The organism is Labedella phragmitis (assembly GCF_004078635.1).
GTDB classification, from domain to species: domain Bacteria; phylum Actinomycetota; class Actinomycetes; order Actinomycetales; family Microbacteriaceae; genus Labedella; species Labedella phragmitis.
The window spans coordinates 112,024-225,780 of sequence record NZ_RZNB01000002.1 but is presented as its reverse complement, the minus strand read 5'-3'; the positions used below and the strand labels follow the sequence as shown (position 1 = coordinate 225,780).

108 protein-coding genes and 1 pseudogene (2 of these 109 cut by a window edge) are annotated in these 113,757 nt (G+C 70.2%); 48 read left to right on the top strand and 61 right to left on the bottom strand.

All coding sequences use genetic code 11. The features are described 5' to 3' along the window. From murC to ELQ90_RS05725, 11 genes are all read right to left on the bottom strand, one after another. Positions 1-679 carry the start of a UDP-N-acetylmuramate--L-alanine ligase gene (gene murC / locus ELQ90_RS05775; RefSeq protein ID WP_128494329.1) on the bottom strand. Its footprint begins 731 nt before the window's first position, so only the first 679 of its 1,410 coding nucleotides appear in the window; it begins with the start codon at positions 677-679; its stop codon lies off the left edge, out of view. A 35-nt stretch (positions 680-714) separates the two neighbouring features. Then, positions 715-1,806 (bottom strand): UDP-N-acetylglucosamine--N-acetylmuramyl-(pentapeptide) pyrophosphoryl-undecaprenol N-acetylglucosamine transferase, encoded by a 1,092-nt coding sequence (locus ELQ90_RS05770; protein ID WP_128494328.1) that lies wholly within the window; start codon positions 1,804-1,806, stop codon positions 715-717. Then, on the bottom strand, positions 1,803-3,065 hold the full coding sequence (gene ftsW / locus ELQ90_RS05765) for a putative lipid II flippase FtsW (RefSeq protein ID WP_128494327.1): 1,263 nt from the start codon (positions 3,063-3,065) through the stop codon (positions 1,803-1,805). The genes ELQ90_RS05770 and ftsW overlap by 4 nt, the downstream gene beginning before the upstream one ends. Beyond that, entirely contained in the window at positions 3,031-4,569 is a 1,539-nt protein-coding gene (gene murD / locus ELQ90_RS05760; RefSeq protein ID WP_128494326.1) for a UDP-N-acetylmuramoyl-L-alanine--D-glutamate ligase, read from the bottom strand. The genes ftsW and murD overlap by 35 nt, the downstream gene beginning before the upstream one ends. Beyond that, positions 4,566-5,657, bottom strand: coding sequence for a phospho-N-acetylmuramoyl-pentapeptide-transferase (mraY, locus tag ELQ90_RS05755; protein ID WP_128494325.1), 1,092 nt, complete (start codon positions 5,655-5,657; stop codon positions 4,566-4,568). The genes murD and mraY overlap by 4 nt, the downstream gene beginning before the upstream one ends. Further along, positions 5,651-7,063 (bottom strand): UDP-N-acetylmuramoyl-tripeptide--D-alanyl-D-alanine ligase, encoded by a 1,413-nt coding sequence (locus ELQ90_RS05750; RefSeq protein ID WP_128494324.1) that lies wholly within the window; start codon positions 7,061-7,063, stop codon positions 5,651-5,653. Before ELQ90_RS05750 ends, mraY begins: the two co-directional genes overlap by 7 nt. Positions 7,064-7,109: 46 nt before the next feature. After that, the gene (locus ELQ90_RS05745) at positions 7,110-8,888 is read right to left on the bottom strand and encodes a peptidoglycan D,D-transpeptidase FtsI family protein (RefSeq protein WP_243696034.1); all 1,779 of its coding nucleotides are present in this window, start codon (positions 8,886-8,888) and stop codon (positions 7,110-7,112) included. 29 nt (positions 8,889-8,917) lie between these two features. Further along, positions 8,918-9,487, bottom strand: coding sequence for a cell division protein FtsL (gene ftsL, locus ELQ90_RS05740; protein ID WP_128494323.1), 570 nt, complete (start codon positions 9,485-9,487; stop codon positions 8,918-8,920). After that, a complete protein-coding gene (rsmH, locus tag ELQ90_RS05735; protein ID WP_128494322.1) occupies positions 9,484-10,437 on the bottom strand; it encodes a 16S rRNA (cytosine(1402)-N(4))-methyltransferase RsmH in 954 nt (317 codons plus the stop codon). Before rsmH ends, ftsL begins: the two co-directional genes overlap by 4 nt. Before the next feature lie 98 nt (positions 10,438-10,535). After that, positions 10,536-10,967: a division/cell wall cluster transcriptional repressor MraZ gene (mraZ, locus tag ELQ90_RS05730; protein WP_128494321.1), complete on the bottom strand. Its 432-nt coding sequence runs from the start codon at positions 10,965-10,967 to the stop codon at positions 10,536-10,538. Between the two features lie 275 nt (positions 10,968-11,242). Beyond that, positions 11,243-11,641 (bottom strand): DUF3040 domain-containing protein, encoded by a 399-nt coding sequence (locus ELQ90_RS05725; RefSeq protein ID WP_128494320.1) that lies wholly within the window; start codon positions 11,639-11,641, stop codon positions 11,243-11,245. A gap of 78 nt (positions 11,642-11,719) precedes the next feature. Between ELQ90_RS05725 and ELQ90_RS05720 the strand changes: the two genes are divergently transcribed. Continuing rightward, positions 11,720-12,817 (top strand): polyprenyl synthetase family protein, encoded by a 1,098-nt coding sequence (locus ELQ90_RS05720; RefSeq protein WP_128494319.1) that lies wholly within the window; start codon positions 11,720-11,722, stop codon positions 12,815-12,817. Positions 12,818-12,864: 47 nt separating this feature from the next. On the opposite strand, the gene ELQ90_RS05715 is transcribed toward ELQ90_RS05720, so the two are convergent. Further along, on the bottom strand, positions 12,865-13,206 hold the full coding sequence (locus ELQ90_RS05715; RefSeq protein ID WP_128494318.1) for an Rv2175c family DNA-binding protein: 342 nt from the start codon (positions 13,204-13,206) through the stop codon (positions 12,865-12,867). Between the two features lie 199 nt (positions 13,207-13,405). Between ELQ90_RS05715 and ELQ90_RS05710 the strand changes: the two genes are divergently transcribed. After that, positions 13,406-14,386, top strand: a complete 981-nt coding sequence (locus ELQ90_RS05710; protein WP_243696033.1) for a LysM peptidoglycan-binding domain-containing protein — start codon at positions 13,406-13,408, stop codon at positions 14,384-14,386. 130 nt (positions 14,387-14,516) lie between these two features. Next, positions 14,517-16,436: a Stk1 family PASTA domain-containing Ser/Thr kinase gene (pknB, locus tag ELQ90_RS05705; protein ID WP_243696032.1), complete on the top strand. Its 1,920-nt coding sequence runs from the start codon at positions 14,517-14,519 to the stop codon at positions 16,434-16,436. An 85-nt stretch (positions 16,437-16,521) separates the two neighbouring features. Here pknB and ELQ90_RS05700 read toward each other — a convergent pair whose 3' ends face one another. From ELQ90_RS05700 to ELQ90_RS05690, 3 genes are all read right to left on the bottom strand, one after another. Beyond that, positions 16,522-17,850 carry a class II 3-deoxy-7-phosphoheptulonate synthase gene (locus ELQ90_RS05700; protein ID WP_128494755.1) on the bottom strand — a complete coding sequence of 443 codons (1,329 nt, stop codon included), beginning with the start codon at positions 17,848-17,850 and terminating at the stop codon, positions 16,522-16,524. A 111-nt stretch (positions 17,851-17,961) separates the two neighbouring features. Next, complete coding sequence (locus ELQ90_RS05695) at positions 17,962-18,651, bottom strand: lysophospholipid acyltransferase family protein (RefSeq protein ID WP_128494316.1); 690 nt, start codon at positions 18,649-18,651, stop codon at positions 17,962-17,964. Between the two features lie 24 nt (positions 18,652-18,675). Continuing rightward, entirely contained in the window at positions 18,676-19,638 is a 963-nt protein-coding gene (locus ELQ90_RS05690) for an ROK family glucokinase (RefSeq protein ID WP_128494315.1), read from the bottom strand. Positions 19,639-19,812: 174 nt separating this feature from the next. Between ELQ90_RS05690 and ELQ90_RS05685 the strand changes: the two genes are divergently transcribed. Beyond that, a complete protein-coding gene (locus ELQ90_RS05685) occupies positions 19,813-21,639 on the top strand; it encodes an AMP-dependent synthetase/ligase (protein ID WP_128494314.1) in 1,827 nt (608 codons plus the stop codon). Positions 21,640-21,684: 45 nt separating this feature from the next. On the opposite strand, the gene def is transcribed toward ELQ90_RS05685, so the two are convergent. From def to ELQ90_RS05670, 3 genes are all read right to left on the bottom strand, one after another. Further along, positions 21,685-22,176, bottom strand: a complete 492-nt coding sequence (gene def, locus ELQ90_RS05680; RefSeq protein ID WP_128494313.1) for a peptide deformylase — start codon at positions 22,174-22,176, stop codon at positions 21,685-21,687. Beyond that, positions 22,169-24,346, bottom strand: coding sequence for a MinD/ParA family ATP-binding protein (locus tag ELQ90_RS05675; protein ID WP_243696031.1), 2,178 nt, complete (start codon positions 24,344-24,346; stop codon positions 22,169-22,171). The genes def and ELQ90_RS05675 overlap by 8 nt, the downstream gene beginning before the upstream one ends. 148 nt (positions 24,347-24,494) lie before the next feature. Continuing rightward, a complete protein-coding gene (locus tag ELQ90_RS05670; protein ID WP_128494312.1) occupies positions 24,495-27,902 on the bottom strand; it encodes a pyruvate carboxylase in 3,408 nt (1,135 codons plus the stop codon). 78 nt (positions 27,903-27,980) lie between these two features. Here ELQ90_RS05670 and ELQ90_RS05665 point away from each other — a divergent pair, with 78 nt between their 5' ends. Next, entirely contained in the window at positions 27,981-28,802 is an 822-nt protein-coding gene (locus ELQ90_RS05665) for a ParA family protein (protein ID WP_128494311.1), read from the top strand. 185 nt (positions 28,803-28,987) lie between these two features. Here the strand turns inward: ELQ90_RS05665 and ELQ90_RS05660 are convergent, their stop codons facing one another. From ELQ90_RS05660 to ELQ90_RS05645, 4 genes are all read right to left on the bottom strand, one after another. Then, positions 28,988-29,581: a MerR family transcriptional regulator gene (locus ELQ90_RS05660; protein ID WP_424980803.1), complete on the bottom strand. Its 594-nt coding sequence runs from the start codon at positions 29,579-29,581 to the stop codon at positions 28,988-28,990. A gap of 223 nt (positions 29,582-29,804) precedes the next feature. After that, positions 29,805-30,512: a transcriptional regulator FtsR gene (ftsR, locus tag ELQ90_RS05655; RefSeq protein WP_128494310.1), complete on the bottom strand. Its 708-nt coding sequence runs from the start codon at positions 30,510-30,512 to the stop codon at positions 29,805-29,807. A 3-nt stretch (positions 30,513-30,515) separates the two neighbouring features. Next, positions 30,516-31,010 carry an FHA domain-containing protein gene (locus ELQ90_RS05650; RefSeq protein WP_128494753.1) on the bottom strand — a complete coding sequence of 165 codons (495 nt, stop codon included), beginning with the start codon at positions 31,008-31,010 and terminating at the stop codon, positions 30,516-30,518. Between the two features lie 16 nt (positions 31,011-31,026). After that, the gene (locus ELQ90_RS05645; protein WP_128494309.1) at positions 31,027-31,644 is read right to left on the bottom strand and encodes a CDP-alcohol phosphatidyltransferase family protein; all 618 of its coding nucleotides are present in this window, start codon (positions 31,642-31,644) and stop codon (positions 31,027-31,029) included. A 139-nt stretch (positions 31,645-31,783) separates the two neighbouring features. Between ELQ90_RS05645 and ELQ90_RS05640 the strand changes: the two genes are divergently transcribed. Beyond that, positions 31,784-32,767 carry an SGNH/GDSL hydrolase family protein gene (locus ELQ90_RS05640; protein WP_128494308.1) on the top strand — a complete coding sequence of 328 codons (984 nt, stop codon included), beginning with the start codon at positions 31,784-31,786 and terminating at the stop codon, positions 32,765-32,767. A 46-nt stretch (positions 32,768-32,813) separates the two neighbouring features. Here ELQ90_RS05640 and ELQ90_RS05635 read toward each other — a convergent pair whose 3' ends face one another. Next, on the bottom strand, positions 32,814-33,386 hold the full coding sequence (locus ELQ90_RS05635) for a TetR/AcrR family transcriptional regulator (RefSeq protein WP_166408864.1): 573 nt from the start codon (positions 33,384-33,386) through the stop codon (positions 32,814-32,816). A gap of 125 nt (positions 33,387-33,511) precedes the next feature. Here ELQ90_RS05635 and ELQ90_RS05630 point away from each other — a divergent pair, with 125 nt between their 5' ends. From ELQ90_RS05630 to ELQ90_RS05615, 4 genes are all read left to right on the top strand, one after another. After that, a complete protein-coding gene (locus ELQ90_RS05630; protein ID WP_128494306.1) occupies positions 33,512-33,937 on the top strand; it encodes an organic hydroperoxide resistance protein in 426 nt (141 codons plus the stop codon). Positions 33,938-33,939: 2 nt separating this feature from the next. Next, a complete protein-coding gene (locus ELQ90_RS05625) occupies positions 33,940-34,410 on the top strand; it encodes a redoxin domain-containing protein (protein WP_128494305.1) in 471 nt (156 codons plus the stop codon). Between the two features lie 49 nt (positions 34,411-34,459). Further along, positions 34,460-35,512, top strand: a complete 1,053-nt coding sequence (locus ELQ90_RS05620) for a hydroxymethylglutaryl-CoA reductase (RefSeq protein ID WP_128494304.1) — start codon at positions 34,460-34,462, stop codon at positions 35,510-35,512. 212 nt (positions 35,513-35,724) lie between these two features. Beyond that, entirely contained in the window at positions 35,725-36,969 is a 1,245-nt protein-coding gene (locus ELQ90_RS05615; RefSeq protein ID WP_128494303.1) for a hydroxymethylglutaryl-CoA synthase, read from the top strand. A 120-nt stretch (positions 36,970-37,089) separates the two neighbouring features. Here the strand turns inward: ELQ90_RS05615 and ELQ90_RS05610 are convergent, their stop codons facing one another. Together ELQ90_RS05610 and ELQ90_RS05605 are read right to left on the bottom strand one after the other, a co-directional pair. Continuing rightward, entirely contained in the window at positions 37,090-38,190 is a 1,101-nt protein-coding gene (locus ELQ90_RS05610) for a DNA alkylation repair protein (RefSeq protein ID WP_128494302.1), read from the bottom strand. Between the two features lie 37 nt (positions 38,191-38,227). Next, complete coding sequence (locus ELQ90_RS05605; protein ID WP_128494301.1) at positions 38,228-39,112, bottom strand: putative RNA methyltransferase; 885 nt, start codon at positions 39,110-39,112, stop codon at positions 38,228-38,230. A 94-nt stretch (positions 39,113-39,206) separates the two neighbouring features. Between ELQ90_RS05605 and ELQ90_RS05600 the strand changes: the two genes are divergently transcribed. After that, positions 39,207-39,458 (top strand): hypothetical protein, encoded by a 252-nt coding sequence (locus ELQ90_RS05600; protein ID WP_128494300.1) that lies wholly within the window; start codon positions 39,207-39,209, stop codon positions 39,456-39,458. An 8-nt stretch (positions 39,459-39,466) separates the two neighbouring features. On the opposite strand, the gene ELQ90_RS05595 is transcribed toward ELQ90_RS05600, so the two are convergent. From ELQ90_RS05595 to ELQ90_RS05585, 3 genes are read right to left on the bottom strand one after another with little or no spacing between them, the layout of a single operon-like run. Continuing rightward, a complete protein-coding gene (locus ELQ90_RS05595) occupies positions 39,467-40,150 on the bottom strand; it encodes a GntR family transcriptional regulator (protein ID WP_128494299.1) in 684 nt (227 codons plus the stop codon). Continuing rightward, positions 40,150-41,085, bottom strand: a complete 936-nt coding sequence (locus ELQ90_RS05590) for a DMT family transporter (protein WP_128494298.1) — start codon at positions 41,083-41,085, stop codon at positions 40,150-40,152. The genes ELQ90_RS05595 and ELQ90_RS05590 overlap by 1 nt, the downstream gene beginning before the upstream one ends. A 17-nt stretch (positions 41,086-41,102) precedes the next feature. Further along, positions 41,103-41,723, bottom strand: coding sequence for a LysE/ArgO family amino acid transporter (locus ELQ90_RS05585; protein ID WP_128494297.1), 621 nt, complete (start codon positions 41,721-41,723; stop codon positions 41,103-41,105). Positions 41,724-41,793: 70 nt separating this feature from the next. On the opposite strand from ELQ90_RS05585, the gene ELQ90_RS05580 reads away from it, so the two are divergent. Further along, complete coding sequence (locus ELQ90_RS05580) at positions 41,794-42,675, top strand: LysR family transcriptional regulator ArgP (protein ID WP_128494296.1); 882 nt, start codon at positions 41,794-41,796, stop codon at positions 42,673-42,675. A gap of 9 nt (positions 42,676-42,684) precedes the next feature. Here ELQ90_RS05580 and ELQ90_RS05575 read toward each other — a convergent pair whose 3' ends face one another. Beyond that, the gene (locus tag ELQ90_RS05575) at positions 42,685-44,373 is read right to left on the bottom strand and encodes a long-chain-fatty-acid--CoA ligase (RefSeq protein WP_128494295.1); all 1,689 of its coding nucleotides are present in this window, start codon (positions 44,371-44,373) and stop codon (positions 42,685-42,687) included. A 51-nt stretch (positions 44,374-44,424) separates the two neighbouring features. Here ELQ90_RS05575 and ELQ90_RS05570 point away from each other — a divergent pair, with 51 nt between their 5' ends. Continuing rightward, complete coding sequence (locus tag ELQ90_RS05570; protein ID WP_341810230.1) at positions 44,425-45,213, top strand: alpha/beta fold hydrolase; 789 nt, start codon at positions 44,425-44,427, stop codon at positions 45,211-45,213. Positions 45,214-45,247: 34 nt separating this feature from the next. Here ELQ90_RS05570 and ELQ90_RS05565 read toward each other — a convergent pair whose 3' ends face one another. Next, complete coding sequence (locus tag ELQ90_RS05565; protein WP_128494294.1) at positions 45,248-46,435, bottom strand: mechanosensitive ion channel family protein; 1,188 nt, start codon at positions 46,433-46,435, stop codon at positions 45,248-45,250. A gap of 251 nt (positions 46,436-46,686) precedes the next feature. Here ELQ90_RS05565 and ELQ90_RS05560 point away from each other — a divergent pair, with 251 nt between their 5' ends. The 4 genes from ELQ90_RS05560 (at position 46,687) to ELQ90_RS05545 (ending at position 51,735) form a co-directional block, all read left to right on the top strand. Next, the gene (locus ELQ90_RS05560; RefSeq protein WP_128494293.1) at positions 46,687-49,032 is read left to right on the top strand and encodes an Ig-like domain-containing protein; all 2,346 of its coding nucleotides are present in this window, start codon (positions 46,687-46,689) and stop codon (positions 49,030-49,032) included. 171 nt (positions 49,033-49,203) lie between these two features. Further along, positions 49,204-49,893, top strand: coding sequence for a DedA family protein (locus ELQ90_RS05555; protein WP_128494292.1), 690 nt, complete (start codon positions 49,204-49,206; stop codon positions 49,891-49,893). An 8-nt stretch (positions 49,894-49,901) separates the two neighbouring features. Then, positions 49,902-50,987 carry a carboxylate-amine ligase gene (locus ELQ90_RS05550; protein ID WP_128494291.1) on the top strand — a complete coding sequence of 362 codons (1,086 nt, stop codon included), beginning with the start codon at positions 49,902-49,904 and terminating at the stop codon, positions 50,985-50,987. Between the two features lie 76 nt (positions 50,988-51,063). After that, complete coding sequence (locus ELQ90_RS05545) at positions 51,064-51,735, top strand: AIM24 family protein (protein WP_128494290.1); 672 nt, start codon at positions 51,064-51,066, stop codon at positions 51,733-51,735. 74 nt (positions 51,736-51,809) lie between these two features. Here ELQ90_RS05545 and ELQ90_RS05540 read toward each other — a convergent pair whose 3' ends face one another. The 3 genes from ELQ90_RS05540 to ELQ90_RS05530 form a co-directional block, all read right to left on the bottom strand. After that, positions 51,810-54,041, bottom strand: a complete 2,232-nt coding sequence (locus ELQ90_RS05540) for a HelD family protein (RefSeq protein ID WP_128494289.1) — start codon at positions 54,039-54,041, stop codon at positions 51,810-51,812. 104 nt (positions 54,042-54,145) lie between these two features. Next, on the bottom strand, positions 54,146-54,838 hold the full coding sequence (locus tag ELQ90_RS05535; RefSeq protein ID WP_128494288.1) for an HAD family hydrolase: 693 nt from the start codon (positions 54,836-54,838) through the stop codon (positions 54,146-54,148). A 73-nt stretch (positions 54,839-54,911) separates the two neighbouring features. Next, on the bottom strand, positions 54,912-56,093 hold the full coding sequence (locus tag ELQ90_RS05530) for a MarP family serine protease (protein ID WP_243696029.1): 1,182 nt from the start codon (positions 56,091-56,093) through the stop codon (positions 54,912-54,914). A 174-nt stretch (positions 56,094-56,267) separates the two neighbouring features. Here ELQ90_RS05530 and ELQ90_RS05525 point away from each other — a divergent pair, with 174 nt between their 5' ends. Further along, a complete protein-coding gene (locus tag ELQ90_RS05525) occupies positions 56,268-56,942 on the top strand; it encodes an endonuclease/exonuclease/phosphatase family protein (protein ID WP_128494286.1) in 675 nt (224 codons plus the stop codon). A 102-nt stretch (positions 56,943-57,044) separates the two neighbouring features. Here the strand turns inward: ELQ90_RS05525 and ELQ90_RS05520 are convergent, their stop codons facing one another. Both ELQ90_RS05520 and ELQ90_RS05515 read right to left on the bottom strand, forming a co-directional pair. After that, positions 57,045-57,554, bottom strand: a complete 510-nt coding sequence (locus tag ELQ90_RS05520) for a mycothiol transferase (RefSeq protein WP_128494285.1) — start codon at positions 57,552-57,554, stop codon at positions 57,045-57,047. Between the two features lie 83 nt (positions 57,555-57,637). After that, positions 57,638-58,834 carry an MFS transporter gene (locus tag ELQ90_RS05515; RefSeq protein WP_128494284.1) on the bottom strand — a complete coding sequence of 399 codons (1,197 nt, stop codon included), beginning with the start codon at positions 58,832-58,834 and terminating at the stop codon, positions 57,638-57,640. Between the two features lie 99 nt (positions 58,835-58,933). Here ELQ90_RS05515 and ELQ90_RS05510 point away from each other — a divergent pair, with 99 nt between their 5' ends. Further along, complete coding sequence (locus ELQ90_RS05510) at positions 58,934-59,725, top strand: alpha/beta hydrolase (RefSeq protein WP_128494283.1); 792 nt, start codon at positions 58,934-58,936, stop codon at positions 59,723-59,725. Positions 59,726-59,772: 47 nt separating this feature from the next. Here ELQ90_RS05510 and ELQ90_RS05505 read toward each other — a convergent pair whose 3' ends face one another. Continuing rightward, positions 59,773-60,483, bottom strand: a complete 711-nt coding sequence (locus ELQ90_RS05505) for an endonuclease/exonuclease/phosphatase family protein (protein ID WP_128494282.1) — start codon at positions 60,481-60,483, stop codon at positions 59,773-59,775. A 195-nt stretch (positions 60,484-60,678) separates the two neighbouring features. Here ELQ90_RS05505 and ELQ90_RS05500 point away from each other — a divergent pair, with 195 nt between their 5' ends. Beyond that, on the top strand, positions 60,679-61,722 hold the full coding sequence (locus ELQ90_RS05500; RefSeq protein WP_128494281.1) for a glutathione S-transferase family protein: 1,044 nt from the start codon (positions 60,679-60,681) through the stop codon (positions 61,720-61,722). Between the two features lie 24 nt (positions 61,723-61,746). On the opposite strand, the gene ELQ90_RS05495 is transcribed toward ELQ90_RS05500, so the two are convergent. From ELQ90_RS05495 to ELQ90_RS05485, 3 genes are all read right to left on the bottom strand, one after another. Beyond that, positions 61,747-62,682: an NADP-dependent oxidoreductase gene (locus tag ELQ90_RS05495; RefSeq protein ID WP_128494280.1), complete on the bottom strand. Its 936-nt coding sequence runs from the start codon at positions 62,680-62,682 to the stop codon at positions 61,747-61,749. A gap of 23 nt (positions 62,683-62,705) precedes the next feature. Beyond that, on the bottom strand, positions 62,706-63,929 hold the full coding sequence (locus ELQ90_RS05490; protein ID WP_128494279.1) for an alcohol dehydrogenase catalytic domain-containing protein: 1,224 nt from the start codon (positions 63,927-63,929) through the stop codon (positions 62,706-62,708). A gap of 130 nt (positions 63,930-64,059) precedes the next feature. Beyond that, positions 64,060-65,316, bottom strand: a complete 1,257-nt coding sequence (locus ELQ90_RS05485; protein WP_243696027.1) for an alpha/beta hydrolase fold domain-containing protein — start codon at positions 65,314-65,316, stop codon at positions 64,060-64,062. A 176-nt stretch (positions 65,317-65,492) separates the two neighbouring features. Between ELQ90_RS05485 and ELQ90_RS05480 the strand changes: the two genes are divergently transcribed. Continuing rightward, positions 65,493-66,548 (top strand): ATP-dependent DNA ligase, encoded by a 1,056-nt coding sequence (locus ELQ90_RS05480; RefSeq protein ID WP_208020576.1) that lies wholly within the window; start codon positions 65,493-65,495, stop codon positions 66,546-66,548. 67 nt (positions 66,549-66,615) lie between these two features. Here ELQ90_RS05480 and ELQ90_RS05475 read toward each other — a convergent pair. The 3 genes and pseudogenes from ELQ90_RS05475 to ELQ90_RS05465 form a co-directional block, all read right to left on the bottom strand. After that, positions 66,616-66,885: pseudogene (locus ELQ90_RS05475) on the bottom strand (DUF2277 domain-containing protein); the annotation flags it as partial. Between the two features lie 102 nt (positions 66,886-66,987). Then, a complete protein-coding gene (gene ligD, locus ELQ90_RS05470) occupies positions 66,988-68,022 on the bottom strand; it encodes a non-homologous end-joining DNA ligase (protein WP_128494278.1) in 1,035 nt (344 codons plus the stop codon). 100 nt (positions 68,023-68,122) lie between these two features. Next, positions 68,123-68,539 (bottom strand): CBS domain-containing protein, encoded by a 417-nt coding sequence (locus ELQ90_RS05465; RefSeq protein ID WP_128494277.1) that lies wholly within the window; start codon positions 68,537-68,539, stop codon positions 68,123-68,125. Positions 68,540-68,785: 246 nt separating this feature from the next. Between ELQ90_RS05465 and ELQ90_RS05460 the strand changes: the two genes are divergently transcribed. Beyond that, positions 68,786-70,459 carry a RecQ family ATP-dependent DNA helicase gene (locus ELQ90_RS05460; RefSeq protein WP_128494276.1) on the top strand — a complete coding sequence of 558 codons (1,674 nt, stop codon included), beginning with the start codon at positions 68,786-68,788 and terminating at the stop codon, positions 70,457-70,459. Between the two features lie 96 nt (positions 70,460-70,555). Here ELQ90_RS05460 and ELQ90_RS05455 read toward each other — a convergent pair whose 3' ends face one another. From ELQ90_RS05455 to ELQ90_RS05415, 9 genes are all read right to left on the bottom strand, one after another. Next, positions 70,556-70,948, bottom strand: a complete 393-nt coding sequence (locus tag ELQ90_RS05455) for a ChaB family protein (protein WP_128494275.1) — start codon at positions 70,946-70,948, stop codon at positions 70,556-70,558. After that, positions 70,938-71,153, bottom strand: a complete 216-nt coding sequence (locus tag ELQ90_RS05450; RefSeq protein WP_128494274.1) for a DUF2188 domain-containing protein — start codon at positions 71,151-71,153, stop codon at positions 70,938-70,940. The genes ELQ90_RS05455 and ELQ90_RS05450 overlap by 11 nt, the downstream gene beginning before the upstream one ends. Before the next feature lie 117 nt (positions 71,154-71,270). Further along, a complete protein-coding gene (locus tag ELQ90_RS05445; protein WP_128494273.1) occupies positions 71,271-72,905 on the bottom strand; it encodes an ABC transporter ATP-binding protein in 1,635 nt (544 codons plus the stop codon). After that, the gene (locus ELQ90_RS05440) at positions 72,902-73,429 is read right to left on the bottom strand and encodes a GbsR/MarR family transcriptional regulator (protein ID WP_128494272.1); all 528 of its coding nucleotides are present in this window, start codon (positions 73,427-73,429) and stop codon (positions 72,902-72,904) included. Before ELQ90_RS05440 ends, ELQ90_RS05445 begins: the two co-directional genes overlap by 4 nt. Then, the gene (locus tag ELQ90_RS05435; protein ID WP_128494271.1) at positions 73,426-74,859 is read right to left on the bottom strand and encodes a serine hydrolase domain-containing protein; all 1,434 of its coding nucleotides are present in this window, start codon (positions 74,857-74,859) and stop codon (positions 73,426-73,428) included. The genes ELQ90_RS05440 and ELQ90_RS05435 overlap by 4 nt, the downstream gene beginning before the upstream one ends. Next, positions 74,856-75,749 carry an ABC transporter permease gene (locus tag ELQ90_RS05430; RefSeq protein WP_128494270.1) on the bottom strand — a complete coding sequence of 298 codons (894 nt, stop codon included), beginning with the start codon at positions 75,747-75,749 and terminating at the stop codon, positions 74,856-74,858. The genes ELQ90_RS05435 and ELQ90_RS05430 overlap by 4 nt, the downstream gene beginning before the upstream one ends. Beyond that, the gene (locus ELQ90_RS05425) at positions 75,742-76,668 is read right to left on the bottom strand and encodes an ABC transporter permease (protein ID WP_128494269.1); all 927 of its coding nucleotides are present in this window, start codon (positions 76,666-76,668) and stop codon (positions 75,742-75,744) included. The genes ELQ90_RS05430 and ELQ90_RS05425 overlap by 8 nt, the downstream gene beginning before the upstream one ends. Beyond that, positions 76,665-78,092 carry a M14 family zinc carboxypeptidase gene (locus tag ELQ90_RS05420; protein WP_128494268.1) on the bottom strand — a complete coding sequence of 476 codons (1,428 nt, stop codon included), beginning with the start codon at positions 78,090-78,092 and terminating at the stop codon, positions 76,665-76,667. The genes ELQ90_RS05425 and ELQ90_RS05420 overlap by 4 nt, the downstream gene beginning before the upstream one ends. 152 nt (positions 78,093-78,244) lie before the next feature. Continuing rightward, on the bottom strand, positions 78,245-79,834 hold the full coding sequence (locus ELQ90_RS05415; protein WP_128494267.1) for a peptide ABC transporter substrate-binding protein: 1,590 nt from the start codon (positions 79,832-79,834) through the stop codon (positions 78,245-78,247). 500 nt (positions 79,835-80,334) lie between these two features. On the opposite strand from ELQ90_RS05415, the gene ELQ90_RS05410 reads away from it, so the two are divergent. Next, complete coding sequence (locus ELQ90_RS05410) at positions 80,335-80,724, top strand: PLD nuclease N-terminal domain-containing protein (RefSeq protein WP_128494266.1); 390 nt, start codon at positions 80,335-80,337, stop codon at positions 80,722-80,724. Positions 80,725-80,926: 202 nt separating this feature from the next. On the opposite strand, the gene ELQ90_RS05405 is transcribed toward ELQ90_RS05410, so the two are convergent. Further along, a complete protein-coding gene (locus ELQ90_RS05405) occupies positions 80,927-81,835 on the bottom strand; it encodes a TolB family protein (RefSeq protein WP_128494265.1) in 909 nt (302 codons plus the stop codon). A 78-nt stretch (positions 81,836-81,913) separates the two neighbouring features. On the opposite strand from ELQ90_RS05405, the gene ELQ90_RS05400 reads away from it, so the two are divergent. Next, positions 81,914-82,213 carry a putative quinol monooxygenase gene (locus tag ELQ90_RS05400; protein WP_128494264.1) on the top strand — a complete coding sequence of 100 codons (300 nt, stop codon included), beginning with the start codon at positions 81,914-81,916 and terminating at the stop codon, positions 82,211-82,213. 35 nt (positions 82,214-82,248) lie between these two features. On the opposite strand, the gene ELQ90_RS05395 is transcribed toward ELQ90_RS05400, so the two are convergent. The 3 genes from ELQ90_RS05395 to ELQ90_RS05385 all read right to left on the bottom strand — a co-directional run bounded on the left by ELQ90_RS05395 (position 82,249) and on the right by ELQ90_RS05385 (position 84,756). Next, positions 82,249-83,040 (bottom strand): nitroreductase family protein, encoded by a 792-nt coding sequence (locus ELQ90_RS05395; protein WP_128494263.1) that lies wholly within the window; start codon positions 83,038-83,040, stop codon positions 82,249-82,251. A 2-nt stretch (positions 83,041-83,042) separates the two neighbouring features. Beyond that, the gene (locus ELQ90_RS05390) at positions 83,043-83,381 is read right to left on the bottom strand and encodes a hypothetical protein (RefSeq protein WP_128494262.1); all 339 of its coding nucleotides are present in this window, start codon (positions 83,379-83,381) and stop codon (positions 83,043-83,045) included. Positions 83,382-83,454: 73 nt separating this feature from the next. Then, a complete protein-coding gene (locus ELQ90_RS05385) occupies positions 83,455-84,756 on the bottom strand; it encodes a cation:proton antiporter (RefSeq protein WP_128494261.1) in 1,302 nt (433 codons plus the stop codon). Positions 84,757-84,974: 218 nt separating this feature from the next. On the opposite strand from ELQ90_RS05385, the gene ELQ90_RS05380 reads away from it, so the two are divergent. Beyond that, entirely contained in the window at positions 84,975-86,009 is a 1,035-nt protein-coding gene (locus tag ELQ90_RS05380) for an NYN domain-containing protein (protein WP_128494260.1), read from the top strand. A 34-nt stretch (positions 86,010-86,043) separates the two neighbouring features. Here ELQ90_RS05380 and ELQ90_RS05375 read toward each other — a convergent pair whose 3' ends face one another. Beyond that, on the bottom strand, positions 86,044-86,352 hold the full coding sequence (locus ELQ90_RS05375) for a helix-turn-helix domain-containing protein (protein WP_128494259.1): 309 nt from the start codon (positions 86,350-86,352) through the stop codon (positions 86,044-86,046). Between the two features lie 79 nt (positions 86,353-86,431). On the opposite strand from ELQ90_RS05375, the gene map reads away from it, so the two are divergent. Continuing rightward, complete coding sequence (gene map, locus ELQ90_RS05370; RefSeq protein WP_128494258.1) at positions 86,432-87,199, top strand: type I methionyl aminopeptidase; 768 nt, start codon at positions 86,432-86,434, stop codon at positions 87,197-87,199. 9 nt (positions 87,200-87,208) lie between these two features. Here map and ELQ90_RS05365 read toward each other — a convergent pair whose 3' ends face one another. Continuing rightward, a complete protein-coding gene (locus ELQ90_RS05365) occupies positions 87,209-87,811 on the bottom strand; it encodes a DUF1349 domain-containing protein (RefSeq protein ID WP_128494257.1) in 603 nt (200 codons plus the stop codon). A gap of 182 nt (positions 87,812-87,993) precedes the next feature. On the opposite strand from ELQ90_RS05365, the gene ELQ90_RS05360 reads away from it, so the two are divergent. Both ELQ90_RS05360 and ELQ90_RS05355 read left to right on the top strand, forming a co-directional pair. Further along, complete coding sequence (locus tag ELQ90_RS05360; protein WP_128494256.1) at positions 87,994-88,647, top strand: hypothetical protein; 654 nt, start codon at positions 87,994-87,996, stop codon at positions 88,645-88,647. A 25-nt stretch (positions 88,648-88,672) separates the two neighbouring features. Next, on the top strand, positions 88,673-89,356 hold the full coding sequence (locus tag ELQ90_RS05355; protein ID WP_128494255.1) for a PRC and DUF2382 domain-containing protein: 684 nt from the start codon (positions 88,673-88,675) through the stop codon (positions 89,354-89,356). Between the two features lie 64 nt (positions 89,357-89,420). Here the strand turns inward: ELQ90_RS05355 and ELQ90_RS05350 are convergent, their stop codons facing one another. Further along, positions 89,421-89,996, bottom strand: a complete 576-nt coding sequence (locus tag ELQ90_RS05350; protein ID WP_128494254.1) for a hypothetical protein — start codon at positions 89,994-89,996, stop codon at positions 89,421-89,423. A gap of 12 nt (positions 89,997-90,008) precedes the next feature. Then, positions 90,009-91,157: a zinc-dependent alcohol dehydrogenase gene (locus ELQ90_RS05345; RefSeq protein ID WP_128494253.1), complete on the bottom strand. Its 1,149-nt coding sequence runs from the start codon at positions 91,155-91,157 to the stop codon at positions 90,009-90,011. Positions 91,158-91,341: 184 nt separating this feature from the next. Between ELQ90_RS05345 and ELQ90_RS05340 the strand changes: the two genes are divergently transcribed. From ELQ90_RS05340 to ELQ90_RS05330, 3 genes are all read left to right on the top strand, one after another. Next, a complete protein-coding gene (locus ELQ90_RS05340) occupies positions 91,342-92,526 on the top strand; it encodes a thiolase family protein (protein WP_128494252.1) in 1,185 nt (394 codons plus the stop codon). Positions 92,527-92,634: 108 nt separating this feature from the next. Continuing rightward, entirely contained in the window at positions 92,635-94,047 is a 1,413-nt protein-coding gene (locus ELQ90_RS05335) for a glucose-6-phosphate dehydrogenase (protein WP_128494251.1), read from the top strand. A gap of 132 nt (positions 94,048-94,179) precedes the next feature. Continuing rightward, positions 94,180-95,007, top strand: coding sequence for a sigma-70 family RNA polymerase sigma factor (locus ELQ90_RS05330; RefSeq protein WP_166408862.1), 828 nt, complete (start codon positions 94,180-94,182; stop codon positions 95,005-95,007). Between the two features lie 21 nt (positions 95,008-95,028). Here ELQ90_RS05330 and ELQ90_RS05325 read toward each other — a convergent pair whose 3' ends face one another. After that, the gene (locus ELQ90_RS05325) at positions 95,029-95,979 is read right to left on the bottom strand and encodes a glycosyltransferase family 9 protein (RefSeq protein WP_128494249.1); all 951 of its coding nucleotides are present in this window, start codon (positions 95,977-95,979) and stop codon (positions 95,029-95,031) included. A gap of 74 nt (positions 95,980-96,053) precedes the next feature. Between ELQ90_RS05325 and ELQ90_RS05320 the strand changes: the two genes are divergently transcribed. From ELQ90_RS05320 to ELQ90_RS05290, 7 genes are all read left to right on the top strand, one after another. Beyond that, entirely contained in the window at positions 96,054-96,614 is a 561-nt protein-coding gene (locus tag ELQ90_RS05320; protein WP_128494248.1) for a D-glycero-alpha-D-manno-heptose-1,7-bisphosphate 7-phosphatase, read from the top strand. Further along, positions 96,611-97,696 carry a glycosyltransferase family 9 protein gene (locus ELQ90_RS05315; protein ID WP_128494247.1) on the top strand — a complete coding sequence of 362 codons (1,086 nt, stop codon included), beginning with the start codon at positions 96,611-96,613 and terminating at the stop codon, positions 97,694-97,696. Before ELQ90_RS05320 ends, ELQ90_RS05315 begins: the two co-directional genes overlap by 4 nt. Next, positions 97,693-98,700 (top strand): glycosyltransferase, encoded by a 1,008-nt coding sequence (locus ELQ90_RS05310; RefSeq protein WP_128494246.1) that lies wholly within the window; start codon positions 97,693-97,695, stop codon positions 98,698-98,700. Before ELQ90_RS05315 ends, ELQ90_RS05310 begins: the two co-directional genes overlap by 4 nt. Further along, positions 98,697-99,989: a glycosyltransferase gene (locus ELQ90_RS05305; protein WP_128494245.1), complete on the top strand. Its 1,293-nt coding sequence runs from the start codon at positions 98,697-98,699 to the stop codon at positions 99,987-99,989. Before ELQ90_RS05310 ends, ELQ90_RS05305 begins: the two co-directional genes overlap by 4 nt. Next, positions 99,986-100,702 (top strand): D-sedoheptulose-7-phosphate isomerase, encoded by a 717-nt coding sequence (locus ELQ90_RS05300; RefSeq protein WP_243696026.1) that lies wholly within the window; start codon positions 99,986-99,988, stop codon positions 100,700-100,702. Before ELQ90_RS05305 ends, ELQ90_RS05300 begins: the two co-directional genes overlap by 4 nt. Next, a complete protein-coding gene (locus tag ELQ90_RS05295) occupies positions 100,699-102,060 on the top strand; it encodes a PfkB family carbohydrate kinase (RefSeq protein WP_128494244.1) in 1,362 nt (453 codons plus the stop codon). The genes ELQ90_RS05300 and ELQ90_RS05295 overlap by 4 nt, the downstream gene beginning before the upstream one ends. Before the next feature lie 69 nt (positions 102,061-102,129). After that, the gene (locus ELQ90_RS05290) at positions 102,130-102,831 is read left to right on the top strand and encodes an SDR family oxidoreductase (RefSeq protein WP_128494243.1); all 702 of its coding nucleotides are present in this window, start codon (positions 102,130-102,132) and stop codon (positions 102,829-102,831) included. On the opposite strand, the gene ELQ90_RS05285 is transcribed toward ELQ90_RS05290, so the two are convergent. Next, positions 102,797-103,930 (bottom strand): glycosyltransferase family 9 protein, encoded by a 1,134-nt coding sequence (locus ELQ90_RS05285; RefSeq protein ID WP_128494242.1) that lies wholly within the window; start codon positions 103,928-103,930, stop codon positions 102,797-102,799. The two genes, ELQ90_RS05290 and ELQ90_RS05285, sit on opposite strands and share 35 nt — an antisense overlap. Before the next feature lie 149 nt (positions 103,931-104,079). Here ELQ90_RS05285 and ELQ90_RS05280 point away from each other — a divergent pair, with 149 nt between their 5' ends. From ELQ90_RS05280 to ELQ90_RS05235, 10 genes are all read left to right on the top strand, one after another. After that, complete coding sequence (locus ELQ90_RS05280) at positions 104,080-105,525, top strand: aldehyde dehydrogenase family protein (protein ID WP_128494241.1); 1,446 nt, start codon at positions 104,080-104,082, stop codon at positions 105,523-105,525. Continuing rightward, a complete protein-coding gene (gene rfaE2, locus ELQ90_RS05275) occupies positions 105,522-107,066 on the top strand; it encodes a D-glycero-beta-D-manno-heptose 1-phosphate adenylyltransferase (protein WP_128494240.1) in 1,545 nt (514 codons plus the stop codon). Before ELQ90_RS05280 ends, rfaE2 begins: the two co-directional genes overlap by 4 nt. Next, positions 107,063-108,007 carry a glycosyltransferase family 2 protein gene (locus ELQ90_RS05270; protein ID WP_128494239.1) on the top strand — a complete coding sequence of 315 codons (945 nt, stop codon included), beginning with the start codon at positions 107,063-107,065 and terminating at the stop codon, positions 108,005-108,007. Before rfaE2 ends, ELQ90_RS05270 begins: the two co-directional genes overlap by 4 nt. 65 nt (positions 108,008-108,072) lie before the next feature. After that, a complete protein-coding gene (locus ELQ90_RS05265) occupies positions 108,073-108,348 on the top strand; it encodes a hypothetical protein (protein WP_128494238.1) in 276 nt (91 codons plus the stop codon). Positions 108,349-108,437: 89 nt separating this feature from the next. Continuing rightward, entirely contained in the window at positions 108,438-110,201 is a 1,764-nt protein-coding gene (locus ELQ90_RS05260) for a thiamine pyrophosphate-requiring protein (RefSeq protein WP_243696064.1), read from the top strand. A gap of 72 nt (positions 110,202-110,273) precedes the next feature. Next, the gene (locus tag ELQ90_RS05255) at positions 110,274-110,468 is read left to right on the top strand and encodes a DUF2795 domain-containing protein (protein ID WP_128494236.1); all 195 of its coding nucleotides are present in this window, start codon (positions 110,274-110,276) and stop codon (positions 110,466-110,468) included. A gap of 106 nt (positions 110,469-110,574) precedes the next feature. Then, positions 110,575-111,492 carry an oxygenase MpaB family protein gene (locus ELQ90_RS05250; RefSeq protein ID WP_128494235.1) on the top strand — a complete coding sequence of 306 codons (918 nt, stop codon included), beginning with the start codon at positions 110,575-110,577 and terminating at the stop codon, positions 111,490-111,492. A 113-nt stretch (positions 111,493-111,605) separates the two neighbouring features. Continuing rightward, positions 111,606-112,283 (top strand): response regulator transcription factor, encoded by a 678-nt coding sequence (locus ELQ90_RS05245; RefSeq protein ID WP_128494234.1) that lies wholly within the window; start codon positions 111,606-111,608, stop codon positions 112,281-112,283. Continuing rightward, complete coding sequence (locus ELQ90_RS05240; protein ID WP_243696025.1) at positions 112,280-113,710, top strand: sensor histidine kinase; 1,431 nt, start codon at positions 112,280-112,282, stop codon at positions 113,708-113,710. Before ELQ90_RS05245 ends, ELQ90_RS05240 begins: the two co-directional genes overlap by 4 nt. 9 nt (positions 113,711-113,719) lie before the next feature. Continuing rightward, positions 113,720-113,757, top strand: partial view of a GNAT family N-acetyltransferase gene (locus ELQ90_RS05235; RefSeq protein ID WP_243696024.1) — the 5' end (the start) only. The gene runs 442 nt beyond the window's last position; 38 of the gene's 480 nt are visible here — the first part of the coding sequence; it begins with the start codon at positions 113,720-113,722; the stop codon falls past the right edge of the window.

The window sequence follows — 113,757 nt, the reverse complement described above, 5'->3', positions numbered from 1 at the left end:
CGGCGTCGTCCGAGGAGATCACGACGAGTTCGTTCGCGGCGTCGGCGAAGTCGACGAAGGCCTGCTGGAAGGCCTCGAGCGACCCGTAGTGGTCCAGATGGTCCGGGTCGACGTTCGTGATGAGGGCGACCGCCGTGTCGTAGAGCAGGAACGACCCGTCGGATTCGTCGGCCTCGACGACGAAGAGCTCGTCGGCCCCCCACGCGGAGCTCGTGCCGAGCTTCTCGATGACGCCGCCGTTGACGAAGCTCGGGTCGGCGCCGAGAGCCAGGAGAGCCGTGACGATCATGCCCGTCGAGGTCGTCTTGCCGTGCGCGCCCGCGACCGAGACGAGCCGACGGGATCGGATGAGCCACGCGAGTGCCTGGGAGCGGTGGAGCACGGGGATGCCTCGCTCCTTCGCGAGGAGGTACTCGGGGTTGTCGGGCCAGAGGGCTCCCGTGACGACGAGGGTGTCGGCGTCGCCGACGTTGGCGGCGTCATGACCGATCGACACGGTGGCTCCGATGTCGCGGATCGCCTCGGTCGCCGCGGACTCGCGCGAATCCGAACCCGTGACGGTCGCGCCGGACTCGATGAAGAGCTTGGCGATGCCGCTCATGCCCGATCCGCCGATGCCCACGAAATGGACGGCGCCGAGGTCGTCGGGGATCTCGATCGAGAAGTCAGGCTTGATCACGACGTTCTTCTTTCTGATGACGGATGCGAGGGGACCTAGCGGCGCCGAGCACGGACGGCGCGGGAGGCCTCGTCGATGAGGTCGAGCATGCGAGCGTTCCCGTCGAGGGTGCCGGCGTGACGCGACTGAACGGCCATGTCATGGACGCGGACGTCGTCATCGAGGAGGGGAAGCAGGACAGAGCTTACCCACGTCGGCTGGAAGTCGGCGTCGGCTACGAGCACCGATCCGCCGGCGTGCACCGAGTCGCTCGCGTTGTAGCGCTGTTCGCCGTTCCCGACCGGGTACGGGACGTAGACGGCGGGGATTCCGAGTGCGCTCAGCTCACTCACGGTCGCGGCACCGGCGCGCGAGACGGCGAAGTCCGCGACGGCGAGGGCGAGCTCCATCCGATCGCAGTACTCGACGACGTGGTAGTGCTCGAGGCCGGGATCCGTGAATTCGCTCGACCGTCCGACGATGTGGACGATCTGCCACCCCCTCGCGATGAAGTCGGTCGCCGACTCCGAGATCGTCGTGTTGAGACGACGGGCCCCGAGGGAGCCTCCCGTCACGAGCAGCGTCTTCCGCGCGGGGTCGAGTCCGAAGAACTCGATGCCCTCCGCGCGGGCCGCGTCGCGCTCGATCGACTCGATCTCCCGACGCAGCGGCATGCCGACGAACCGGGAGTGCCGCAGCTTGGTGCCGTGGAAGGCGACGCCGACGTAGCGCGTGTACAGCACACCGAGGCGGTTCGCGAGCCCCGGCTTGGCGTTCGCCTCGTGAATGATGAGTGGGAGCTTCGCCCGGCGCGCGGCCACGTAGGCGGGGGCGGCCGCATAGCCGCCGAACCCGACGACGACGTCGACGCCGCGGCGAGCGATGATCTCGCTCGTCGTGGCGACGGCACGGCGGAAGCGTCGGCCGAAGGAGAGGCTCGCGCCGTTGATGCGGCGAGGGAAAGGCAGCTTCGGGATGGTCTCGAGCTCGTAGCCGCGGGCCGGCACGAGGCGGGCCTCGAGACCCTCGGCGGTTCCGAGGACGATGACCGTCGCGTCGGGGTCGCGGGCCGTGAGGGCGTCCGCCACCGCGAGAAGGGGGTTCACGTGGCCGGCGGTACCGCCGCCGGCGAAGAGATAGGTGGTCATCGGAGAATTCCTCTTCCCTGCTGGACGAGCGATGCCCGCCGCGCCTCATGACGGGCGAACGACAAGACGACGCCGACGGCCATGAGAGATGTGATGAGTGCCGTGCCACCGGCGGAGATGAAGGGCAACGGCACACCGAGCACGGGAAACACCCGCAGCACGACGCCGATGTTGACGAAGGCCTGCCCGATGAGCCACATGAGCACAGCACCCGTCGCCGTGCGGACGAAGGGGTCCGTCGACGAGCGGATGACGCGGAGCAGCGCGACCGCGAGCAGGACGAACATGAGCAGGAGGACGACGGCTCCCACGAGACCGAGCTCCTCGCCCACGATCGCGAAGATGTAGTCGTTCGAGGCGGCGGGGAGCCAGTCCCACTTCTCGACGGAGTTCCCGAGTCCCACGCCGAAGAGGCCGCCGTTCGCGAGGGCCCACGTCCCGTGCAGCGGCTGCCAGCACACGCCTTCGTAGTCGGCGCACGTGGGGTCCAGGAAGCTCATGAGGCGCCGCATCCGGTTGGAGCTCGTCGCGACGGCCGCTGCCGCGGCGACGCCGGACACGATCATGACGGGAAGCAGGATCCGCCATCGTACGCCGGCGAAGTAGAGCGCGGCGAAGACGATCGACGCGAGGATGAGGACCGTACCGAGGTCGCGCCCGAGGAAGACCAACCCGATCGCGACGCCGCCGACCGGGATGACCGGGATGAGAGCGTGCTTCCAGTCCGTCAGCAATTCGCGCTTCCGCGAGAGGACGAACGCCAGCCACACGACGAGCGCGAGTTTGACGAATTCCGACGGCTGACCGGAGATCGAACCGATCTTGATCCAGTTCCGGTTGCCGTAGTCCTCGATGCCGAGGGGAGAGAACACGAGGGCCTGGAGCGCCATCGCCAGGAGGATGGCGGGCCACGCGATCCTCTTCCAGAAGCTCAACGGCATCCTCGACATGACGAGCATGAGCGGCACGCCGATGATCGCGTACGTCGCCTGCTTCCAGAAGCCGCCGAAGAACCCCTTGTCGTCGGTCCACGATTCGATGGAGGAGGACGACAGGACCATGACGAGGCCGAAGATGACGAGGAAGAGCGTCGTCCCGAGGAGCAGCAGGTAATTCGACGAGTCGGCGAGGGCGAGCCGGCCGAGCGAGATCCGGGCGGACGCCGGACGGCTGGAGTCCGCCGTCGGCCCGGGGCCGGTTCGGTCGGATGCCGGTCGCTCCGCCTCAGTCCGTCGTCGGTGGTGTGGTGGGGCGCTCATCGGCCTCTCCTCCCACGAGATCGTCGACGGCGGCGGCGAACAGTCGTCCGCGCTCCGCATAGTCGGTGAACTGGTCCATCGAAGCCGCTGCCGGAGCGAGGAGAACGGTGTCTCCAGCGGCCGCGACGCCGCTCGCCGCCTCGACGGCCCGCGGCATCACCTCTCCAGTGTCGGCGGCGGACACCTCGATGACGGGGACGTGTGGCGCGTGTCGCTCGAACGCGGCGAGCACCGCCGACCGGTCCTCGCCGATGACGATCGCCGTCCGCACGTGGTCGGCGTGCTTCTCGACGAGCCCGGCGATGTCGATGCCCTTGAGGAGCCCTCCCACGATCCACACGACGGAGCGGTAGGCCGAGAGGGAAGCGTCGGCGGCGTGCGCGTTCGTCGCCTTGGAATCGTCGACCCAGGTCACATCGTCCGCGACGGCGACCGTCTCGATGCGGTGGTGATCGAGTGAGAAGCCGTCGAGGGTGTCGCGGATCTGTTCGGGAGTCACCCCCACGGCGCGTGCGAGAGCGCTCGCTGCGAGGATGTTCGCCACGACATGGGGGGCTGCGAGCCCACGGGCCGCGAGGGCATCGATCGTGGTGAGCTCGAGGGCGCTGCTGAAGCGGTCCTCGAGGAAGGCACGGTCGCAGAGGATGCCGTCGACGATGCCGAGGTCGCTCGGGCCCGGGACGTCGAGACCGAAGCCGATGGCGCGTGCACCCTCCACGACGTCGGCCTCCTCCACCATTCGACGCGTCGCGAGGTCCGCTCGGTTGTAGACGCAAGCGACACGTGTGTTCGCGTAGACCCCGGCCTTCGCGTCGCGGTAGGCCTCGGCCGAGCCGTGCCACTCGAGGTGGTCGTCCGAGAGGTTGAGGCAGACGCTCGCGAGCGGCATCACGGGTTCGGGCGTGGACTGACGGGCGAGGTAATGCAGCTGATGACTCGAGAGCTCGACGACGAACACGTCGAACCCGCCCGGGTCCCGGACGGCGTCGAGCACCGGCACGCCGATGTTGCCGCACGGCGCCGCGCGGAGCCCGGCCGTCACGATCATGGACGCGGTGAGCTGGACCGTCGTGGTCTTCCCGTTCGTGCCCGTGACGAGCACCCACTCGGCGGGTCTACCGGTCTTGTCGCGAACCCGCCACGCGAGCTCGATGTCTCCCCACAGGGGAACAGCCGACTCCTCGGCCCACCGCACGAGAGGGTGGTGGGGCGGGTACCCGGGCGACGCGACGACGAGGTCGGGGGCGAACGATTCGAGTCCCTCCGGCGCGCCGTCACCTCCGCCGAGGAGGAGTCTCGCGCCGATGACCTCGAGGAGACGGCTCCGGTCGGGATCCGCGTGCTCGGTGACGACGAGGACCTCGGCCCCCAGCTCCACGAGGGTGTCGGCGACCGAGAAGCCGGTCGACCCGAGACCGAGGACCGCGACGCGGAGCCCCGACCAGTCGGCGTGCCAGCTCGTGAGCGTCGCGAGCCGCTCGTCTCGCTGCGCCGGATCGGTCATCGGAGGATCCACTCGAGGTAGAAGGTGCCGACGCCCGCGGCGACGAGAAGGCCTCCGATGATCCAGAACCGCGCGACGACCGTGACCTCCGCCCAGCCCTTCAACTCGAAGTGGTGGTGGATCGGCGACATGAGGAAGATGCGCTTGCCGTGCGTCACCTTGAAGTAAGCGCGCTGCACGATGACGGAACCCGTCTCGATGACGAAGAGGCCGCCGATGAAGACGAGGAGGAGCTGGGTGTGGGTGAGGATCGCGAGGGCGGCGATCGCACCGCCGAGGGCGAGCGATCCGGTGTCGCCGAGGAAGATCTGGGCCGGGGTCGTGTTCCACCAGAGGAAGCCGATGAGGGCTCCGACGATCGAGGCCGCGACGATGGCGAGGCCCAGCGGATCGACGACGTCGTAGCACTTGTACGCGACGTCGTCGTTGACGACGCCGAAGCACGACTGGTTGTACTGCCAGAAGCCGATGACGACGTAGGAGCCGATCGCGAAGATCGATGCGCCCGTCGCGAGCCCGTCGAGACCGTCGGTGACGTTCACGCCGTTCGACGCGGCCGTCACGATGAGCGCCGTCCAGAGGAGGTAGAGGGCGACGCCGATGACGGGACCGAGCAGCAGGAAGTCGAGCGGAAGATCGCGCACGAACGAGACGGCCGTCGACGCCGGCGTGATTCCCTCGGGGTTCGGGAAGCTGATCGCGAGGACCCCGAACGCCGCGGCGACGATGAGTTGCCCCACCACCTTCGCCCAGCCGCGCAGGCCGAGGGATCGCTGCTTGCGTGTCTTGAGGAAGTCGTCCACGAAGCCGACAGCTCCGAGCCCGACCATCATGACGAGCACGAGGAGCGCGGCCGTGCTGATGCGGTCCCCCGTGATGAGCATCGCCGTGAAGTACCCGAAGAGCACCCCGAGGATGATGATGATCCCGCCCATCGTGGCGGTGCCCTTCTTCGCGTGATGCGATTGCGGGCCGTCGTCGCGGATGAACTGGCCCCAACCGAGCCGCTTGAACAGCCGGATGAAGAGCGGAGTGAGGAAGAGCGAGAATGCGAGCGCGAGGGCGCCGGCGGTGAGGAGTGCTACCACGAGAACAATTCTCCCAGTCGATCGCCGAGATGACGGAGACCCGCCGAGTTGGAGGACTTCACGAGCACGGTGTCGCCCGCGCGCAATTCGTCCGCGAGGTACGCGTACGCCTCGTCGGCCGTTTCGACGAAGACCGACTCACCGTCCCACGACCCCTCGTTGATGGCCGAGATGTGCAGCCGGCGCGCGTCGGCACCGACGACGACGAGGCGGTCGACGCGCAAGCGCACGGCGAGGAGACCGATCCGGTCGTGCTCCTCGCCCGCGAACTCGCCGAGCTCGGCCATCGTGCCGAGCACGGCGACGCGGCGACCGTCCGGCGGCGTCACGAGGGCGAGTGTCTTGAGCGCGGCCGCCATGGAGTCGGGGCTCGCGTTGTAGGCGTCGTTGATGATCGTGACGTCGTCGCGTCCGCCGAGCACCTCCATCCGCCAGCGCTCCGCCCGCGTGACCGACTCGAGCCCCGCGACGATGCAATCGAGCGGGACGCCCAGTTCCGTCGCGACCGCGGCAGCGGCCAGCGCATTCGACACGTGGTGCTCGCCGAGGACCTTGAAACGCACGGTCCTGCTCTCCCCGGAGGGGACGGTGACGGTGAAACGCGTTCCCGAGCGGTCGGCCTCGACGTCCGTCGCGCGAACGTGTGCGTTCTCGCCGAGCCCGAACCAGACGACGCGCGCCGCCGTCAGATCGGCCATGGCGGCGACCCGCTCGTCGTCCCTGTTGAGTACGGCGACGGCGGACGCGGGAAGCGTCGTCACCATCGCGGACTTCTCCGTGAACGTGTGATCGAGTCCGCCGAAGCCGCCCGCGTGCGCGAGACCGACTTTCAGCACGACGCCGATGTCGGGCGTCGCCATCGCGACGAGGCGCGCGATCTGGCCACGGCTCGACGCGCCCATCTCGGAGACGAGGTACTCGGTGTCCTCCGTGACGCGCAGCATCGTCGTCGGGGCGCCGACGGCGTTGTTGAAGGAGTTCTTGGGCGCGACGGTCTCGCCGCGAGCCGACAGGATGGCGGCGAGGAGGTTCTTCGTCGTCGTCTTGCCGTTCGACCCCGTGATGCCCACGACGCGCAGGACGCCGCGAGCGCGCACCGAGGCGACGACGTGGGCGGCGAGAGCGCCGAGTGCGGCGACGGCGTCGGCGACGACGACCTGGCTGATCTCCTCGTCGACCTCGTGTTCGACGATGGCGAGCCGTGCGCCGCGGCTCAGGGCGGTCCCGACGAAGTTGTGCCCGTCGGTCGTCTCCCCGGGCTTCGCCACGAAGATGCCGCCATCGACGATCTCCCGTGAGTCCGTCTCGACGTAGCCGTCGATCACGTCCGTCACCGCTCCGTCGCCTCGCACCACGAGTCGTCCGGAGAGGACGGTCGCGATCTCCTCGAGGGTCATGCTGATCACCGGTCGGTCCTCCTCGATCGGCTCCGAGCGGACCTCGCGCGGAGCATCAGTAGGTCGTCGGCAGGTCGGGCGACGGTTCGGTCGACGGTTCGATCCGGTACGTCTTGAGCACCTGAGTCATGATCTGTTGGAACGTCGGAGCCGCGGCTGCCGAAGATCTGATCTTAGTCGGGTTCGAGATGTGGACCGAGACGACGTACTCGGGGTCCTCCGCAGGGGCCATCCCCGTCATCGATACGACGTAGGTGTCCTTGAGCCCACCGGAGCCGTCTCCCTGCTCCGCCGTTCCCGACTTCGCCGCGACCCGGTAGCCCGGGATCTCGAGGGTGTCACCGAAGTGGCCGTCGGTCACGACGCTCTCGAGCATCTGGACCACCTGGTCGGCCGCCTGCTCGGACACGACGCGGTTCTCGCTGCTGCTCGGGACATCGGTCACGGTGCCGTCGTCGTGCTCGCAGCCCTCGATGAGGGAGGGAGCCACCTGCACGCCGCCGTTCGCGAGGGCCTGATAGGCGCTCGCGATCTGGATCGGCGTCGCCGAGAGACCCTGCCCGAACATGGTCGCGTAGTAGGTCTGGTTGTCCCACACATCTGGCTGGGAGAGGATCCCGCCGGACTCGGCGTCGAAGCCGATGGCGGTCACGTCACCGATTCCGAACTTCTTCAGGTAGTCGTAGCGCTGCTGCGGCGTGAGCGCCTCGCCCATCTGCGAGATCCCCGTGTTCGAGGACTCTGCGAGGACGCCCGTGAGGGTGAGCTTCATGGGGCCGTGCGGGAACGAGTCCTTGATGCGCGCGCCGTTGTCGGGGTAGTACCACCCGTCGGCGACGACCTTGGACTCCGGCGTCGCGAGCCCCGCATCGAGGAGCATCGCGGCGGTGAGTGCCTTGAAGGTCGAACCCGGCTCGAACGGGGCGGTGAACGACAACGCCTGTCGGAAGTACTCGTCGACGCCGCCGACGTTGCCGGGGTCGACGGAGGGGTACTGCGCGACGGCCCGGATCTTCCCGGTCTTCGCGTCCATGATCGTCACGGTTCCGGAGTCGCCCCCCGTCTTGATGACCTGTTCGGCGATGCGCTGCTGGGCGAACCACTGCAGGTCCCGGTCGATCGTGAGCTTGAGCGTGCCCCCGTTCTTGGCGTCGACGATCGTCTGGGTGGTACCGGGCAGGACGACGCCGTCCTTGCCCTTCTTGTACGACTGCGTGCCGTTGATCGAGGCGAGGCAATCGTTCTGCGCCTGCTCGAGCCCCTGCAGCGGGGTGCCGTCAGATCCGACGAAGCCGATGACGTTGCCGGCGACGGCCCCGTTCGGATAGATGCGTCCCGGGTGCTTCTGCGAGCCGACCCACGGGATCTTCAGTGCCCTCACGGCCTGGAAGTCGTCGACGTCGAGGGTCTTCGCCGCGACGGCGTAGCGCGACTCCGGGTTGACGGCGAGAGCGTCCGCGATGATCTTCAGGATGTCCGCCCCCGTGACCCCCGTGATGGCGCCGATCTCGGCGGCAGCCTGCTCGACGCTCACGGTCGCCGTCGCTCCCCCGTCGTCCGTCCGCTTGAAGGGTTTCGCGTTGAGGGGGTCGAGGACGATGTCGTAGCGGGTGACGCTCCCCGCGAGGACGTTGCCGTTCGTGTCGACGATCTCGCCGCGGGCACCGTAGACCGTCGACCGGTCGGCGGTCTTCGACGCGGCGACGGCGCGCAGTTGGTCGGCCTGCACGACCTGGATGTCGACGAGTCGGACGATGAACGCTCCGACGACGGCGAGCACGCACACGATCGCGAGGGCCATCCGACGGCGGCTCGATCGGGAGTGGTTGAGCACTGGTGTTCCTTCCGATTCCGTCGCGCGACTCAGTGGGTCTTCGGCGAGGGGAGTCCGTTCTCGAAGGTTACGGGCGTCGGCGCGGCATCCTCGGCAGGCGCGCCATCCTCCTCCGCGACGGGGGCGTTGTCGGCGGCGAGAGCGTCGGCTGACGAATTGCCGACCACGTCGGCCGGCCCGAGCGGGATCGACGACGCGTCTCCGGCTTGCCCCGGCTGACCGAGCACCGCACCGTCGGAGAGCCGCAGATATGCGGGCGAGGAGTTGATGACCATGCCGAGTTCATGAGCCGCCGCGGCGACGTTCTGCGGCGACGAGAGCGTCTCGAGCTGCTCCCCGATGGACTCCTTCTGCCAGCCGAGCTCCGTGATCTGCGTCTTGAGACTCGACACCTCATAGGCACCGTGACTCAAGGCCACGCTCATGAGCAACTGGGCGATGAGGATCGCTCCCACTCCCCCGACGGTCCAGAGCGCGTAGGCCAGCTTGGGGCGCGCCTTACGGGCCTCGCGGGCCGGCACCACGGTGAGAGGCGGTCGTACCGCCGGGCGACGCCGGTCGGGAGCGATCGTCGGTCGTGCAATCGCCGGTGAGCTCATGATCTCCCCCTCGTTCGTTCGGCGGCCCGCAACCGGACCGGTGTCGCGCGCGGATTCGCAGCGCGTTCTTCGTCGCTCGCGACTTCCGCGCCGCGAGTGAGCAGGCGGAACTCCGGCCGGTGCTCCGGCAGTTCCACGGGAAGCCCGGGAGGGGCCGTCGAGGTCGTGACGGCCTGGAGCGACCGCTTCACGATGCGGTCCTCGAGCGACTGGTACGACATGACGACGATGCGTCCGCCGATGGCGACGGCGTCGAGAGCCGCCGGGATCGCGTTCTCGAGGACGCTGAGCTCACGGTTGACCTCGATGCGCAGCGCCTGGAAGACGCGCTTCGCGGGATGACCGGCACGAGACAGCGCTGCGGGTGTGGCTTCCTGCAGAATCGCGACGAGCCGCTCGGACGTCTCGATCGGGGCGACCTCGCGCTCCCGTACGATGCGCTGCGCATACCGGGCCGCGAGCCGTTCCTCGCCGTAGACGTGGAAGATTCGGCGCAATTGCGCTTCGTCGTACGTGGCGATCACGTCGGCCGCCGTACGCCCCGACGTCTGGTCCATGCGCATGTCGAGCGGAGCGTTCCGCGAGTACGCGAATCCGCGCTCGGAGCGATCGAGCTGCACCGACGAGACCCCGAGGTCGAACAGGATGCCGTCGACGGAGTCGAGACCGAGGGACTCGATCGCGTCTCCGATGCCGTCGTAGACGGTGTGGACGAGGTCGAGCCGGTCGGAGAACCGGGCGAGCCGATCCCCCGCGATCGCGAGGGCGTCCGTGTCCCGGTCGAGGCCGACGAGGTGGAGCTCGGGGAATCGCTCGAGCATCGCCTCGGCGTGGCCCCCCATGCCGAGGGTCGCGTCGACGACGATGCGACGGCCTGAACCGATGGCGGGAGCGAGGAGCTCGATGCAGCGCTCGAGGAGGACGGGGGTGTGGAGGTCGCGGGCTTCCATGATGACGGGCCGTGCTCCTGGGATCTGATCCCCATCCGTTTGACCTGGCTCCGGGGAAGTGGAGTCAGGGCCGACGGCTGGGAGTCGGACCACAGGTGCTAGAAGAGGCCCGGGATCACCTCCTCCGCCGTTTCGGAGAACGCCGCTTCCTGCTCGGCGAGGTAGGTCTCCCACGCCGCAGCGTCCCAGATCTCGGCGCGGGTTCCCGCGCCGATCACCACGAGGTCGCGCTCGAGGGATGCGTAGGAACGCAGAGAACCCGGGATGGTCACGCGGTGCTGCTTGTCGGGCGTCTCGGCAGAGGCACCCGAGAGGAAGACACGCAGGTAGTCGCGCGCTTGCTTGCTCGTGACGGGGGCCTGGCGGATCTTCTCGTGAAGAGCTTCGAACTCGCGCGTGCTGAACACGTAGATGCAGTTCTCCTGCCCTCGAGTCATGACCACACCCCCTGCGAGTTCGTCCCGGAACTTGGCCGGCAGGATGATGCGCCCTTTGTCGTCGAGCTTGGGGGCGTAGGTGCCGAGGAACATGGCGCACCCCCTGTCAGATCCGGCCGATCTCTGAATGCCTCCACTTTACTCCACAACCATCCACAAACCTACGAAAAAGACGCCAGATGCCCCGATATGGGGGTCTTGTTCCGCGTCACACCGGGGATGTCGGTGGTGGAGGGGTGTGGAGGGATCGGGATGACCCAGGCACATCCCGGGCGCGCCCAAGTGTGCTTCACGGCACAAAAAAAGGGGTCGATCCGAAGATCGACCCCGAGAGGGAGAGAAGTGGAGGCAGGCGGTGCCCGCCGGGATCAGCCGTTGCTGTCGTCCTGGCGGCGCTCCCACCGCGAGTTGAGCTTGTCCATGAACCCGGTCGACGAGGTCTTCCCGGTCGAGCGGCTGGGCGAGGAGTAGATGTCGCGCGCGTCGCTCGGGACGTTCTTCGAGCCGCCCTTCGACGGCGAGATCGCGACCATGACACCCGCGAGCATGACGGCGAAGCCGATGATGCCGACGACGGGGACGCGGAGGATCACACCGAGGACGAGGCCCACGACGCCGAGAAGAGCGACGAGGACGCCGATCGCGATGCCCCGGTAGCTCGGCTTACCCGATCTGCCACCCACCGTCGACACGAAGTCCGCGTCGTTCCGGTAGAGGTTTCGCTCCATCTCGTCGAGGAGGCGTTGCTCCTGTTCAGACAGCGGCATGATGTTCCCCTTTTGAGCTACGGCGTCGCCGAGGTGTTCCTCAGATTCTATCCGTCGAGCGGTGGCTAGGCTAGGCACGTGATCGAGAGTGGACGGCTGCCCGGACTTGTGCAAGAGCGGATCGACCGTTTCCTCGATTCCCGTACATCGATTCTCGCTCCGCTCGGCCCGGACGCCCTCGGCTTCGCCGCGGTTTCCCGGGAGTTTCTCAGGGGTGGCAAGCGTTTCCGGGCACTCTTCTGCTGGTGGGGATGGCGGGCCTTCCGCGGCGACGTCGCGATGAGCCCTGCCGATGTCGACGCCGTGGTTTCCGCCGCCGCAGCGCTCGAGATCTTCCACGCTGCGGCCCTGGTCCACGACGACATCATCGACAACTCCGACACGCGCAGGGGGGCGCCCGCCGCACACGTCCTGTTCCGATCCCGACACACGCGATCATCCTGGTGCGGGGACGCCGACGCGTTCGGTCGGTCGGCCGCCGTCCTTCTCGGCGACCTCCTGCTCGGTTGGAGCGACGAGTTGCTCGACGAGGCCGTCCTCGCCCTCGCCGACCCGCTGGCCGGCCGAGTCGCGCGCCTCGAGTTCAACCGCATGCGCAGCGAGGTGACGGCGGGCCAGTACCTCGACATCCTCGAGGAGCAGGCATGGGTGACGCGCACGGACGACGAACAGCTCGAGGCGGCCTGGCGCGTCATCCGATTCAAGTCCGCCGGCTACAGCATCGAGTCCCCGCTCGCACTCGGGGCCTCCCTCGCAGGCGCCGGCGGCCATGAGCTCCGCGCCATGCGCGATTTCGGCCTGCCTCTCGGGATCGCCTTCCAGCTCCGGGACGACGTGCTCGGCGTGTTCGGCGACTCGAGCGTGACGGGGAAGCCATCCGGTGACGACTTGCGTGAGGGCAAGCGGACCGTGCTCGTGGCACTCACGCGCGCGGCGCTCCCCGCGACCCAGGTGCGTCTCGTCGACGAGCTGCTCGGGGACCCGGATCTGGATGCGGCGTCCGTCGCATCGCTCCAGGCCACCATGCGCGAGTGCGGCGCGCTCGATCGCGTAGAAGATCTCATCCGCTCCTACACCGACGAGGCGCTCGCGGCCCTCGAGCGGCTCCCGATCGACGACGAGGCGCGCTCGTCGCTCCGGACCCTCGCGACCGCCGTCACGGTGAGGAAGTCCTGACCGCCCGGACGTCCTGACCCTCGGCCCGCCGGCGCGGGCGCGGCACGTCAGGCGAGCGATTGGGCGACGCGGCGGACCTCGGCCTTGCGTCCGGCGAGGAGGGCGTCGATGGGAGCGGCGCCGAGCGCATCCTCCGTCTCGAGGAGCCACTGCACGGCCTCGTCGTCGGAGAACCCGTTGTCGCTCAACACGGTGAGCGTTCCGCGAAGTTCCCCGAGAGGCTCGTCGCCGACGAGGAAGACGCTCGGTACCTGGAGGACGCCGTCACGACGGATGGCCGCGAGGTGACGGTCCTCGATCAGTCGGCGCACGCGGCTCGGCGTGAGGCCGAGGCGCTCGGCGACGTCGGGAACGGTCAGCCATTCACGAGCGGAGTAGACATCGTTCACGGCACGAGTCTGCCACGGCGCCGAGCGCGGGCCAACTCCATCAGACGAGGAGAGCCCGCCGATCGTGGGCCTCTTTCCTCGCCTCATCACATCAGTCACAGCAGTCACACCTGTTGACTCCCCTCTCCATGTGTGGCACCGTGGCCACGTTCTTGACCTACTTTTGGGGGACACGATGCCCGTCATCCGCCGGACCACCATGGGGATTCCCCTCGCCGTGGTCGCCGCGCTCACCGCAGCGCTGCAACCGACGTCGGCCGCGACCGCCGACGTTCGGACATCTCCAGAGCCTCTCGGCGGGCACCGCTCCCGTCCGGCACCGCCGACCGTCGCTCCGACGACGACGATCGTCCCGACGGCGGTCAGCGCGCCGGCCACGTACACCGTCGTCTCCGGGGATACCGTCTCGGCCATCGCTGGCCGCTTCGGGCTCGAGGTCGCCGCGGTGCTGACGGCGAACGGCCTCCAATGGTCGTCGGTGATCTATCCGGGGCAGTCCCTCGTCCTGGGCGGAGCGGCCGAGTCGAGCCCCGCGCCGGCACCGGCACCCGCGCCGACCGAGAAGCCCGCCGAGCGCGCCTACGAGGTGGTCGCGGGCGACACGCTCATCGGGATCGCGAAGAAGCACGGCACGACCGTCAGCTCGATTCTCGAGACGAACGGCTTGACCCGGTCGAGCATCATCTACCCCGGACAGACGATCGCCATCCCGGGCGAAGCGGCGGCCCCCGTTCCCGCTCCAGCCCCTGAACCGGTCCCCTCGCCGGCGCCGACCGCCGAGACGACTCCCCTGACCTCCGAGATGCGATCGAACGCGGCTGTCATCGTCGCCGTCGGTCGGTCGCTCGGCGTGGACGAACAGGGTCTCGTCGTGGCTCTCGCCGCCGCCATGCAGGAGTCGGGACTGCGCAACCTCGACCACGGTCACGCCGACTCCCTCGGCATTTTCCAGCAGCGCCCGAGCCAGGGCTGGGGTTCTCCCGAGCAGATCCAGGACGCCACCTACTCGTCCACGGCGTTCTTCGTCGGTGTGCGCGGCAAGACGCTCGGCCTCCTCGACGTCTCGGGATGGCGGGACATGTCGGTGACGGAAGCCGCACAAGCGGTCCAGATCTCCGCGTATCCCGATGCCTACGCGAAGTGGGAGCAGTCCGCGCGGTCCTGGCTCGCCGAGCTCTGAACGCGGCAACCCGCGTCGACTCCCGCACCGGGGCGGCATCAAGCTCACGATCGAGTGACGATCGCGTCGGATGCGCCGTTTGCCCGTGTTCCTTCCGCGACCCGGCGACGCCCTTCCCTAGAATCTGACTGTGACGACTGGCCAGCAGACCGACCCGATGATCGGCCGTCTCATCGACGGTCGATACCTCGTGCGCTCTCGCATCGCCAGGGGCGGGATGGCGACGGTCTATCTCGCCACGGATCAGCGCCTCGAGCGCCGCGTCGCGATCAAGATCATGCACGGCCACCTGTCCGACGACTCGACCTTCAAGAACCGATTCGTCCAGGAGGCGCGCTCCGCCGCCCGACTCGCGAACCCGCACGTCGTGAGCGTCTTCGATCAGGGCCAGGACAGCGACATGGCCTACCTCGTCATGGAGTACCTTCCCGGCATCACGCTCCGTGAGCTGCTCTCCGAGCGTGGGACGCTCTCCGCACAACAGGTCGTCGACATCATGGACGCGGTCCTCACGGGCCTCGCCGCGGCGCACCGGGCCGGGATCGTCCACCGCGACGTCAAACCCGAGAACGTGCTGCTCGCCGACGACGGCCGCATCAAGATCAGCGACTTCGGGCTCGCGCGCGCCGCGAGCGCCAACACCGCGACGGGGCAGGCTCTCCTCGGAACGATCGCATACCTCTCCCCCGAGCTCGTGACGCGCGGCATCGCCGACACGCGCAGCGACATCTACGCGCTCGGCATCATGATGTACGAGATGCTCACGGGCGAGCAGCCGTACAAGGGCGAGCAGCCCATGCAGATCGCCTACCAGCACGCGAACGATTCGGTTCCTCGTCCGAGCGCTCGCAACCCCGAGGTCCCCGACGAGCTCGACGACCTCGTGCTGTGGGCCACCGAGCGCGACCCGGAGCAGCGCCCGTCGAACGCCGGCGAACTGCTCGAGCGTCTCCACGAGATCGAGGGCAGGCTCGGCTTCAGCGTCTCGACGAGCACGCAATCGACGATGTTCCTCCCTCCGCTGCCGCTGCCGGGCGGTTCCGAGCTCACGAACGTGCTCGCAAGCCCCACGACGGCATCGACCGACGCCTCCGATGACGAGGCGACCCGCCTCACCGTGCGCACGGCACGACGTCGGCGGAAGGGCTTCGCACTGTTCCTCGTGGTGCTCCTCCTCGCCGGGCTGGCGGGCGGCACCGGCTGGTACTTCGGGTCCGGCCCCGGGTCTCAGGTCCAGGTGCCCGACCTCGCCGGTGCGGAGCCGGAAGCCGCGACCGAGCGCCTCACGGAGCTCGGGTTCGAGGTCGCCGGAGTGCAGGAGTACAGCTTCGACGTGACCGAGGGTCTCGTGACCCGGACGGATCCGGAGCCCGGCACCTTCATCGACAAGAACGGCACCGTCACCCTCTACGTCTCGCAGGGGCGGCAGCCCGTCTCGATCGGGATGCTGCAGGGCAAGACCATCGCAGAGGTCAGGGAGTTCGCCGAAGCCAATCGACTGACGGTGAACGAGCCGACGGAACAGTACTCCGGAGACGTCCCGAAGGACGTCGTCCTGAGTGTGACCGATGCGAACGGCGCCGATTTCGTGAAGGAGGCCGGGTCCGTCCTCCAAGGGGCTGCTCTCGATGTCGTCGTCTCCGTCGGCGGCGTCCCCGACGTCGTCGGTCAGGGCCAGAGCACGGCGCGGAACGATCTCGAGTCCGTCGGACTCGACGTCGCCGACGACAACCAGCAGGAGTTCAGCGACGACTTCGAGAAGGGTCAGGTCATTCGCGTCATCGTTCCGGAAGGCCCCCTGCGCCCCGGCGACACGGTCACGCTCGTGGTCTCCAAGGGTCCAGACGTCGTCGAGGTCCCGGACGTCGTCGGACTGACGATCGCCGACGCCAAGGCCGCTCTCGAGGAGCGCGGATTCATCGTCGAACTCGAGACGGTCGTCCCGGAGAACCTCTGGGCCGAGGACGTCTTCTCGATCGTGTCGCAGGACGCCGAGGCCCGCACCTTCATCAAACGCGGCTCGACCGTCACGATCGCCGCGAACCTGTAGGAGCGGTTCCGGGCCGCGACGCGGAGCACGAATGATGACGCCCCCGCGATCCACTCGCGGGGGCGTCATCATCGTGCCTGTCGGATCAGACCTGTGCGAGTTCCTCCGCCACCAGGAACGCGAGTTCGAGCGACTGCATGTGGTTCAGGCGCGGATCGCACAGCGACTCGTAGCGCGTCGCGAGGGTCGCCTCGTCGATGTGCTCGGAGCCGCCGAGGCACTCGGTGACATCGTCTCCCGTGAGCTCCACGTGGATACCGCCCGGGTGCGTGCCCGCCGCGCGGTGGGCCTCGAAGAAGCCCTTGACCTCGTCCACGACGTCGTCGAAACGACGCGTCTTGTAGCCCGTCGGCGTCGTGAGCCCGTTGCCGTGCATCGGGTCGGTGACCCACAGCGGCCTCGCGTCCGAGGCCTTGATGGCCTCGAGCAGCGGAGGCAGCGCCTCGCGGATCTTGCCGGCACCCATGCGGGTGATGAAGGTCAAGCGGCCCGGCTCGCGGTCGGGGTCGAGCTTGTCCACGAGAGCGAGCATGTCGTCGGGCGTCGTGGACGGACCGAGCTTGACACCGATCGGGTTGCGGACGCGGGACAGGAAATCGACGTGAGCGCCGTCGAGCTCGCGCGTGCGCTCCCCGATCCACACGAAGTGCGCCGACGTGTTGTACGGCGTCCCGGTTCGCGAGTCGATGCGCGTCATCGGCCGCTCGTAGTCCATGAGCAGGCCTTCGTGCGCCGTGTAGAACTCGACGCGCTTCAGTTCGTCGAAGTCGGCACCGGCCGCCTCCATGAAGCGGATCGCCTTGTCGATGTCTTTCGCGAGCTGCTCGTAGCGCTGGTTCGCCGGGTTCGCCGCGAAGCCCTTGTTCCACGAGTGCACCTCGCGGAGGTCGGCGAAACCGCCCTGCGTGAACGCACGGATGAGATTGAGCGTCGAGGCGGCCGTGTGGTAGCCCTTCACGAGACGCGACGGGTCGGCTCGTCGCGATTCCGGGGTGAAGTCGTAGCCGTTGACGATGTCGCCGCGGTACGCCGGGAGCGTCACGCCGCCCCGCGTCTCCGTGTCGCTCGAGCGCGGCTTCGCGAACTGACCGGCCATGCGACCCATCTTCACGACGGGCATGGACGCACCGTAGGTGAGGACAACCGCCATCTGCAGGATCGTCTTGACCCTGTTGCGGATCTGCTCGGCCGTCGCACCCGCGAACGTCTCGGCGCAATCGCCGCCCTGGAGGAGGAAGGCGTCGCCGCGAGCGGCTCGGGCGAGGCGTTCCCGCAGGATGTCGACCTCGCCGGCGAAGACGAGGGGCGGAAGCGACGCGATCTCGGCGGATGCCGCCGAGGCCTCGGTCGACGAGTCCCACTGCGGTTGCTGCTTGATCGGAAGCTGACGCCAATAGTCGAGACCGGCGATCACAGAATCGTCAGGCGTCACGACTGGTTCCGTCAGCTGGGTCACGAGAGTTGTTTCCTGATCGTCGAGCGGGCACACCGGTGCCCACGAGTGAATGGGTGTAGGCCCACCACACTATCTCGAAACCGAGGGGGCCTTTCCCTTCATGGTCGTCGCGTAGACGTCGACGTACTCCTGCCCGCTGAGACGGTTGAGCTCGTACATGAGTTCGTCCGTCACGGAGCGCAACACGAAGCGATCGCCCTCGAGTCCGTCGAAGCGGGAGAAGTCGAGGGGCTCGCCGATGATGATCCCCGGGCGGCGGATCTTCGGGAGCCGTGTGCCGATCGGCATGACCTTCTCGGTGTCGATCATGGCCACCGGGACGATCGGGACTCCCGCTTCGAGCACCATGCGCGCGACGCCGGTGCGGCCGCGATACATGCGGGCGTCGGGGCTACGCGTGCCCTCCGGATAGATGCCGAGCAACTCACCGCGGCCGAGCACCCCGAGCCCCGTATTGAGCGACGCCTCGGAGGCCTTCCCTCCGGAGCGGTCGATGGGAAGCTGCCCCGTCGCGCGCATGAACATCCGCGTGGCCCAGCCCTTGAGCCCCGTTCCGGTGAAGTATTCGCTCTTCGCGAGGAAGGAGATCGGCCTGTCGAGGTAGAGGGGAAGGAAGATCGAGTCGATGACCGAGAGGTGATTGCTCGCGAGGATCACTCCGCCGGTCTTCGGGACGTTCTCGGCGCCGACCACCCACGGTCGGAACAGCGCTTTGAGCAGCGGGCCCGCGACGATGTGCTTCATGAACCAGTAGAACACTGTCGTCCTCTTCTCGGTCTCGCCTCAGAGCCGGGCGCCGCGGACACGGCGCTCGGCGCTGATGCGGGCGAGGTCGGCCGCACCTACGACGCCGGCATCGTTGACGAGCTCGGCGATGGCGAACTCGGGCACCGGGTGATACCCGCGGGCCGGAATGTGCTCGATGTATGCCTGTCGGATGGGATCGAGCAGGAGGTCCCCGGACTGCGCGACACCTCCCCCGATCACGAAGATCTGCGGGTCGAGGATCGCTCCGAGGCTCGCACTCGCCTGCCCGATCCAGCTCCCGAGCTGCCGGAGCGCCGCGAGAGCGCCGCCGTCCTGCGCGAGGATGAGTTCGGAGAGCACCGCTCCGTCGAGAGGTGCGTGAGCGCGACGCGCAGCGAGCGTCTGCCCGATGCCGCCGGCGTCGGCGAGCTCGTTGGCGTAACGCAAGAGGGCTCGACCGGACGCGTACTGCTCGATGCAGCCGCGCTGCCCGCATCCGCATGGGAGTCCGCCGGGCACGACGCGCATGTGCCCGATCTCGGCTCCGACGCCGAAGCCGCCGCGGAACAGGGCGTCGCCCGTGACGATGGCCCCGCCGACTCCCGTTCCGATGGTGAGGACCACCATGTCGCTCACGAGCCGGCCAGCTCCGAAGCGGAATTCCGCCCAGCCCGCCGCGTTCGCGTCGTTCTCGATGACGACGGGGAGGCCGAGCCGGGCCGTGAGCTTGGCCTCGAAGGGTTCGTTCCGCCAGCTGAGGTTCGGGGCGTAATAGACGGTCGACTGGGCGGCGTCGATGAAGCCGGCGGCGGCGACTCCCACACCCGCGACGTCATGACCGACCGCGAGTTCCTGCACCATGGCGACGACGGCGTCCTCGATGAGGGTCGCGGACGAAGCGGGCGAGGGGACGCGCTTCTCGGCGAGGATCTGGCCGTCCTCGTCGACGAGGGCTCCGGCGATCTTGGTGCCACCGATGTCGATTCCGATCGCGAGCACGCGCGTGTACCTCCTGAGTGCCGAGGTCGGGACGCCTCTCTCGGGCGAACGACCTCAACGAGTGTATGCCGCCGACGGCACGGGCGCGAGAAGGGCGGCCCGGCGCGACGTGCTTCCCCGCCCGAACGCTTAGAGTAGGGGGACAATCTTTCTCGCGCCATCAAAGGAGTTGACGTGGAACAGTTCGTGGTACCGGCCGTCGTGCCGGCCGATCCCGACGCGAACGCGACGGACCTGCTCATCGATCGTGTGCGGGCCACTCCGGACGCCGCGCTCTTCGCCCTTCCGCACGATGGTGGATGGGTCGACGTGTCCGCGCGTGAGTTCCACCGTCAGGTGATCGCCCTCGCGAAGGGCCTCGTCGCCGCCGGCATCGAGCCGGGCGACAAGATCGGCTTCATGTGCAAGACGCGTTACGAGTGGACGCTCGTCGACTTCGCGACGTGGTTCGCCGGAGCCGTGCTCGTGCCCGTCTACGAGACGAGCGCGCCGAGTCAGGTCCACTGGAACCTCGCAGACTCGGGGGCGATCGCGATGATCGTCGAGACGGCGGAGCACTTCGCCCGATTCGACGAGGTCCACGGGGACCTGCCCGACGTCCGCTCCGTGTGGCAGGTCGACCTCGGCGACCTCGACAAGCTCGCGGCTTCCGGCACCGCCGTCTCCGACGAGGAGATCGAGCGACGGCGCTCGATCGCGGTCGGCACCGACATCGCGACCCTCATCTACACGTCGGGGTCGACGGGGAAGCCGAAGGGTTGCGTGCTGACGCACTCGAACTTCGTCGAGCTCTCCCGAAACGCCGCGGTCGCCATGAGCGAGGTCGTGCACACCGGCGCATCCACGCTCCTGTTCATCACGACAGCCCACGTCTTCGCCCGGTTCATCTCGATCCTCGCGGTGCACGGCGGCGTCAAGACGGGTCACCAGCCGGACACGAAGCAGCTCCTCCCCTCGCTCGGGACCTTCCAGCCGACGTTCCTCCTCGCCGTGCCGCGCGTGTTCGAGAAGGTCTACAACTCTGCCGAGCAGAAAGCCGAGGCCGGCGGGCGCGGAAAGATATTCCGTGCGGCGGCCGAGGTCGCCGTCGAGCACAGCAAGGCGGCGGAGACCGGCAGCGTGCCTCTCGCGCTGCGGGTCAAGTTCGCCCTGTTCAACCGCCTCGTCTACAGCAAGCTCCGTTCGGCGATGGGCGGGCGGGTCGAGTACGCCGTCTCGGGTTCCGCGCCCCTCGGGCCACGGCTGGGGCACTTCTTCCACAGCCTCGGGATCGTCATCCTCGAGGGTTACGGCCTCACCGAGACGACGGCGCCGGCGAGCGTCAACCTCGCGAACCGGTCGAAGATCGGCTCGGTGGGTCCCGCTCTCCCGGGCGTCGGCATCCGCGTCATGGACGACGGCGAGGTCGAGGTGTCCGGCATCAACGTCTTCCGCGAGTACTGGAGGAACCCCGAGGCGACGAGCGCGGCGTTCGACGGAGAGTGGTTCAAGACGGGTGACATCGGCTCCTTCGACTCGGAGGGCTTCCTCACGATCACGGGCCGCAAGAAGGAGATCATCGTCACCGCCGGCGGCAAGAACGTCGCTCCTGCGGCACTCGAGGATCCGATCCGCTCCAACCCCGTCGTCGGCCAGGTCGTCGTCGTGGGCGACCAGAAGCCCTTCATCTCGGCCCTCGTGACGCTCGACTCGGAGATGCTCCCGACGTGGCTCGAGAACAACGGCCAGGATCGCGACTTATCGCTCGCCGACGCGGCGACGAACCCCGCCGTCCTCGCCGAGATCCAGCGCGCGATCGACGCCGCGAACGCGAAGGTGTCGCGAGCCGAGTCCGTTCGGAAGTTCGTGGTCCTGCCCATCGAGTTCACCGAGGCGTCCGGGCACCTCACGCCGAAGATGAGCATCAAGCGGAACGTCATCTTGTCGGACTTCGCCGACGACATCGAGGGCATCTACGCCCTCAACCCGCCGCCGACGCAAGGCCTCACGACCGTCGGCTGACCGACGTTCGGTGCGCGGCCTCGGCCGGCGCACCGGTCCGCCGTATCAGAACCAGGACGACTCTCGAACCTCTTTCATGGCGGCTCGACGATTCTCCTTGTCGAGGCGGTCGAGGTAGAGGGTGCCGTCGAGGTGGTCCGTCTCGTGCTGGAGCGCCTGCGCGAGTACCCCGGTGCCGGAGACCTCGATCGCGTTCCCCTCGAGATCGACACCCGTGACGCGCGCGAAGGGATAGCGCACCGTGGGGTACCAGAGGCCCGGGACGGAGAGGCAGCCCTCGTCGACCGGCTCGGGCTCCCCACGCGTCTCGACGAGCACCGGGTTGATGACGTAGCCGATCTGGCCGTCGACGTTGTAGCTGAAGGCACGCAGGCCGACGCCGATCTGGTTGGCGGCGACGCCGGCCCGCCCGGGGAGAGCGACGGAGTCGAGCAGGTCCTCGACGAGGCCCCTCACCTTGTCGGTGATCTCGCCGATGGGCTCGCACGCCGTCTTGAGGATCGGGTCGCCGAAGATCCGGATCTCGCGCTCAGCCATCGGCCGGCTCCCGGGTCGATCGCCGCGCCGGCAGACCCTCGACGACGAGGGCGGACAGCTCTCGCGCCGCCTTCCGGGTGTCGGGACGCAGGTCGGCGAAGGAGATCGCCGCACCGGTCGCCAATTGGGGATCGAACGGGACGCGCACGATGCTCCTCACTCGTGATTCGAAGTGCTTCTCGATCTCGTCGAGACGCACGGCCGGTGTGCCCGGCGCCGTGGAATTGATGACGACGACCGCGCTCGCGGCGAGCTCGGGGTAGCCGTTGGCCTCGAGCCACGAGACCGTCTCCGCTGCGGAGCGCGCTTCGTCGACGCTCGTGCCCGAGACGATCACGAGCGAGTCGGCATGGCGGAGAGTCGCTCCCATCACGGAGTGCACGATCCCCGTGCCGCAGTCGGTCAACACGATCGAGTAGTACTGCGACGCCAGGCGGGCGACGATGTCGTAGTCGTCCTCGTCGAACGCCTGCGACAGGTGGGGGTCGGTGTCCGAGGCGAGCACGTCGAGGCGCGTCGCATCGCGTGAGACGAGGTTCGAGAATTCCGTGTACCCGGTGACCGCTGAAGCCGTGCGCACCAGGTCGCGGACGGTGTGGTCGTTGCGCCGCGCGATCCGTTCCGCGAGCGTCCCTCGATCCGGATTGGCGTCGATCGCGATGACGCGGTCGTCCCGGGCGTCGGCGAGAGCCATCCCGAGGAGCGTCGTCACGGTCGTCTTGCCGACGCCGCCCTTGCGGGTGAGGACGGGGACGAATCGTGCGCTGCCGCTCAGCGGTTTCGCGATGCGTGCGGTGAGCGCGTTCCGTTCGCGGGCCGCGCGGGAGTCCTTCGCGCGGATACGATGCCCGGAGACGTCGTAGAGCAGCTTCTGCCAGAACCCTTCAGGGACGCGCCGTGTGTCGCGTCGGTCGTCGAGCAGGCGCTCGGCCGTCAGCATCGACGACGATTCGGGAGCACCGGCGAGGGCCCGCGCGACGCTCATCCCGGTGAAGGCGGGGGCACCCTGAGGCTCCTCGATCGACTCGTCCCGTTCGGCAGCCGGCACCGGCTCGGCGATGACGGGGACGGAACTCGTGCGGGGCTCGAGGCGCTCAGGAGTCACGGGCGCCTCCTCGATCGCGACGGCGAGTTCCTCCTCCGGGACCTCCTGCTGTTCTGCGGGCGGGAGATCGACGACGACCGCAGGATCGGCGAGCGTCAAGCGCGGCTCGGCGGCCGCACCCTCGGGGACGTCGGGACGCGGTGCGCCCCCGGTGAGTGTGTCCTCGCCGGATGCTCCGCCGATCGCTACGGGCGGCTCGGCGTCGATGGTCGGCACGGCACCGGTTTCGCTCTTCGGCTTCGCCGCAGTCCCCGGTCGTGTAACCGGCGGCGTGCGCTTGGCTGCCGGCTTCTTCCGCGGCGTCGTCGTCCGGGCGGAGTTCTTCTCACGGGCGGTCGAACCCGTCGGGGCCTGCTCGGCTCCGCTCGACGCGACGGCAGTCGTGTTCGTGCTCGCCGCCGTGCGCGAGCCGCTCGTGGCCGACGCGCGCTCCTTCCCTGTGGAAGGTGTCGGCTTCTGTGACGGTGCGGCGGATGCCGACCCCTGCGGAGCGGGCCTCTGCGACTCCGGGGTCTTCGTGGCCGGCTTCTGCGATGCCGGCTTCCGCGATGACGTCGACGAGGAGGCGCGAGTCTTCCTCGCGGCGGGCGTCGAGGCGGTCGGCGTGCGCGGACCACCCTTCTGCGCCACCGGCTTCGCAATGGTCGGTTCGTCGACATCCGAACCGGCACCTGCCGGCGTCTCGTCGACCGGCTCGGTGCTCACGGGTCCGGCGACGAGCGAGGTCCGATCCGCGCTCGGCGCACTCGGGCGGACCGCGGGCCCCGTCGGCGTCGGGTCGACGGTAGCGACGACGACCGGCATCTCGCGACCCGCCTCGGTGACGGGGGTGCGCACCTCGTCGAGGGTCGCCGTCGCGGCTTCGTCAGGAGCGACTTCGGAGGCCACGACGTCACCGTCGTCGACGAGGTCCTCGTCGACGCCGATCGGCGCCGTCTGGGGCACGATCGAGAACGTCGACAGGGGGATGGACGCGGCGTCCACCGTCGACTCCTCGAGCAGTCCGGGCAACTCGCGCGTGTCGTGGTCGGCGATGTGGTCGATCGCGCTGCGTCTCGCCCTCACGGACGAGGGTCGGCCGCCGGGACGGGACGGAGGTGTGTCGGACACGGGAGTGCCCCCTTTCGATGTGCTCTTTCGGGCGCGATCCAGTGTAGTGACCGCCCGAACGGGCGGCAGCGGTCAGCTGTGCGCCGACGGGCTTCCTCCGCGGTCAGCTCTCGGCGCGAACGACGACGATGAGGTCGCCGGCCTCCACCTGCTGCGTCGCTCCGATCGCGATGCGCTCCACGACGCCGTCGACGGGCGACGTGATCGCCGCCTCCATCTTCATCGCCTCGATCGAGGCCACGGCCTGGCCGGCGGACACAGACTGGCCGTCCTCGATCTTGACCGTCACGACACCGGAGAACGGCGCCGCGACGTGCCCGGGGTGGGAGCTGTCGGCCTTCTCCGCGGCCTTGCTCTCGACCTTGATCGAGCGGTCCCGAACGGACAACGGCCGCAATTGACCGTTGAGCGTCGTCATGACGGTGCGCATCCCCTTGTCGTCGGCTTCGCCGATCGCTTCGAGACCGAGGTACAGCCGGACGCCCTTGCTGATCTCGACGACATGCTCGCGACCGCTCTCGAGTCCGTAGAGGTAGTCGGCCGTGTCGAGCACCGACAGATCTCCGTACTGATCCCGCGTCTCGAGGAACTGCTTGGTCGGGGCGGGGAAGAGGAGTCGGTTGAGGGTCGATCGACGCTCGGAGCCCTGTTCGCGTAGCGACTGCAGGTCTTCCTCGCCGACGGGGGTGACGGAGATGTCGACGTGCCGACCCTCGAGGACCTTCGACCGGAAGGGCTCCGGCCAGCCGCCCGGGAGGTCACCGAGCTCGCCGGCCATGAACCCGACGACCGAGTCCGGGATGTCGTACTTCTGCGGGTTCTCGGCGAAGTCGGCGGGGTCCGCCTTGACGGCGGCCAGGTGCAGGGCGAGGTCTCCGACGACCTTGGACGACGGCGTCACCTTCGGCACACGGCCGAGGATGTTGTTCGCGGCCGCGTACATGTCCTCAATGAGCTCGAAGTCGTTGGCGAGGCCGAGCGCGATGGCCTGCTGCCGCAGGTTCGACAACTGGCCGCCGGGGATCTCGTGCTTGTAGACGCGACCGGTCGGGCCGGGCAGGCCGGACTCGAACGGACGATAGAGCGCACGGACGGCTTCCCAGTAGGGTTCGAGGTCGCTCACCGCTTCGAGCGAGAGTCCCGTGTCGCGCTCGGTGTGCGCGAGAGCGGCGACGAGAGCCGACTCCGACGGTTGGCTCGTCGTCCCCGACATCGCGGCCGACGCCACGTCGACGGCGTCGGCGCCGGCCTGGCTCGCGGCGAGGAGGGTCGCGAGCTGGCCGCCTGCCGTGTCGTGCGTGTGCACGTGGACCGGCAGGTCGAACCGGCTGCGGAGAGCCGACACGAGGGTGGCGGCCGCCGCCGGGCGCAGCAGTCCGGCCATGTCCTTGATCGCGAGGATGTGGGCGCCGGCTCCGACGATCTGCTCGGCGAGTCGCAGGTAGTAGTCGAGCGTATAGAGGTCTTCGGTCGGGTCGAGGAGGTCGCCCGTGTAGCAGACGGCGACCTCGGCGACGGCTGTGCCCGTCTCGAGTACGGCCTCGATCGCCGGCCTCATCTGTTCGACGTCGTTGAGCGCGTCGAAGATCCGGAAGATGTCGATGCCGGAGCGCGCCGCCTCGTCGATGAAGGCGGACGTCACCTCCGTGGGATACGGCGTGTAACCGACCGTGTTGCGTCCACGGAGGAGCATCTGGATCGCGACGTTCGGCAGCGCCGATCGCAGCGAGTCGAGTCGCTCCCACGGGTCCTCGCCGAGGAAGCGGAGAGCGACGTCGTACGTGGCGCCGCCCCACGCCTCGACCGAGAGCAGCTGCGGCGTCATGCGGGCGAGGTACGGTGCCGCTGCGAGGAGCTCCTTCGTGCGGACGCGTGTCGCGAGAAGGGACTGGTGTGCGTCGCGGAAGGTGGTGTCGGTGACGGCGAGAGCCGTCTGCGCACGCAGCGCCGCGGCGAAGCCCTCGGGGCCGAGCTCCTGGACACGCTGGCGGGATCCGGCTGGCGCCTCGACCGAGAGGTCGAGCTGCGGCAACTTGGTGCGGGGATCGGCCGCGGCCGGGCGGTCCCCATTGGGCTTGTTGACGGTCACGTCGGCGAGCCAGGACATGATCTTCGTCCCGCGGTCCTTCGAGACCCGCCCCTTGAGCAGTTCGGGACGCTCCTCGATGAACGACGTCGACAGGTCGCCTACGACGAACGACGGGTCATCGAGCACCGCCTGGAGGAACGGGATGTTGGTGGAGACGCCGCGGATGCGGAACTCGGCGAGGGCGCGGCGTGCGCGGTTGACCGCCGACGGGAAGTCCCGACCACGGCACGTGAGCTTCGCGAGCATGGAGTCGAAGTGGGGGCTGATCTGCGCCCCCGACGCGACGGTACCGCCGTCGAGCCGGATGCCGCCGCCGCCCGGAGACCGGTACGTCGAGATCTTCCCCGTGTCGGGGCGGAAGCCCTGGGTCGGGTCCTCCGTGGTGATGCGGCACTGCAGCGCGGCGCCGCGCAAGTGGATGTTCTCCTGGTGCAGCTCGAGGTCGGCGAGCGACTCCCCCGCGGCGATGCGCATCTGCGACTGCACGAGGTCGACGTCCGTCACTTCCTCCGTGACGGTGTGCTCGACCTGGATGCGCGGGTTCATCTCGATGAATACGTGTTCGCCTGCCCGCTCACCGACGGTGTCGACGAGGAACTCGACGGTTCCGGCGTTCACGTAGCCGATGGACCGGGCAAAGGCGACGGCGTCGCGGTGGAGCGCGTTCCGGAGCTCGTCGGAGATGTTCGGGGCCGGCGCGATCTCGACGACCTTCTGGTTCCGTCGCTGCACCGAGCAGTCGCGCTCGAAGAGGTGGACCGTCTCGCCCGTCGCGTCGGCGAGGATCTGCACCTCGATGTGGCGCGGACGCAGGACGGCCTGCTCCAGGAACATGCGCGGGTCGCCGAACGCGCTATCGGCCTCGCGCATGGCTGCGGCCAGGGCGTCGGCGAGATCCTCGATCCGCTCGACACGGCGCATGCCGCGACCGCCACCGCCCGCGACGGCCTTGGCGAAGAGGGGGAAGCCGACCGACTCTGCACCGGCGATGAGCTCGTCGACGTCGGCGGAAGCCGGCGTGGACCGGAGGACGGGGACTCCCGCAGCGATCGCGTGCTCCTTCGCGGTCACCTTGTTGCCCGCCATCTCGAGGACGTGGGACGGCGGTCCGATGAAGGTGATCCCCGCAGCGGCGGCCTGCTCGGCCAGGTCCGGGTTCTCCGAGAGGAAGCCGTAGCCGGGGTAGATCGCGTCGGCGCCGCTCTCCTTCGCGACGCGGATGATCTCCTCAACGGACAGGTAGGCGCGGACCGGGTGTCCCTCTTCGCCGATCTGGTAGGCCTCGTCGGCCTTGAGCCGATGGAACGAGTTGCGGTCCTCATACGGGAACACGGCCACAGTCTGGGCACCGAGCTCGTATGCGGCGCGGAACGCCCTGATGGCGATCTCCCCGCGGTTGGCTACCAGGATCTTCGTGAACATGCAGGGCCTTTCGGGAGGAGAGGAGCGCACAGGCAACGGTTAGGTTCCTCAACCGTTGTAAAGGTAACGTATCTGATTGTGCATGTACTCAGCGTGAGCAGCCTCAAGGGAGGCGTCGGCAAGACGACGGTCAGCCTCGGCCTGGCCTCCGCCGCATTCGCGAAGGGCATCCGCACGCTCGTCGTCGACCTCGACCCCCAGTCGGACGTCTCCACGGGGATGGACATCTCGCTGTCCGGTCGCTTGAGCGTCGCCGATGTCCTCGCCTCCCCCAAGGAGAAGACGGTCCGACAGGCCATCACCCCCTCCGGGTGGACCAAGACCCACGCGGGCACCGTCGACGTCATGATCGGAAGCCCGTCGGCCATCAACTTCGACGGCCCGCACCCGTCGATCCGCGACATCTGGAAGCTCGAGGAGGCACTCGCGCACGTCGAGTCCGAGTACGACCTCGTGCTCATCGACTGCGCTCCGTCGCTCAACGCCCTCACCCGCACGGCCTGGGCCGCGAGCGACCGTGTGAGCGTCGTGACCGAGCCGGGCCTCTTCTCCGTCGCGGCGGCCGACCGTGCGCTCCGTGCCATCGAGGAGATCCGTCGCGGATTGTCCCCGCGACTGCAGCCGCTCGGCATCATCGTCAACCGCGTTCGCGCCCAGTCGCTCGAGCACCAGTTCCGCATCAAGGAACTGCGGGACATGTTCGGTCCTCTCGTCCTGTCCCCGCAGCTTCCCGAGCGCACCGCGCTGCAGCAGGCGCAGGGGGCGGCGAAGCCCGTTCACATCTGGCCGGGCGAGAGCGCCCAGGAGATGGCGAAGAACTTCGACCTCCTGCTCGACCGGGTCCTCCGCACGGGGCGCGTCGGCGAGTACGCCGAACTCACGGCTCCGAAGAACGCCTGACGCGTCGTCGGTACATCCGACCCATGCGCGCCTGCGTCGCAGGATGGAGCGACGCATTCCGCTGAGATGGCGGGCTCGTCGCCGCACCGTGTGCGAGGACGACCTCACATCCGCGACGCAGAGACATGTCGGCAGCAGCATGCGCGCCGGCCCAGCCTCCGAGACGGACCGCGATCAGCCGAGGGTCAGGCGGAGCGGGCGGCGCGGCGAGCGGCGAGCTCGTCGACGGCCTCGAGAGCCTGCGGCTCGAATTCGACGAGCGTCGTCTCGACCTCGCGGAGGACCTTGCCGACGGCGATACCGAACACTCCCTGGCCGCGGCTCACGAGGTCGATCACCTCGTCGTTCGACGTGCAGAGGTAGACGCTCGCGCCATCGGACATCAGGGTCGTCTGGGCGAGATCGTTGACCCCGGACTCGCGCAGCTGGTTGACGGCCGTGCGGATCTGCTGGAGCGAGATCCCGGTGTCGAGCAGGCGCTTGACGAGCTTGAGGACGAGGATGTCGCGGAAGCCGTAGAGCCGCTGCGACCCGGAGCCCGCAGCACCGCGGACCGTGGGCTCAACGAGTCCCGTCCGCGCCCAGTAGTCGAGCTGGCGGTAGCTGATGCCCGCCGCCCGCGCGGCGATCGCGCCCCGGTAACCCGCCTCGTCATCGAGATCGGCGAGGCCGTCGGTGAAGAGGAGCTCGTATCGAGGGTCCTGCGATCGGCCCGAGGAGGGCGTCGCAGCCGTCGGGCCCGACTGTCCCGTGAGACCGGTATCACCGGGTCCGCTCATCTCATTGCCCTTCTCCGTCAGGTCGCGCATCGCGCCGGTTCCGATCTCCGATCGGGTCCGAACGCGACGTGTTCCTCGCGTGTCCCTCTACGCTATCGAGCACGGAGAGCTTCCCGTCCGACATTCGCTCGACGGCGTCGGCGTGTCGGCGTCGATCTCGAGGAGACTCGGTCGGCCCAGTCTACGACCGCGTCGCTCCCGGCGCACGCCTCGTCGGCGCGGGTCAGAGCGAGAAACGCCCGAGAGCCTGACGGATGAGACTCCCGCGCACCGTCTCGAAGTGGCGTGCGATCTCGCCCGATAGCTCTTGCGCCTTGGCACGGCTGGCAGCGTCACCGCGCCTCGAGATCGGCATGAGCGCGCTCTCGATGAGCGCGAGCTCACGCTCCGCCGCAGCCCGGAACCCCCGCAGGTGCCGTGGTTCGATGCCCGAGCGCTGCAGTTCGACGAGGGCCCTCAGCACGTGGACGGTGTCGTCGGTGTACGACTCCGCCGGCACGATGAGCGAGGCGGACACCGCGTCGCTGAAGAGGTGTGGCGTCGCGCCCGCCTCGGCGATGACGTCGTCGCGCCCGAGTCGACGAGCGACCGGGATGATGCTCTGGACCGCGTCCCCCGCACCCGATCCCGGCACGGCCGGGTCCTTCCCTGCGTCGAGGTCCGCGAGGTACGTGCGGATGACCTTGAGCGGAAGGTAGTGGTCGCGCTGCATCGAGAGGACGACGCGCACGCGTTCGACATCGGCGGCCGAGAACTTGCGATAACCCGAACGGGTCCTCGACGGTCGGACGAGACCCTGCTCCTCGAGGAAACGGAGCTTCGAATTGGTCAGCTCGGGGAACTCGTTCGCCAGTCGAGCGAGGACCTGACCGATGCTGAGGAGCGCCTCCGACGACGATGCCGACGGATTCCGCGCGGCACGTGCCGACACCCTTTAGCGCCCCGCGCCGGAGGCGAGATCCGCTCGTGACGCGAAGAACGTGAGCCGGAACTTCCCGATCTGCACCTCCGCGCCGTCGCGCAGCTGCGCCGAGTCGATCCGGGTTCCGTCGAAGTACGTGCCGTTGAGCGAGTTCAGGTCGCGGATCTCGAACGTCGAGCCCGTCCGCACGAACTCGGCGTGACGGCGGGAGACCGTGACGTCGTCGAGGAAGATGTCCGCGTCCGGGTGCCGCCCGGCCGTCGTCACCCCCGTGTCGAGGAGGAAGCGCGCGCCGGAGTTGGGACCGCGGCGCACGATGAGGAGGGCAGAGCCGGAGGGCAGTGCCGCGACGGCGTCCTGCTCCTCGGCCGAGACATGGGAGTCGAGGGCACCGAGCGCCTGACTGAACTCTTCACCGTAGCCCACCGTCGTCTCGGCCCTGTCGGGCCGTCCCGGTGCGGGAGCTCGCGTGAATGCACCCGTCGGCGGGTTGTTGTCGTCGGGAATCGTCACCGTGTACCTCCTACGGACCCAGCGTATCGGAAGTCGGGCCGCCGCCCGAGCGGCTTTCTCGTCGGATCCGGACGGTGTCCCGGACGTAGACGAGCCCGGCGACCCAGTACAGGACGGCCCCGAACACGGCGACACCATTGCCGATCGGCTGCACGACAGCCGAGATGTCCGGGACGGCGGCCGCGAGCATGAGGACGGGCAGCCCGACGAAGAGGCATGCCGTCGCGAGCTTGCCCACCATGTTCACACGCAGCGCTCCGTGCCCGGCCTGAGCGAGCACGAGCGCCACGACGAGCAGGAGGACGTCTCGAGCGAGGATCGCGACGACGAACCAGAGCGGGATGAGCTCCCGCACGACGAGCCCGAGCACCGCGGCGATGATGTAGAGACGGTCGGCCGCGGGATCGAGCAGTTGCCCGAGGCGCGTGACCTGGTTCAGACGGCGGGCGAGAAACCCGTCGAGGAAGTCGGTGAAGCCCGAGACGGCGAGCGTGACGAGAGCGGCGATGTCCTGTCCACCGATGAGGAAGAGCAGGAAGACCGGAACGAGCGCGAGACGCAGGAAGCTCAGGACGTTCGGGATCGTCAGGATTCGGTCGCTCGGGGCGTGCGACTCGGGTGGCGCCATCAGCACATCCTAGCGACATCGCGTCGAGCGATGCAGGTCCTCCCCAGCCGTCGGGGCGCCGGTCGAGAGCGGCGGCCTCCCCCGAAATGGTGCGACATCCGCTCGTCGTGATCGGCGGAATCCGACGTACTGTTGACCCATGAACCCGGCCTCTCCCGAGCCCGGTGACGTCATGTCGCCGGACCCGCGACCTTCGGTGCGCCGCGCACGCCCCCGGCTCGTGCTCGGGTTCGTCTCGCTCGCCGCCGTCCTCGGGGTCACCCTCGGCTCCGTCGCCGTACGCGGGTACACGCCGGTCGACGAGGCGACGATCGCGAGCGGCCACGACGTCGTGGTGGAACGGGAGAGCATCGACACGGATCTGCTCCCCTTCAAGGAGGCGTGGACGCGGATCGACGACCCCGAGCGGGAGTTCGTGGTCGTCGTCCTCGGCGACTCGACGGGCAATGAGCAGGGCGAATGGGTCGACCGGGCCTTCCGGATGCTCGCGGAGGAACTCGATCGTCCGCTCGTCGAGCACCCCTGGAATCTGCAGACCGCGCGGTACGCCGATCCGATCACGGTCAACGGCGACGGAGACGGGGCCCCCATCGTCGTGTGGAACGGTTCCGCGAGCGGTAAGACCGCCGCATACTCGCTCGAGAACTACGACCGACTCGTCCCCCAGCGGCCCGACGTCCTCTTCCTCAACCACGGCCTCAACAACGTCCGGCGGCCCGACCGCGTCGGACCGGAGTTCAGCGACATCCTCACCCGGACGGAGCAGAGCTGGGCCGGGACCGTCGGTTACGGGACGCTCCTCGAGAACCCGCGGTTCGACGACTGGGCAGCCGCGCACGACTCCGTGCTCGAGGGCGTCCGGTCCTGGCTCGACGAGAGGCCGTTCGTCCTCGGCATTGATGTGCACGAGGCGTACCTCGCTCGGGAGGACGTCGCGACACTCCTCACGGTCGACCTGCTGCACCCGAGTCCCGCCGGATCGCAAGTCACGGCGGAGACGGTGCTCGCCGCGATCGCCGACGCCGTCGTTCCCCCGGCCGAGCCCGTCGAGGGAGACGATGCGATCGTCGACGCGGCGCCGGGAAACACGGACGACGCTGACGGCGAGCCGGCGGCTCCCTAGGTCTCGATCCGCTCGCAACGCTCGGAGCGGGCACGGTGACCTCGGATCACGAGCGGAGCAGTCGCCGCCCCGCATCGTCGAGGACGGGCGCGATCGTGTCCGTACGCCCGTCGAGTGCCGCGAGGACGAGCGCTCCGTCGCGCAACATCTGGATCTCCTGCGCGACGCGCTTCGGCTCGGCCACGCCGTGACGGACGGCGAGCTCCGCGAGGCGCTCCTGCACCCACTCGCGATGCCGCGCCACCGCGACGCGCATGTCGTGCGTCGCGTCGGCGTACTCCGCCGCGGCGTTGACGAATGGACATCCCCGGAATCCGGGGGCGCAACCGGCGTCGACGATGCTCTCGACGTACCACCGCCACAACCCGTCGTCGTCGAGCCGTTCGCGAGCGGCGAGGAAGGCCGCACGCTCGCGCTCCGACTGCTCGTCGAGGTACGCGACGACGAGGTCGTCCTTGGTGGGGAAATGGCGATAGAAGGTGACCTTCGAGACGCCCGATTCCGCGATGACCCTGTCGGCGCTCACCGAGCGGACGCCCAGGGTGTAGAACAGGGACGAGGCGGAATCGAGGATTCGACGTCGTGCCGGAGAGGCGGTCCTCTCGACGGTCATCGTCATCGCGACTCCCCTCTGCCTGGTGGACGGACACCGTCCCGAGGACGGGCGCGGCGCCGTTTGCATACCGCCGCGATGAGTGATCTACTGATGTAGACGTACTAGTTACCCTACATGAGGAGAAGCCCATGGCGCAGGCCGTGTACACCGCATCGGCGACGAGCACGGGAGACGGCCGCAACGGGCACGTCCGATCGAGCGACGGAATCCTCGAAGCGGATCTCGCCACGCCCGCGGAGATGGGCGGCCGCGGTGGCGCGACGAATCCCGAGCAGCTCTTCGCCGCCGGGTTCTCTGCGTGCTTCCACTCGGCCCTCAAGTCGGTGGCCGGGGAGCACGGCGTCTCGACGAAGGACTCGGCCGTGACGGCCGACGTCGGCATCGGTCCCCGCGAGGACGGCGGCTTCGGTCTGTCCGTGACCCTCCACGTCGAACTCACGGGCGTCACCGAGGAGCAGGCGAAAGCCGTCGTCGACGCGGCCGACGCCGTATGCCCGTACACGCACGCGACGCGCGGCAACATCCCCGTCGCCATCGAGATCGACATCGTCTGACCATGTCGATCCACGAAGGTGCCGTTGCGCCGGACTTCTCCCTCCAGGGGGTCCAGGTCAAGGACGGTTACGCCCGGAGGAAGACCTATACGCTCTCCGAGCAGCGGGGGCACCCGGTCGTGCTCGCCTTCTACCCGGCGGACGAGTCGGCGACGTGCACCGCCCAGCTGTGCTCGTACAGCGAGAAGCTCGCCGACTTCTCGAAGCTCGGCGCCGAGGTGTGGGCGATCGGGCTCCAGGACCTCGCGAGCCACGAGACGTTCGCCATCAAGGAGGAGGTCACGCTCCCGCTCCTCTCGGACCCGGACGGCCGCGTCGTCGACGCCTACGGGATCAAGCTCCCGGGCCTCGGGCTGCGACGCTCCGTCTTCCTCGTCGGATCCGACGGGCTCATCAAGTGGAAGCACGTCGCCCTCGTCGGCGCGACGTTCCGCAGCGCCTCGCTCATCCGCGAGCAGCTCGCGAAGCTCTAGGACCGCGAGCGGACCGGCTCACCGCGACCGTTCCTAGACTGGAGCCACCATGAGCACACGCGAAACGTCCACAGCCCCCGTCCCCATGCAATGGGTCGGGCCCGTCAAGATCTCCGGCAACGTCATGACGGGCAGCCAGGAGATCCCGCTCGCGACCTACGAGTCGCCGCTCTGGCCCTCCGTCGGGCGCGGCGCGAAGATCTCGACGCTCGTCGAGTCCGGCATCGTCGCGACCCTGGTCGATGAGCGCATGGCGCGTTCGATCCTGCTCGAGGCCGACGACGCGCTCGCAGCAGTGAACGCGATGGCCTACCTGCGCTCGCACGAGCACGAGCTCCGCGAGGTCGTCGCCACCACGAGCCGTTTCGCACGACTCATCGACATGCACCACCAGATCGCCGGAAACCTCCTGTTCGTCCGATTCGAGTTCTCGACGGGCGACGCGTCCGGCCACAACATGGTGACCCAGGCGTCGGACAAGCTCATGGACTACGTGCTCGAGCACGTCTCGGGCGTCCGGTACGGCTCGATCTCGGGTAACTACTGCTCGGACAAGAAGGCGACGGCCGTCAACGGCATCCTCGGTCGCGGCAAGAACGTCGTCACCGAGATCCTCATCCCCCGCGCGATCGTGACGCGCTGGCTCCGGACGACCCCCGAGGCGATCGTCGACCTCAACGTGCGGAAGAACCTCATCGGCACGATGCTCGCCGGTGGTCTCCGCAGCGGCAACGCGCACTACGCGAACATGCTCCTCGGCTTCTACCTCGCGACCGGGCAGGACGCCGCCAACATCGTCGAGGGCTCGCAAGGCATCACGCACGCGGAGGTCCGCGACGGCGACCTCTACTTCTCGTGCTCGCTGCCGAACCTCATCGTGGGATCGGTGGGCAACGGCAAGGGCCTCGACTTCGTCGAGGAGAACCTCACGCGGCTGGGCTGCCGCCAGGACCGCGAGCCCGGCGAGAACGCGCGACGGCTCGCCGTGCTGTGCGCCGCGGCGGTGCTGTGCGGCGAGTTGTCGCTCATGGCCGCGCAGACGAACCCCGGTGAACTCATGCAATCGCACCTGCAGATGGAGCGATCCCGGCAATCCGCTTGACCCCGTCCCGACGAACATCCATCGGAACGGAATCGGCACCGGGACCCACCCTCCGCTCAGCCTCCACGGATAAACTGGAAGGTGGAGCGAGAGCGATCACACAGCGATCCTCCCGGTGCGATCCCGCCCAGCGCTCGGCAGCGAAGCCGGCATCCACGTCGTTCGACGGCCCGATCGGCCGCCGACATCCTGAGAGAAACCGGACGCCTCACATGCAGCTCGGCATCGAGAACATCTCCTTCGCCACCTCCGAATACGTGCTCCCGCTCGCGACCCTCGCCGAGGCGACGGGCGTCGAGGTCGGCAAGTTCCACGTCGGTATCGGCCAGGAGCTCATGAGCGTGCCCGCCGCGGACGAGGACATCGTCACGATGGCCGCGACCGCAGCGCAGCCCGTGCTCGAGGGCCAGGACCTCTCGGCCATCCGCACCGTGCTGTTCGCCACCGAGAGCGGCATCGACCAGTCGAAGGCCGCCGGTGTCTACGTCCACCACCTCCTGGGGCTCGACTCCCGCTGCCGCGTGATCGAACTCAAGCAGGCCTGCTACAGCGCCACGGCGGCGCTGCAGATGGCCGTCGCGCTCGTCGCACGCCGTCCCGAGCAGAAGGTGCTCGTCATCGCCTCAGACGTCGCGCGCTACGACCGTGACTCGTCGGGCGAGCCGACACAGGGCGCCGGCGCCGTCGCGATGCTCGTGAGCGCCAACCCCGCGGTGCTCGCGATCGAACCCGTCTCGGGACTGCACACCGCCGACGTCATGGACTTCTGGCGCCCGAACTACCGCAGCACCGCCCTCGTCGACGGCAAGTACTCCGTGTCCGTGTACATGGAGGCGCTCCGCGCGGCGTGGGACGACTACCGCGAGCAGGGCGGCCACGAGCTCGCCTCGTTCGACCGGTTCTGCTACCACCAGCCCTTCACGCGCCTCGCTGTCAAGGCCCACCGCACCCTCGCGAAGCACTCGGGCGAGCTGTCGAACGACGCGGCCGACGCGCAGATCGCCAACACGCTCGACTACAACCGCCAGATCGGCAACACGTACACGGCCTCCGTCTACATCGGGCTGTTGTCGCTTCTCGAGAACGCCGCTGACGATCTGAGCGGCGCACGCGTCGGCTTCTTCAGCTACGGTTCGGGTTCCGTCGCCGAGCTCTTCGCCGGCGTCGTTCAGCCCGGCTACCGCGAGATGCTCCGGACCTCTCGCCACCGCGAGCAGATCCAGCGTCGCCGGGAGATCGACCACTCCACGTACGTCCGGCTTCACGACCACCCCGAGGGACTCGTCGGAGGGGATCACGACATCGCGCCCGAGACGACGGGACCGTTCCGGCTCGCCGCCATCCGGGATCACAAGCGCATCTACGAGACCGTCGCCCAGGTCTCGGCCCCCGCCGACGCCTCCGCGGTCGGAGCCTCCCCGGCGGTTTCGACGGACACCGCGACGACCGCGCTCTGACTCGCACCGTCCGGCTCGACCGGGCGCGGCTCAGAGGCGGTCGGAGCCTCCCCGGCGGTTTCGACGGACACCGCGACGACAGCGCTCTGACTCGCACCGTCCGGCTCGACCGGGCGCGGCTCAGAGTTCGACGTCGAACGGCGTCGCCTCGGAGCGGACGCCGTTGACCTGCGACTGCACGGAGTGCTCGCCGGCGTAGTGGGTCCGCGTCGTGAGCGGTCGGAATGCGTGCACGGCGCGGAACGACCGCGACTCCCCCGCCGCGAGGGTCACGGTCGTGAGCTTGAAGACCTTGGGCGACGTCGAGCCGTTCGCCTTCCGGTAGTGGACGACGTAATCGACGACGAGACGCGCCTCCTCGTCGCCGTCGTTGCGCACGTCGAAGGAGAACGTTGCAGCTCCCGGCACGACGACGGGAGCCGACACGGCGGGCTTCGACAACGACACGGCGTGCGGCCGGAACCCGAGGACCTCGAGCGCCCCGGGATCCCCCTTCTTGACGAGCGACCGCAACGCGTGCCGGACGACCCAGGCGCGAGTGCGCGGCGCGTCGACGTCGGCCGACCATCGGCGCGCGACCTCGACGACGAGATCCGGGTCGTGCCGTGAGACGTCGTTGAGGTGGTTCGCGACGGAGCGACGGACGTATTCGCTCTCGTCGTCGCGGAGACGGTCGAGCACGGGCACCAGATCCCGCGATCGCGGCAGGAGGGCGGGGACACGGACGGCCCACGGCAAGTAGGGACGCGTGCCCTCGCTCGCGAGTCGGCGGACGTGCTCGTCCGCGCTCGTCGCCCACGAGACGACGGCCTCGAGAGAGCGGTCGAGGTCGGCCGCGAGGAGCCGCCGGATGGCGAACTCCGCCGTGAGGCGGTGCGTCAGTTCCGAGAGGAGCGCGAGGGCGTCGTCGAAAGCCGCGACAGAGCCGTCGGCGAGGGCGAGCGTCACCGCGCTCTCCGTGACCGGCCAGATGGTCCAGCCGCGGAACCCCGGATCGCCGAGAGCGGCGCGGAACACGGCGGCGGCCGTCACGTATTCGCCGTCGAGGTCGTCGACGAGAGCCGTCGCCACCAGATCACTGCGCGCCTTCAGGGCATGGCCGGGAAGCGATCCATGCACGGCCCCGAGCGCGGACCACGGTCGATCGGGCCGTACCGCGGTGAGGACTCCACGCAGTTCGGCGACGGTCTCACGACCGATGAACTCGTCGAATGCTCCCATGGCGCCTCCCGCTCCGTCCGCTCGTCCTCAGCAGACGTTAGCGCGGACCGCCGACGTCGGTCTCCACGTCGTGGCCGTCATCGAGGACCGGCCGGAAGACCGAGACGGTGACCGAGACCGTCGTCGTGACGGGGTCGGCGAGGGCAGCGATGGCCTCCGCGATGCGTGCTTCGTCGGCATGGTGGCCCGTCGGTCCCATGAGGACGTCGTCGACGGCGGCGCGCCGGTCGAGTGAGACGGGGTACTCGACGGACGTCCGGCGCTCGAGCCGGAAGCCCGCGAGCTGCCGTGCGAGCCGTTCCTCCTTGCGTTCGTCGACCGAGACGAGCCCGACGGCTCCGACGAGTTCGGCGAGATGCCGGCCGGTCGGCGTCACGACGACGAGAGATCCACCGGGAGCGAGGATCCGCGCCGACTCGACCGCATTCCGCGGCGCGAAGATGCTGAGGACGAGGGGAACACTCCCCGACCGCAGCGGGAGCCCCGACCATGCGTCAGCCACGGCGGCCGCCATTCTTCGATGGGCTCGGGCGGCGCGCCGGATCGCGGGCTTCGACGTGTCGAGGACGAGGCCCAGGAGGTTTTCCCTCTCCTCGAGCACGCGGGAGAGGTGGTAGCCGGTCCCCCCGCCGACGTCGACCGCCACTCCCCGCGCGTCGACGGGGACCGCCGCGACGACGGCGTCGACGATCGCGTCATAGTGCCCGGCGCCGAGGAAGCGTTCGCGGGCCTCGATCATCGCGGGGGTGTCACCGGCGGTCGCCCGACCGCTCGTGAGCGAGACGTAGCCCTGCCTCGCGATGTCGAAGGCGTGCCCGTTGACGCACCGGACCGTCGTGTCTTCGATCGCGAGCCCCTCGCCGCACACGGGACACGCGAGGACGTCGACGACGAGGTCGAGTCCTCCGGCACGCCGTTCCATGGTCCTCCGATCGTACGGGGAAGCGCCCGGTAGCACCGCCCGTCGTGCTGGCAAGGGGGTGCGACGGGACTCCGTGCGCTCGTAGTCTCGCGGCATGACGACTGAATCGAACGCCCCTGACGGACTGGACGACGAGCGCCAGACCGCGAGGGACATGAGCTACAGCCCCGCGAGCGACACCGAGACCCACGAGAAGCAAGTGGACCCGGTCCCCGACTCGATCGACGGCGACATCTCGCGTGACGACATCACCGTCGTTCCCGGGACGGGCGGACCGGATGACGTCGGCGACGTCGACGTCGACCCGGACGACCTCAATCTCCCTCACGACACCGGCGCGCACTGACCGACGGATCACCCGCTACGGCGATCCCCGGCGCCGGGCGGTGACAGGGCGGCGGTCATGAGCGCCGTGGACCGGTCGAGGTGTTCGCGCACGGCGGCCGGCCCTACGGTGCGGAGCTCGTCGACATAGTCGTGGTGATCCGCCGCGAGCACCTCGGCGTCGAGCCGGGGTCGGAGGTGCAGGAGGAACACCTGCAGCTCCCCGTCGAGCGAGCGATACGCCTCCGAGATCCGCGTACTGTCCGCGGCGTCGACGATGGCGCGGTGCACGGCCGAGTGCGCTCTCTCGACCGCCACCCAGTCGTCGGGGAGGCGACACGCGTCGACGAGTTCGTCGAGAGCCGACGACACGGGACCCAGGACGCGACCCGGCCAGCGGGAGCCGTGCCGCAGGCGGAGGAGCCGCACGGCCTCGCTCTCGAGGGCCGACCGCAGGTCCTGGAGGGCGACGACAGCGTCGATGTCGAGGGCGACGACCGAAACACCGCTGTACGGTCGGGCCGCCGCGAGACGTTCGGAGACGAGCTCGGCGAGAGCGCTTCGCACCGTGTGACGCGAGACACCGTAGTGCGATTCGATTTCGACCTCCCGCAGAGGGGCCCCCGGGAGAAGCGAGCCGGAGAGGATGCGCTCGCGCAGGTCCGCGGCGACCGAGTGCGCCCGGGTTGCGCGGGTACCGGCGGAGCGGGCCATCAAAACCCGTCCGCTCGCGAGGTGACCCGCTCGCTCCGTCGAGGTGCGCCGCCACGGCGAGGAACGACGAGGACCAGGAGCCCGGCTGCGACCACCGCGATTCCCGAGGCGGCGGTGGCCGCGAGGGTCTCGCCGAGGATCAGGACGCCGAGCAGAGCGGCGGTGAGCGGCTCGACGAGCGTCAGGGTCGCCGCCGTCGACGCCCGGACGTCCGAGAGCCCGCGGCCGAACAGCACGTAGGCGACGCCCGTCGTCACGACGCCGAGCCAGACGGCGGTCGCGACCCCGTCCGGGCGGGCGAGCCACGAGAGGTCGGTCGTGAGGGCGATCGGGAGGCTCACGGCGGCGGCACTGCCGAAAAGCGCCCCCATCGACCACGTCGAATGAGCACCTCGCATGAGGAGGAGCTTGGCGACGAGGGCGTAGACGGCATAACTGGCCCCCGCCCCGAGAGACCCGGCGATCCCGACGGGATCGACTCTCGAGGAGCCGGGTTCGAGAGCACCGCCGAGGAGGGCGACGCCGACACTCGCCACGACCGTCGCGACGATCCACACGGTTCCGGGGAAACGACGCGTGGCGACCCATTCGAGCAGTCCCGTGAAGATCGGGGCGCTCCCGAGTGCCACGATCGTCCCGACGGCCACACCCGCTCGCGTCGTACCGAGGAAGAAGGTCGGCTGGTACGCCACGATCGCGGCGGCCCCGACGAGCACCAGGACGACCGTGGGCACCCGGAGTCGGGCGGCCGCGCGCGGCGGCGCTCCCCGCCGCGACGAGCGGCGCGCGAAGACGACCATCGCGAGCAGGGCTCCGCCGACCACGATGCGCACAGCGCCGGCGGATGCCGGCGACGCGGAATCGGGGCCGAGCGCGAGAGCCGTGCCGGTCGTGCCGAAGCACACGGCGGCGAGCAGGATCAGGAGGGCGGGCACGGTCGATTGTTACACAATCAGCCGACGAGCTCCCAGACGAGTCGCGCGGCGATCACGAACATGACAGCGGCGACCCCGGCGTCGACCCAGCGCCAGGCGCCCGGCCGGGCGAAGACCGGTGCGAGCGCGCGAGCGCCGAAACCGAGAGCCGTGAACCAGAGCACGCTCCCGAGTGCCGCGCCAGCACCGAACCACCAGCGATCCTCGCCATTCGCTGCGGCGATCGAGCCGAGCAGAACGACGGTATCGAGGTAGACGTGCGGATTGAGCCACGTGATCGCGAGCGCTCCCCCGAGGACGGTCGTCCACGCGACCTTCTCGCCGTCGGCATCCGGATCGAGCACGCCCGGGCGGATCGCGCGCCGCGCCGCGAGCACCGCGTAGCCGAGGAGGAAGGCGGCGCCGCCGAGCGTCGCGACGGGTACGAGCCACGGGATCCGCTGGATCAGCCCGCCGACACCCGCGACGCCGACGGCGATGAGGAGGGCGTCGGCGGGCATGCACGTCAGGACCACGAGCCCGACGTGCTCGCGGCGGATGCCCTGTCGGAGCACGAAGACGTTCTGCGCACCGATGGCCACGATGAGCGAGAGACCGAACGCGAGGCCCGAGGCGGCGGCGAGAAGGGAGGAGGACACGTTCCGACAGTAGGATTCCGGCCAGATCAAGTCCAACTAATCCTTTTACAGCACCATTAGTGTTGCTTATGTGGACCTCGATCTCGCGCAGCTCTCCGCTCTGGCGGCCGTCGTCGACACCGGCTCCTTCGACAGCGCAGCTCGCGACCTCCACATCAGCCCGTCGGCCGTCAGCCAACGGATCAAGACGCTCGAGCGCTCCGCCGGCGCGGTCCTCGTACGGCGGTCACGACCCGCGACGGCGACGGAAGCCGGCAACGCCTACGTCCGACTCGCACGTCAGATCGTCGCCCTCGCCCGTGAGACCGACGCGACCGTCGCACCCGAGAGGACCTCCCCGCCGTCCGTCTCCCTCGCCGTCAACGGCGATTCGCTCGCGACCTGGGTGCTGCCAGCGCTCGCGACTCTCGGGCGTCGCGTGTCGTTCGATCTCCATCGCGAGGACCAGGACCATTCGGCGGAACTCCTGCGTGACGGCCGAGTGATGGCCGCGATCACGACGGATGCGACGGCGGTACAGGGATGTTCGGTGGCACGACTCGGCACGATGCGCTATCGCGCCATGGCCTCGCCGGGCTTCGCGGAGACGTTCTTCCCCCGGGGAATGACACCGACGGCACTCGCGGCCGCTCCCATGATCGTGTTCGACCGACGGGACGACCTGCAGGACCGATACCTGCGACTCGTCACGCCCGACGTCGCCCCGCCGCGGCACTATCTGCCCTCGTCCGCGGATTTCGCGCGGGCCGTGCTCCTCGGCATGGGGTGGGCGATGCTTCCCGACGGCCAGAGCAGCGACGGCGAACGGCGCCGAGAGCTCGTCGACCTCGATCCGGGTCGGTCGATCGACGTCGTCCTGTATTGGCAGCAGTGGGCGATCTTCACGACCGCTCTCGATGACACCGCGACCGCGATAACGGAAGCCGCGCGCACCGAACTGCGGCAGGGCTGAGCTGCGGCGTCAGCCCTTCTCGACAAGACCCTCGCGCACGAGGCGCCGCTGCACCTTCCCGATGAGCGACTTGGGGAGCTCCTCCACGACGACGATGCGACGCGGCACCTTGTACGGCGTGAGCGATCCGCGCAGCGACGTCCGCGCCTCCTCCGGCGAGAAGTCCGCCCCGGGCTCGAGCACGACGGCGGCGACGACGTCCTCGCCGGAGTGCACGCTCGGCAGTCCCACGACCGCGGCGTCCGCGACGCCCGTCAGACCGCGCAACGCCTCTTCGACCTCGCTCGGCGCCACATTGAAGCCCCCCGTGATGATGAGCTCCTTGATGCGGTCAACGATGCGCACGAAACCCTCGCCGTCGAGCGTCGCGATGTCCCCTGTGCGGAACCAGCCGTCGACGAAGACCGCCGCGCTCTCGTCCGGCTTCCGCCAGTAGCCCGAGAAGACCTGGGGACCGCGGACGAGAAGCTCCCCCTCCTCCCCGATCGTGCGTACGCTCGTCGGGTCCTCCGGGTCGACGATGCGGACATCGGTGCCGGGCAGCGGCAGGCCGACGGTCCCGGCCTTGCGGTTCTCGGCGACGGGGTTGGCCATGAGCACGGGCGAGCACTCGCTCAAGCCGTAACCCTCGACGAGGAAGCCGCCGCTGCGATCCTCCCACGGCCGCACGATGGCTTCGTCGAGGGGCATCGCGCCGGAGATCGCGACCTCGACCCCCGCGAGGGAGACACCCTTCTCGTCGGCCGCCCGCATGAGGCGATCGGCGATCGGAGGGACGGCCGGGAGGAAGGTCGGCGGCCGCTTCTTCATGACGGCGAGGACGAGGTCCGGCTCGAATTTGGGGAAGAGGACGAGGCGAGCGCCCATGCTCATCGCGAAGGTGAGGCACAGGGTGAGTCCGTAGGCGTGGAACATCGGGAGGACCGCGTACACGACACAGCCGTCGCCTCGACGGATGGTGGGCACCCAGGCCCGCGACTGCGCGGCGTTCGCTCCGAGGTTCCGGTGCGTCAGCACGGCTCCCTTCGGCGTGCCCGTCGTGCCGCTCGTGTATTGGATGACGGCGACGTCGCCGGCGACCGGATGCGGCACGTCGGCTCCGATGCGCTCGCGTCCGAGCAGCCGCGGCCACGGAGTCGTGCCCCGCACGGGCGTCGTGAGGGTGGCCCGAGTCCGACGGAGGGCGGGGACCGGCAGGCGCAACGCCGTCCGCTTCACGAAGGGCATCCCCTGCGTGATGTCGACGGACACGATGTACTCGACGGCGACGTCACGCGGGAACTCCTGTATGGAGGCCACGACCTTGTCCCACGCGATGGCGACGCGGGCGCCGTGGTCTTCGAACTGATGCCGCAGCTCCCGCGGCGTGTAGAGCGGATTGTGCTCGACGACGATGCCTCCCACGCGGAGGATCGCGTAGAACGCGACGATGTGCTCCGGGCAGTTCGGGAGCACGATCGCAACGGGTTCGCCGCGCGAAACGCCGAGCTTCACGAGTCCGGCTGCAGCCCGGTCGATGCGATCGGAGAGCTCCCGGTAGGACACCGTCGCACCGAAGAACTCGAGGGCGACGGCGTCCGGATACTCCCGCGCCGATCCCTCGATGATGTCGACGAGCGAGCCGTCGGGGACATCGAGGATGGTGGGGACTCCGGGAGCGTAGCTCGCGAGCCAGGGCCGGTCATTGGCGATCGTCACGAGACACCACTCTAGAGACTCGCAGCGCCGTGAGCCCCATAGGGTTGACGCGTGGTGACCATCGTTCCGCCTGCTCCGGACCCCGTCTTCGTGATGAGCGACGACGGGGTGCGCCTCGCCGTCTACGACGTCGGCGACGCCGACGCTCCCGTCGTGATCGCCGTGCACGGCTTCGCCTCGAGCGGAGTGCTGAACTGGTTCCACTCGGGATGGACGCGTGACCTGACGCGCGCGGGATACCGGGTGCTCGCACTCGACCAGCGTGGCCATGGGAGGAGCGGAAAACCGCACGACCCGCTCCAGTTCACGACGGAGCGGCTCGCCGCCGACGTGCTCGGAGTACTCGACGCGCACCTCGTCGACGAGGCCGTCCTCCTCGGCTACTCGCTCGGCGCCCGCGTCGGGTGGCACCTCGCCCGCTCCGACGCCCACCGATTCCCGCGCGTCGTGCTGGGCGGGCTCCCGACGGGGGATCCGCTCCGGGGGTTCGATCTGCGCGCGGCGCGGGCCTTCGCGGAGTCGGCGACTCCCGTGGACGACCACCTCACGCGGACCTACATCGAGATGGCGGCGGGGATCCGTGGCAACGACCTCGCCTCGCTCATCTCCCTCGTCGAGGGCATGCGCGGTGGGACGCAGCCGGATCCCGCCGACCCGCCACGACAGCCGATCCTCATCGCTGCGGGCGATCGCGACCCCGTCCGCGAGGACTCCGAGGCCCTCGCGTCGGCGGCGCCTCTCGGTGTCTTCGTGGAGCTGCCCGACCGGGATCACTTCTCGGCCCCGACCTCCGCCGTCTTCCGCCGATCCGCGATCGGGTTCCTGGCTCCGCCCGCCTGATCGGACGGGGCATTCACCCGTCGACCGCGGCTGTTCAGCGGAGCGGACCGGACTCGTCCGGATCGATCACCGAGATCGACTGCGTGAACTCCATGCCCCGCTCCTCGGCCTCGGGACTCCCGCTGAAGAGCCCGCGGTGAGCGCCCGTCGTGGCATCCGGTTCGGCGCGGCGACGCGGCGGCGCCTTCTCGTCGGACATCGCGACGCGCGTCTTCGGCAAGGCATCGACGCCGTGCCGGTGGACCCAGTCGACGAGCTCCTCGCGCACCTCGCAGCGGAGGTCGAAGAGCCGCCCGGCGTCGCTCGCCGAGACGAGGACGCGCACGCGTACGAAGCCGCCGACCGCGTCCGTCACCTGAAGGACCTTCACCCGGCCGTCCCACAGCTCACTGCGTTCGAGGACGTCGTCGAGGTGGACACGCATGGCTCGCGGGTCGACGCGCCAGTCGAGGTCGAGTTCGATGGCCCCGAGCAGGTCGCTCGTGCGCCTCGTCCAGTTCTGGAAGGGCGTCGTCGTGAAGTAGGTGGACGGGACGACGAGCCGCCTGTCGTCCCAGATCTTGACGACGACGTACGTGAGGGTGATCTCCTCGATGAGACCCCATTCCCCCTCGACGATGACCACGTCATCGACGCGGATCGCGTCGCTGAAGGCGAGCTGCACTCCCGCGAACACGTTGCCGAGGGTCGATTGCGCCGCGAGGCCCGCGATGATCGAGACGACACCGGCAGAGGCGAGGAGGCTCGCACCGACGGTACGGACCTCTGGGAAGGTCATGAGAACGGCCGATGCGCCGACGATCGTGATCGCGACGAGCACGAGTCGGCGGACGATCTGGAGCTGCGTGCGCACGCGGCGGGCGACCCTGTTGTCTGGGACGTCGATGCGGTAGCGGCTCACCGCCTGGGTCAGCCCGAACGAGGCCACCGACCCGACGAGCCACGACGCGAGCACGATGACGGCGATGACGAAGCCGTGCGAGACGAGCGGCCACCATCCGAGGCTCGCGGGCACGGAAGCGGCGCATGCGATCCAGAGCGACACGACCACGAGGAGGAGACGGAACGGGAGGCGGGCGCTCGCCAGCAGACCGAGCGCCGCCGGCCTCCGCCTCGCGACGATGCGGACGATGGACGTGGTCACGGCGATCGCGGCGAGCGCCGCGATCACGGCGACCAGGGCCGCGACGGCGAACTGCAGCCAGGGGTTCCACTCGGACATGAGCCTCCTCGGGGGTCGGGAGGTATCAGTCTAGAAAGCGGATGGGGCGCGTCGCTGGGCGTGGCATCAGTGGCGGGACGCCCCCCTGCCGCTACGCCACCCCCGTAACCGGGGGGAGTACGAGCAGGGGCATATCCGGTCGGTCCGAGGCGACGACTGCCTACTCTTGCGCCCTACCCTCCCCTCTCAGCCGCGCGGTGGATCGTGTTCCGCGCCATCCACCGGGCGGTTCCGAGCAGGAGATCGTCCCCATGAAAAGAGGCCCAGTGCGTCCCATCCTTCCTCCCCGCCGCCGCCGATCGGCCATCATCGGTCTCGCCGCGGCAGCCGTCGGGGCTCTGCTCTTCGGCGGCGCGACCGCGCTGCCCGCGAATGCCGCCGAACTCTCCGGCGTCATCCGCGACGTCGACGTCTCGCCGACCGATCCCCGGCTCGGTACCCAGGTCCAGACGGACATCGACTGGTGCGTGCCTAACGGCACACGTGCTGGCGATACGTTCTCCCTCACCCTGAGCGAGTACTTGCGCACCCTCCCCCCGGGCTTCAGCCTCAACGACCCCGCCAACGACGAGGTCGTCGCCACGGCGGTCATCTCGACGACCGACCCGGCCGTCGTGACCTTCACGATGACGGAGTACGCCGAGACGCACTCGAACGTCTGCGGCACCGCCTTCATCCGCTCCGGCTTCGACAACGGCCTGACGCCGGGGGTCACCGTCCCGTTCGAATCCGTCGCGAACGACGGCACCGAGTTCTCCACCGACGTCACGCCCCGCGGCGGCGACGGGCCGGTCGGTGACGTCGACGAGGCGTTCAAGTTCGGGCGCCTCTCACCCGACCAGGGCCACACGGATCCGGACGACGCCATCCAGTGGTACGTGGTCACCCCGGTCGGTCCGCTCAGCCGCGTCGTCATCAGCGACAACCCCGGTGCGGGCATGAACATCGACTGCGCGACCGTCGACCTCCTCCAGGGCACGCGCAACGCGACGAACATCGGCGGGACGTTCACCCGGCCCGTCGTGATCGCGCGGACGTGCACGGCCGACGCCGTGTCGGTCACCGTCGGGCCGATCCCGGCGGGCCAGGCCGTCCGCCTCGGCTTCAAGATCGACCTCGACGAGGCCACGGGGCCCGAGTCGCACGAGTTCGCGAACACGGCCAACGTCGTCTCGACGGCCCCGAACGGGTCCGTGCGGACGGACACGCCGAGCCGCACCCTCGTGAGCTCGACAGGCGGCGGTGGCGGAGAAGGCGACAACGAGCCCTCGATCGACATCGAGAAGTGGGCGACGGCCGACGGCGCGGTGCCGGGCGACTTCGACACGGAGCCCGGCAAGCGCGTCGAGGCGGGAACGCCGATCCCCGTCACGATGACGATCCGCAACGACGGCGACGAGCCGCTCACCGACATCGCCGTGACCGATTCCACCCTGTCCGGCCCGGACCTGATCGGCCTGACGTGCGACTTCTCCGCCCTCGGCGGCCCCGCGACGGGCACCACGTGGGCCGGCCCCTTCGCGATCGGCGCCGCCTTCGAGTGCACCGGCACCGTCCCCGCGATGGATTCGGGGACGCTCCACGCGGACTCGGCGACCGTCGTCGGCACGGGTCAGGCCTCTGGTACCGGCGTGACCGACGACGACCCCTTCACCTCGACGACTCCGCCCGTGCCCGCGATCGACATCGAGAAGTGGGCGACGGCCGACGGCTACCCGGCGGGAGACGCCGACGACCTCCCCGGCACGGCCGTCGACATCGACACGCCGGTCGACGTCACCTTCACGATCACCAACGACGGCGACGAGGCGCTGGCCGACGTCAGCGTCGGAGACACGACGATCACCGGCCCCGACATCACGGACCTCACGTGCGACTTCTCGCCGCTCGGTGGACCCGCGACGGGCACGACCTGGGACGGGCCCTTCGGCGTCGGCGACACGTTCGAGTGCACCGGAGTGGTCCCCGGCATGCCGATCGGCGGAGTGCACTCCGACGTCGCCGACGTCGTCGGCGTCGGCGTGGAGAGCGGCATCGAGGTGGACGACGAGGACCCGTTCCACGTCACGACCCCGACTCCGAAGCCGTCCATCGTCATCGTGAAGGGTGACGCCGACGGCAACGCCGCCGATACCGTCGGCGATGCGGTCACGCTCGACGACGGGACGACGGCGCTCGAGTTCACCGTCACGAACCCCGGCAACGAGCCCCTCATCGACGTCGTCGTCTCCGACCGCGTCATCGAGGGCGGGCGGGTCACGGGGCTCTCGTGCGTCTTCCCCGACGGCTCGACGGGCACGACGTGGGACGGCCCCTTCGCCATCGGCGACGCGTTCGACTGCACGGCGACGCTCTCGGGCGTCGCGGTGGGGAGCGACCACCACGATGTCGCGACCGTCTCGGGCATCGGGATCGTGAGCGGGATCACCGTGATCGACGACGACCCGTATTTCGCGAAGCGGCCGCCGGCCGATGGCAGCGGCCTCGCGATCACGGGAGCCGACGGCGCCGTGACCCTCGGCGGTCTCGCTGGGGGCCTGCTCCTCGTGGGAGCCGCGGTCTACCTCGTCGGACGCCGGAGGTCGTCGACCGTCTGATCGCAGCATGGGAAGGCCCCGCCATCGCTCGATCGGCGGCGGCGGGGCCTTCCGCCGTCCCGGGTCCGCGCCCACTCGTCCGACTCCACGTTCTCCGATCGGACGTTCAGACGGAGCCCATAGGCTCTTCCCAGCCGCCGACCACCGACAGCACGCACTGGAGCCGCACGCATGACTCTCACCCCGCTCGTCGCCTCGACGGCCTCCTCGTCGGACTCGGGCGGGTCCGGATCGCTCCTCTCCGGCTTCTCCGACTGGGCGGTCGGCCTCATGGAGACGATCGGGGCTCCCGGGGCCGGGATCGCCGTCGCTCTGGAGAACCTCTTCCCTCCGCTCCCGAGCGAGCTCATCCTCCCCCTCGCCGGTTTCACCGCGAGTCGTGGGAGCTTCACGATCGCCGAGGCGATCTTCTGGACCACGCTCGGCTCAGTCGTCGGCGCGCTCGCGCTCTACGGCATCGGCGCGGCACTCGGCCGCGACAGAGTCCGCCGCATCGCGGCGAAGCTCCCCCTCGTGCAGGTCGAAGACGTCGATCGCACCGAGGCGTGGTTCGAACGGCACGGCAACAAAGCAGTCTTCTTCGGCCGCATGGTCCCCATCTTCCGCAGTCTGATCTCGATCCCCGCCGGCATCGAACGCATGCACCTCGGGATCTTCACCCTCCTGACCCTCGCGGGAAGCCTCCTCTGGAATTCGCTCTTCATCGGCGCGGGGTTCCTCCTCGGCGAGAACTGGCACATCGTCGAGCAGTACGCAGGCATCTTCCAGTGGGTCGTCATCGTCGTCGTCGTCCTCGCCGTGGTCTGGTGGGTCATGAAGCGCATCCGCACCCTTCGTCGCCGCGATTCCGACGCGGCATAATCGATCTCGTGCGGAAGATCGGTATCGAGGAGGAGATGCTCCTCGTGCATCCGACCGATGGTCGCCCCCTCGCCCTCTCGGCGGAGGCGCTCGTGCACGGCCACGACCATCTCCAGACAGAGCTGCAGCAGGAGATGATCGAGATCGCGAGCGATCCCTTCGCGAGTCTCGCCGACGTGCGCGATTCCCTTCTCTCTCGGCGTCGTGAGGCCGACGACCTCGCGCGCTCCGTGGGAGCGCGGACGGCGGCCATCGCGTCGTCGGCCGTCCCGACGCTCCCCCACCTCACCCCCGACGACCGTTACGACTGGATGGCCGAGCACTTCGGCGTCACGGCGCGCCGGACGATGGTGTGCGGCTGTCACGTGCACGTCGACATCTCCTCCCGGGAGGAGGGCGTCGGCGTCCTCGACCGCATCAGGGCGTGGCTCCCTCTCCTCACCGCGCTCAGCACCAATTCGCCGTTCCACGGCGGACTCGACACGGGGTACGCGAGCTACCGCTCGCAGGTGTGGAGCCGCTGGCCGTCGGCCGGTCCCCTGCCGATCCTCGGCGACGTCGAGGCCCTGACCGCGTTCGAGGACGAGCTCCTCGCGACGGGCGTCCTCCTCGACCGCGGCATGCTCTACTTCGACGCGCGTCTCTCGAGCCGGTATCCCACCGTGGAGGTGCGGGTCGCCGACGTGTGCCTCGACATCGAGCACGCCGTCACGATCGCGGGCCTCGCGAGGGCGCTCGTGTCGACGGCGGCGGCCGCATGGGCGGAGGACGAACCGCCCCTCCCGGTCACCCCGGCCGCGCTCCGCCTGGCGGCATGGCGGGCCTCGGCCGAGGGGCTCGGCGGAGAGCTCGTGCATCCCTTGACAGGGCGGCCCGCGTCGGCACGCGAGGCTGTGGACGCCCTGCTCGACCATGTCGGCTCCGCCCTCGAGGATTCAGGCGACCGCGAGCGGATCACGGACGGGGTCGACTCGATCTTCCGCGACGGCACCGGGGCGGACCGCCAGCGCGCCGTCTTCACCCGGTCGCACTCCCTCTCGGCCGTCATGCTCGACGCCGTCGAGGCGACCGCTGGTCACCCCGCCGAGGCCTGAAGGAGCCCTGCTACAGTCGCTCTCGACACCGCCGTCGGCCACTCACGCCGCCGCACCGAACGCGATCGGGAGCTCCATGAAGTCGAGTCTGTTCGAACCCCGCAACAACGAGATCACCACCAATGAGTGGATGTCGCTCCAGAACGAGTACATGCTCAAGGCGCGCATCTATCCCCAGTACGACCTCATCGCTCAGAAGGGTGCGATGGTCGCCTACCAGGGCGACGTGACGTTCGCGCACGAGGGCTCGCGCGACGTCGGTCAGTTCCTCAAGAAGATGATGTCGTCCGACGATCAGCCCCTCATGAGACTGTCGGGCGACGGCGAGGTCTTCCTCGCGAGCTACAAGGCGAACGTGCACCTCATCCAGCTCGAGAACGACGCGATCACGATCAACGGCCGCAATCTCCTCGCCTTCCAGTCGAGCCTCCAGTACGACCTCAATCGGGTCCAGGGCGCGGGGATGCTGACGGGTGGGATGTGGAACACGACGATCCACGGCGTGGGGACGGCCGCGGTCGTCACGCAGGGGCCGCCCGTGATCCTCGACTGCTCGCAGCAGCCGACCTTCACCGACATGCAGGCGACGATCGCGTGGTCGGCGAACCTGCGGCCGCAGGTGAAGTCGTCGGTGACCGCCGGCGCCCTCATCGGCCGCGGCAGCGGCGAGGCGTTCCAGTACGCGTTCCACGGTCCGGGCTGGGTGATCGTCCAGCCGTCCGAGCTCTCGTTCCCGGTCACCGCCTGACCCTCTCCTCCCCCTGAAAATCCCGAATGTGCACGAGTATTCACGCACATTCGGGATTTTCAGGGGGGGGGAGGTCAGGGAGTGAGTTCGGGTGGGAGCGGGGTCGAGTGGAGGATCGAGAGCCGCTGGGTGGCCCGGGTGAGCGCGACGTAGAGTTCACGCGTCTCCGCGACTCCGCGCTCGGATCGCCAGCCGGGTTCGACGAGCACGACGACGTCGAATTCGAGGCCCTTCGCGGCGCGCGGCGAACCGAACCAGACCCGTTCGCTCAAACCGGGCGGCAGCGCCGACACAGCTGAACGCAACCGCGGCAGGAGCTCGGCGTCCCCGATCACGGCGAACGTGCCCTCGGACTCCGTGAGGAACGCCTCGGCTCGCTCGGCGATGGCGTCCGACATGGCGTCGTACGGCACGCGGAGGATCTCGGGCTGCTCGCCCGTCGAACGGATCGACGTCGGCGCCTTCTGCGTCGCATCGATGTGCCCGAGCACGCGCGCCGCGAGGTCCATGATCTCCGAGGGCGTGCGGTAGTTGACGGTGAGTTCCTCACGCGTGTACGACCGCAACTGCGGACGCAACAGCGTGTCCCAATCGGCGCCGTGCGCGGCCGAACTCTGATTGATGTCTCCGACGAGCGTGAGCGACCGCGACGGGCAGCGGCGGAGGACCGCTCGCAACGCGAGGGGCGTCAGTTCCTGGGCCTCGTCGACGATGACGTGGCCGTAGGTCCACCCCACCTCGCCCTCGGCGCGCTCCGCGACCGTGCTGCGCTCGTCCTGGCGCTGCCGCGCCGCGAGCTGCTCGGCCGTCACCCCCGATGCTCGCGTGCCGTCGTCGTCCGTCGTCGTGTCGGAGTAGAGATCGAGCACACCTTGCGCGTACTCGAGCTCCCGTTCCTGCTCTGCCCGCTCGCGAGCGCGCGCACGCATCCCCGGCCGCGGGTCCTCCCCCAGGAGCGACGCCGCCTCGTCGAGGAGCGGGATATCGGAAGCCGTCCATCCCGACGACGCGGGGCGGACGATGATCGCGCGGTCGTCGTCCGAGAGCATCGGGGCGCACGCCGCGAGGATCTTCTCGTCGGACAGGAGCTCGGAGACGAGCTCCTCCGGCGACACGATCGGCCACAGCTCGTCGATCGCGGCGGCGATCCGGTCGTCGAGCTGCAGCTCCTCGGCGAAGTCCTCGACGTCCTCCTGATCGACGTCGACCTCGACGGAGCGACCCGCCGTCGACAACAGCATCCGCGCCACGAGCTCGCGGAAGAGCCGCTCGAAGACGGGTCTCGCCTCGTTGTGCGACCGGCGGCTCCGGCGCATCCGCGTGCGGAGCGCCGCGAGCTCCTTGCTCTCGATCCGCACCGTCTGCTCGGACTCGAGCGTCACGACGTACGGGGCGCGCACGGCGATCTCCCGCCGACGGACCGCGCTGTCGATCGCCTTCGCGAGGTCGAGGCGCCCCTTCACCTCCGCGACGTCGCGCTCGTCCTCACCGTGCGCGACGACGCCGGGAAGGAGGGTGTGGAGCGACGTGAGCACGACGCTGTCCTCACCGAGGGACGGGAGCACCTCGCTGATGTAGCCGAGGAAGTCGGGATTCGGGCCCACGATGAGAACCCCTTCGCGAGCGAGGCGGTCGCGGTGCTCGTAGAGCACGTACGCGGCGCGGTGGAGCGCGACGGCGGTCTTGCCCGTCCCCGGGCCGCCCTGCACGACGAGCGCTCCCCGCAGTCCCGCCCGGATGATGCGATCCTGCTCGCCCTGGATCGTCGCGACGATGTCGGACATGCGGTCGGTACGGTGGTGGGACACCGCCGCCATGAGGGCGGACGGCCCCGTCGTGGAGCCTTCGCCCCCAGCGGCGAGGTCCTCGGTCACGACGCTCGAGACGCGCCAGCCGCGCGTCCCGATCGTCGAACGGGCCGCCACGTCCTGGGGGTGGAGCGGCGTCGCCGTGTAGAAGGCCCGCGAAAGCGGCGCGCGCCAGTCGACGAGCAGCGGGTCCCGCGTCTCCGGGTCGAAGAGACCCATACGCCCGATGTACCACTCGGCGCCGTCGCGCATCCCGAGGTGGCCGAAGAGGAGGCCGCCGCCGGCGTTCTCGAACCGGCTCAGCTGCTTGCGGTGGTGGTCGGCGCGGGCATCGCGGTCCCAGAGCTCGACGGCGTCGCCGCTCTCGCGGAGCACCGTCGCGAGGCGGGCGCTCTCCGAGGCGACGAGATCGGCGACCGTCGAGCGGATGGTGTCGAGCCGCGATTGGGCGGCGAGTCTATCGAGAATCGTGGCGGTCCTTCGTCCGAGCGGGTGCACGGCCCTCCGCGGTGCGGATCGAGCCGAAGATTCAGGATAATTCCTCCGCGACCCCCTCGGTGCATCCTCGACACCGTCGCGTCGAGGCCGTCGCTCGGTGCGGATCAGTCGTCGGCGTCGAGCAGCGGCGCGACGGGGCTGCCCTCGAGGTTCTCGAGGAGGTCGGCGACGCTCGCATACACGGCGACCGCGCCCGCCTCGCGCAGTTCCGCCTCGGAGATCCCTCCCGTGAGGACACCGACGAAGGGCACACCGGCGCGTTCAGCGGCGATGCCGTCCCACCGGGCGTCGCCGATCATGACGGCGCGCTCGGGAGGCACATCCGCCTCGTCGAGAGCCACCCGGATGACATCCGGTTCGGGCTTCGCGGTCTCGACGTCGGCGGAGGACGTGACGGCGTGCAGGCTCTCCTCGACGTCGAGGACGCGGCGCAGCTCGACGAGCTCCTCCTCGGGTGCCGACGTCGCGAGAACGACGCGTGTCCCCCGACCGGCGAGGACGCCGAGCAGCTCGGTCGCGCGGTGGAAGGGGCGCAAGCGGTCGACGAGCCGCGAGTAGTACTCGGTGTGCATGTCTTTCGCACGGTCGCCGAGTTCCTCCAGACGATCCCCGAGGAGTTCCTCGAGGAGCTTCGACGAGTCGAGGCCGATCGCCCGGTGGATGCGCCACGTGTCGACGTCCACCTCGAGGTCCCGGAAGGTGCGCGCCCAACTCTCCACGTGCAGGTAGTTGGAGTCGACGAGAGTCCCGTCGATGTCGAAGAGGACGGCTGTCGCGGTGTGTGCGGTATCGGTCATCCCTCGAGTCTGGCCGCGACCACGTCGACGCGGCAGGGGCTGGCGGTCCGCCGGTCCGATCCCTAGACCCGTGTCAGGAAACGCAATCGCCCGACGCCACCTCGTCGGTGGCACCCACACGGTCGAGCACGGGAGCCAGCTCGTCGAGAGTGAGTGCATATCCGGTCTCGGCGTCCGTCGTCGACCGTGCGAACACGACGCCGACGACGTCCCCGGCCGGGTCGAGGAGCGGACCACCCGAGTTGCCCGGACGGACGATGCTTCGCAGCGAGTAGATCTCGCGCGTCACGGTGTCGCGCTCGTAGATGTCGAGCCCCGTCGCCTGCATCACCTGCCGGACGCGAGCCGGCTCGACGTCGTAGGGACCGTTCTCGGGGTATCCCGCGACGTAGGCCGACTCGGTGGCTCCCAGCTCGTCGCCGAGCGGAAGGGGATCGACGCCGAGCCCGGCGACCGCGAGGACCGCGAGGTCGCGCTGCGGGTCGAAGACGACGAGCGTCGCGGGCAACGGACGTCCCGTCCCGCCGAGTTGGACGAAGAGTTCGTCGGAGCCGCCGACGACGTGCGCATTCGTCACGACGCGGTCGGAGCCGACGACCCAGCCGCTCCCCGTCGCGTCGGAACCGCACGACGGCGCCGACGAGAGCACGCGGACGATGCCCGATGAGGCGGCGTCGACCTCCGCCGAGATCGACGGGTCCGGCTCGGTGACCCCGATGATGCTCTCGACGCCGCCCGCGAAGACCCGCGGGAAGCCGGAATTTCCGATCGCGCGGTCGAGGGCGCCGAGCGCCGTGCTCGACGGCACGGGCGCCAGGGAGTCGAGGGTCGCGACGACGCGCGAGGACGACGCGAGCCAGGTGAGCGGCGGCAGTCCCGTCGAGGCGAGGAAGCCCGCGATGAGCCAGACGGACGCCGCCCACGTCAGGAGTCCGAGTGCCGCTCCCCCGAGCGTGTCGAGTCCGCGAGCGAGCGAGATCTTCGAGATGACGCGCTTGAGGAGCCGCGCCAGGACCGAGAGGACGGTGACGACGAGCGCGATCGACAGGAGGAGGACGCCGACGGCCACGACGGTGCGCTGGAGCGACGTCGCCCATCCGAAGCCCGCGGCCCACTCGACGACGACGGGCGTCGCCACCGTCGACAGGAGCAGCCCGCCGACGATCCCGACGAGGGACGCGGCGGTCACGAGCGCACCACGGCGCCAGCCGCCGACGAGGGCGGCGATCGCGAGAAGGAGAAGGACAATGTCCACGACGGCGTTCATCTCGGCACATGTTACGGGGGCGGACCGGCTCGAAACCCTCGGTCAGCCGTGAGGACGCCGGACACTCGAGTGCAACCGGTCGAGCCCTCGCGCCCGGCGGGGTAACGTTGCCTCGTCGCGAGCGCGAGATGCTCCGCCTGGCCGTTCGAGAAGGGCACGCTCCTGAAGGTCGTCAGCTACAACCTCCGCAAGCACGCCGCCGTGGGCGAGCTCACCGATCTCGTGGAGACCCACGCGATCGATGTCCTCTGCATCCAGGAGGGCGACACGGCCGCCCTCGCCCCCAGTGTGGGCGGGCTGCGGCTCATCGGTGCCACCGAGAACAACCGGCTCGGCCTCGCGATGTACGCGAGCGACGAGCGCTTCGACATCCTCGACACGCGCGTCTTCGCCGTCCGCAAATCCCTGCACGACCGCGTCCTCCGCCCCGCGCACGAACGCTTGCTCGCCGCCCGCCTGTTCGACAAGGTGCGAGGCCGCGAGGTGCTCGTCGGGGACTTCCACGCCGCGCCGCTCACGGCGTCGAACGCGCTGCGTCGCAAGCAGATCGCCGGAGCGCACGCCGGCATGCGCGCCCTGGCCCCCGGCGCCCCGGCGCTCATGGTGGGCGACTTCAACTACCCGTGGTTCGTCAACAAGCTCGAGCGCCACCTCACGGACGCCGGATTCCAGCTCACGCGGAGCACCGAGCCGACCTATGTCCGCTACAAGTACTTCTCGGGCTACTTCGATTTCGTGACGTCGAACGGCTACATGATCGAGCGCGTCGACGTGCTGCCCTTCGGCGCGTCCGATCACCGCCCCATCAGCCTGACCGCCCACCTCGCCGACGATTGACCGCTCGTCGCCGACGTCGAACAGACGTCGTCGGCGCGCGCCGCGGCGTCCCGGCGGAGCCGCCCGTGGGCGGACTCCGATCGGCTACAGGACGAGCGCGGGTCAGCGTGGGAGCAGGCCGCGCACGAAGGCGGCCTGGCCCGCGTGCTGGAGGTCGTCCGCGACGACGCTCACGAGCCTGACGGCGAGCGTGACGGGCGGGTCCCAGGCCTCGTCGACGATGCGGTCCAGTTCGGCATCGGTGAGACCGCCCAGATAGGCGACCGTCCTGTCGTGGACGGCGACGTGGTACGCGGCGAGCCGCTCGGCGGAGACGCCGCCCACCGCGCCGACCTGATCGGGCGACATGCCGTAGCCCGTCTCCTCGACGTCGAAGGGCAGCCCGAAGTCCTCGAACCAGCCGTCCGCCGTCCACACCTGTTCGGTGCCGGCGGCGTCGGCGATGTGGTCGTCCTGCACGCGCGTGAGGTGCCAGACGAGCCAGGCGATGGAGTTGGCGTCCGCGGTCGCGCGGAACGTGAGCTCCTCGTCCGTGAGCCCGTCGAGGACGCGCGTCGTGCTGTCACGGATCCGATCGAACGCATCGACGAGCAGGTCCCGAGTCGTTGCCATGGTGGTACTCCTTTCGAGGCGGAACTCCAGTCCACTCCGGCCCGACCTCCTGGGCAACCCGCCGCCGCGTGCGCGTCGAGGTGCTAGTCGCGCTTGAGCGTCGCGGCGAACACCGACGCCGCGAGCATGAGGACGGCCGCCGAGGCGAAGGCCGCGGGGTAGGAGAACGCGTCGAGAAGCGCGCCGGCCGCGAGCGGGCCGACGATCGACCCGACGTCGGCCGACGCCTGGAAGACGGCGACGGGAGTGCCGCGGCGACCGCCGGCCGCGTCGCTCATGAGCGCCGACGGAGCCGTGCCGATGAAAGCGGCCGCCACGGCGTAGACGACGAGGAGCGCGATGAGCATCCAGAGCTCCGCCACGAAGGGGATCGCCATCATCGTCACGGCTCCGACGAGGAACGCCCAGACGATGGCCGGCCGGCGTCCGACGGAATCGACGAATCGACCGGCTGGTCCGAGCGCGACCGTCTGCACGACGGCCGCGATCGCGAAGGCGATGCCGGTCCAGGCCGGCTCCCGGTGGAGGACCTCCACGACCAGCACGGGGACGAGAGCCCCTCTGACACCCATCGCCGCCCAGCCCGACGCGAGGTTCGCGACGCTCGCGACCTGGAACCGTCGGTCGCGAAGCACCGAGCGCATGCCTCCGTCCGTCGTCGAGGCCGTCTCGTCGGAACGGCCGTCGCCGCGGAGCAGGACGAGGCCGACCGTTCCCGCTACGGCGAGCGTCGCGGCGTAGAAGAAGAACGGCGCCGTGAGCGAGACCGTCGTGAGCAGTCCGCCGACTGCGGGTCCGGCCATGCCGCCGATGAGGAATCCGCCCTGCCAGAAGCCCACGGCCCGGCCACGCTGAGTCGGCGAGGTCACGCCGATGATGAGTGTCATCGCGGCGACCGAGAACATGGCGGAACCGATGCCGCCGAGCCCGCGCAGCACGAGGACCTGCGGGTAGTCGGTCGCGATGCCCACGGCTCCGCTCGACACGGCGACGATGGCGATGCCGACGGCGAGCACGACGCGCTCACCCCAGCGGTCGACGAGTCGGCCGACGATCGGCGCCGCGACGAGGCGCATGACGGCGAAGGCGGACACCACGGCCCCGACCTCGATGTAGCCCACCCCGAAACCGCGGACGAAGACCGGGAGCACCGGGATGACGACCCCGAAGCCGAGCATGACGAAGAACGCGACGACTCCGAGGACCCGGACGTCACGCGGGAGTGGTTCGCGGTCGCTGCGCCGTCGGCGCTCGACCCGGCCGAGAGGGTTCCAGGTCATACGGCCGGGTCGGGACGGTGGAGCGATGGCATGTCCTTACGCTAGCGCGATGGGAGGATGTCTCCGGGGCATCGGCTCCGGGGACGGGGAGCCGCCAGCATGTCGCAGTCATCGCAGGACGTTACGACGAGCGACCCCAGGACGCCGTCCGGCCGCGTGCGACGGGTCCTGCTCCGGGTGCTCGCCGGCACGGCTGTCGTCGTCGTCCTCGTCGTCGTGGTGTTCCTCGCGTGGGCGAACACCGTCATGGCCGGCGATCGGACCGCGGCGCTCGAGGTGTGGCGCGACGACGCGCTGACCGTGACCGAGACGGATCTCTCGTTCGTCCTCGAGCCGGTCACGGCTGGACGTGCCGAGGGGCTCGTGTTCGTGCCCGGCGCCCGCGTCGATCCGTTCGCCTACGCTCGCGTACTCTCGGGCGTCGTGGAGCGGTCAGGCGTCACGGTCGTCATCACGAAGCCGACGCTCCACCTCGCATTGTTCGATGCCCGGCCCCTGTCCGACTTCACCGCAGCGGTCCCCGGCGTCGACGAGTGGAGCGTCGGGGGCCATTCGCTCGGCGGCGTGAAGGCGTGCGCGATGGCCGCAGGAGACGACAGCGTCCCGATATCCGGTCTCGTCCTCTTCGGCAGCTACTGCGCGAACGACGTCTCCGCGTCGGGCCTCGACGTCCTGAGCATCTCGGCGACGAACGACGGCCTCAGCACGCCGACGGACATCGAGACCAACGCCGACCTCCTCCCCGACGACGCGACGTTCGTGGTCCTCGACGGGGCGAACCACGCCGACTTCGGCGACTACGGGCCGCAACCCGGCGACGGCCGGTCGACCGTCGCGGACGACGAGGTCCGCTCGGCGATCACCGACGCCCTCGCGGACTTCTTCCCCTGACGACGGGCAGGCTGACGGCCCGCCGACCCTCGATGACCGACGCGAGCTCAGACCGTCCGCACGCGGCGGTCGGCGTCTTCGGCCACGACCGACGCCATCGCGGCGTCCAGGAGGATCGGGCGGTGGTCCGATGCTCCGGCGGGGAGGGTCCGCACCGCGTCGATGCGCATGCCTCTCGAGGTGAGGAAGTCGAAGTGCGTCGCGAGCGAGGCCGTGTGCCGATATGTCGGCTCGTCGCTGAAGGTCACGCTAAAGCCGTCGAGGGCGGCGACACGCTCCAGCCGTGAGCGGAAGAGCGGGTAGTTGAAGTCGCCGATCATGACGACGGGATCACCGTCCGCCACCTCGGCGAGCAGCATGTGAGCCGCCGAGATCTGGTGCCGGCGGAGGACGTTCGTCGCCGTGAGCGGCGCGGCGTGGAAGGAGGCGACCGTCGCGCGTTCTCCCGTCCGCCGATCGACGAGGCGCACGGCCAGCAGTCGTTCGGTGTCACGGAGGAGGAAGAGGTCGTGGAGGCCCGGCTTCAACCGGAAGGCGCGGTGGAAGGTCACCGCGAAGCGATCGGGGCGCACGTAGACCCCGAGTCCGAGCAGTCCCGTCGACGTGGTCGCGGCGAGCTCGAAGTCGCCGAGGCGTCGCGGCAGGTCGTCGGCGTGAGCCTCCTGCACGCACACGACGTCGGCGTCGTGCAGTTCCGCGAGGCCCCGCAGCTCCGATGCCGCACGGTGGTGCCAGAGGTTGTAACTCAGGATCCGCATTCGACGCCTCTCGTCGGGTGGTGCCGTCGCGGCCATCGTATGAGCGGGTCGACGGGGACGGCGGGCTTCTCACGGTCGTTCGCGGGGAATTGCCGGGCGATTCACCCCGGGTTCATCGGAGCACCGGTGCCGGCGTCGCCCGTATCGCGACCGCAACCCGTTCCATGCGCATGAATGCAGATCTACGCTGGAGGGATGACGGACACGGAGAAGCGCGAGACCACCACCGGCGGCACCGGGCAGGGCCGATACGTCGAGCCCGGGCGCGAGTTCACACGGGACACGAACTACATCGAGGACCGCATCACGCGCGACGGGCGCGACGGCTGGCCCGTCGAGGCCGGCCGCTACCGGCTGATCGCCGCTCGTGCCTGCCCGTGGGCCAACCGTGCGGTCATCGTCCGGCGGCTCCTCGGGCTCGAGTCGGCCATCTCGCTCGGCCTTCCGGGACCGACGCACGACGAACGCAGCTGGACGTTCGACCTCGATCCGGGCGGCGTCGACCCGGTTCTCGGCATCGAACGGCTCCAGGAGGCGTTCTTCGCCCGGTTCCCCGACTACCCGCGCGGCATCACCGTTCCGGCCATCGTCGATGTGCCCACCGGCCGCGTCGTCACCAACGACTACCCGCGGATCACGCTCGACTTCTCGACGGAGTGGACGGAGTTCCATCGCGATGGCGCCCCCGACCTCTACCCCGAGCCTCTCCGCGACGAGATCGACGACGTGGCGGAGAAGATCTTCCACGACGTCAACAACGGCGTCTACAAGGCGGGCTTCGCGGGCTCGCAGAAGGCCTACGAGCGGGCGTACGACGCTCTCTTCAACCGGCTCGACTGGCTCGAGGAGCGGTTGACGTCTCAGCGCTTCCTCGTGGGCGACACGATCACGGAGGCCGACGTGCGCCTGTTCACGACGCTCGCGCGCTTCGACGCCGTCTACCACGGCCACTTCAAGTGCAATCGCTCGAAGCTCACCGAGATGCCCGTGCTGTGGGCCTACGCGCGCGACCTGTTCCAGACCCCCGGTTTCGGCGACACGATCGACTTCGCCCAGATCAAGGCCCACTACTACGTCGTCCACAGTGACATCAATCCGACCGGGATCATCCCGAAGGGACCGGACCCGCGCGGGTGGCTGACCCCGCACGGCCGCGAGGAGCTCGGCGGTCGTCCGTTCGGCGACGGCACTCCCCCGCCCCCGCCCGTCGCCGGAGAGGACGTCCCTCCCCTCGGCTGACGGGCACGAGTGGATGACCGCTCCCTAGGGCAGCAGCGCGAGCTTCCCGCCCGGATGCTGCTCCGCGAGGAACGCCATCGCCTCCCGCGCTTCCGCGAGCGGGAACGTGCGGGCGACGGGAACGACGAGTTCACCCTGCCCGGCGAGGTCGACGAGCCGCGCGCGAACCCGGTCGCGGAAGACCGCGCTCGCCGGGAAGCGCCCCATGATGACGCGATAGCCGTCGCGCTCCACCCTGGCGAAGTTGGCGATGCTCACGATCCGGCCCCGATCGGCGACCAGCGCGAGCGAGGCGTCGATCGCCTCGTCCGTGCCGACGCAATCGAGAGCGGCGGCGACGGGGCCACCCGCGAGCTCGCGGACGCGCGTCTCGAGCCCGTCGCCGTACTCGACGTGCTCCCCGCCGAAGCGCTCGACCGTGGCCGCGGAGGCCGCGCCCGCCGTCCCGATGACGCGGACGCCGAGCAGTCGCGCCTGTTGCAGGACGCTCACCCCGACGGCGCCGGCCGCTCCGTGGACGAGGATCGTCTCGCCCTCGCGGACGCGCGTCACGTCGAGCATCTCCGCCGCCGTCGTTCCCGCGAGGAGGAGGTTCGCCGCCTCGGGATGGCCGAGGGACCCCGGCTTTGCGAAGACGTCCTTCGCGGGCACCGTGACCGCGCTCGAATAGCCGCCGCGGATCCGGAAGGCGAGCACCTCGTCGCCGACCGCTCCCCCGCCCGACGCGATCTCGGTATCCGATCCGATCGCCGCGATCGTGCCGGACACCTCGTAGCCGACCCTGACCGGCAGATCGGCCGGGTCTCCACCCGCCGACACGTGCTTGTAGTCGGCGGGGTTCATCCCGGCTGCCCGGACCTCGATCGTCACCTCGCCGGGGCCGGGTTCCGGTACCTCGGACTCCACCATCTCGAAGACGTCGAGCCCGCCGAAGTCACGTGCGATCCACGAAAGCGCCATGTGCGCCACTCAACTCCTCCTCGTCAGGCTGACGCGTCCGCCACGCTGAGGACCGTCTTGATCCACCCCGGCTCGCGCCGGTCGAACGATTCGTAGGCGTCGATCGCCGAGGCGAGCTCGGCGTGCTGCGTGATGAAGGGCGCCACGTCGAAGGCGCCCGTCGCGACGAGGTCGAGAAGAGGAGGGGTCACGCGGTGGTGGTCGCAATTGCCCGCCCGGATCGTGAGGTTCTTGTTCATCGCCTCGCCGATCGGGTACGACGTGAGCGTCGGAGGGTACACCCCGATGATGCTGATGCGACCGTACTTCGCGACCGACTGCACGGCCCACTGCGCCGCTTGCGTCGGAGCGTCTCCCGGCACCCATGTATCCCCGTCGGGATCGGCGTCGGGCGCCACCTGTTCGACCTCCTGCGTGAACTGATCAGCGTTCTCCGCGGCCTGCTCGGCCGCCGGACCCGTCTTCGGAGACTGCGCGTCGACGCCGACCGCGTCGATGACGACGTCTGCGCCGATGTCGTTCGTGAGCGACATGATCGCGGCCACGGGGTCCTCCGCGTTGAAGTCGACGATCTCGGCGTTCTGCGCGAGCGACTGCGCCAAGCGGGTGTCGATGCCGTCGACGGAGATGACCCGGGCGGCGCCCATCTTCCACGCCGACGCGATCGCGAGCTGACCGACGATCCCGGCCCCGAACACCACGACGACGTCCCCTGCGGAGATGTCGCCGAGCTCGGCACCGAACCACGACGTCGGCAGGATGTCGGAGAGCAGGATGGCGTCCTCGTCGCTCAGGGTGGCCGGGATAGGGACGAGGGTGTTGCGAGCCCACGGAACGCGCGCGAACTCGGCCTGCAGGCCGTTCACGGGACCCGTGGACTCCGGACCGCCGAAGAAGCACGTTCCGGCGGACGGACCGTTGGGGTTCGCGACATCGCACTGCGCCGTGTGTCCCTCTCGGCAATAGCGGCACGCGCCGCACGACACGGTCGAGTCGATGATGACGCGGTCTCCGGGGCTGAACCCGCGGACGTTCTCACCGACCTCCTCGACGACACCGACGGCCTCGTGGCCGAGGATCGTGCCCTCTTTCATCGGGCCCATGGTGCCGCGGATGAAGTGCAGGTCCGTTCCGCAGATCGCGCTGCGCGTGATGCGCACGATCGCGTCCTCGGGATGCTGAATGGTCGGCTTGTCGACCTCGTCGAGTCGGATGTCGCCGACGCCGTGCCACACGATCGCCTTCATGAGTCGCTTCCTCCCGCGCCGGCCCTCCCGGCGCCCGGGAGAGCCACCTTAGGCGCCGGATCGGACGATGTCCGGGGCTGGCCCCGTCGGGGTCACCGTGCTACCACGGCCGTCGGCGGATCGGATCGGCTCAGTCGTGCAGCGTCCTCAGGGCCGAGACGACGTCGCGATGCCAACGCATGGCGGCCGGCACCGCTCCGAGGAAAACCGGAGTGTCGTGCGTCATGCCGAGGTAGCGCACGACGGTCGCCTCCACGCCCGCCGCGCGTAACGCCGCGCCGTAGGCCGCGCCCTCGCCGCGGAGTGCGTCGTACTCGGCTGTGAGGATGTGGGCGGGCGGCAGCCCCGCGTGGGACTCGGCGAGCAACGGCGACGCGAGCGGATTCCGCGCCTCGCCCGGATCGCGAAGATACGTGCGCGCGACAGAGCGCAACTCGCGGACCGCGAGGAACGTCGGAACGCCCATCGCGCGCACGGGACCGAGGTCGATGTGCCGCCCGGTGAGGTCGACGACCGGCACCTCGAGGAGCTGCAGCCGGAGCGGGAGGTCGCCGCGATCGCGGTTGAGGAGCGTCACGGCGGCAGCGATGTTCCCACCGGCCGAGATCCCCGAGATCGCGAGGCGATCGGGGTCGATGCCGAGTCCGGCGGCCTCCCGGACGAGCCAGTCGAGAGCCGCATGTCCCTGCTCGACCGCTGTCGGGAACCGGTGCTCGGGAGCGAGCGCGTAGTCGACCGCGACGACCGCGACGCCCGCATCGACGGCTCGGAGCCGGAAGCCCGCGTCCGTCGTCGGGTAGTCGATCCCGCCGATCCGGAAGCCGCCGCCGTAGAACGCGAGGGTCGCCGGGACGAGAGCGCGTTCTTCGTCGGGCTCAAAGTCGGGCTCGGCGTCGGCGAGTTCCGGGTAGTAGATGCGGACCCGCACGTCGGGATATCGGGGCACGGGGACGGTGTGCTCCACGATGCGGACATCCGGGCCGGGGCGGCCGACGGCGGCGAGCTCCTTACGGTCCCACGCGATCGCGGCTTTACGGTGGGCGGCCCGCGTCGGCTTCTTCTTGGGGGCCGCGCGCTTGCGCGCGGGGGGCGTGTCGCGCCCGGCCGCCCCGCCGCCCGTCGGCCTGCTGCCGAGCGTCACAGCGGTTCCGACGCCCGACTTCTCCGCGGCCGCGCCGCCACCGCTCCGCGCCGACGCCCGCGCGCTCGACCCCGATCCGCTCCCGGCGCTCCCGCCGTGCGCGGGAGGAGGCGGCGGCGCGATCCGCACGGCGAGACGTGCGAGCCAGGGCCAGCCCCACTTCTCCGCGTACCCCTGCAGGGCCGTGCGGACGAGGTAGGCGCGGTGGGTCTTGAGCCTGTCGGCGAAGAAGGGATCGAGGGGCACGGGACCTCCGGAATCGAGCGGACACGGCCCGCGCACGAGGCCTCGGCGGGCGCGGGCCCGCGGTGCGAGCGGGCCGCCAGTCTACGTGCGGGGCCGACGGCCGCGGTCGGGCTTGCGCGCCGGGCGCCGGAGCGCCACTGCTGGTGCACGGCAGGCGGCGCGGCCAGGATGGTCGCATGACGCTCTCGATCGACGACCCCATCGCCCCCATGCTCGCGAAGGCCGTCGACGCGGTCCCGGAACCCGGTTCCCTCGCCGGCGGGCTCTCGTACGAACCGAAGTGGGACGGCTTCCGCAGCATCGTCTACGTCGGCGACGACGGGACGGTCGAGCTCGGCAGCCGGGGATCGAAGCCGCTCACGCGCTACTTCCCGGAACTCGTCGAGGCCCTCGGCGGGCGCCTCCCCCGCGGCAGCGTCGTCGACGGCGAGATCGTCGTGCGCGTCGGCGAACCGGGCCGGGAGAAGCTCGATTGGGAGGCGCTCTCGCAGCGCATCCACCCGGCCGCGAGCCGTGTCCGGACACTCGCTCAGGAGACACCGGCCTCGTTCATCGCCTTCGATGTCCTGCAAGCGGACGGGGAGAGCCTGCTCGACACGCCCTTCTCGGAACGACGTGCGGCTCTCGAGGCGATGCTCGTGGATGTGAGCGCCCCCGTCCATCTCACGCAGACGACCCGCGATGTGGAGACCGCCAGACGCTGGTTGCAGGAGTTCGAGGGGGCCGGTCTCGATGGCGTCGTCGCGAAGCCGCTCGCGGCGGCCTACTCCCCCGGCAAGCGTGTCATGCTCAAGGCGAAGCACCACCGATCGGCCGACGTCGTCGTCCTCGGTTATCGCATCCACGCGAGCGGGACAGGGGTCGGGTCCCTCCTCCTCGGTCTCTACGACGCGGAGGGGAACCTGCGGAACGTCGGCGGGGCGTCGGCCTTCACGACCGTACGGCGTCGCGAACTCATCGACGAACTCGCACCGGACGTCGTCCGCGACGAGAACGGCCATCCCGTGCGGGGTGAGACGGAGCGCTCGCGGTTCTCGGGCAGCAAGGACGTGTCGTTCGTGCGGCTCGAGCCGAGGCGCGTCGTCGAGGTCCGCTACGACCAGATGGAGGGCGACCGCTTCCGCCACACGGTGCAGTTCTCCCGTTGGAGGCCCGACCGCGACGCACGGTCGTGCACCTTCGAGCAACTCGAGGTGCCCGCGCGCTACGACCTCGGCGACGTCCTCTCCTGACCATTGATTTGTGGATTGTGCGCGTAGCTACGCGCACAATCCACAAATCAATGGGCGGGAAAGGACAGGCGGTCGCGAAACGTTTCGCGGAGCGCTCGCGGTGCTTCTCGGCCTCGACCTCTCGGTTCTTCGGAGAGGCGGTCGTCACGAGGTCCTCGAGCAGGTGACGCGACGCGTGCGCGATCTCCGCGACGGCACGGTCGAACGCCGCCTGATTCGCTTTCGACGGCTTCGTGGTCCCGCTGATCTTGCGCACGTACTGCAGCGCTGCGGCGTGGACCTCGTCGTCCGTCGCGGCGGGCTCGAAGTTGTGGAGGGTGTGGATGTTCCGGCACATGCCCACACGGTAACCCCGCGCCTCCGCCCCCTCAAGTACTGAAAATCCCTCGTGTGCACGAAAACGCGTGCACACGAGGGATTTTCAGGAGGGTCAGGCTGGTCACGCGGGGTCCGGGTCGGGGTGTCGAGCCCGCGAGGGCTGGACGCGCGGCGGCTCCCCCGGCATCTTCGGGAAGTCGGGAGGGAACGGCAGCTCCCCGAGACCGTTCTCGAGGTCGCGCTGCCACCACTCCATGAGCACGTCGAGGCGCCCCGGGTTCTCGTGCATCCCCGCCCACGGGTCGCCGGTCGTGCGCAACCGTTCAGGGACGGTGCGGATCGTGAGCCCGTGCGGATCGACGCCGTCGAGTTCCGTCCACTCGAGCGGACAGGAGACCGACGCCATCGGCAGCGCACGTGGACTGTAGGCGCCCGCCATCGTCCGATCGCGGTTCGCCTGGTTGAAGTCGACGAAGATCTTCTCGCCGCGCTCCTCCTTCCACCACGACGTCGTCACCGCGTCGGGCATGCGCCGCTCGAGCTCGCGGGCCGCGGCGATGACCGCGTGCCGCACGTCGAGGAACTCGAGCACGGGCTCGATGGGAGCGAAGACGTGGAGGCCACGATTGCCGGAGGTCTTCACGAAGGCCGTCAGTCCGACCTCGGCGAGCAGTTCCCGAAGTGCGTGCGCCGCGGGCACGGCGTCGGCGAAGTCGGTCCCCGGCTGCGGATCGAGGTCGATGCGGAACTGGTCGGGGTGATCGGTGTCGCCGGCGCGCGAGGCCCACGGGTGGAAGACCACCGTGTTCATCTGCACAGCCCACACCGTCGCGGCCGCCTCGTGCAGGACGACCTGCGGATGGGCGCGGGCGCTCGGGTACTGCACCGTCACGGCGTCGACGTAGTCGGGAGCGCCCTTCGGCGGGTTCTTCGAGAAGAACCACTCGCCGTCGGTGCCTTCCGGGAAGCGCTGCAACGACACCGGTCGATCGCCGTTCGCTGCGAGGAAGGCGTCGGACACCTCGACCATGTAGGTCGCGAGGTCGAGCTTCGTGATCCCGACCTCGGGCCAGAGCACGCGATCGGGGCTCGAGATCCGCACCTCCCGCTCGCCGGAGGGACCGGGGACGGGGATGGTGACCGCGCTGCTTGCCATGCGAGCACCCTACGCGGGAAGCGACGGCCACCGCGAGGGGCCCGGGACGGCGTGGGGCCCGGTCGGAACACTCCGACGGGGCCCGCATCACTGTGTCGTCCTACTCCTCGGAGATCTCCGCCACCGTTTCGCCGACCTCGACGGGCTCGAGCGCACGAGCGACGTCGGCCTGGCTGATGATGCCCACGAGATCGTGGCCGTCGATCACGGGGAGCCTCCGGACCTGGTGCCGCTCCATGACGTCGAGCGCCTCGCGCACGTCGTCATCGGCTCCGATCGTGACGGGCTTGCCCTCGGCGAGGCTGCCGACGAGCGTCTGCGACGGGTCTCCGCCCTCCGCGATGCACTTCACGACGATGTCGCGGTCGCTCAGCATTCCGGCGAGTCGGGCGTCCTCACCGCAGATCGGCAGAGCCCCAACGTCGAGATCGCGCATCTTGCGCGCCGCGTCCACGAGGGTGTCGTTCACTCCGGCGCACTCGGCGCCGGGCGTCATGATGTCGCGTGCCACGACCATGTCGTCGTTCCTTTCGTCGGTTCCTGCGAGTGGAAGCGACGCTACGCCGAGGCATCCCGCGCCTTCAGCGCCTTGACATCGGCCGGATCGACTCGCCGGGCCCCTCGGGTGACACCCTCCGAGAGTCGCCGAAACCCGTGCCGCTCGGCGTCCTTGCGGTACGCGGCGTCTCCTGGCAAGCCCTGATCGCCCCAGCCGGACGTCGGCTGGGATGGAGGGAACGACACCACGACCAGAAGGACATCCGTGAGCACCACCTCGACCATCGCCGACGCCCGCCGCACCGCCCGTGACGCGTTCGGATGGGACACCCTCCTCCCCGGCCAGGCCGAGGCCATCGCCTCCGTCGTCGCGGGCCGTGACACCCTCGTGGTCTTCCCGACGGGCGCCGGGAAGTCGGCCGTGTACCAGATCGCGGGTCTCGAGCTCGGGGGCGTGACCGTCGTCATCTCCCCGTTGCTCGCACTCCAGCGCGATCAGATCGCCTCGATCGACGCCGCCCCCGATGCGCCCGCCGCGGTCGCCGTCAACTCGCGCACGTCGGCGCGGGCACTCTCGGCCGCCTGGGCGGCCGTCGAGAGCGGCGAGCCCGTGTACCTCTTCCTCGCGCCGGAGCAGCTCGCTCGCGACGAGGTGCTCGATCGGCTCGTCGCGGCGGACGTACGGCTCGTCGTGGTCGACGAGGCACACTGCGTCTCCGCGTGGGGCCACGATTTCCGCCCGGACTACGTCCGAATCGGGGAGGCCGTCGAGGCCCTCGGTCATCCACCCGTGCTCGCCCTCACGGCGACGGCGTCGACGCCGGTGCGGACGGAGATCGTGGAGCGGCTCGGCATGCGCGACGCCCACATCGACGTGCGTGGGATCGACCGTCCGGAGATCCGTCTGACGGTCCGGCGCCACGAGGACGACGCGGAGAAGCGACGCGCCGTCCTCGACGAGGTCGCGACGGAGGGGGGTCCGACGCTCCTGTACGTCGCGACCAGGAAGGACACGGAGCGGTACGCCGACGAGCTCGCGCAACGCGGACGGCGTACGGCGGCGTATCACGGCGCGATGGCGTCTCGCCGCCGGGACGAGGTGCACGCGGCATGGACCGCGAGCGAGCTCGACGTCGTCGTCGCGACCTCGGCGTTCGGCATGGGCATCGACAAGCCCGACGTGCGACTCGTCGCTCACGCCGATGTCACCGAGTCCCTCGACGCGTACGTCCAGGAGATCGGGCGAGCCGCTCGAGATGGGGAACCCGCGCGAGCGGTCCTGCACTACCGACCGGAGGACTTCTCGGTACGGTCGTTCTTCGCCGGAGGCCGCACGCGAAAGGACGACGTCGGTGCGGTGTGGGAGGCGCTCGCCGAGGCGGACGGGCCCGTTCGCGCGACCGCGGTCGCGGACACCGCTGGGCTCTCGTCGCGTGTCGCGGCGCGGATCCTCAACGGTATCGTGACGGCCGGCGCCGCGACGGCGGAGCCACGGGGCTTCCTGCCCGTGAAGCCTCGACGCGTGGAGGATGTCGTCGAGGCGGTCCGCGAGGGCGAGGAAGCGCAGCGCCGCATCCGCGAGTCCCGCATCGCGATCATGCGTGGGTACGCCGAGACGACGGGCTGCCGACGGCGGGCGCTCCTCGAGTACTTCGGCGTCGAGGCGCCAGATCGGTGCGAGAACTGCGATCGCTGCGACGCCCTGGCCGACCGGGACGAGGACTCGACGACTCGCTTCGTGGCGGCGGGTGCGCGGGCCGGTGACGACGAGGTCCACGTGGACGACGCCGTCGAGCATCGGGAATGGGGGCACGGCACCGTCGTGAGTGTCGAGGACGACCGCATGACGGTCTTCTTCGACGAGCAGGGCTACAAGGTGGTCGCTCGCGAGGCACTCGAACGCGGCATCGTCGACGTCGAGGACTCCGCTCGCGCGTGAGGGTGCGGCGGCGCGCAGGGTCCCGTTTTCGAGGTGGTCGCCACCCTTCGACAGGCTCAGGGAACGAGGTCTCCCAGCCCGATGGACCAGGAGGGGTCAGCGGGCCTTTCGCGTGCGGCGGTCGTTCTCCTTCTGGATGGCCTCGACGAGTTCGTCCTTCTTCATCGACGATCGGCCCGAGATGTCGAGCTTCTTCGCGATGTCCATGAGGTGCTCCTTCGTGGAATTCGCGTCGACACCACCGGCGGTCTTCCCGGACGACCCGACGGAGCCCTCGGCCTTCTCATCGGACGGGCCGTTCTCGGCCTTCCGCTCCCAGTGGTCCCCGACCTTCTCGTACTCGTGCTTGAGCGCCGCGAAAGCGGTGCGGTGGGCGCGCTCACCCTCCCCGTAGCTCTCGACGGCCGAGTCGTGGGTCTTGGACCACAGCGCTTGCGCGTGCTTGTCGGATCGCTCGATGGTCGACGGCAGTTCTTCCCTAGCGGGCATCGTCGTCCTCCTGTTCGTCGGTGATGACGCCGGTCGGTTCGGAGTCCTCGACGAGGTGCGTCGAACCGAACTCGGCGGCGAGCGCCGACCCCGCCTCGAGCGCCTCGTCCCTGCTCGAGTAGCTCGCCGAACGCTCGGGCTCGCCCTCGACGCTGTTCTCCCACTGCCCACGGTTGTCGCGAGTCGTCACGTCTCCGTGCGCCATGGTCGTCTCCGTTTCCGTGCCGGATCGTCGTATCTGGAGCCTCCAGTCTCCAGCGCGTGCGCTCAGCCGGCCAGGCGGTTGTCCCCCGTCCGCTGCAGTGAAAGAATCCGCCGCTCGTCAACCCGCGAGGGACTCCGCCCGCCGCCTGGCCTGCTCGTCCGGATCCGGCACGGGAGCGGCGGCGAGGAGGCGACGCGTGTACGCGTGCTCGGGCGCGGTGAGGACTCGACGCCGCTCACCCTCCTCGACGATGGACCCCCGGTGGAGGACGACGACCCGATCGCACAACGCGTCGACGACGGCGAGGTCGTGGCTGATGAAGAGGCACGCAAACCGGAACCGCTCCTGAAGACGACGGAGGAGATCGAGGACGGTCGCCTGGACGGAGACGTCGAGGGCCGAGGTCGGTTCGTCCGCGATGAGCAGGAGCGGGTCGAGTGCCACGGCGCGCGCGATCGCGACGCGCTGGCGCTGCCCGCCCGAGAGCTCGTGCGGGTATCGGCCCGCCCACGAGGACGGCAGTTCGACGGCTTCGAGGAGTTCGGAGACGCGAGCCGTGAGGGCGGCGCCGCGAACTCCCTCGTGCACGCGCAGCGGCTCGCCGATGGACTGGCCGACGGTCCGTCGCGGATCGAGCGCCGCCGTCGGGTTCTGGAACACCACACCGATCCGCTTCTTGACCTCCCGCACGTCTCCGCGCGACGCCGTGCGGAGCTCGACGCCGTCGACGACGATCCGTCCGGCGGCAACGGGGGCGAGTCCGAGCACGCTCTTGCCGATCGTCGACTTGCCGGAGCCGGACTCGCCGACGAGGGCGACCATCTCGCCGGCACGGATGTCGAGCGAGACGCCGTCGACGGCACGGATGTGGCGACCGCGTCGGTTGTGATACTCCACGGCGAGGCCCTCGATCTCGAGGACGGGCCGTTCCGCTCCGTCGGCGTTGGAGGACCTCGCGCCCGCGCCGATACGCGGAACGGCCGCGAGCAGGGTCCGCGTGTACTCGGCGGTGGGTGATGCGAAGAGCGAGCGGACGTCGGCCGTCTCCTCGATCCGCCCCCGCCGCATCACGATGACGCGGTCGGCGAGGTCGGCGACGACGCCCATGTCGTGGGTGATGAGCAGGATCGCCGCGGACGTGCGCTCACGCATGCGCCGGAGCACGTCGAGGATCTCGCGCTGGACGGTGACGTCGAGCGCCGTCGTCGGCTCGTCCGCGATGAGGACCTCGGGGTCGCACGCGAGCGCCATCGCGATCATGACGCGCTGCGCCTGGCCGCCGGACAGCTGGTGCGGGTACGAATCGAGTCGCTCCTCGGGTTGCGGCAGCTCGACCATCGCGAGGAGCTCGATCGCCCGCGCCCGGCGATCGTCGCGGGACTGCTTCGGATCATGACGGCGCAGCATCTCCTGGATCTGGTAGCCGATCGTGAACACCGGGTCGAGGGCGTTCGACGGGTCCTGGAAGATCATCGCGACGCGATCGCCGCGCACCGAGGCGAACGTCCGCTCGCTCGCGCCCACGACGTCCGTCCCGTCGACGAGGATGCGTCCCGTCACGGTTGCGTTCCGCGGGAGCAGCCCGAGCACGGCGAGCGACGTGACGCTCTTGCCGGAACCCGATTCGCCGACGATCGCGAGCACCTCACCGGCGTGGAGGTCGAAGTCGACGGCGTGCACGGCCGTGACCTCCTCGCCGCCGACGGAGAAGGTCACGGCGAGGTCGCGTACGGAGAGGACCGGTGTCGTCATCGTGTCTCGTCCTTCGGGGGTTCGTCGTCCGGGGCGTCGCGAAAGGCCTCCCAATCCGCGAGCATCTTGCGGTGGTAGCCCTCGAGCCAGGTCATGTAGCGCTCGGCGTTGCGGAGTCGCGTACGCGGGCCGGCGGCGTCGACGAGCGACATCCCGCCGAGCACGGTCGCCTTCATCCGCCGCAGGTACTCGCGCTCGCCGCTCAGGAAGTTGCCCCACACGTCGTCCTCGACGCGGAAGTAGTGGCTGCGGTCGCCCGGCACGCTATGGCGTTTGATGAAGCCGACGGAGACGAGCGATCGTGTGGCCGTCGACACGGCGCCCGTGCTCGCGCGGAGGAGTTCGGCGATCCGGGCGGACGAGAGGTAGGGCTCGTCGACGATGATGAGGAGCGCGAGGACGCGGCCGTCCATGCGCGAGTTGTTCGTGGACACCCACGAGGTGGCGAAGTCCTCGACGAACGACCACGTCGCCTCGTCGAGTTCCGTGAGCCGGGCGTCGTCGTCGTTCTGCGCTGTCGTCATAGGGACATCCTGGCAAGCGTGTCGACGGGGCGCCCGGAGGCGAGGGCACGTCGGTACGTGTCGATCGGCCACATCGTCATGCCGCCCATCGTCACGGCGGTGATCGCGCCGTCGTCGGACCGCTCGATGAGGACGCGTTCCCCCGTCGCCCCGAACCCGGGCACGCTCTCCGTCCGCAGCTCGTCGTCCCCGACGACCTCGAGGAACTGGTACGCGCCGATCGGTTCGGGCGCCCGCGGTCCGACGCTCGCGAGCCGCCCGCCGAGGTCGACGATGTCGGTGACGCCCCACATGTTGGCGAAGCGGCCCGTGAAGCGCGAGAGGTCGGTGTCGACGGCGGTGTCGTCCTCCTCGATGGCGCGCGCGGCGTCGAGGGCGAGGTCGATGAGCTGCACGAGCCCGGTCACGAGGGCGTCGGCGGGACCGTCGACGGCGTTCGTGAGCACCGAGACGACGAGCCGGTCGGTCGGGTCGATCCATGTCCGCGTGATGTGGCCGGGGTAGCCGCCGCTGTGCCCGACGAGGTCGCGGTCACCGATGGTCCGGAGTTCGAAGCCGAGACCGTAGCGCCCGAGCTCGCGGCCGTGCGCCTCGACGCGGGACTCCTCGCGCTGGAGGAGGCGCTTGCTCGCGTCGCTCACGAGGGTGACGTCGCCGAACCAGTGCGCCGCGCCGTAGGTGGTGAGGTCGCGTGCCGTCGAGAACCACCCGGTCGCCGCGGCCATCGCTCGCGTGTCGACGTGCTCGATGCGGTGGCGGGAGTCGTCGCCCGCCGTGAGGCCGGTGTGACCGGCGGCGTACTCGTCGGCGCGCTCCGGGTCGTACTCGGGACCGGAGTCGGCGAGACCGAGCCGGGTGGCGATGCTCTCGGAGACGTGCTCGTTGTAGGAGCGACCCGTCGCGGCCTCGATGACGAGCCCGAGGAGCGAGAATCCGATGTTCGAGTACTTGAAGTTCTCGTTGGGCGCGAAGACGACGCCGTCCGAGCGGGCTCCCGCGATGAGGGCTTCGCGATCGAGGAACTCGCCGCCGCGCTGCCAGAAGTTGTTCTCGACGCCGTCGCGGATGACCCCGCCCTGGTGACCGAGGAGCTCGCGGACGGAGACTCCCGCGAGGCCCGTGCCCTCGAGCTCGGGGACCCACTGCTCGATCGGGTCGTCGAGCCGAACCGTGCCGGCCTCCACGAGCTGGAGGATCGCCGTCGCCGTCATCGTCTTCGAGTGCGACGCGATGCGGAAGAGGTGCCGCGTCGTGAGTTCCTCCCCGGTCTCGAGGTCGGCGCTGCCCCACGCCGTGTCGAGGACGACCTCGTCGTCGACACGGATCGCGGCCTGGAGCCCGGGGGTGCGGCGATAGGCGCCCTGGAAGGCGAGCCACTGCTCGAGGTACGGGGCGAGCGAGCGGAGGATGCTGGTGCGGTCGATCGTCATGACCGTCCTTTCGGATCGAGGGCGTCGCGGAGGATGTCCCCCAGCGTGATGAGGCTCAACACCGTGACGGTGAGGAAGATGCTCGGGAAGACGAGGAGGTGCGGCTCGCTCTGGAAGTAGGACTGCGCCGTCGACAGTTGCAGTCCCCACGAGATCGACGGGGCACGGAGGCCGACGCCGAGGAAGGTCAGCGTCGACTCGGCGACGATGACGGAGCCGACCATCGTCGTCGCGATCGCGAGGACCGGCCCGAGGGAGTTCGGGATCACGTGGCCGAGCAGGATGTGCCGGTCGCGGAGTCCCATCGCCGACGCCGCCTGCACGTACTCGGCCGAGCGGACCGTGCGCACGGAGCTCCGCACGAGGCGCGCGAGCGTCGGCCACGAGAAGAAGGCGATTACGAGTGAGACCGTGACGGGTGATCGCGCCCCGATGCTGTTGAGCACGACGATCGCACCGAGGAGGAAGGGGAAGCCGAGGAAGACGTCCGTGAGGCGCGCGACGATCCGGTCGGCGATTCCGCCGTAGTAGCCCGCGAGCGTCCCGAGGACCATGGCGATCGCGAGGCAGAGGACCGTCGTGAGCAGCCCGATGAAGAGCGACGTCTGCGTGCCGTAGACGACGTTCGCGAAGATGTCGCAGCCTTGCAGGTCGGTCCCGAAGACGTGGGCGCCGCCCGGTTCGAGCGCGCTGTCCGCGAGGTTGCACGCTCGAGGGTCCGGCTGGCCGAAGATCCCGGCGATCGGCCCGGGCAGGAGGGCGATGATCGCGAGGACGGCGAGCACACCGGAGCAGACCCAGAAGAGGGGTCGCGCGCGCAGCGTCGCCCAGACGCTGCGGTCGCCCGGTGCGACGAGGGGCGCCTGCTGCGGCGCGAGCTGTTCACTCATGGCGGATCCTCGGGTCGAGCAGCGAATTGACGAGGTCGACGAGCACGCTCGTCGCCAGGAAGATCAGGATGAGCGCCGTCGCGACGCCGACGACCGTCGGGCCCTCATGCGTCTTGATCGCATCGAACAGGAGCGCTCCGATCCCCGGGAGGTTGAAGATCGCCTCGATGACGACGGTACCGCCGAGCAGGTAGCCGAGGTCGATCGCGAGGAACGTGAGGACGGGGGCGACCGAGTTGCGCATGACGTGCACGCCGACGATGTTGCGGCGCGGCATGCCCTTCGCGGTGAGGGTCCGGACGAAGTCCGAGCGCATCGTGTCGACGACGCTGCCGCGCATGAGGCGCGTGACGCTCGCGAGGCCGAACAGGGCGATCACGATCGCGGGCAGGAGGTACGCTGACGGCCACCCGGCGCTCGTCCCCGCGATGGGGAACCAGCCGAGTTGCAGGCCGAAGACGAGCTGGGCGGTGACGCCGAGGACGAAGACGGGGATCGAGGTCGCGAGGATCGTGCCGACGAGCACGGTCCGGTCGAGGAGGCCGCCGTTGCGGAGTCCGGTCACGAGGCCGAGGAGGACGCCGATGACGACCTCGATGGCCCATGCCGTGAGCGCGAGGGTGATCGTGACCGGCCAGCGCGCCGCCATCCGGTCACCGACCGGACGACCGTCGAAGCCGGTCCCGAGGTCGCCCGCGAAGAGGCCGCCGACGTAGCGCAGGTACTGCAGCCACACGGGCTCGTCGAGGTGGTACTGCGCGCGCAGTTGCGCCTGCACGGCCTCGGGCAGCGGCCGATCGCGTCCGAGGGCAGCGATCGGGTCGCCGGGAAGCGTGAACACCATGACGTAGATGATGAAGGTGACGCCGACGAACACGATCGCGAGTTCGAGGACGCGACGGCCGACGAACCGGATCATGCGGCGTCCTCCCCGCCCCCGGCGAGCAGTCCCGCCATCGCCAGGGTCGAGGCGTACTGGACACCCACGAGCCGCTCGACCGGCAGCACGGCGATGCCCTCGACGGCGTCCGATTCGGCGATCCACTCGTCGTAGGTGGCACGCAGGGCGGCGTGGGCGCGCCGCACCTCGACGTGGGCGATTCCCGCGACGACCTCGGCCTCGAACGCCCGCACGAGCATGCCGCCGAACCGCAATCGGAAGCAGCGCACGAGGTCGGCGTTCGTGAAGACCTCGGCGACGGTCGCGGGCCGTCGGCTCTCGGGGACCTCGGCGCGTGCGGCCTCGGCGTCCCCGGCGACCGTCATCATGGGCACGAAAGCACGCGAGGCGCGGAGGAACGGCGACTCGATCGAGAGGTGCGGGGCGGCGTCCGCGAGGGCGCGTTCGAGGACCGCTCCGAGCTCACGGAGACCGGCGGCCTTCGCACGCAGGACGTCGTCGTAGGACGTCTCGGACGGGTCCGTGTCGAGCGCGTCGGGGTGGGTCCAGTACGGAAGCTCGGCGATGAGGGTGAGCGTGCCGAACTGCGCCGCGTAGTCGGCCGATCCTCCCCCGCCCACCTCGACGGTCGGATCGACGCCGAGCGACTCGAGGTGGTCGTAGTGCTCCGTCGCGAGTGGCGCCCGGAAGACGGCGGGGGCGATGGCGGTCAGGTCGGCGGACTCGGGTTCACCGGCGTCGAGCGGGAGCCCGAGCGCGTCGGGGATGGCGTGCAGCGCGTCGACGGCCCCCGCGAGTTCCCGGCTCACGTAGTAGTAGACGCCGCCGAGCTCCGCGTTGTGCAGGCCGACGAGGAGCGCCGGCGAGGTCTCGACCATGAGCCTCATGACCGCATCGGTCTCGGGCATCGGCCGATCGAAGTAGGCGTTCTTGTAGTTGATGGGGAACGACCATTCGACCTGCTCCCGCGGAGCGGGCCGGTAGAACTTCCGGGCGTAGTGAGAGCGATCCCCGGGGTTCGCGAACCAGCCCTCGTTGAGCCGGGCGCCGTCGGGGTCGATGCACGGGACGATGTGCCACGTCGTGTCGAAGCGGGCGAAGAACTCGGGCTCGGCGAGCAGGTGTTCGGCGAGCACCCGAGCCGTGTGGAAACCGATGGGTTCGTTCGGATGCACCCCGCCGACGACGAGCGCGTGACGGGACCCGGATCCGATGACGTATTCGTTGAGCGGTTCGCCGAGCCGAGAGGTGCCGATCCGCCGCTTGACGAGCCGGCCCTCGGAACCGGCCGCGAGGAGGTCGACGGCCGCGAGCAGCTCGTCGATCGGCGGGAATGTCGACAGCGGCTCGATGCGCGCGGCCCGCTCGAGGATCTCGGCGAGCGAGGGGACGGAGCCGGTGGCCGGAGGGGTGGCCGGCGGGGCCGACGGAGTGGAGGTCATGGCGTCCTCTGCGGATCGGGTGGGGCGGTGATGCGGTGATGCGGTGGTGCGGTGGTGCGGTGATGCGGTGGTGCGGTGGGGCGGTGATGCGGTGATGCGGTCCGGGTCCCGTCGTGCGGCGATACCGCACGACGGGACCCGTCGCGTCGTGATCAGTCCGCGAGCTCCACGTGGGTGAGACGCGGGTTGCCGACCGGCGAGGTCGCAAGGTCACTGATCGCATCCGACGTCACGTAGGAGTACGTCTCGAAGAACAGCGGCGGGGCCGGGAACTCCTCGAGGATGAGGTCTTGGACGTCGGCGTAGGCCGAGCCGTCGCCCGGGTCCGTCGCGTCGGCGGTGTCGATCGCGGCCTTGACCGACTCGTCGTACCAGGGGATGCAGTTCGCGCAGCCGCCGTTCTCGACGAAGAACGGACGCAGCGTCGCCTGCTGGCTCGGGTAGAGCGCTCCCCAGCGGGAGAAGAACGGCCCGTCGATGTCGCTCGCCGTGCGCTTGTCGGAGAACTCGGCCCAGTCGGCGCTCGGCACGGCCGTCGCGTCGACGCCGAGGTTCTGGCGCAGGTTGTTCGCGATGGCGTTGTAGAACTCGTCGAGTCCGCCGCCGCCCGGGAAGTAGATCTCCATGCTGCCCTCGAAACCGCCGGCCTCGTCGAGCAGGGCCTTCGCCGCCTCGGGGTCGTACTCGCAGAGTTCGCCGCAGATGCCCTCCGGTGTGCCCGGCTCGATCGCCGGGGTGAAGGCCGTCGCCGGGGTGTACGCGCCGCCGTAGATGACGTCGTTGATGGTTTCACGGTCGATCGCCATCGAGATCGCCTGGCGGACGCGGACGTCCTGGTAGCGCTCGTCCCACAGCGGGAGGCCGAGGTAGGAGATGCCAGGGGCCTCGAACGAGTAGAAGGCGTCGCCGAACTCCTCATCCGCTTGCGGCAGTCGGCTCGCGGGCACCGATGCGATGTCGAGGTTCCCGGCCTGCACGTCGGTGTAGGCGGTCGTGTCGTCGGTGTAGGGCACGAAGGTGATCTGATCCGTCGTGGGCTCGTCACCGGCGTAGTCCTCGAACGCCGTCACGACGAGCGGCTCGTTCTCGACGTAGTCGTCCTGGAGCTCGAACGGGCCGTTGCCGACGGGGTGAGTGTTGTAGGCGTCGAGGTCGTCGAAGGCCGATTCCGGCATCGGGTACATCGCCGTCTGCGCCTGGCTGACCTGGAGCGGGAACTGGCTGTCGGGTCCGATGAGCTCGACCGTGAAGGTCGAGTCGTCGACGACCGTGAGTCCCGACATCTCCGTCGCGGTGGGCTCGCCCTCCGCGGGGTTGAGATCCGTGTAGCCGACGATGTTCGCGACCTGACCCGAGTTCTCGAAGGCGTTCGGACCGTACGCGACCGTGTTCCACGAGTCGACGTAGCTCTGCGCGGTGACCGGGGTGCCGTCGTGGAATGTCCAGCCGTCCTTGAGAGTGATGGTCCAGGTGATGTTGTCCTCGGACTCGACGGACTCGGCCTGGACGTAGTTGAGCGTCCCGTCCGACTCGAGGAAGGTGAGCGGCGCCCACACCGCCATGTTGAAGTCGTAGGCGACGAGCTGGCGGCCCGGTGTCAGGGTGCCGGGGTCGGTGACGCCCATCGTGATGGCGCGGGTGCCGTCGTCGGCGGTGTCGGAACCGCCGGTCGCGCAGGCCGTGAGGGCCATGGCCGCGACCAGCAGGACGCCTGCTGTGGCGGTGCGCTGTTTCCTTCTCATCGTTTCTCCTCGTCGGGATGCAGAACGGGCCTCGGGGCCCGGTGGGTGCGTGGGTGCGAGTGGAGCGGGTACGTCGATCGGCGCCGTCGGTGCCACGGGATGTGCGGCTTCGGAGATGACGGCGAGGGAGATCGCGGCGGTGGGCCCAGCAAACCCGGTCGGCGGGGCGCGCGTCAATACATGAGCGTCAGAAGTTTCACAAAGTAATGAAAGCTAAACACGATCGAAACAATCGCTGCGCCGATCGAGGCAGTGTCTCCCGGCTCACCGACCCCGGGTGCCGGGACCACCCGTGACGGGCCGACGACCTCCGAGGTGATCCAGCCGCCGTAGAAGACACCGTCCTTCGCGCGCACGGGCTCGCCGCGCGGTGACCGCGGTGTAGTCCCACACCGGCTCCTGGCCGGGCGACGAGGCCAAGCGACTTCTCCCCAGTCCGACGACCCCGACCCCCGGAAAGGTCCTTCCCCCTCTCCCTGGCTGTGAATACACTGTGCGGCATGTACTTGCTGATCTCGGCCGTCGGATTCCTCGTCCTCCTCGGGGCGCTCATCGACATCATCACCCGGCCGGACGACCAGGTCCGCTACCTGCCCAAGCTCGTGTGGGTCTTCCTCGTGATCCTGCTCCCAGTCATCGGGAGCATCATCTGGTTCACCGTCGGGCGCGACTGGGGAGCGCAGCAGGAGAACGTGAGCTTCGGTGATCGACGCCGGTGGGATCGGTCGCCGACCGCGGCGGGGCCCCTGGCACCGCAGCGCATCCAGCGTCCGCTCTCCACCGAGGAGCAGCTCGCCGCCCTCGAGCGCGAGGCCGAGTTCTACGAGAAGCAAGCGCGCATCAAGCGGCTCGAGGCGGAGCTCGGCGACAAGCGCCCCGACTCCCCCTAACCAGAGGGCTACACCCGCACGAGGGCGCCATGTGCGTCTAGCGCCCTCGGTACCGACGTGGCGCCCTCGACGAACCATCCATCCCCGCTGCCCTCTCACCGGCCTCCCTGCTCCTCGACCGCGCGACCGAGGCCGAGGGCGGCTCGTCGGTCGCGAGAGCGCCCGCTATACGTGGCGCCCTCGTGCGGGTGTAGCTCTTTCGCTACTCGCGCGTCGGATACTCGACGAAGGCGAGCGCGTCCGAGTCGGGCGACCAGCTGTTGACGTTGAGCGTGCCCTGACCCCCGAAGACCGCGTAGCTCTGGATCGGTGTCGACCAGTCCTCCGTCGACACGACGTTCACGACGACCGGGACGTCGGCGGGATGACCGATGGTGCCGGCGGGGAACGAGACGTACGACGCGAACCGGCCGTCGGGCGAGAGGTGCGGGAACCAGTCGACCGTATCGCTCTCGACGAGGCGCTCGAGCCCCGAACCGTCGACGCGGATGCGCCCGAGCTGGGCGTGCCCCGGCTCGTCCGTGAAGGCGTCGGAGTTGAAGACGATCCACTCGCCGTCCGGCGTGAACTCCGGCCCGTCGAGGTGGCCGTCGCCCGCGTCGAGGTGACGGACCTCTCCCCCGGTCGCGGAGACGAGCCCGAGGCGGCCTTGCGGATCGCGGCCGTCATGCTCGCACGGGATCTCGACGAAGGCGAGGGTGCCACCGTCGGGACTCACCCCGTGCAGGTAGTGGCGCACGTTACGGTCGTCCGTGATGCGGCGGGCCGTCCCGCCCGAGAGCGGCGCGACGTAGAGGTGCCCGTCGTCCGACGTGACGAAGACGTCGTCGCCGTCCGGCGCGAGCACGTGATCGTTGTTGAGGCGGGAGACGCCGTCGATCCCGATCGGCGACAATCCGGCGCCGTGCGTCGGGGGGAGCGACCAGAGCCGGCCGCCGCCGTTGAGCACGAGCCTGCCGTCGTCCGACCAGTTCGGCGCCTCGAGGAGCAGGTCCGTGCTCTCGAGCACGACGAACGGCTCTCCCTCGAGCGGAGCGACCCACACCGTGCTCCACTGCCCGGGCGCGTGCCGGCGCCCTCCGGTCGACTCCGACTGCTGCGCTGCGTCCATACCCCGATGCTAGGCGGACGGTCCGGCGCCGGGCCAGAGGCTTGTGGCGATGTCGGGGGCGTCCGCCATGCTGTCCCCATGACATTCGCGAACGTGGGAACCCTCGGAGTCCAGCCCGGTCGACGCGACGAGGTCGTCGAGATCCTCACCCGCCCGTCGACGGTCCTCGCCCAGTCGGGTTGCCTCAGCTACGAGGTTGGGGTCAACCCCGAACACCCGGACACGGTCTTCGTGAGCGAGCTCTGGATCTCGGCCGAGGCGCACGCCGCGTCACTCCAGCTCGAGAGCGTGAAGGCGAGCATCGCCGAGGCGATGCCGCTCCTCTCGGGCGACTTCGGCGGATTCCGCTTCGACGTGGTCGGGTCCCCGCTGCGCTGAAGGTGCCGCGTCGGTGGAAGACGGTCGCCGACCGGTCAGTCGTCCCAGCCCGCTTGCGGCGTCTCGCACGTCTCTCGATAGACGTATTGCGACGGCAGCTTCCGCTGATGGCTCGACCAGTCGATCGCGGGTCGACGCTGCTCGGGCGGCAGGTAACCCAGCCGGTAGACGGCCATGAGCTCGAGCTCGTCCGGCACCTTCAGCAGGTCGACGATGAGGTCCCACTTTCCCGGCACCTCCATGGGGAACGAGACGAACTGGATGCCCATCCCGAGCTCCGTGGTCGTGAGCCAGACGTTCTCCATCGCCGCCCCCATGCTGAAGAGCGAGTAGAACGACGACAGTTCGCCCGGCCGGTATTCGGAGCGGTCGAGCATGACGCCGAGGAGGAGCGGGGACCCCGCGACGAGATTCCGGTTCTCCGAGCCCAGGGTCTTCGGCACGCCCAGGGCGTTCATGAGAGTCTGCCCGCGCTTCGTGAAGGCCTGGCTCGTGAACGGTCGCAGCGGTGCCGGCAGCTTGTCGAAGAGCATGCCGTCGCGGCGCCGCTCCATCTCCGCGGCGCTGAAACGGAAGTACGGCTTGTAGCGCTCGAAGAACGTGCCGTTCGACATCGCCTCGGTCATGCTCGACCCGCTGATGTCGGCGACGCGTTCGATCGTCGAACGGTCCTCGACGATCACGAAGCGCCACGGTTGGCTGTTGAGCTGCGACGGGGCACGACCGGCGACCTCCATGAGGATGCGCTGGTGCTCCTCGGACACGGGATCGGGCAGGAACGCCCCATTGGTCGTCTTGCGACGTCTGATGGCCTCGAGGAGGTCCACGGTCACCTCCAGGCTCGGATGAGGCCCGCGGCGAAGAACGGCGCGGCCGTGAGCGCCACGACGATGTGCCGGTTCGAGTGCGAGCCGAGGTACGGGATGAGGGAGAGCGGTACCGCGGCGGGTGCGAGGGCGAGGGTGGCAGCCCGCGTCGACCTGCCCGCGCCCCGACGGAGACCCGCCGCCGCTGCCGCGGCCGCGAGAGCCGACGTCGAGATGTAGAGCGCGTGGTGCACCCAGCGGACGTTCGAGGTGTCGATGGTTCGCGTCGCCACCCCGGTCCCGACGGCGCAATTGGCGAGGTAACTCACCGTGGCCGCGGTGAAGAGGTGGGCTGATCTCACTCGAGAAGTGTCGGTCAGCCGGGCGGAGGACACAAGTCGGCGCGCCTCGCGGCCACGGATGCAACAGGTCCTGCTATACGGCGATGCTCGCGGCGTCGTCGTCACCGACGCCGGCCCGTCGGGCCGCCCGCGCGCGGCGCCGATCGAGCATCGCCATGATGGGCGTCGCCGTCGCCCCGTGGAGCACGATCGAGCCGATCACGACGAGTGACGTGAGCGCCCAGAGGTGCTCCCCGCCCGGGAACTCGCCCTCCTGCAGGGCGAAGGCGATGTAGAAGAGGGAGCCGACGCCACGCACACCGAAGAACGAGATGACCGCGCGCTCCTTCGGTCCGGTCTTCCCCGGCGAGAGCCCGATGTACCCCGCGACGGGGCGCACGATGACGAGGATCACGGCGACGACGAGGACGTCGACCCACCCGATCGAGTCGAGGGCGCCGCGCGCGACCGAGCCGCCGAGCAGGACGACGACGGCGACCGTGAGGAGGCGCTCGATCTGCTCGACGAATTTGTGCAGCACCGAGTGATAGCCGTGCGCGCGCTCCGAGGCCCGTAGGGCGGTCGCACACACGAAGACGGCGATGAAGCCGTAGCCCTCGGCGGACTCCGTCGCGCCGTACGCGAGGAAGGTGGCCGCGAGGGCGACGAAACCCTCCGCCTTCTCGGTGAGACCGAGCCGCTCGGAGAGCGACGAGAAGAAGAGCCTCCCGAGCAGCCGTCCCGTGAGGTAGCCGATGCCGACGCCGAGAGCCAGTCGCCAGAGGACGTCGGCGAGGAACCACTCCCCCAGCCACGACGCGGATCCGGCGCCGGCGAGGCTGAGCGCGATCGCCGCGTACGTGAAGGGGAACGCGAGCCCGTCGTTGAGTCCCGCCTCCGAGGTGAGCGCGAAGCGCGCCTCGTCGTCCTCCGCCTCCGCGTCGGTCACCGGTTCGCTCACCTGGACCTCGGTCGCGAGGACGGGATCGGTGGGTGCGAGCGCCGCCGCGAGGAGGACGGCGCTCGCGAGCCCGAGTCCGAGGACGGCCCACCCGAGTACCCCGACGGCGAGCATCGAGAGCGGCATCGTGATGCTGAGCAGCCGCCAGGTCGACGACCAGCCGCGGAGCGACGGCGCCCGGTTGATCGCGAGGCCGGCACCCATGAGCGACACGATCACGCAGATCTCCGTCAGGTGCAGCGCGACCTCGGGATGCTCCATCGGTGACGGATCCGGCAGATTCGGCATGAGGGCGAAGCCGAGGATCCCCGCACCGAGGAACACCATCGGCATCGACACGGGGAGCCGCCCGAGCACGCGGGGAAGGAGCGCGGCGGCGAGGGTCGCGAGACCGATCGCCGCGAAGACCACCCCGGATCCGTCGAACTCGAGCACGCGTGCCGCCTCTCCCTCCCAGCCGACCGACCGACGTCGTCGGAAGTCTGCGATCTCCGGCGAGGAGACGCCCCGTCAGCATCACACCGGCGAGCGGCGCTCACAACGGGTCAGCCGGCCCCGCCGCATGCCGTACAGTGCCCTGTTCTCCCGGCGCGGTTCCCGCCGCCCGCGGTTTCGCGAGAGACTGGGGGTCCACCTCACGGAAAAGAGCACTCATGACCGAGCCGATCGACGCGCGAGTCGCCGTCTACATCGACTTCGACAACATCGTCATCTCTCGTTACGACCAGGTGCACGGCCGCAGCCAGTTCATGCGCGACAAGGCGCGCGCCTACAGCTCCTCGAGCAAGGCCTCCGACGTCGACATGGCCGAGAAGCTCACCCAGGCGACCGTCGACGTCGGCGCGATCATCGACTTCGCCTCCTCGTTCGGCACGCTCGTCCTCACGCGCGCCTACGCCGACTGGTCCGCTCCCGTGAACGCCGACTACCGCGGACAGCTCGTGAGTCGCGCCGTCGACCTCGTGCAGTTGTTCCCCGCCGCGGCGTACGCGAAGAACGGTGCGGACATCCGCCTCGCGGTCGACGCCGTTGAGGACATGTTCCGGCTCCCCGACCTCACCCACGTCATCATCGTCGCGGGCGATTCCGACTACATCGCCCTCGCGCAGCGCTGCAAGCGGCTCGGGCGCTACGTCGTCGGGATCGGCGTCGCCGGGTCGACGAGCCGCTCCCTCGCCGCCGCGTGCGACGAGTTCGCGACATACGACGCGCTCCCCGGCGTGAAGCCCGTCCCGACGGCCGTCGCCGCCCCCCGCATCACGCCGGCCCCGACCGAGGACGTCACGGCGCTCGCGAGCGAGGGCACCGCGATCGCCGCCGGCGTCCCGACCGTCACCTTCCAGGAGCCGCCGATCGAGGTGGCGCCGCCCAAGCGGCGCCGCGCGAAGACCGTCCGCGCCGCCGAGGAGGAGACCGAGCCGGAGCCCGAGAACCCGCAGGAGGTGGCGACGGGTCTCCTCGAGCGTGCGCTCCGTCTCGGGCATGAAAAGGACGACGATGCCGAGTGGCTGCACTCGTCGACGGTGAAGACGCAGATGAAGCGTATGGATCCGTCGTTCAGCGAGAAGGCGCTCGGCTTCCGCACGTTCACCGACTTCCTCGAGTCGCGCAGCGACATCGCGGAGCAGGAGCAGAGCGACAGCGCTCGGCTCGTCCGCCTCGCCCCGGCTCGCGCCGCGGGACGCTGACGCGGGCGGGAGCCGACCCCTCCGCCGGTCGGTGTCAGGAGACGAGGCGCTCCGGCGCGCTCCGTCCCGCATCCGTCTCACCCGACGCCTCGTCCCGGATCTCCCCGGCGATCTCCCGCCAGACGTCGTCGAGGGACAGGCCGAGGACACCCGCGATCGCCGCGATCGTCGGGAACGACGGTGTCGCGACGCGGCCGGACTCGATCTTGCGGAGGGTCTCGGGCGAGATGCCCGCGTCGAGCGCGGTGTCGAGGATCGAGCGTTCGCCGCGTGAGCGTCTGAGGAGCGCGCCGAGTCGTTCGCCGCGTTCGACCTCGGCACGGCTGAGGGGCAGTCTGACCATGCTCCGATCGTACCGCCGCCGACCGCGTGCAGTGGGATTGTTTGACCGGTATAGTTATCCGTCGAACGAAAGGCGCAGCATGATCGAGATCCTCACCCCGGCCGAGATCCACCGGGCCCGGCGCACCGGCGCGCTCGTCGGCCGCATCCTCCGCACGCTGCAGGAGAGCACGACCGTCGGCACGAACCTCCTCGACATCGACCGCCGCGCGAAGGAGATGATCCTCGAGGCGGGCGCCGTTTCCTGCTACGTCGACTACGCCCCCTCCTTCGGCCGCGGCCCCTTCGGCCACTACATCTGCACCGCGGTCAACGACGCCGTCCTCCACGGACTCCCCCACGACTACACCCTCGCCGACGGCGATCTGCTCACGCTCGACCTCGCCGTCTCACTCGACGGAATCGCAGCCGACTCCGCCGTGAGCTTCCTCGTCGGTTCCGCCCGACCGGCGGCGTCCGTCGCCCTCATCGACGCGACGGAACGGGCTCTCGCCGCCGCCATCGCCGCCGCCGGACCCGGAGCACGACTCGGCGATCTGTCGGCCGCGATCGGGTCCGTCCTCTCCGACGCCGGCTACCCGATCAACCTCGAGTTCGGTGGCCACGGCATCGGATCGACGATGCACCAGGACCCCCACGTCGCGAACGACGGACGCGCGGGCCGCGGTTATCGCTTGCGTCCCGGGCTGCTGCTCGCCCTCGAACCGTGGGTGATGGCCGACACCGACGTCCTCGTCACGGACCCCGACGGCTGGACCCTCCGGAGCGCGACCGGCGCGCGGACGGCGCACAGCGAGCACACCGTCGCCATCACCGAGGACGGTGCGGAGATCCTCACCGTCCGCTGACGCCGTGCGCTAGTGCAGCGACGCGTCAGCGCCCGTCTCGACCCACGAGCGGAAGAGGACCTCGAGTCCCGAGCGCGTCGGTGCGCAGCAGAACGGACCGGCCTCGACCGCTGCAGCCTCGGGGAACGGCGCGACGCGGAGCAGGCGGAACGGCTCGTCGCCCGCGCGCGCCCGAATGGTCACGGCGTCGCCCGATCGGCTCGCGCGCACGGTGATGGGGCGCCCCGCCCACTCGGGCACGGGGCCGATCGACCAGTCCGAGACGCCGTTCGTCACGACCGCTCCGACCCCGAGGGCCCCGTCGGCGTACTCGACTCCGGCCTTGATCCACACGTCCTCCGCAGCTCGGACGAAGACGCCGGCCTGATCGAACTCCCCGGAGAACTCGGCCGAGAACGTGACCTCGACCGCGCGGCCCTCGTCGAGCGTCGTCACGAGGGCGTGCTCGGTGTCGTGCACGAAGCCGTAGCTCGTGACGCGCCAGGCGTCGCTCCCCTCGGTCGCCGTGACGAGGAGGCCGTCGGTGGACTCGACGACCGCGGTCGGAGTCGTCGTCCACCGCCCCTCCGTCCACTCGACGGTGCGCTCGGCGGCGGCGTGCTCGGCAGTCATGCGATCTCCTCCGCGGCGGGGTGACGATGCGTCAGCGGCATCGTCCGCCGACGGTTCGAGCCTACCGAGACGTCGCTGCATGCGGTTCCGGACCGGTTCCGCTACCCCTTGCCGCGCTCCGTCCACGTCGCTTCACTGGCAATCCAGGGATCTCACCTGAAGTATCGGAAAGGACTCCCACCATGAGCACTCCATCGAACAACGATCGTCACCACGACGAGACGACCCCGACCGAGCGGCCGGCCGCGGTTCCGGCCGGATCGGGCCGCACGGTCCGCGAGGAGGTCGTCGCCCGCGAGAAGGACGAGTTCGGCGGCATGAAGTTCGGCTCGGCCTTCTTCGGCTGGCTCGCCGCCACCGGCACCGCCGTCCTCCTGACGGCCCTGGTGGCCGGCGCGGGCGCCGCGATCGGCCTCGGTTCGAACGCCGACCCCGACCAGGTCGCCGACGACGCGGCGGCGAACGCCGACACGATCGGCATCGTCGGGGCGATCGCGGTCCTCGTCATCCTCTTCATCGCCTACTACGCCGGCGGCTACGTCGCGGGGCGGATGGCACGTTTCAGCGGAGCGAAGCAGGGCCTCGCGGTCTGGCTGTGGGCCCTCATCATCGCGGTGATCCTCGCGATCGTGAGCGTCATCGCCGGGAGCCAGTGGAACATCCTCGCGAACCTCAACAGCTTCCCGAGGCTCCCGGTCAACGAGGGACAGCTCACGACGGCCGGCATCATCACGGCCATCGCCGCGCTCCTCGTGAGCCTCGGCGGCGCCCTCCTCGGCGGTCTCGCGGGCATGCGGTTCCACCGCAAGGTCGACCGCGTCGGACTCGGTCGCTGAGGCCGGGACCGGAAGGAAGAGAACCATGATCGACCCACGCAGCACCGCCTCCCTCATCGGAGCGGACGTCCTCGACCCCGACGGCGAGAAGATCGGCACCGTCGGCCAGGTCTACCTCGATCCCGACACCGACCGTCCGCTGTGGGCGACCGTCAAGACGGGACTGTTCGGCAGCAAGGAGTCGTTCGTCCCGCTCGAGGGCGCGTCGTACACCGACGACCGGCTCCACGTCGAACACTCGAAGGACGTCGTGAAGCACGCCCCGCGGATCGACGCGGACGGGGCTCTCACGCACGACGAGGAGGACAGCCTCTACGCGCATTACCGCCCGCAGAATGACGACCACGACGGCGACCACCGCCCCGGGCTCGCCGAACGCCTCGGCTTCGGTAAGCACGACCACGCCGAGCATGAGCACGACCAGGACCGCCGTGCTCAGGATCACGACCGCCGTGACGACGACCGCGAGCACGAGCTCGGCTCGGACCGTCGGAGCGAGGACGGGCAGGGTCGCCATGCGGCGAACGGCACGGCTTCCGCGGCGAGAGACGGTGTCGAGACGGGCCGCGTGCGGCTCCGCAAGTACACCGTGACGGAGGAGCAGACCGTCACGGTTCCCGTCACGCGCGAGGAGGTCAGGATCGAGCGTGAACCGCTCGGCGGTGACTCCGACGGCGACGGGAGTCCCGCTCCCGACCGGCGGCAGTGACGCCCGTCGCGTGACGAAAGGGGCCCGGCGCACAGCGCCGGGCCCCTTCTCGTGCGATCGGTGGTCAGCCGCGCGAGCGCTTCAGGACCTTCGAGGCGACGACCGCGACGGCGATGCCGCCAGCGATCCAGGGACCGGCCACGAGGAACGGGTCCATCCACATGTGCTTGAGGTCGGCGCGCTTCCTCCCGAAGCGGGAGCTGATCGGCCGGTGCCCGGGCTCGGACAGCACCCCGGTCTCCGTGATCGGGTTGTCGGGGCGCAGCGTCGCGAACGAGGCCAGGTGGTTCTCGACGGCGTCGACACGGTCGCCGAGGACGAGCAGGAGCCAGTGGGCGAGCTGCCCCTCGCTGTAGCGGTCGTAGGCGCGGCGGCGGATGAGCCCGGAGAGCCCGGACAGCGGCTGCGCCGTCCCGAACACGGGCGTGAGCATCGCGTGCTCGATCGAGCGTTCCCGCGGCGCCAGCTCCTCCTGCCGCTCGGGGAACTCCCAGTGCGCTCCCGTGGGAGGGAGGTCGAAGCGCTCCTTGGGGACCGACGGACGATCGGCGGGGTCGGCGTCGACGCCCCAGCCCGGGATACGCGCCCGCAGTTCGTCGGGCGACTCCGGCGGCTCGGGCTTCTGAGCGGTGTACGGCATGGTGTGTCCTTCCTAGCTCTCGCTCGGGATGATGACGGGCTTGATGCAGTCGTCGAGCTTGGAGGAGAAGATGTGGTACCCCTCCGCGATGTGCTCGAGCGGGATGCGGTGCGTGATGATGTCGCTCGGCGTGAGGTAGCCGTTGCGGATGTGCTCGAAGAGCCGCGGCCACTGCCGCTTCACGGGGGCCTGGTTCATCCGCAGGGTGAGGCCCTTGTTGAGGGCGTCGCCGAACTTCACGGCGCTGAAGAGGGGGCCGTAGGCTCCCATCACCGAGATCGTGCCGCCCTTCCGGACACCGTCGATCGCCCAGTTGAGCGCGACGGGTGAGCCGCCCTGCAGCTTGAACTTCGCGGAGGTGATGTGCTGGATCAGGTTCCCGTCGGCCTCGGCACCCACCGCGTCGATCACGACGTCGGCTCCGAGATAATCCGTCGTCTTCTTCATCTCCACGACGATGTCGTCGTGCTCCAGGAAGTTGCGCGTCTCGGCGTGAGCGAACGTCCGCGCCTTCTCGAGCCGGTACTCGAGGTGGTCGATCACGATGACACGACCGGCGCCCATGAGCCACGACGACTTCGCGGCGAAGAGGCCCACCGGCCCGGCCCCGAGGACGACGACCGTGTCGCCCGGCGTGATGTCGCCGAGCTGGGCGCCGAAGTACCCGGTCGAGAGGGCGTCCGTGCACATCAGTGCATCCTCCTCGTCCATCCAGTCGGGGATGACCTGCGGCCCGACGTCGGCGAATGGGACGCGCACGAACTCGGCCTGTCCCCCGTCGTAGCCACCGGTCGTGTGCGAGTAGCCGTAGATCCCGCCGACGGCCGTCGCGTTCGGATTCACGTTGTGGCAGTTCGAGTACAAGCCGCGCGCGCAGAAGTAGCACGAGCCGCAGTACACGTTGAAGGGCACCATGACCCGGTCGCCCACCCGCAGGTTCTGCACGGACGACCCGACCTCGTGCACGATGCCGATGAACTCGTGCCCGAACGTGTGCCCGATCCGCGTGTCCGGCATCATGCCGTGGTACAAGTGCAGGTCGGAGCCGCAGATCGCCGCTCGTGTCACCTTCACGATCGCGTCGTTCGGGTGCTCGATCCTCGGGATGTCCTTCTCCTCGGTGCGGACCTTGTACGGTCCGCGGTAGACCATCGCTCTCATGCGTCGTCCTCTCGCCTCGTCGACGACTCGCAGCCGTCGGTCATCGTTCCCGAGCTACGCAACCCCACCGGTTTCGGCCGGTCAACCTGTTGCGGAGGGCTTCCGCGACTGCCGGAGGTCCGCTAGGCGCGCGGCGTACGCTGGTCGGGACACCCGATCGCGGGGTGACGAAGGAGGACCCGAGATGCGTGACGCTCTCATCGTGGACGCCGTCCGGACGCCGAGCGGACGGGGGAAACCGGGCGGCGCGTTGAGTGCGGTCCACCCTGTCGACCTCCACGCCCATGTGCTCCGCGCGATCGTCGAGCGCACCGGCATCGACCCCGCGTCGCTCGACGACGTCATCTCGGGTGCCGTCGGGCAGATCGGCGAGCAGAGCGGCAACACCGCGCGCTGGGCGGTGCTCGCCGCCGGCTTCCCCGAGTCCGTCCCCGCCGTGACGATCGACCGGCAGTGCGGGAGCAGTCAGCAGGCCATCCACTTCGCCGCCCAGGGCATCCAGAGCGGCGCATACGACCTCGTGATCGCCTCGGGCGTCGAATCGATGAGCCGCGTGACGATCGGGAGCCAGACCGCGGGGCGGGATCCCTTCGGTGCCGGCGTCGCGGCGCGCTACCCCGGCGGGCTCGTGCCGCAAGGCATCAGTGCCGAGCTCATCGCGGCGCGCTGGGACCTTCCGCGGGAGACTCTCGACGCTTTCGCGGTCGAGAGCCACGCGCGAGCGGCCGCGGCGTGGAACGACGGCCGCTTCGACGCGGAGGTCGTTCCCGTGACGATGGGCGACGGCCGTGTCGTCGACCGGGACGAGACGGTCCGCGAGGGCACGACGGTCGAGCGGCTGGCCTCGCTGCCGCCCGCTTTCGAGGACCCCGCGTGGACGGAGCGCTTCCCCGAGATCGACTGGCGGATCACCGCCGGCAACGCCTCCCCGCTCACGGACGGCGCCTCGGCGGTGCTGCTCGCGAGCCGTGAGGCGGCCGGGCGGCTCGGGCTGCGAGCCCGGGCCCGCGTCCACAGCGTCGCCGTGGCGGGCGACGACCCCGTCACGATGCTCATGGGCATCCTCCCGGCGACACGGAAGGTGCTCGAGCGGGCGGGGCTCGCGATCGGTGACATCGACGCCGTCGAGGTCAACGAGGCCTTCGCGCCCGTCGTGCTCGCCTGGCTCGCCGAGACGGGCGCCGACCCCGCGCGCGTCAACGTCAACGGCGGTGCGACGGCGATCGGACACCCTCTCGGAGCGAGCGGCGGCCGACTCATGACGACGTTGCTCGGCGTGCTCGAGCAGACCGGTGGGCGCTTCGGACTGCAGACGATGTGCGAGGCCGGTGGCCTCGCCAACGCGACGATCATCGAACGGCTCGACTGAGCGTCGGCACCGCCGTCGACGTCGATCCCGCCGGCCGCGACACTAGCACCGCGTCGGCGTCCGAGGACACGGGCTGACGCCGGCACGTGCGCCGCTTACGCTCGCTGCATGAGCTCTCCTGTGACCCTCCTGATCCTCGGCGCCGGCGGCGACCTGACGAAGCGGCTCCTCCTGCCCGGACTCGGCAGTCTGCTCGCGCACCACGACCACGATGTGACGCTGCTCGGAGCAGGCCTCGACGACGACGTCGCCGAGCGCTGGCAGGACCTCGTCAGAGAGTCGCTCGACGCCGCCGGCGACGAGCGCCGGGTCGACGCCCGACGGGGTGACGCCGAGGACACGGATGCGGAGACCACGGACGCCGACCGGACCCGACGCCTCACCGAGTCGACGCGGTACATCACGGCCGACGCGACGGATCCCGCGGCCCTCCGCGAGCTGCTCGCGGCATGCACCGGCGTCCCCGTCATCTACTTCGCTCTGCCGCCCGCCGTCACGGCCAAGGTGTGCCGAGCCCTCCAGCAGGTCGATCTCCCCGAGGGCACTCGGCTCGCGCTCGAGAAGCCCTTCGGCGTCGACGAGGAGAGCGCCCGGGCGCTCAACGCCGTCATCGCGACTCTCGTGCCGGAGCGCCAGGTCTTCCGGATCGACCATTTCCTCGGGAAGTCGACCGTCCTCAACATCCTGGGACTGCGCCTCGCCAACCGCATCCTCGAGCCCGTGTGGAACGAAGCCTCGGTCGAGCGCGTCGAGATCGTCTTCGATGAGACTCTCGGGCTCGAGGGTCGCGCGGGGTACTACGACGGCAGCGGCGCCCTCGTCGACATGATCCAGAGCCACCTCCTCGAGATCCTCGCGATCATCGCGATGGAACTGCCGCCGCGCGTCGACGAGGTGGAGTTGCGCGACAACATCGCGCAGGTCCTCCGCAACACCACGCTCTGGGACGACGACGTCACGAAGACGGCGCGGCGGGCGCGCTACGCCGCCGGACGGATCGGCGACCGCTCGTTGCCGTCGTACGTGGACGAGCCGGGCGTCGACCCGAGCCGCGGGACCGAGACGCTCGCGGAGCTCACGGTCGCGGTCCGGACGCGTCGGTGGGAGGGAGTGCCGTTCGTCCTGCGATCGGGCAAGGCCCTCGGCGCCAAGACGTCGCAAGCCCGCCTGTACCTCCGCGCGGTTTCGCCGGTTCCTGGCCTCGACGGCGTCCCGGAGGAGCAGGTCATCGTGCTCGATCTCATGACGGGTGACGTCGAGCTCCAGGTCACGATGAACGGCGCGGGCGACCCCTTCCGCCTCGAGCAGTCGACCCTCGTCGCCCACCAGGGCGCGGGAGACCTGCTCCCCTACGGCGAGATGCTGCGCGGCATCCTCGACGGCGATCCGCTGCTGTCGATCCGCGGCGACGTCGCGGAGCAGTGCTGGCGAATCGTCGACCCGGTGATCGCCGCGTGGAAGCGCGACCACGGCGACCTCGACGAGTACCCGGCCGGCTCGGCAGGCCCAACCGACTGGTGATCCGAAGCGCTTTCCCCCCGATCGGGGGGAAAGGTACTTGCGCCGGACGGCCCGCGTCAAGCACTTCGCACTTCTTCTCCTTCCCGATTGGCTGGCGAGTACTTCTCCCCCGCCGACGGAAAGGACTTTTCCGTGTCGAACGACGTCGAGACCGTGCACCGCGACCGCGACCACCTGCAGGAACGCTGGGCCGAGAAGGAGAGGTGGACGGGGCAGCGGTTCGCCGAGGCCGCGCGGTCCCGCGGTGAGCGACGGCGGCGGATCGAGGACGAGATCACGGTCGCTCACCTCGATCTCGTCGACACGCTCGCCGCGCGGATCGTGGGTGCGAGCCGCGAGATCCGCGACGCCCGCCAGGTGGGGTGCGTCGGTCTCGTGAAGGCCGTTCGACGCTTCGAGCCCGACAGGGGTGTCCCGTTCGTCCCGTTCGCCGTTCCGACGATCGGCGGGGAGATCAAACGGCATCTCCGCGACAACGGCTGGTTCGTGCGACCGCCCCGCAGCGTCCAGGAGCTCCGGGCCGAAGCTCTCCGCGCGACCGTCGAGCTCGGTCAATGCATCGGGCGGGAGCCGACGATGGCCGAACTCGCCGGACACCTCGATCGGAGCATCACCGATGTCGTGCAAGCCCTCGCGGCGGACTCGAGCCTCCGCCCGACCTCCCTCGATGCGCCGATCACGTCCGATGACGCGACGCCGTTCGGTCAGACGATCCCCGTCGTCGACGACTCCTTCGAGAGGGTCGATCTCGCGCTGACCCTGCGCTCGGTCCTCAGCACGCTCGACCCGCGGGACCAGCGTGTCGTCGAACTGCGCTTCGTCCAGCACCGCACCCAGCGCGAGATCGCTCACGAGATCGGAGTCACCCAGATGCAGGTGTCGCGCATCCTCTCCCGCATCCTCGAGACCCTCCGCGATCGGCTGGGCGATCTTCGCCCGCCCACGGTCGGAGCGGCCTGACCGTTCGACCGTCCGACCCCGTCAGCGCACGGGGAGCGTCTCGACGGCGGCGATGACGTCGTCGACCGTGACCGCGAGGAGCGCGGGGTCGGGCTCCGCCGAGAACACGTCTCCCCGTCGCACCGACGCGTCGGTGAGGACGATGTGCGGACCGCTCTCCGGCGGGCCCCATTCCTCGGGAGGAGCGGGACCGAAGATCACGACGGACGGGATGCCGTACGCCGACGCGAGGTGCGCGGCGCCTGTGTCGACGGTGACGACCAGCCGTGCCGCGGCGACGACCGCCGCGAACTCGACGAGGTCGAGGCGCCCGGCGAGCACGTCGTCGGGGTCGAGCCCGGCACGGGTCGCGATGTCCATGGCGCGCTCCCGCTCGACGTCCCCTCCCGTCAGGACGAGCCGGTGGCCTGCCGCGCGGAGGCGCGATGCGACCTCCGCGAACCGGTCAGCCGGCCAATGGCGGGCACCGTAGAACGCACCGACGTGCACGACCGTCGCGCCGCGCACCCGCGGCGGGATCGCGGGAACGTCGATCCCGACCTCCTCGGGGTCGGCCGGGATGCCGTGCTCGACGAGCAGTCGCGTCCAGCGGTATCGCTCGAGGACTCCGTCGACCCACTCGGGACCGTCCGCATCGTCGGGACGGTGGGCGATGAGCCGCCGTGGCTCGATCGCCGCGAGGAGTCCGCCACTCTCGGGTCCCCGACCATGGAGGTTCACGGCGACGTCGACGACTCCCGGCTCGACACGGAGCGGCTGCGAGAGACCGGGGGTCGGCAGCACCTCGTCGACCGCCCCCACGAGACCGACGATCGGCTCGAGCCATCCCGTCGTCGCGAGCACGATGCGGTGCTCCGGGAACTCCCTCCGGAGCGCGTGCAGCGCGGGAACGGCGACGAGCAGGTCCCCGAGCTTGATGGCACGCAACGCGAGCAGGGTGGGTCGGTCGGGATCGGATCCGAGGAGCGTCATCACTCCATCGTGGCAAAAACGGTCCGTCGGGCGCACGGGCGTTTCGACTCCCGAGAAGTGGGTATCAGGGTCGTATGGGATTCGACGGGACCGCGGCGACCGGTACGGCAGCGCCGAGCGCCGTGCTGTTCGACCGCGACGGCACTCTCGTGCGGGACGTGCCCTACAACGGCGATCCCGCACTCGTCGAGATCCTCCCGACGGTGCGGGAGGCTCTCGACCTCGTCCGGGACGCGGGCGTACCCGTCGGCGTCGTGTCGAACCAGTCGGGTGTCGCGCGCGGCCTCATCTCGCTCGACGACGTCCGCGCCGTCAACGGCGCGATCGACGACCTCGTCGGCCCGTTCGACGTGTGGTGCGTGTGCCCCCACGGTCCCGACGACGGCTGCCCCTGCCGGAAGCCGCGACCGGGCCTCGTGCTGGACGCGTGCGAGCGCCTCGGGGTCGACCCCCGCGGGGCCGTCGTGATCGGCGACATCGCCGCCGACCTCGGAGCCGCCGCGGCGGCCGGCGCGACGGGAGTGCTCGTGCCGACCGAGGTGACCCTGGTCCCCGAGGTCCTCGCCGCGGAGTTCGTCGCGTCGACCGCTCTCGAGGCCGTGGAGCTCGCGCTCTCCGGGGTGGTGACACGATGACGGGGCGGATCCTCGTCGTCCGGCTCGACAGCGTCGGAGACGTGCTGGTCTCGGGACCCGCCGTCCGCGCCGTCGCGGCGAGCGGCGCAGAGGTCGTGCTGCTCGCAGGACCGCAAGGCGCGCCAGCGGCCCGTCTCCTGCCTGGCGTCACGGAAGTCCTCACGTGGGACTGCCCGTGGATCACCGACCCCGCTCGCGACGTGCGCCAGCCGGTCGTCGACGAGCTGCTCGGGCTCGTCCTGTCCGCAGGCGTCGAGGAGGCCGTCGTCCTCACGTCCTTCCACCAGAGCCCCCTGCCGCTCGCCCTCCTGCTGCGGCTCGCCGGTGTGCGACGCATCTCCGCGGCCTCGGTCGATTACCCGGGCAGCCTCCTCGACGTGCGAGTGCGCCCGGGTGAGGACTTCCCCGAGGACCAGCCGGAGCCCGTTCGCGCCCTCCGCATCGCCGAGGCGGCGGGCTTCCATCTGCCACCCGGCGACGACGGCCGCTTGCGCGTGCGCGACGCCGGTGCGCTCCCGGAGGACGTCGGCGGCGACGCCTACGTCGTCGTCCACCCGGGGGCCGCCGTCCCGGCGCGCACGTGGCCTGCCGGGCACCACGCCGCGACGGTCGATCTGCTCACGGGCCGTGGCGTCCGCGTCGTCGTCACGGGGGGACCGTCCGAACGCTCCCTCACCGCGGCCGTCGCCGGATCGACCGGCACGGACCTCGGCGGGAGGACCGACCTCGGCTCCCTCGCCGCCGTGCTGCGCCATGCCGCCGCGGTCGTCGTCGGGAACACGGGGGCTGCGCACCTCGCCGCAGCCGTCGGCACTCCCGTCGTGAGCCTCTTCTCGGCCGTCGTCCCTCACGAGCGCTGGGCGCCCTACGGTGTGCCGACGGTCCTCCTCGGGGATCAGGACGCACCGTGCGCCCGCAGCCGGGCGCGCATCTGCCCCGTCCCGGGCCACCCCTGCCTCACGACCGTGCACCCCGAGCAGGTCGTCGACGCCGTCTTCGCCCTCACGGGCCCGATCGGGTCGGCGGCGACCTTCGGCAGCGCCACGATCGCGGCCCCCCGACGCAAGGAGCACCGGCGGTGAGAATTCTCCTCTGGCACGTCCACGGCGGCTGGTCGGACGCCTTCGTCCGCGGCGGTCACGACTATCTGCTCCCCCGCACCCCCGACGGTGGCGCGTGGGGGTTGGGACGCGGCGGCCGGCCGTGGCCCGAGAACGCCGTCGAGGTCGCTCCGGATGAGCTCGCCTCCATCGACGTCGACCTCGTCGTGCTCCAGCGACCGGAGGAGATCGAGGTCGCCGCGAACCTCCTCGGCCGCCGCCCCGGTCGCGACGTCCCTGCGGTGTTCCTGGAGCACAACACACCGAAACCGGCGGCCGTGACGACGCGGCATCCGCTCGCCGACCAGTCCGACATCCCGATCGTGCACGTGACCCACTTCAACGACCTCGTGTGGGATTCCGGTGACGCACCCACGGTCGTCATCGAGCACGGGATCCCCGACCCCGGCCCGCTCTACACGGGCGAGATCGAGCGCCTCGCCGTCGTGACGAACGAACCCGTCCGGCGCTGGCGCATCACGGGGACGGACCTGCTGCCGCGCTTCCTCGAGGCCGGCCCCCTCGATGTCTTCGGGATGGGAACGGACGAGCTGCCGGCCGCCATCGGCGCGAGCGGTGACGACGTGATCGTGCGGGGGGACCTGCCCACGGCGCGGATGCACGCCGAACTCGCGCGACGCCGCGTCTACGTGCACACCGCGCGGTGGACCTCGCTCGGGCTCTCCCTCCTCGAGGCCATGCATCTCGCGATGCCCGTCGTGGTCCTCGGCGTCACCGAGGCCGGTCGCGCCGTGCCGCCCGAGGCCGGCGCGATCTCGACGGATGTGGACGAGCTCGCCGCCGCCGCGCGACGACTGCTCGCCGACCCCGACGCGGCGAAGGCCGCCGGCCGCGCCGCTCGCGAAGCTGCCATCGGCCGCTACGGCCTCGACCGGTTCCTCCGGGACTGGGACGAGGTGCTCGCCGACGCGGCAGCCATGAGCCGCAGGACCGCTCCCGCTACGACCGGAAGGAACGCGACATGAGGATCTCCATGGTCTCGGAACACGCGAGCCCACTCGCGACGCTCGGCGGAGTGGACGCGGGCGGCCAGAACGTCCACGTCGCCGAACTCTCCGCCGCCCTCGCACGTCGGGGGCACGAGGTGACCGTCTACACGCGACGAGACTCCCCCGACCTGCCCGAGCGCGTCGCCTTCGCGCCCGGCGTCGAGGTCGTGCACATCGACGCCGGACCGCCGGCGTCGATCCCCAAGGACGAGCTCCTCCCCTTCATGGGCGACCTCGCTGCGGGCGTCGCCGACGACTGGGCACGCACACGGCCGGACGTCGCCCACGGCCACTTCTGGATGTCGGGGGTCGCGGTGCTCGACGCGGCCGACCGCGCCGAGCGCGCCGGCCTCCGCCCGGCGGTGCTGCACACCTATCACGCGCTCGGGGTCGTCAAGCGCCGCAACCAGGGCGCCGACGACACGAGCCCCACGGAGCGGGAGCCCCTCGAGACCGACATCGGTCGGCGGGCCGACGCGATCGTCGCGACGTGCTCGGACGAGGCGTTCGAGCTCCGCATGCTCGGCGTGCCGGCCGCCCACATCTCCGTCGTCCCGTGCGGCGTCGACCTCGACCACTTCACGCCCGACGGGCCGAGCGAGGAACGCGGCCGCCCGCACCGCATCACGACGGTCGGTCGGCTCGTGCAGCGCAAGGGCGTCGGAACCGTCATCGAGGCTCTCGCCGCGGTCGTCGGGAACGGGTTCGACGCCGAACTCGTGGTGGTCGGGGGCGGCGGGAGCGCCGACGACCCGGAGATCCGACGGCTCCGCGGCATCGCCGAACGCGCCGGCGTCGCCGATCGCGTCGTGCTGCGCGGGCAGATGGCGCAACGGGATCTGCCGGCCGTCATGCGCTCGTCGGATCTCGTCGTCTGCGCCCCGTGGTACGAGCCCTTCGGCATCGTGCCGCTCGAGGCGATGGCGTGCGGGGTCCCCGTCGTCGCGAGCTCGGTCGGCGGACTCATCGACTCGGTCGTGAGCGGGACGACGGGCACGCACGTCCCACCACGCGATCCCGCCGCGATCGCCGATGCCGTCTCCGAACTGCTCGCACGGCCCGAGCAGCGAGAGGCTTTCGGCCGGGCGGGTCGGCGACGCATGGCGTCCCGCTACTCGTGGAACCGTGTGGCCGCGGACACCGAGCGGGTCTATCGCGCGACCGCGGCGGCTCGCCGTCGTGGCGACGAGCCTCTCGAGACCGTCGGCCGGGTAAACGGGATCGGGTCGAGACGGCACACGCGACGACAGGGAGGTACACGATGACCATGCAGGCCCGCCGCGGCACCGGAACCGATACCGCCGACACCGACACCGACACGAGGACTCTCGCGAGACCCGCGCGCGAGGCCACGACCTCGACCGACGTGCGGGACGCCTCGCCGTCCGGCCGCGTGATCCGCGATCACGTCGACGCCCTCCACGGCGTCCTCACCGCGCTGCAGTCCGAAGCCGATCACCTCGCCTCCTGGGGGCGGACCCTCGCCGACCACCTCGAGGCGGGTGGTCGTGCCCTCGTCGCCGGCAACGGCGGCTCAGCGGCGGAGGCCCAGCACCTCACGGCGGAGCTCGTCGGTCGCTTCGACGGCGATCGGAAGGCGTATTCGGCGATCGCCCTGAACGCGGATTCGTCGAGCGTCACCGCGATCGGCAACGACTACGGCTTCGACGAGGTCTTCGCACGGCAGGTCCGGGCGCATGCCCGCCCGGGCGACGTCGTCATCCTCCTCTCGACGAGCGGGGCGAGCGCGAACCTCTTGAGCGCGGCGGCGGCGTGCGCCGAGGTCGGTGCTCGGAGTTGGGCCGTCACGGGGCCGGGTCCCAACCCGCTCAGCACCGCGTGCGACGACGCGATCTGCCTCCCCGGGTCCTCACCCAATGTGCAGGAGGCCGAACTCGTCGCGGTGCACGCCGTGTGCCTCGCGTTCGACGCGCGCCTGCGCGAATTCGCCACCGAGCGTCCGGGGACACGCTCGTGAGGATCGTGGTCGTGGGCGATGCCCTGCTCGACGTCGACGTCGACGGGAGCGCCGAGCGTCTGAGTCCCGACGCTCCCGTCCCCGTCGTCGACCTGCGGTCACGTTCCGTGCGAGCGGGAGGCGCCGGCCTCGTCGCGACGATGCTGCGACGCGACGGCATCGACGTCTCGCTCGTGTCCTCGATCGCCGCTGACGATCACGGCGCCGAACTCGTCGGGGCGCTCGACGGGGTCCGCGTCGTGACCGCCGGTTCGGGTGATCCCACTCCCGTGAAGACGCGCGTGCGCGCGTCCGGTCACGCCATCGCGCGACTCGACGAGGCGTGCGGCCCGCCCGGCGAGCTCGTCGTCGACGGAGCGATGCTCGCCGAGTTCGAGGGGGCCGACGCGATCGTCGTGGCGGACTACGGCCGCGGCATGGCAGCGCACCCGGCGATCCGCGCCGTCGTCGCGCGACGCGCCGGCACGATCCCCGTCGTCTGGGACCCGCACCCGCGCGGTGCCGTTCCCGTGGCGGGCGTCACGATCGTCACACCGAACCGCGGGGAGGCCGCCGCGTTCGCCGGCAGGAGTGTCGACGGTGTCCCGGACGCCGCCGCCGCGGGCGAACGCCTCCTCGAGGACTGGCGCGTCGAACGTGTCGCTGTGACGCTCGGCGAGGGCGGCGCCGTGCTCTCGGCGCCCGGGCGGCTGCCGCTCGTCGCGACGGCCCGTGCCGTCGACTCCGCCGATCCGTGCGGTGCCGGCGACCGCCTCGCGGCGACTCTCGCACTCGAACTCGCGGCCGGCGCGTCGGCGGAGGACGCGTTGCGCGCCGCCGTGGCCCGGGCATCGGCGTTCCTCGCCACCGGCGGCGTCGCCGGGCTCGAGCTCCCGGACAACGCCGCAGCGATCGGCGGAGAGGCCGCCGAGGCACTCGCCGTGGCGCGCGCTACTCGGGAGCGCGGCGGCACTGTCGTCGCGACGGGAGGGTGCTTCGACCTCCTGCACGCCGGTCATGCGCGCACCCTCGCGGCGGCCCGCTCACTCGGCGACTGCCTCATCGTGTGCCTCAACTCTGACTCGTCGGTGCGGCGGCTCAAGGGCAGGGAACGCCCCCTCATCCGCCAGGAGGATCGCGTCGACCTGCTGCTCGCGCTCGAGTGCGTCGACGCCGTTCTCGTCTTCGACGAGGACACCCCGGAGGAGGCGATCGCGCGGATCGAGCCCGACCTGTGGGTGAAGGGCGGCGACTACGTCGCGGCCGACCTCCCCGAGACCCGCGTGCTCGCCGAACGCGGCGGCCGCGTCGTCACCGTGCCGTACATCCCCGCCCGATCGACGTCGGCGCTCGCGGAAGCCCTCGCCCGCGTGGGCTGACGCCCCGCGCAGTCCTCAGTTTTCAGTTCTCAGTTGTCACTGATCCTCACGCTCTCGGAAGGAGCACGCATGACCATCCCCACCACCGACATCGGCCGAGTCCTCATCACGGGCGGATCCTCCGGGCTCGGCGCCGCCGTCGTCCGAGCTGTCCGCGAGCACGGCGGGACGCCCATCGTGCTCGATCGAGCGGCGCCGTCCGACCCGGACGTCGAGTCGCACGAGGTGGACGTCTCGGACACGCGGGAGGTCGAACGACTCGTCGGCGAGATCGCGGAGGCGCACGGCGGGCTCGACGCCGTCGTGACCGCCGCGGGGATCGACAAGCCCGGTCGCCTCGACGACATCGATGGCGCAGCGTGGGAGAAGATCGTGCAGGTCAACCTCTTCGGGACCGTCGCGACCGTCCGGGCGGCCCTTCCCCACCTCGAGGCGAGCCACGGCCGCGTCATCACGGTGGCGTCGTCGCTCGCCCTCAAGGCGGTCTCGGACGCGACCGCCTATTGCGCCTCGAAGTTCGCCGTGCTCGGCTTCTCACGGTCGCTCGCGGCGGAGACCAAGGGACGCGTCGGCGTGACGACCCTCATCCCCTCGGGCATGAGGACGCGCTTCTTCGACGACCGCGACGCCCAGTACAAGCCGGGTGAGGACGCGAAGCTCAACGACCCCGAGTACGTCGCGAACGCCGTGATCTTCGCGCTCTCACAGCCTGCGGGGTGCGAGGTCCGCGAACTCGTCATCTGTCACGAGGAGGAAGACTCCTGGCCGTGAGGTCGAGGACGTCGGCGAGCACGGCGGCCGGATCGACTTCGTCGACGAACGAGTCGTCGTGCTCGCACCGTTCGGCTGTCCAGCCCACCTGGGTGACGTCGACGCCGCACACGGGACAGCGCGTCGTCCACGACAGATGAATGCGGTGCCGCTCGCGCCCGAACGGTGCGGCGTTGAGGGCGTTCCCGACCCAGAAGACGCCGACGGTGGGGGCGCCGACGGCCACCGCGAGGTGACGGGGGCCGCTGTCGTTGGCGAGGACGGCGTCCGCGATCGCGAGAAGACCGGCGGTCTCCCCGAGCGGCAGACGACCGGTGAGATCGACGACCATGTCCGGGTCCTGCCCGCGATCGCGCACACCGCTCACGATGGCCTGGGCGGCTTCCGCGTCGGTGTCGTCGCCGATCACAGCGACGCGAGCGCCCGTCGCCACGAGTGACGCCGTGACCTCCGCGAATCGCGTCGCGGGCCACCGCCGTCGCGGATCCGTCGCCCCCGGGTGCAGGACGATGCGGCCCCCCGGCGCGTCCGGCACGCACTCGCGAGCCGATGCGCGCTCCGCGCCCGTCGTCCGGATGCGGGGCTCGAGCGTCACGGGCTCGGCACCCGCGAGCCCCACGACCTCGAGAGCGCGCATGACCTCGTGCTGGTAGTACAGGTAGGAGATGCTGCGCTCGAGGTCCGCCGCATCCGGCGTCCGCGTCCCGATCGTGTGCCGCGCGCCCAGTCCGAGGAGCACCGGATTCGAGTTGCGCCCGCCGCCGTGGACCTGCACCGCGAGATCGAATCGGCGTGCCCGGAGGCGATCGAGGAACTCCGCCACGGTCTCGGACGGCTCGGCCTCCGGACGAGCCGGCGCGTCGCGGATCCCGGGCGCGACCGGCAGGATCTCGACGTCCGAGACGGGCGACGGCCGGCCCGCGAGCAGCGCACGATGGAGCGGCGTGCCGAGCAGGGTGATCCTCGCCTCGGGGTACGCGGCGGCGAGCGCCTCGATCGCCGGCACCGCGAAGAGGAGATCCCCGAGTCCGCCGCCGCGGAGGACCGCGATGCTCCTCACCCCGTCGAAACGTTCGCGCGTGCGTCCGACCTCGATCACCGTCCACCGTCCTTCCGTCCCGCTGTGTCCTTTCCCCGTCTCCCCCGGCCCGAAACCCGGACGGCTCGAGCAGCACTCGACTTCGCCCGACGGGGCATACCCGACCACTCGAGTGGGTATCGGTCCCTTGTGACCGGACGGAGGAGGACATGACCGTGGAGACGACGACCGAGGCCCCGACGATCGAGGAGAGCGAGATCGACGAGAGCGGGATCGACCCGGCGCCAAGCCGGCTGACGATCCTCGACCCGCGCACGGGCGCTCTCGTGGGAACCCTCGACGTACAGGACCCCGCAGCGGTCGGCGATGCGGTCGCGCGGGCCCGGGAGGCCTTCCCCGCGTGGCGGCGCACGCCGGCGGCCGAGCGCGGAGCGATGCTGCACGCCGCGGCCGACGCCCTCGAGGTTCGCGCCGACGAGGTCGCCCGGATCCAATCGAGCGAGACCGGCAAGGCCGTCGACGACGCTCACGGCGGGATCGCCGCGGCAGTGGGGACCCTCCGCCAGTACGCGGAACTCGGCCCCGTCCATCGAGGCCGCAGCCTGCAGGGCGGTATCGATGCCGTCGACCTCGCCGTCCACCGCCCGCGCGGCGTCGTCGCCGTGCTCACGCCGTGGAACGACCCCGTCGCCATCACGGCCGGTCTCGTCGGCGCCGCCCTCGCGACGGGCAACACGGTCGTGCACAAGCCGAGCGAGCGCTGTCCCCACACGGGAGCCCTCGTCAACGAGATCCTCGCGGCGTGCTTCCCCCTCGACGTGCTCATCCCCCTCGTGGGAGACGGTTCGACGGGCTCGGCTCTCGTCGCCCACCCCGAGGTCGACGTCGTCGCGCACGTCGGATCGTCCGTCACGGGCCGCGCCATCCACCTCGCGGCCGCCGCCCACGACGCACACGTGATCCGGGAGAACGGCGGCAACGACGCCCTCATCGTCGATGCCGGGGTCGATCCCGAGTGGGCAGCCGCTCAGGCCGCGATCGGAGCGTTCGCCAACGCCGGCCAGATCTGCACGTCCGTCGAGCGCATCTTCGTGCACCGCGCCGTCGCCGAGCCCTTCGTCGCGGCACTCGTGCGCGAAGCTGAGGCACTCACGGTGCCGGGGGTTCTCGGCCCCCTCGTGGACGAACGGTTGCGCCAGGGCGTGCACCATCACGTCGAGGCGGCTGTCGCGGCGGGAGCCCGAGCTCTGACCGGCGGGACCGTCCCGGACGGACCCGGCACGTTCTATCCCGCGACCGTGCTCGCCGACTGCACGCCGGATATGGCGGTGATGGCTGAGGAGACGTTCGGCCCGGTCGCCCCCGTCATGGTCGTCGACGACGTCGAGGAGGCGCTCGTCCGCGCGGCCGACGACCGCTACGGGCTCGCAGCCACGATCCTCACCGCCTCGATGGAGACGGCGCACCGCGCGATCGCCGAACTCGACGTCGGCACGATCAAGGTCAACGCCGTCTTCGGCGGTGCCCCGGGCGGCAGCGCGCAACCGCGGCGGGCGAGCGGAGCCGGTTTCGGTTACGGGCCGGAGCTCCTCGACGAGATGACGACGACGACCGTCGTGCACCTGGGGCTCCCCCGGACGGCGGTGACCTCATGAGCGACGAGCGCTCCGGTGCAGCAGCGACGCCCGCCGGGCCCGCGAGCGAGGAGCCGACTGTCGAGCGGCTGCCGGCGCTCATCCGCGAGAGCGCCCCGCTCGTCCTGGTCGTCGGCGACCTCCTGCTCGATCGGTGGTGGCGCGGAGGGAGCGCTCGGCTCAGCAGGGAGGCTCCCGCCCCCGTCGTCGACCTCGTGGACCGAACGGACGCGCCCGGTGGCGCCGCGAACACGGCCATGAACCTCGCCGCGCTCGGCGCTCGCGTCCGGCTCGTCGGCGCGGTCGGCGACGACGAATCCGGCGGACAGTTGTGCGCGACCCTGTCAGCGGCGGGCGTCGACGTGAGCGGCGTGATCCGTCGACCGGGGGGCTCGACCGTCACGAAGACGCGCATCATGGCGGACGATCAGGTCCTCGTGCGCGTCGACGACGGCGACCGCGGCCGGGCCTCGGCGGAGGAGGAAGGGCTGCTCGCCGACGCGATCGAGGCTGCGGTCGATGGCGCCCAGGCGCTCGTCGTCTGCGACTACGGCTCGGGCGTGCTGCACGGCGAGGTCGGCGGCCACCTCGAGTCGGTCGTGGCGGCGCGGCCGGGTCTCCTGACCGTCGTGGACGCCCACGATCTCGCGCGCTGGCGTTCCCTCTCCCCCGACATCGTCACGCCGAACGAGGCCGAGGCGGCCCTCCTCCTCCGGCACGCCCGATCCTGGCCGGGAGTCGGTCCGGACCGGATCGCATCCTTCGTGGCAGCGAGCGACGATCTCCTGACCCTGTCCGCTGCGACCACCGTCGTCGTGACGCTCGATCGGGACGGCACCGTGGCCATCGGGCGCGACTCGGAGCCCTTCGCGACCCTCGCGCACCCCGCCGCCGAGAAGTTCGCGTCGGGGGCCGGCGACACCTTCACGGCCGCGCTCACCGCCGCGGTCGCGTGCGGCGCCGCCATGCCCGTCGCGACGACGATCGCGCAGCACGCCGCCGACGTCGTGGTCGGACGGTTCGGTACCGCCGTGTGCTCGACGAGCGACCTCGAGGCGCGCGTCTCCCTCGACGGACCGGTCGCGGTCGACGCGGAGGACCTCGCGGCGATCGTCGCCGACGAGCGTCGCGACGGTCGCCGCGTCGTGTTCACGAACGGGTGCTTCGACGTCCTCCACCGGGGGCACACGAGTTACCTCCGGCAGGCGAAGGCCCTCGGCGATCTCCTCGTCGTCGCGATCAACAGCGACGAATCGGTCCGGCGGTTGAAGGGACCAGAACGCCCCATCAACCCGGCCGCCGACCGCGCGGCCGTGCTCGCCTCCCTCGAGTGCGTCGATCTCGTGACCGTCTTCGAGACCGACACCCCGATCCCCCTCCTCGAGCGGCTCGAACCCGACGTCTACGTGAAGGGCGGCGACTACAGCCCCGAGATGCTCGAGGAGACGACCGTCGTTCGGGCGTACGGCGGAGACGTGCGCATCGTCGACTACGTCTCCGCGCACTCGACCACGTCGATGGTCGAGCGCATCCGCTCCCGCCGGGAGGACCCGGTGCCGTGACGGGCGTCGAGGATCGAGGTGACCCGCTCGACCACCGGGCCCGTCGTCCCGTCCGGCGCTGGTCCGGCGACTGGGCGTCGCAAGAACCGCCGCCCTCCCCGGAGCTCGAGGTGCTCATCCCGACAGTCGGCCGGACGAGCGAGCTCGCCGTGACGCTCGCGGGTCTCGCCGCTCAGGACGATCCGGCCTTCGACGTGATCGTGAGCGACCAGTCGGAGACGTTCACGAGTGCGAACGAGCCGAGCGTCCAGGCGATGGTCCGGGTGCTCCGCGCGGAGGGGCACCGCGTCGACCTCGTGCATCGTCCCCGACGGCGCGGGCTCGCGGAGCAGCGCCAGTTCCTGCTCGAGAGGTCCTCGGCCCCCGCCGTCCTGTTCCTCGACGACGACGTCTGGACGGAGCCCGGCCTCCTCTCCCGCCTGCTCGACGCGTTGCGGTCGCTCCGGTGCGGTTTCGTCGGCTCGGCGGTGCAGGGACTCTCGTACCTCGACGACCGGAGGCCGCACGAGGTGACGACCTTCGAACCGTGGCCCGGGCGCGTGCTGCCGGAGAGCGTGCGCCCCGGCAACACCGAGCACGACCGGTGGCCGCTCCACAACGCCGCGAACCTCGCGCACATCGCCGCGACTCTCGGCGTCGACCGCGACGCGTGGGTGGCGTACAAGGTGGCGTGGGTCGGCGCATGCGTGCTCTACGACCGTGCAGCACTCATCGCCGCTGGGGGTTTCGACTTCTGGCCGGGACTTCCGGCTGAACACTCTGGAGAGGACGTCGCCGCCCAGTGGCGCGTCATGGAGCGCTTCGGCGGAGCCGGCATCGTCCCGAGCGGCGCCGTGCACCTCGAGGCGCCGACGACCATCCTCGAACGCCGCGTCGACGTCGCCAGAACGCTCTTCACGGACGCCGGAGCGCGTCCCGGGCGGACGCCGTCAAGCCCCTGACCTCGACCGGAACCGCGCCTAGCGTGGCCGACACGGGACCAGTCCGCGACCGGAACGGAGACAGCATGTCCGACACCAACACCCCACTGCCCTTCGAGGGCGACCCCGTCGTCGAGTCGCTCGGGATGGGCGGCGGCGCCGGGAACCCGCTCGACCCGGGCGGGGACGCGATCGATATCGGCGAGGACACCGAGATCGACGCCGCCGGGGACGGGGCTGAGGACGTGGGAGAGCGCACGGCCGACGAGGGTCGCATCCCCGTGTCGGGCAACGACGAACCGACCGACCCCGCGCCGGCGACGCAGGACAGCGCCGCGGCCGAGACGAACGGAATGCCGTGACCTCCGACGCCACCTCGACGGGAGAACCCGAGGAGGACCCGAGACCCCGAGCCTCGCGCGACTCCTCCGGCGCGACCGTCTCGGACGCCCTGGTCGAACGTCTCGGCGCCTGGGGCATCGACCGCGTCTTCGGGTACAGCGGCGACGGCATCAACGGCGTGCTGGCCGCCATCCGTCGCGCCGGAACGATCGAGTTCGTCCAGGCCCGCCATGAGGAGAACGCGGCGTTCATGGCGACCGGCCACGCGAAGTACGGCGGAGGCGTCGGCGTCATGCTCTCGACGCAGGGACCCGGCGCGATCCATCTGCTGAACGGCCTCTACGACGCCAAGCTCGACCACGTCCCCGTCGTCGCCATCATCGGACAGCAGCACTCGAGCGTGCTCGGGTCCGGTTACATGCAAGAGGTCGACCTCCAGGTCCTCTTCTCCGACGTCGCCGCCCAGTTCCTCTCGCTCGTCTCGTCGCCCGATCAGGTTCCGATGGTGATCGATCGCGCCTTCCGGTCCGCGCTCGCGACCCGGTCGCCCGCCGTCGTCATCGTGCCTCACGACGTGCAATCCTCCCCCGCGCCGCAGTTGCCGCACGAGCACGGCGTCATCGTCACCTCACCGCGGTTCACGCCGTCGAGGCCCCGGCCGGAGGCGTCGGAGCTCGATGCTGCCGCCGCGATCCTCGACGCGGGCGAGCGGATCGCCTTCCTCGTCGGACGCGGAGCGTCAGGCGCACGCGACGATGTCACCGCTCTCGCGGAACGGCTCGGCGCCGGCGTCACGACGAGCCTCCTCGGGAAACCGTTCGTCGACGAGCACCACGAGCTCGTGGCCGGCACGATGGGTCACCTCGGGACCGTGGCGAGCGGTCACGTGCTCACCGAGTGCGACACTCTCGTCATCGTCGGCTCCCACGACCCGTGGACGGAGTTCTACCCCGCCCCCGGTCAGGCCCGCGCGATCCAGATCGACACCGACGCCCGCGTGATCGGCGACCGCTACCCCGTCGAGGTCGGCCTCGTCGGCGACGCCGCCGAGACCCTGCAGGCCCTCATCGATCGGGTCGGCGAGAGGATCCGTCCGTGGACCACGACGGTGCGGGAGCACGTCGAGAACGGGCGACGAGTGAGTGCGGAACGTGCAGCCGTGCCCGCAGACCCCGTCAACCCGGAGGCCGTCGTCCGCGCCCTCGACGAGCGGTTGCCCGCCGACGCCCTCGTCGCCATCGACGTGGGGAGCCCCGTCTACTGGTACGCCCGCCAGTTGCATCTTCCGCGCGGCGTGGACGCGCACCTTTCGGGGACCCTCGCGAGCATGGGATGCGGTGTGCCCTACGGGCTTGCCGCCAAACTGCTCACGCCCGAGCGCCCGATCGTCGTCCTCGCGGGCGACGGCGGGATGCAGATGACGGGACTGACGGAACTCGCGACGATCGCCTCCCGCTGGCCGACCTGGTCGGACCCGCGCTTCGTGATCGCGGTGTTCGACAATCACGACCTCGCCGAGGTGAGCTGGGAGCAGCGCGAGATGGAGGGAGAACCCCGATTCCGAGCGAGTCAGGCGCTCCCCTCCGTGCCGTTCGCCGATGTCGCGAACCTGCTGGGTCTCGGCGGCGAGTGCGTCTCGACGCCGGAAGCCCTCGACGGAGCATGGGAGCGCGCCTTCGCGGCGGACCGTCCGTACGTCCTCGACATCCGGACCGATCCGGCCGTTCCCCTCATCCCTCCGCTGTCTCAAGCGGGCGAGAAGCTCGAGGGGATGCGCCGATCGCTCGAGGCCGAGCGCGCGGCCGGCGGGGAGCACGCGGAGCGCGCCCTCCGCCTCCTCGAAACCTATGCCGGGATCGAGCTCGGCACCTGAGCCCCGCCGTGTGGGCTCCCCGCCCGGGAGTCCACGCGGCGGACCACTGGAAGAACGAGAGAAAGGACGACAATGACCGCTCCCAACCCCATCCAGGTGCAGAAGTACCTCGGCGGCATCGACTACCCCGCATCGAAGGACGACATCGTGTCGGCCGCGGAGAGCTCGGGGGCCGACGACGACGTCCTCGAGGCGCTCCGGTCGATCCCCGACCAGGAGTACGACGCGCCGACGGCCGTCAGCAGCGCCGTCTCGGACGCCGGCTGACCCCGGCCCGCCTCGTCGCGACACCGCCGCCGTTCCGCCCGCTCGGGCGGGACGGCGTCGTCGTCGGGCGGCGCGGATTCTCAGCCGGTCGACGTATGGTTCGAGCATGATCTCCGCTCGATTGTCGCGCATCGCCGCGTCCTGGAGATCGCACCTCCTCACCACGTTCTCGGGCGACGGCGACGGTCGGCCGCACTGGGTCGACGCGATCGCGGAGGGGGACGACGAGGGCTACTTCGGTCCGGGTTCCGCGAGCTGGGCCGTGCACGGCGGCATCCCGACGCTCGTCGCCGGTATCCGCGCCCTGCTCGTCCAGACCCTCCACCCGGGAGCCATGGCGGGCGTCCACGATTGGTCGCGGTACCGCGAGGATCCGCTCGGGCGACTCTCGGGCACGATCCAGTGGCTCGTGACCGTGACGTTCGCCGACACAGCCGTCGCCAGACGGGAGTCGGCCCGCGTCGGGCGCTTCCACTCCCGCGTCGCCGGAACGTACGTCGATGCCGCGGGGACCGAGCGCCCCTACTCCGCCGGCGATCCCGAACTGCTCTCCTGGGTGCACATCGTCTTCACCGACGCGTTCCTGTCGTGCCACGAGCTCTGGGGCGGCCGCATCCCGGGCGGTGCCGACGCCTACGTCCGCGAGTGGGCGACGGCCGGCGAACTGGTCGGCGTCGTCGACCCGCCGAGATCGGAACGGGAGCTCCGCGACGGGCTCCGAGCGTTCCGCCCCGTCATGAAGACGGACGAGCGCGTCACCGAGGCCGTGAGTTTCATCCGCCGTCCGCCGCTCCGGCCGTCGATGATGCCCGCGTACCACATCCTCTTCGCGGGCGCTGTCGCGTCGCTCCCGCGCGAGTACCGCCGGCTCCTGGGTCTCCGGCGCTCGCCGCTGCCCGTCGTGACCGCGACACGCGTCGTGTTGTGGCTCGTCGCGCGGGTGCTCGGCAGCTCGTCGACCTCGGAGGACGCCGCTCGCGCGCGCATCGCCCGCTTGCGCGCCGCGGGCGCCCGACCCGCCTGACCACCGCCCCGCCCTCCGGCCCGCCCTCCGGCCGCGCACGCCTCCGCCGCGCTTCAGCCGCGCTTCAGTGCGGGTCCGCGATGATGGGACGACCGACGGAAAGGGAGGCTCGCGTGCGCGTACTCGTCGTGGACGATGAACGACGGCTCGCCGAGGGCGTCAGGCTCGGTCTCGAGGCCGAGGGCTTCGCCGTCGACACCGCGGACAACGGCGTCGACGGGCTCTGGTTCGCTCGCGAGAACTCCTACGACGTCATCGTGCTCGACATCATGATGCCGGGCATGTCGGGTTACCGTGTGTGCCAGACCCTCCGCGAGGAGGAGGACTGGACCCCCGTCATCATGCTGACGGCGAAGGACGGCGACTGGGACCAGATCGAGGCCCTCGACACGGGAGCCGACGACTACCTCACGAAGCCGTTCTCCTTCGCCGTCCTCGTCGCGCGCATCCGTGCGCTCGTGCGCCGCGGGGCGCGCGACCGCCCGACGGTTCTCGAGGCTGGCGACCTGAGCCTCGACCCGGCGTCGCGGCGGGTGCGACGAGGGGCGATCGAGATCGACCTCACGAGTCGCGAGTTCGCGGTGCTCGAGTTTCTCCTCCGCCGCCGCGGGGAGGTCGTGACGAAGCGCGACGTCCTCGGCAATGTGTGGGACGACGACTTCGAGGGCGACCCCAACATCGTCGAGGTCTACGTCCGGCACCTCCGCAACAAGGTCGACCGCCCGTTCGGTCGGGAGGCGATCGAGACGGTGCGTGGCGCGGGCTACCGGCTCGACGCGCAGGGCGGGTGACGAGCGTGCGCCTCGTGCTCTCCTCCGTCCGCGCGCGTGCGACGATCGCCGCGGCCGCCGTCGTCGCCGTGGCCCTCGTGATCGGGTCCATCGCCTTCATCGCGCTGCTCACCCGATCCGTCGTCGACAGCGTCGGCGGGGCCGCTCAGCAGGACCTCGCGCAGTACGCCCAGCTCCTCGAGGACGGCACGAGCGTCGACCTGTCGGAGGACGACGACGATCGGGTCGTCTGCCTCCTGTCGACGACGGGGTCCGTCCTCGACGGCTCCGACGCCTGCCGAGACGCCCGTGCCTCCGCGGCGCTCGCGACCGTCGAACCCGGCGGTGATGCGACCGTCGTCTCGATCGACGGAGCCCGCTTCGTAGCGGTCGCGGAGGACGGGGTGTCCGTTGAGGACCGGGGCGGGTCGACGCGAGGGGACGACGATGATGACGATGACGACGTGGACGGCGCGGATACGGGTCACGTCGACGACGCGACGCTCGTCGTCGCATCGGGTCTCGAGGAGGCGGACGACGCGGTCTCGGTCGCCTCCCTCCTCCTCGTCATCGCGGTTCCCGTGCTCGTCGCGTTCGTCGCACTCGTGACGTCCGTGGTCGTCGGGCGCGCCTTGCGGCCCGTCGACGCGATCCGCCGCCGCGTCGACGGGATCAGCGCGTCCGACCTGTCCGAGCGCGTCCCCGAGCCCGCGACCCACGACGAGATCGAGGCCCTCGCGCGCACGATGAACGCCATGCTCGAGCGCCTCGACTCGTCCCAGCGGTCGCAACGACGGTTCGTGTCAGACGCCTCGCACGAGCTGCGCTCCCCGCTCGCTGTGCTGCGTCAGTTCTCCGAGGTCGCGGAAGCGCACCCAGACAGGGTGCCGACGGCCGAGCTCGCGGCCACCGTGCGCGCCGAGGGCGCCCGTATGCAGGACATCGTCGAGTCCCTGCTCCTGCTGACCCGGCTCGACGAGCGGGGTCGCGGCGAACGCGTCGAGGCCGTCGACCTCGACGACGTCCTCATCGCCGAGGCACGACGCGTGCGCGCGTCCGGGCACGTCGCCGTCGACACGACGGGCATCGAGGGTGCTCGCGTGTCCGGGGACCCTGCCCTCCTCGCGCGTGCCGTCCGCAACATCGTCGACAACGCCGTCCGGCACGCGACGTCGCGCATCGCGCTCTCGCTGCGGGTCGAGGCCGGCACGGCCGTCGTGCACGTGGACGACGACGGTTCGGGCATCCCGCAGGCCGACCGGTCGCGCGTCTTCGAGCGCTTCGTCCGGCTCGACGAGGCGCGCAGTCGCGATGCCGGAGGCAGCGGGCTGGGGCTCGCGATCGTCGCGCACATCGTCGCGGTGTCCGGCGGCACCGTGGCGGCCGACGCCTCGCCTCTCGGGGGCGCCCGCCTCACCCTGCGCCTCCCCGCCATCGACGGCCCCTAACCTGGGACGGTGACTCCCCAGACCGTGTCCGTCGCCGTCGAGAGACC

Bases quoted from the DNA above. Each gene is read 5' to 3' on its own strand.
- ELQ90_RS05770 (WP_128494328.1), bottom strand. From the start codon at position 1,806: ATGACCACCTATCTCTTCGCCGGCGGCGGTACCGCCGGCCACGTGAAC.
- ftsW (WP_128494327.1), bottom strand. From the start codon at position 3,065: ATGAGCGCCCCACCACACCACCGACGACGGACTGAGGCGGAGCGACCG.
- murD (WP_128494326.1), bottom strand. From the start codon at position 4,569: ATGACCGATCCGGCGCAGCGAGACGAGCGGCTCGCGACGCTCACGAGC.
- ftsL (WP_128494323.1), bottom strand. From the start codon at position 9,487: ATGAGCTCACCGGCGATTGCACGACCGACGATCGCTCCCGACCGGCGT.
- rsmH (WP_128494322.1), bottom strand. From the start codon at position 10,437: ATGGAAGCCCGCGACCTCCACACCCCCGTCCTCCTCGAGCGCTGCATC.
- mraZ (WP_128494321.1), bottom strand. From the start codon at position 10,967: ATGTTCCTCGGCACCTACGCCCCCAAGCTCGACGACAAAGGGCGCATC.
- ELQ90_RS05725 (WP_128494320.1), bottom strand. From the start codon at position 11,641: ATGCCGCTGTCTGAACAGGAGCAACGCCTCCTCGACGAGATGGAGCGA.
- ELQ90_RS05710 (WP_243696033.1), top strand. From the start codon at position 13,406: ATGGGGATTCCCCTCGCCGTGGTCGCCGCGCTCACCGCAGCGCTGCAA.
- def (WP_128494313.1), bottom strand. From the start codon at position 22,176: ATGGCTGAGCGCGAGATCCGGATCTTCGGCGACCCGATCCTCAAGACG.
- ELQ90_RS05670 (WP_128494312.1), bottom strand. From the start codon at position 27,902: ATGTTCACGAAGATCCTGGTAGCCAACCGCGGGGAGATCGCCATCAGG.
- ELQ90_RS05660 (WP_424980803.1), bottom strand. From the start codon at position 29,581: ATGAGCGGACCCGGTGATACCGGTCTCACGGGACAGTCGGGCCCGACG.
- ELQ90_RS05645 (WP_128494309.1), bottom strand. From the start codon at position 31,644: ATGGCGCCACCCGAGTCGCACGCCCCGAGCGACCGAATCCTGACGATC.
- ELQ90_RS05640 (WP_128494308.1), top strand. From the start codon at position 31,784: ATGAACCCGGCCTCTCCCGAGCCCGGTGACGTCATGTCGCCGGACCCG.
- ELQ90_RS05635 (WP_166408864.1), bottom strand. From the start codon at position 33,386: ATGACGATGACCGTCGAGAGGACCGCCTCTCCGGCACGACGTCGAATC.
- ELQ90_RS05630 (WP_128494306.1), top strand. From the start codon at position 33,512: ATGGCGCAGGCCGTGTACACCGCATCGGCGACGAGCACGGGAGACGGC.
- ELQ90_RS05625 (WP_128494305.1), top strand. From the start codon at position 33,940: ATGTCGATCCACGAAGGTGCCGTTGCGCCGGACTTCTCCCTCCAGGGG.
- ELQ90_RS05620 (WP_128494304.1), top strand. From the start codon at position 34,460: ATGAGCACACGCGAAACGTCCACAGCCCCCGTCCCCATGCAATGGGTC.
- ELQ90_RS05615 (WP_128494303.1), top strand. From the start codon at position 35,725: ATGCAGCTCGGCATCGAGAACATCTCCTTCGCCACCTCCGAATACGTG.
- ELQ90_RS05610 (WP_128494302.1), bottom strand. From the start codon at position 38,190: ATGGGAGCATTCGACGAGTTCATCGGTCGTGAGACCGTCGCCGAACTG.
- ELQ90_RS05605 (WP_128494301.1), bottom strand. From the start codon at position 39,112: ATGGAACGGCGTGCCGGAGGACTCGACCTCGTCGTCGACGTCCTCGCG.
- ELQ90_RS05600 (WP_128494300.1), top strand. From the start codon at position 39,207: ATGACGACTGAATCGAACGCCCCTGACGGACTGGACGACGAGCGCCAG.
- ELQ90_RS05595 (WP_128494299.1), bottom strand. From the start codon at position 40,150: ATGGCCCGCTCCGCCGGTACCCGCGCAACCCGGGCGCACTCGGTCGCC.
- ELQ90_RS05565 (WP_128494294.1), bottom strand. From the start codon at position 46,435: ATGTCCGAGTGGAACCCCTGGCTGCAGTTCGCCGTCGCGGCCCTGGTC.
- ELQ90_RS05560 (WP_128494293.1), top strand. From the start codon at position 46,687: ATGAAAAGAGGCCCAGTGCGTCCCATCCTTCCTCCCCGCCGCCGCCGA.
- ELQ90_RS05555 (WP_128494292.1), top strand. From the start codon at position 49,204: ATGACTCTCACCCCGCTCGTCGCCTCGACGGCCTCCTCGTCGGACTCG.
- ELQ90_RS05545 (WP_128494290.1), top strand. From the start codon at position 51,064: ATGAAGTCGAGTCTGTTCGAACCCCGCAACAACGAGATCACCACCAAT.
- ELQ90_RS05535 (WP_128494288.1), bottom strand. From the start codon at position 54,838: ATGACCGATACCGCACACACCGCGACAGCCGTCCTCTTCGACATCGAC.
- ELQ90_RS05520 (WP_128494285.1), bottom strand. From the start codon at position 57,554: ATGGCAACGACTCGGGACCTGCTCGTCGATGCGTTCGATCGGATCCGT.
- ELQ90_RS05515 (WP_128494284.1), bottom strand. From the start codon at position 58,834: ATGACCTGGAACCCTCTCGGCCGGGTCGAGCGCCGACGGCGCAGCGAC.
- ELQ90_RS05510 (WP_128494283.1), top strand. From the start codon at position 58,934: ATGTCGCAGTCATCGCAGGACGTTACGACGAGCGACCCCAGGACGCCG.
- ELQ90_RS05505 (WP_128494282.1), bottom strand. From the start codon at position 60,483: ATGCGGATCCTGAGTTACAACCTCTGGCACCACCGTGCGGCATCGGAG.
- ELQ90_RS05500 (WP_128494281.1), top strand. From the start codon at position 60,679: ATGACGGACACGGAGAAGCGCGAGACCACCACCGGCGGCACCGGGCAG.
- ELQ90_RS05495 (WP_128494280.1), bottom strand. From the start codon at position 62,682: ATGGCGCTTTCGTGGATCGCACGTGACTTCGGCGGGCTCGACGTCTTC.
- ELQ90_RS05490 (WP_128494279.1), bottom strand. From the start codon at position 63,929: ATGAAGGCGATCGTGTGGCACGGCGTCGGCGACATCCGACTCGACGAG.
- ELQ90_RS05480 (WP_208020576.1), top strand. From the start codon at position 65,493: ATGACGCTCTCGATCGACGACCCCATCGCCCCCATGCTCGCGAAGGCC.
- ligD (WP_128494278.1), bottom strand. From the start codon at position 68,022: ATGGCAAGCAGCGCGGTCACCATCCCCGTCCCCGGTCCCTCCGGCGAG.
- ELQ90_RS05465 (WP_128494277.1), bottom strand. From the start codon at position 68,539: ATGGTCGTGGCACGCGACATCATGACGCCCGGCGCCGAGTGCGCCGGA.
- ELQ90_RS05455 (WP_128494275.1), bottom strand. From the start codon at position 70,948: ATGCCCGCTAGGGAAGAACTGCCGTCGACCATCGAGCGATCCGACAAG.
- ELQ90_RS05450 (WP_128494274.1), bottom strand. From the start codon at position 71,153: ATGGCGCACGGAGACGTGACGACTCGCGACAACCGTGGGCAGTGGGAG.
- ELQ90_RS05445 (WP_128494273.1), bottom strand. From the start codon at position 72,905: ATGACGACACCGGTCCTCTCCGTACGCGACCTCGCCGTGACCTTCTCC.
- ELQ90_RS05440 (WP_128494272.1), bottom strand. From the start codon at position 73,429: ATGACGACAGCGCAGAACGACGACGACGCCCGGCTCACGGAACTCGAC.
- ELQ90_RS05435 (WP_128494271.1), bottom strand. From the start codon at position 74,859: ATGACGATCGACCGCACCAGCATCCTCCGCTCGCTCGCCCCGTACCTC.
- ELQ90_RS05430 (WP_128494270.1), bottom strand. From the start codon at position 75,749: ATGAGTGAACAGCTCGCGCCGCAGCAGGCGCCCCTCGTCGCACCGGGC.
- ELQ90_RS05425 (WP_128494269.1), bottom strand. From the start codon at position 76,668: ATGATCCGGTTCGTCGGCCGTCGCGTCCTCGAACTCGCGATCGTGTTC.
- ELQ90_RS05420 (WP_128494268.1), bottom strand. From the start codon at position 78,092: ATGACCTCCACTCCGTCGGCCCCGCCGGCCACCCCTCCGGCCACCGGC.
- ELQ90_RS05415 (WP_128494267.1), bottom strand. From the start codon at position 79,834: ATGAGAAGGAAACAGCGCACCGCCACAGCAGGCGTCCTGCTGGTCGCG.
- ELQ90_RS05410 (WP_128494266.1), top strand. From the start codon at position 80,335: ATGTACTTGCTGATCTCGGCCGTCGGATTCCTCGTCCTCCTCGGGGCG.
- ELQ90_RS05405 (WP_128494265.1), bottom strand. From the start codon at position 81,835: ATGGACGCAGCGCAGCAGTCGGAGTCGACCGGAGGGCGCCGGCACGCG.
- ELQ90_RS05400 (WP_128494264.1), top strand. From the start codon at position 81,914: ATGACATTCGCGAACGTGGGAACCCTCGGAGTCCAGCCCGGTCGACGC.
- ELQ90_RS05380 (WP_128494260.1), top strand. From the start codon at position 84,975: ATGACCGAGCCGATCGACGCGCGAGTCGCCGTCTACATCGACTTCGAC.
- ELQ90_RS05375 (WP_128494259.1), bottom strand. From the start codon at position 86,352: ATGGTCAGACTGCCCCTCAGCCGTGCCGAGGTCGAACGCGGCGAACGA.
- map (WP_128494258.1), top strand. From the start codon at position 86,432: ATGATCGAGATCCTCACCCCGGCCGAGATCCACCGGGCCCGGCGCACC.
- ELQ90_RS05365 (WP_128494257.1), bottom strand. From the start codon at position 87,811: ATGACTGCCGAGCACGCCGCCGCCGAGCGCACCGTCGAGTGGACGGAG.
- ELQ90_RS05360 (WP_128494256.1), top strand. From the start codon at position 87,994: ATGAGCACTCCATCGAACAACGATCGTCACCACGACGAGACGACCCCG.
- ELQ90_RS05355 (WP_128494255.1), top strand. From the start codon at position 88,673: ATGATCGACCCACGCAGCACCGCCTCCCTCATCGGAGCGGACGTCCTC.
- ELQ90_RS05350 (WP_128494254.1), bottom strand. From the start codon at position 89,996: ATGCCGTACACCGCTCAGAAGCCCGAGCCGCCGGAGTCGCCCGACGAA.
- ELQ90_RS05345 (WP_128494253.1), bottom strand. From the start codon at position 91,157: ATGAGAGCGATGGTCTACCGCGGACCGTACAAGGTCCGCACCGAGGAG.
- ELQ90_RS05340 (WP_128494252.1), top strand. From the start codon at position 91,342: ATGCGTGACGCTCTCATCGTGGACGCCGTCCGGACGCCGAGCGGACGG.
- ELQ90_RS05335 (WP_128494251.1), top strand. From the start codon at position 92,635: ATGAGCTCTCCTGTGACCCTCCTGATCCTCGGCGCCGGCGGCGACCTG.
- ELQ90_RS05325 (WP_128494249.1), bottom strand. From the start codon at position 95,979: ATGACGCTCCTCGGATCCGATCCCGACCGACCCACCCTGCTCGCGTTG.
- ELQ90_RS05320 (WP_128494248.1), top strand. From the start codon at position 96,054: ATGGGATTCGACGGGACCGCGGCGACCGGTACGGCAGCGCCGAGCGCC.
- ELQ90_RS05315 (WP_128494247.1), top strand. From the start codon at position 96,611: ATGACGGGGCGGATCCTCGTCGTCCGGCTCGACAGCGTCGGAGACGTG.
- ELQ90_RS05305 (WP_128494245.1), top strand. From the start codon at position 98,697: ATGAGGATCTCCATGGTCTCGGAACACGCGAGCCCACTCGCGACGCTC.
- ELQ90_RS05300 (WP_243696026.1), top strand. From the start codon at position 99,986: ATGACCATGCAGGCCCGCCGCGGCACCGGAACCGATACCGCCGACACC.
- ELQ90_RS05290 (WP_128494243.1), top strand. From the start codon at position 102,130: ATGACCATCCCCACCACCGACATCGGCCGAGTCCTCATCACGGGCGGA.
- ELQ90_RS05280 (WP_128494241.1), top strand. From the start codon at position 104,080: ATGACCGTGGAGACGACGACCGAGGCCCCGACGATCGAGGAGAGCGAG.
- rfaE2 (WP_128494240.1), top strand. From the start codon at position 105,522: ATGAGCGACGAGCGCTCCGGTGCAGCAGCGACGCCCGCCGGGCCCGCG.
- ELQ90_RS05265 (WP_128494238.1), top strand. From the start codon at position 108,073: ATGTCCGACACCAACACCCCACTGCCCTTCGAGGGCGACCCCGTCGTC.
- ELQ90_RS05255 (WP_128494236.1), top strand. From the start codon at position 110,274: ATGACCGCTCCCAACCCCATCCAGGTGCAGAAGTACCTCGGCGGCATC.
- ELQ90_RS05250 (WP_128494235.1), top strand. From the start codon at position 110,575: ATGATCTCCGCTCGATTGTCGCGCATCGCCGCGTCCTGGAGATCGCAC.